The following is a 115,343-nucleotide window of genomic DNA, read 5'->3' as shown; positions in this document are numbered from 1 at the left end:
ATTATGCGCCGAATAGCCAAACTCGAACCCCAGCGCGGCAGCCTCGGAGAGCGGACTGTTGTAGACTGCAAATGAGGCGTGCGCCTGTGGCAGCGCCTGAAGCGCACACCAGCGTTCATCGGTTTGCACATCGTGCAGCACCAGGTGGCGCTGGCTGAACGTGCCACGCTCGACATCCTGCCCGGTCAGGCGGATCGGAATTCCCTCTTCCAGCAGTGATGCAAACGCCAGCGCCTCGGCGTGCGCCCAATCGATAGCGCCTGGCATATGGAGCGCAGTGCGCCGTCGTTCCAGCATCCGTTCCAGGCGCGGATGGACACGGAAGCCGGGGGGCCACTGGAGCAACGCCTCATTGAGCGCCGTCAACCGTTCTGCTGACACGGCGGTGTGGGTACGACGCGCAATACCGGGCGGCGGCAACGGCGGCGGCTCCTCAAAGTGCGGGTGGGCTTCGGCGTCGCTGCGCGCCTGTTGCAACCTGTCCCACACCTTCCTGACCATCTCCTCCGCTTCGGTAGCAGACACCACTCCTTCGGCGATCAGTTTCGACGCCCATTGCTCGCGGACGGTCGGATGGCGGGCAATGATGGCATACATGCGTGGTTGCGTAAATGCCGGTTCATCGCCCTCGTTATGCCCCCAGCGGCGATAGCCGACCAGGTCGATCAGAAAGTCTTTGCCGAACCGTTCGCGATAGGCGTATGCCATGCGCGCAACCGCAATACACCCTTCGACATCATCGGCGTTGACGTGCACAATTGGGATTTCAAACCCCTTCGCCAGGTCGCTGGCGTACAGGGTCGAGCGTCCCTCGTGCGGCGATGTGGTGAACCCGATCTGATTATTGACGATAATGTGAATGGTTCCGCCGGTGCTGTATCCGGCGAGGTTGGAGAGGTTGAGCGTCTCGGCGACGATCCCCTGCCCCGGAAACGCAGCATCGCCGTGGATGAGGATCGGAAGCGAGGCGTGCCTGTTCTGAAGCGGCGCGCCAGCCTGATCGCATGTTTCCTGGGCGGCGCGCGCGCGCCCGGCGACAACCGGATTGACGAACTCCAGATGGCTGGGGTTGGGCGCCAGAGTGATCGGCATCTGCTCGATCCCTGCTTCGCGGAATGCACGGCGGGCGCCGAGGTGGTATTTCACATCGCCAACCCAGCCAGGCGCGCCGCGTCCTTCCGGCGAAAGCGCTGCATCACGCCCCGCCAGCAAAAACTCGCTGAGAATGGCGCTGTATGGTTTGCCGAGAATGTGCGCCAGGACGTTCAATCGCCCGCGGTGCGCCATGCCGATCACCACCTCGTGCACCCCGCCGGTCGCCGCATTGCGAATGATCGAGTCGAGCATTGGGATCAGCATGTCGCATCCTTCGATCGAAAACCGTTTCTGCCCGACGAAGGTCTGGTGCAGATACCGCTCGAAGGTTTCGGCTTCGGTCAGACGCTCGAGTAATTCACGTTTGCGCACGGCATCGAAGCCGTAGAAAAACCGGCGACTCTCGACCGCTTCACGAATCCAGGCGCGCTCCTCGAAAACCTGCACGTGATCCGTTTCGTAGCCGATTGTGCCGCAGTAGACGGAGCGCAGTTTCTGAACCCCTTCGAGCGCATTGCGCGACTCTGCCGCCAGCGGTCCACGCACAATATGGGCGGGCAGGAGCGCCAGGTCAGCATCGTTGACATCGTGGATCGCGGCATCGAGACCTGGATCGCCGGGAGGATCGCGGCCAAGCGGATCGATCCGCGCCGCCAGATGCCCCAGTTCGCGGATATAGCGAATGAGACGGGCGGCAGCGACGGTATGGGTGACATCGATTGGCGATGTTGGTCCAATGTGCGCTTTGGACATGTCAATGTCCGGCGTCGTCGAAAGGTCGATGGTCACAGGGATTGCGGGGGCAGGCGTCGCTGTCGGCAACGCCTCTTCCGGCGACCACTGCGCAAAGAAGGCGCGCGTTTCCGGATCGACCGATGCGGGATCGGTGCGATACCGTTCGTAGAGTTCGATCACATACCCGGCGTTCGGGCCGTGAAAACGTGTATCTGAAGGCATGCAGCACCTGTTCTTTGTTCTTTTTCGCACCCATTATAGCACTCGTGAGTCGGTACGGTGGGCAAAAGCTCTGCCGCGCGGCATGGAAGCTCGCGCCACGTTATCCAGCCCCGCAGGGGCTTCCACGACCTCGGCAAGGGCTGATGAAGATTGAGCATTGATGCCGGACTGACCGTGGGGCTCATATTGATCATTAAATCCGGTATGCCGAACTGGCTGTGGGGCTCATGAAGATTGAGAATTAAATCCGCTATACCGAACTAGCCGTGGGGCTAAAGCCCTCGGCTATGCAAGGCAAAGCCCGCCTGCGCGGGCGAGAGCGGAGTAATTACTCAACAACCATAAGCCCGATGCGGAATGATAAGGGATTTATCCCGAACGAAACTGCTGACAGGGGGCTGAGAGCCTGTCCGAACAATGAATTCGGATTTGGTTCCTGTGAGATATTGAGGGTGCTAATGCTTGTTACCCCAAAAAGACATTATCGGGATTTTCACGCATCTTTCAACGCTTTGGGTACGTGTTGCCATTCTTTCATTGCTGCAAAGCCCACGCAGGCAGGCTTCCCGCCCACGAGCCGCGATGTTCGTTGCCAGGCAGGACGGTATGCTGTACTACTGTTTGGCAAGCCTGCTGTTCTGTCAGTATGTCCAACACACGCCTGCACCCGACGGCTTTGCCGCGCTGTGCCAGGCTCGCTGCAGGTGCAAACTGTTGGACTGCTCTCCTGATCCTCAGTTTCACCCTGGCAGAGATTTTCCTGGAATGCTGTTGTGACTCCGTGCTGAGTCGCAGCAAGGTGGTTCTCGAGGCATGCTAGAAGGAGATGCCTTGCTGCAACTCAGCTAACCGGTCAGTTATATCGCCAGCGCCCCGCTACTCGGCTGCCGCTTCGCCCGCCTCAGCCACGGCCGCCGCTTCCTCCGCCGCTGGCTCAGTCGCCGCTTCGACCTCGCCCTCCGTCGCCATTGCCGCCACCGGCTCGCCCGTCGCCTCGGCTGCCGCTTCGCCCGCCGCTGGCTCGGTCGCCGCCTCGACCTCGCCTTCCGTCGCCATTGCCGCCACCGGCTCGCCCGTCGCCTCGGCTGCCGCTTCGCCCGCCGCTGGCTCGGTCGCCGCCTCGACCTCGCCTTCCGTCGCCATTGCCGCCACCGGCTCGCCCGTCGCCTCGGCTGCCGCTTCGCCCGCCGCTGGCTCAGTCGCCGCTTCGACCTCGCCCTCCGTCGCCATTGCCGCCACCGGCTCGCCCGTCGCCTCGGCTGCCGCTTCGCCCGCCTCAGCCACGGCCACTGCTTCTTCCGCCGCTGGCTCAGTCGCCGCTTCGACCTCGCCCTCCGTCGCCATTGCCGCCACCGGCTCGCCCGTCGCCATTGCCGCCACCGGCTCGCCCGTCGCCTCGGCTGCCGCTTCGCCCGCCGCTGGCTCAGTCGCCGCTTCGACCTCGCCCTCCGTCGCCATTGCCGCCATCGGCTCGCCCGTCGCCTCGGCTGCCGCTTCGCCCGCCGCTGGCTCAGTCGCCGCTTCGACCTCGCCCTCCGTCGCCATTGCCGCCATCGGCTCGCCCGTCGCCTCGGCTGCCGCTTCGCCCGCCTCAGCCACGGCTGCCGCTTCGCCCACTGCTGGCTCAGTCGCCGCCTCGACTTCGCCCTCCGTCGCCATTGCCGCCACCGGCTCGCCCGTCGCCTCGGCTGCCGCTTCGACTGCGCCTTCCGCCACTTCCTCGTTCCGCTGCTCCTCGCTCACAGCCTGCACTCCTTTCAAAACGATAACTAAAACGACCAAACGCTACCACGCACGCCATGGCATCCTCCGCCCGCGTGCTGACACACCAAAACGCAAGGCTGGCAGAATAACCCTGGCGATGCAGTGATATCCGGTGTCAAAGCCTCAATCCAGAGCTTTCACGAAGTCTGTAACACGGCAGACAGCGTGAAACTTGTTGCGGAGGCTATGCAAATATTCTATTACTTAACAAAAGGAAATCTAATCTACCAACAAACGCAACCTACCTGCCTGTTCAAGGCAGATAAGTGTTCATTTGTGGTGAAGAAGAAGTCTCTAATTATATCCGCCAGCATTAGTAATGTCAAGGCTCCTTATATAGATAGCAAACAGTATAACAATAATAGTAACCATAATAACAATAACAACGGAGTTTATTACGATTGTGCTTGCGTGAAGTTCGTGTGCAACCCGCGTCAATGAAGAACACCCGTTCAAGTTGTCGGGCAGGTCTCGCTTACCGTTCTCAATCTAGACATCCTTCACCTGCGCTCGCGAAACGCGGGTCACGTTGTTGAGACCTGGAAAGCCGTGCCAGACGGGGTGACCCAACATCGTGCTACGGCCGACCTGCTTGCGCGGCGCAAGACCGGGGCGACTCGGCGCGTCACAACCCGTGGTGCTCGACCGCGGGCCATACTATTTCGCCCCGCAGGGGCTTCCACGACCTCAGCGAGGGCTGATGAAGATTGAGAATTTATAGCAGTTCTCACAAAGGTTGAACCCAATGGACGGGGTTGAACATTCCCGGAGTCGCGCGCCCCACGCGGCGACCGAAATGAATTTCGGTCTACACTTCGCCGGAAGCGGGCACCTCGCACGACACGACGGATAGGAACCATGGTCAACGTATCTGAAACTGCTGTAATTCTTAACTCACCTTACGCACCCAGGAAATGAGCCATACGCTACAATGACGATAGTATTGTAGAAAATTCCTACACCGACGAAAAAGGTAAACTCCAATGACTGCTTCATCGACTGGCAGGTAAGGTGCGGATGATGTTGACGCTCGGGCTGTGCTGACGGGTGCAGCGGATGCCCGCCCCAAACGCGCCGCAGGAGATGATTCAGATGCACTGCCTCCTCGGGCGTTTCGCCGCGGTGCGCTGCGGGGTAGCGCCGATAAGCACGCAACGCGCCCTCCGCCGCGGTGACCAGATGGATAACGACAGCGTAGCGGGCGTAGTATTCCTGGCGGGTGGTGGCGGTGCAGGCAAAGAACTCCTCTGCCCAGCCGCGCGCCAGCCAGTACGCCAGCGGATCCAGACTGCCGCGCTGACACAGCGCCAGCCGTGGCGGGCCATCGCACAGGGCGCGGCGCAGGGCGTCCTCCAGAGCCATTTGCAGGGCAACCATCAGGCGCTGGAGTAAGGGCGCATCGCCAATACGCCCCTTCAGCAGGCGAGACGCCCAGCCCCCGCGTGGGCGAGATAGCCTCTGGCAGAGCGGCGGCTCGACGGCGCCAGACAGGCTCGTGAAGCAGTTCTTCAACCAGCGCGGTCTTGCCGCCGCCCGGCCCGCCCGTGAGAACGACGAAGCGCAGGGTCATAAGGGGAATTCCACGCCCAGCTCTGTATCAGTATGTGGTCTAGAGCAATCCCTAGATCGATCTATATGGGGTTGGTCATCATGAATACGTATCAAGCGGTCACGAACTGCCAAAATTTGCTCTCGGTCCTCTTGAGAAATACCGGCCTTTTGATACAGTCTTACCAATGCCTGCGCCACGTCTCTACGCATGTAGGGGTCATTTGTGCGCAGGCTTGTAATAAGTGGCTGCACAGCAGGTGCGCCGATATCCACGCACGCGTTCCACTTACCCTTGGTTGCCCAATACCACGCTGCATTTTCGTCTCGGGCAGGTTTCCAGCCCAGATGATCCAGCGCTTCGGCGGCGGCCTGGCGCACCCTCTCGTCCTCGTCCCTGAGCGCGGCGATGAGCAGCTCCACGGCTGGTGTGCCGATTTTGACCAGCGCTTTGGCGGCGGCTTTGCGCACATTGCTATGCCAATCCTTGAGCGCGGCGATGAGCGGCTTGATGGCGCGGGTGTCTTTGATTTCTCCCAACGCACGGGCGGCGGGCCAGCGCACATTCACGTCCTCGTCCTTGAGCGCAGCGATGAGCGGTTCCACGGCGCGGGAATCGCCAATTCGCCCCAGCGCCTCTATAGCAGAAGCACGCTCGTTCTTCCATTCGGTCAGGATTGTGGTAAGCAAATAGACGACAAACGGATGGCTGGCTGCTTTCAGCGCTTGTTGGAGAAGAAGATGCACAGGCGCGCTGTTTTCATCCCAAGAGCTGAGAAGCGCCGCAATCTGGTGAGCATCTTCCGATTTCATCTTGTCCAGTTCTTCCAGAAGAAGTCTATGCGCGAACCTGCCCTGCAAGGTAGCGATCAGCGCTTCCACCGCGCGCGGGCTGCCAATTTGCCCCAAGGCTCTCGTCGCCGCCAGGCGTACGCTCCCCTCCCTGTCCTGGAGCGCCAGTTCAAGCGCCTCAACGGTGTGGGGATCGCCAATCCGGCCAATGGCTTCGATGGCTGCCCGGCGCACCTTTGGGTCCTGATCCACGAGTAAATCAAGGAGCGGCTCTACGGCGCGGGCATCGCCGATTTGTCCCAAGACATGGGCAGCAGCCCGGCGCGTTTCGTTGTCCTGTTCCTGAAGGACGAGTAACAGCGGCGCTATGGCAATCCCACCGAGCGCGGCGCATCTATCCCATTCGCCTTTTGCGATCCAATACAGAGCGCCGTTTTCATCCAGCCCAGGCTGCCAGCCGATTTGCTCCAGGATTTGGGCGGCGTAACGACGCTTTTGTGGATTCTTCAGTGCGCTGAGGAGTTGCGCAATGGCAGTTGCCCCGATTTCTCCCAGCGCCTGGATGGCGGCCTGGTATCGCGCCGCGTTTTCGTCCTCAGGCGGCGTTTGGGGGGATGCCTCGCCTGGCGTGCCTGCCTGAAGCAATCGCTGAAAAAAATCTTCGATTTCTCTGGCTTCCTTTTCGGCAGCCAGGGAGAGCGCAATCTCGATCAGCGCTTCAAGCGCAGCCTGGCGCACTTGCTCATCTTTTGCATGTCCCAGTACTTCGATTAGCGCTTGCACATCTCGTTGACTTTTCATTTCTTCCACTTTTTTTTTCACTCGAACGCCTCCTGCCAGCACTGCTCCAGCGCCTGCCGCGCCGCCGCGGACTTGGCAGGCCAGTCCCGCCCGGCATTGTCAATCAACACATCGCGCGGATGCCCGCCCCAGACGCGCCGCAGGAGACCGTCCAGATGCACCGCCTCCTCGGGCGTTTCGGGACGATGCGCTGCGGGATAGCGCCGATAGGCGTGCAGCGCGCCCTCCGCTGCGGTGACCAGATGGATGACGGCATCGTAGCGGGCGTAGTGTTCCTGGCGGGTGGTGGCAGTATAGACAAAGAACTCCTCTTCTGCCCAGCCGCGCGCCAGCCAGTAGGCCAGCGGATCCAGACTGCCGCGATGACACAGTACCAGGCGCGGCGGACCATCGCCCAGGGCGCGGCGCAGGGCGTTCTCCAGCGCCATTTGCAGGGCAACCATCAGCCGCTGAAAGCGCGGCTCGGCGGGCGAGACACCCAGCCCCCGCGTGAGCGAAATGGCCTCCGGCAGGGCGACGACCCGACTGCGCCAGACAGGGTCGCGGAGCAGTTCCTCGACCAACGTGGTTTTGCCGCCGCCTGGCCCGCCCGTGAGAACGATGAAGCGCAGGCTCATAAGGGAAAATCCACGCCGATGCCACCATTGTCATCATGACCGCCACAAGATGACCCATCACTGTGTGGTGAAGTTATCTTACTGCGATATGCCAGTATTGTCTGCTTCGCTGTCTCCGATAAGGATGCATTACGATAGAGGGAAACCAGTGCTTCAGCGGCGGCCCAGCGCACATGCAATTCCTCGTCCTTGAGCGCGGCGATGAGCGGCTCCACGGCGCGGGGGTCTTTGATTTCTCCCAACGCACGGGCGGCGGGCCAGCGCACATTCACGTCCTCGTCCTTGAGCGCGGCGATGAGCGGCTCCACGGCGCGGGGGTCTTTGATTTCTCCCAACGCACAGGCGGCGGCTGCGCCCACCCACCAATTCTGATGTGCGGCGATGAGCGGCTCCACGGCGCGGGGGTCGCCAATCTTCCCCAACGCTTCGGCGGCGGCCCGGCGCACATCGCTATCCTTGTCCTTGAGCGCGGCGATGAGCGGCTCCACGGCGCGGGGGTCGCCAATCTTCCCCAACGCTTTGGCGGCGGCCTGGCGCACATCGCTATTCTCATCCTTGAGTGCAGCGATGAGCGGCTCCACGGCCAGTGCGCCGAGAGCCACGCATTTGTCCCAATCACGTTTTGCCATCCAATACCAGCCTGCGCTCTCATCTTGTGCTGGTTTCCAGCCCAGATGGTCCAGCGCTTTGGCGGCGGCTTTGCGCACAGCGCTATCCTTGTCCTTGAGCGCGGCGATGAGCGGCTCCATGGCGCGGGCATCGCCGATCGCGCCCAGCGCTTTGGCGGCGGCTTTGCGCACAGCGCTATCCTTGTCCTTGAGCGCGGCGATGAGCGGCTTCACGGCGCGGGCATTGCCGATTTTTCCCAGCGCTTCGGCGGCGGCCTGGCGCACACTGAATCTCTCATCCTTGAGTGCGGCGATGAGCGGCTCCACGGCGCGGGGGTCGCCAATCTTCCCCAACGCTTTGGCGGCGGCCTGGCGCACATCGCTATTCTCATCCTTGAGTGCAGCGATGAGCGGCTCCACGGCCAGTGCGCCGAGAGCCACGCATTTGTCCCAATCATGTTTTGCCATCCAATACCAGCCTGCGCTCTCATCTTGTGCTGGTTTCCAGCCCAGATGGTCCAGCGCTTCGGCGGCGGCTTTGCGCACAGCGCTATCCTTGTCCTTGAGCGCGGCGATGAGCGGCTCCATGGCGCGGGCATCGCCGATCGCGCCCAGCGCTTTGGCGGCGGCCTGGCGCATATCGCTTCTTTCATCACCGAGTGCAGCGATGAGCGGCTCCACGGCGCGGGCATTGCCGATTTTTCCCAGCGCTTCGGCGGCGGCCTGGCGCACACTGAATCTCTCATCCTTGAGTGCGGCGCTGAGTGGCTCCACGGCGCGGGGGTCTTTGATTTCTCCCAGCGCGCGGGCGGCGTCCCAACGCACTTCCCAATCCTTCTTATACCCCAGCGCTTTGATCAGGCCGTTCACATTGCGGCGGGCTTTCATCTTTTCCACATTTGGCGGTCCAAAGAGAAACATGGTTGCCTCCTTTTGATTAGTCAGATAGTCGGACAGTCTGATGGTCAAATATTCGGCAGTCGTTGCAGGCTGCCTCCCAGCGTTCGGGCGGGATGCCCAACGCTTCCAGCGCGGCGTACAATTTCGCCTGCGCCTGTTTCTGCAGAGCGGAGCAGTCGCCCGGCGGGGCGTCTATGGATGCGCCCTGCCGCCAGGCGCGGCAGTAGCCGCCGCACAGGTAGCGCCAGGGACAGGCGCGGCAATGCGGGGTGGTGTCCACCGTCTTGGCGCGCAAGGCTTGAAATCGTTCGCTCACTATCACCTCCTTCAATCCCTGCTCTATGGCGTTGCCCAGGCAAAAGGCGCGGCCGTGCAGGGCATAGCACGGGTAGCAGGCGCCGTCGGGGGCAATGTACACGTTCATCCCAAGTCCACAGGTGACGTGAATTTCGGTGCGCTGAGCCATCGTTTCGGCGCCGTCCTCCTCCAGAGAGGTGTGCGATTCCAGCGCGGGCGGATGAGCGGCAGCGCGTCCCAGCGGCAGCGGCGGGCGGATGCGCACGGGCACTCCCAGTTCCTCCCCCAGGGCGCGCACTGCTTTTCCCTCTCGACCCTGGGCTTGCGCCGCAGTCAGCACAGCGGCGAGCATCAACGGCAAGGCAGGCGCCGCCTCATGCAAGCGGCGCAGGTTGGCGAGCGTGCGGGCATAGGTCCCCGCGCCGCGGCGGGCGTCGTGGCTGGCTTCGTCCCCGTCCAGGCTGACGATGACCTGATCGGCGGCGTGGACCAGCGCGGCAATCAGTTTGGGAGTGAGCGGGTAAGCCAGATTGGTGCGCAGCGCCAGGCGCGTCGGACGCAGTAAGGGGCGCAGCGCTGCCAGTCCCTCCAGCAGGGCATCGCGCTGGGGATGCATCAACGGTTCGCCGCCGGTGATGACCACTTTCTGAAAGCCCAGACGGGCGGCCTCTTCAGCCAGGCGCAGGACATCCCCCACCGGCATCGCCTCGCGTCGTCGCGGACCGGCTTCGGCGTAGCAGTGGGCGCAGGTCAGGTTGCAGGCGTAGGTGATGTGAATGTAGGCGTTGACCAGGCGGTCGGGCGGGGTGTGCAGGCTGCGCTCCAGGGCGCGCACGCTCGCCAGCGCGACCTCGGGACGGGTGACCAGGCCCAGGCGGTCCAGCCGGGCGACGGCCTCTTCCGCCGAAGCGCTCATCGCCAGAGCGACCGCCGCCACCGTCCGCCGCGCCTGCGGCAGTACCTGACTGGGATGCGGCCCGCCGCGCAGCAAGGTCAGCAGTTTGCCCTTTTGCAGCAGCCCGTAGCGCTGATCCACGCCGCGTTCGGCCACCGCCTGCAGGTTCTCCTCGGAAAAGACCTCCGCCAGGGCGCGGTCGGTGACCACGTCGAAGAAACGGCGGTAGGCGGCGCAGTAGGGATCGCGCCGCGCCGGGTCCCAGCGACCGCCGCTGGCAGCCAGGGCATCGTAGGGGCAGCCGCCGCGGCAGTACGCCCAATGCGGGCAGCCGGCGCAGGTCTCGGCGACGCGTTCCTGCCGCTCCTGCCACATCCGCCAGACCGGCGATTGCGCCAGGTCGTCGAGAGACGGGTTATCGTGGACGTTGCCCAGACGGAATCGGGGCATTCCCGCCCAACGCTGGCAGGGGGTGATCCAGCCCTCGGGGTCCACCGCCAGATGCCTGCCGATGCAATCGGTAAAGGTGCAGATGCCACCCTGCCCGGCGGAGACGCTGCGGCACATCGCGTCCAGCGTGCCGATGCGGATGCGGTCGAGATGATTCAGGTAACGGTCGAGCAGGTGGAGCAAGAGATCGCCAAAGGTATCGGGCGGGAGCGCCCAGGGCGCATCGGGCTGGCGCAGTGGCGGAACCGCAGCATGGATGCTGAAGCCCAGTCCTTGCTGCAGGAAAAAGTCAAAGATTTCATCAGCCCGCTCCGCCGACCGACGGGTGAAGGTGCAGATGGCGCCGACGCTCAGGCCGTGCTGACGGGCGCGGCGGATGCTCTCCATCGTGCGTGCAAAGTAGCCCCTCCCGCGCTGGGCGTCATTGATGGCTTCGGGACCGTCCAGGCTGGTGCCCAGGTCCACCCGGTACTCGTCGAAGACCTCGCACAGGGCGTCGGTCAGGAACCACAGGTTGCTCTGGACGGCGAACTGGACGCGGCGCGGGGCGAGTCCATCGCGCAGCAGCGGCAGCGCCTGGCGGTAGAAGCGCACCCCCGGCAGAAGCGGCTCACCGCCGTGGAAGGTGATGTGCAGTTCCCCGCCATCCCCCAGCGTGCGCGCCCAGCGTGCCGTGGCTTCCAGCGTGGCAGGCGACATGGTCGGACTGCCCTGATGCGGTCCAAAGCAATAACTGCATTGCGCCGGGCAGTTCAGTGTGGGTAGGAGCATAAGGTGAGAAGAAGTCAGGGAGGTCATTTTTCCTCCTCTTCGTTTCTGGGTCGGGAGACATACCAGATGGTAAACGGTACAATCAGAAGTAAAAGCCCAACAGCCAGGGGAAGGATGATCCACCAGGTCAAATGAGCCTCCGAACCTGCCCACCTTGCTGCACCCTCGATTACAGCCGCGAGCAAACTCGTGGCCAGACAAACGCTGGCGATAAGTTGAACTACACCGGGCAAATACAACCGTAACGTAGAAGCGGGGGCTGCTTCTTCTGCTTCGGTCAATGCCATATCCAGCCAGTGCAGGTCGGAATCACCCCAATACCCCTCATCTTCGGTTTCGTGCCGTCGAATATCAGCCAGGGCCTGGCGAATTTTCGCGCGCGCCTGTTGCATTTTCTCCTCAGAGTGAGGCGAGGAGGGAGTAAAGTGGTTAACCAGGTCAGAGAGCAGGTGATTAATCGGCAGGGCTACCAGCAAGACGTACAAAGGCGCGGCTAGTACCATTCCGCCTGTATTCAGGCCAGTGAGATGGCATAGAGCGATGACGATTACAATCTCGCCAAGCACCAAAAAACTTGCGTCATCTGGCCATAGACAGGCAGGAATCACCGCAAAGACTAATACTATTATCACGATAAAGGCTACTGCCCATATGGTTTGTAACCCTTGAAATATGGCTTCTATCACTCTGCCTCCTCAGCGGCTTCAAAGAGGGTCTCGATGGTCTCCTGGCTCTCACTACTCCCTGCGTAATCATCATAGTCGTTATAGTCGCTGACATACCTGAAGACGACCCTGACCGGGCAGGCGCGGCGTTCGATGAGAATGGCTTGTTTGCAGTCCCCGTAGCGGCTGCTCTCGGTTCTGCTTCGACTGGCGGTAAAGATACCAGGGGCGATTTCTTTCCAGTCATCATCGAAGACCGGCTTTCGACGTTTTCCATTGCGGTCATAGATGGCTTTGATAGACCACTCGTTTTTGTAGAACCCCATGTCGCCGCCGCCATAGGTGGTTGGGCAATAGACCATCACCGGCCGGTCACCGACCTTGATGATGCCTTCTTCGGGTTCTTCAAAGAAGTCTACCGAGTCTTCGTCCCATTCCTGGGGGGATATGGTTGGTGTGTTCATTTTTTGCCTCCTGATTTTTTGGAAGTTTTACCTTCTGCTTTTTGGGAAGATGGTTTTGGTTCAAGTTCTGGAAATGCCCGCCGCAGAGCAGGGGAAAGCATTTCCCAAGCCTGGGGAGATGCCTCCAGCAAAGTGCGCAGTTCGTCAGCAATTTCCTGGCGTGTTTCACTTGGAAGGTCACGGAGTAACTCTGGATTGACAAATACAGCCGCCAGTATTGCATTATGTTCAAGTTCCCATTTGTTGGGCGGTGGCCCTGCAAATCGCTTGGCCAGATAAAAAGCCAGGACTATTCCCCCTAACATGCCTGCAAAAGCGCCGCTATGCTGAAAGACAGGTTGAGGAAGAGATGACAAATCTAGTTTCTTAACCAGAACAGACAGGCCATACAGGAACGCAACAGCGGCGAGAGAGAAATTTTCAAAACTCACATCCACCTTATGCCGCTTTAACCAAAAATAGAGCAGCAGAAGAACACCAAAAATTACCGCAAGAAAGATGTACTCCGCATATCTCCACCCTATGACGCCCAGTAAAGGAAGAGAGATGAGAAGAAAGAAAAACAGCAACCAGGCAGATCTTAGGCGATGTAAGTAAACTTTTTTCTCGGCCTCCTCTTCTATAGACTTCATCAAGATTCGTTTTGATTTTTGGACTGCTTTTTGCGTTTCAGCCAAATTCGGAAGTTATGCAGCCCGCAACATGTTTCCATGACCATATCCCGAAATTCGGAACAACTGAAGCGGATAATGTCGTGAATGATTCGATACCGCTTGATATCGCCGATAACATGTTCAATACGAACGCGAACGGATGAGATACGCCGGTTTTCCTCCTTTTCCTGCGGCGTGAGGGTTCCATTGCGCGGCTTCTTCTTTGGCTGCATAATCTGGACGCCAGGCAGGGTAAATCCTTGAAATCCGGCGTCTTGATAGAGAATGCTCGCGTTTGGAAGGGTGTATCCCGCTTCATCCGCAATACATTTATCGTGGACCCTTCCTTCGTAGGTGTCACTCAAAAAGTGAATAGAGCCAAACTCATCAATGATGAGAACGTTCTTAAGCGTATGTCGTTTCTTCTTACCGCTGTAATACAACTCCCGGTCGACTTTGTCGCTTGGACGGCGAATGGGACGTTCTACGCCGTCATGGATAAAAAGGGGGGCGCTTTTGTCGCATGCGACGGTTCTTCACACGACGGTTCTTCACACGACGGTTCTTCACACGACGGTTCTTCACACGACGGTTCTTCACACGACGGTTCTTCACACGACGGTTCTTCACACGACGGTTCTTCCTGCAATCGCCTCGCCAGGTCGTCGGCAGTGCGCGCAGGCAGGAGATTTTGCTGTGAAAGCGCATAGTTCAGCGCTCCGTGCAAAAGATGCACCCATTTGCTTACGTTTGATTGGCTCATTTGAAAGAGGTGTCCGTGCATCACTTGCGTTGGGTTTTGTTTTAAGTAGGTCAAAATAAAGAGCAATTTATCTTCTGTTGTCGGAAGCGGCGAGTTTGCATACGAGACGTAGCGACGACAATATCGGACGCGGCCATCAATCGTGCGACGTTTCATATACGCTTCAAATGCGGCGTGGAAGATCGGAACCAGCGCGTGGAACTCTTCAACGGTCAGTCCGGTCATAGAGCGTAATTTCTCCGGATTTTCGATAATGGATCGATACTTACACATCGTTTTTCTCCATTTTCAGATTGTACAAAAATAGTATATCACTAAATCTTGATGATGTCTTATCCTTTCCACCCACTCTGGTTTTCTCGAGATACCATACCCCCTTACAAACTTTGTCCCCTGATCAACGCTCCATTGCACTTTTAGAATGATGGGATATAGCAATGCTCCCCAAAGAATTATCCCGCTTACCAAAAGAGGGATTCTCGCCTCATATCCAAAAATGAGGGGTAAAACAAACCGTCCCAGCGCCGCTCCGCCGCCGATGAAAAGCGCCAAGATCAACAAGGCGACGACAATGAACAGGAACACAGAACCGATATTCTCGAATGTATCTCGAATTTTTCGCCGCCGCTCTATGGCTTCGGGGCGATTACGGCGATATTCTCGCTGACGGCGCAGCCGTTCCTCTTCTGTTCCTTCGCGCGTACCGCGCAACAACACGCCGCAATGTGGGCAGCGATAGACATCAGGACCTGGTAACGTCTCTCCGCAATTGCCACAAGAGTAAATGCGCATGTCTGCCTCCCGCAAACAACGTCTACATCAGCCATTTGAACACAGCGCCAGCCACCAGTACGCCCGCCAGTAGTAGATAGCCACATGGCTCGACAAAGATAGCAAAAACGACCTCCAGACAGCAGGAATTCATGCCGCTACTCTGAAGTTTCCCGATGGCCAGCACGTAGACTATCAGACACCACAGAAACAGACCGACAGCAATGACCAGGAATGTGTCACTGGCAATGAATGCCCATGATGGTGGCAAATGGCCGGGCGCACGAGACTCAAGCGCTCGACCTGCCAGCGCTGTAAGGGGCATCAACAGGTAGATCGGCAGGGTCAGTAGAGCCAGGATGTCATTCAAGTATTTGAGAGTATTGCGCATTTTTCATCCGCCGAACAATGGCTATATCAGCCATTTGAACACAGCACCAGCCACCAGCACGCCGGCCAGCAGCAGGTAGCCCGATACGCTGTCCTCGAAGAAGGCAAACGCGCTTTCGATGCCGCAGAAATCTATGCTGTTGCCCATTCTTCCGCTGGCGCTCAGCTAACAACGAGATACCAGACAAACAGCCCAACCGCGACGAACAGAAACGTCCTGGTGGTGATGAACTGCAGCCAGTCGGGCAGCCAGGTGGGGGCAAATTGACCGATCACGGCTCCCGCCACTGCGACAATAGGTGCCAGCAGGTAGAACGGCAGGGTCAAAAGGACAAAGATGGCATTCAAACAGTTAGAGACTTCACGCATCGTTCTTCCTCCTGAGAAGGCACTTTCACCCGTTGACCCACAACGTGCTGACCAGCGCCAGGACGAAACTCAGCACGCCCAGGCAAATCTACAGGGACCATCTCCCGCCGCCGCTCAATGGCCCAATAAGTCGCCAGCGGCCAGGAGACGCCCACTAGCGCCCCAATGCCCATACGCAGCTCAATCGGCGGCAATGACCAGCCGCTACCCTCCAGAATCAGCGCCCAGATGTCCAGAAAACTGTTGAAGATAGTAATGCCAGCCGGCAAAGCCGCGGCGATGCCCAGCATCACGCTGGCGCGCTGCAGGCGGTTATTTTCAATGCCGCGCTGCATTTCCTGAAAGGCGTAGGCGCTTTGCAGCATTGTCTCGGTGTAGTGCAGGTCATTTGCCAGTTGCTCGGCGTGCCGCGTCAGGCGGGAACGTTCGCTTTCGTAGATCGCCGGATGGAACTGCATCTCCTTGAGCGCTTCCTCGAAATTCCGCTGATTGACGCGCAGCGACTGCAGCAGCATTTCGGCGTGCGCCTTTTGGTTCAAGACGGTCATTAGCAGTTTGGAAATCTCTTCCAGTTCGCGAAACTCGTGGTAAAGGTTGGAGAAATCCGGTGTGCTGACGGCCTGGCTCATGCTCTGACGCAACGAGAGCGTGGCACACCCCAGCGCCTGACCGGCAAGCGATTGTTGCAGCGCGTGGTAGATGGCTTTCTGGTAATAAAGTTCGATACGTACTAGCCCTTGTGTCAATGGCTCCAGAAAGACCTGCATAACTTTTTCGGCACGTTCGGCAGGGATGAGCAACAGATAGCGGTTCACACGGCGGCTTGCGCCAGACGGGAGGGTCTGGTTGTCGCGTCCCAGGACGAAGAGCCAGCCGTAGGGAGTGGCTTCCAGGTGAGTTGCCCAATTCGACGACAATTCCAACGGGGGTGGTAATGTTTGTGGTGTAACTCCTCTGGGCAAAAGAGCGTGGTAGAGCAAGGTCACCCCCCACGGGGATGGCACGCTTGCCTCCCCGTCCTGACGAGCGAACGTCTCTTCCCAGACCTGAGACAGCCGTGCCCAGTCCGAGACGGGATGTTCCCCGCTCAACGTCAGGTCAAGGCGAATGACCAGCGTATCGTGCGCCCGGCGCGTCTGCAGCCGCGCCGCGAGGTCCTCCCCCATCTGCCCTTCGTAGCAACGCCCCTCCTCGAATTCTTTCGTGAGAGTCAGGCGCAGCGCGTTGACCAGCCCGCGCTCAGCCGACGGGTCGGTCAGATGGCGTTCCAGAAAGAAGAGATATACCGTCAGGGAAGGTGAAAGGAGCGCTTGCATCACGGTTCCTCCTCTTGACCCGGCAGTTCTTGCAGGATGCGCTGCAGGTTGCTCAAAAACAGGTTGTGCAGGCTGGGGACGCGACACGGTGAATCAGGCTCGGGCAGGTCTTGCGGCAGGGCTGGCAAACCGCTTTCATCTGGCTCATATTTCCCGACGACTGTTTTGCTGAGCGTGCTCAATTTTTCGGCGACCAGGTGCACCAGTTCGGCTTCGCTATTCGTCTGGCGGATAGCCTCTTCAAAGCGGTGCAGGTCATCCAGCACCACTTGCCGCTGCGCCGGCTCCAGCGCCGTCAACCCTTCGTAACAGCCAGCGATGAATGCCTGCAACTGTTGCAACGACCAGGCGGTAGCATCCTGTTGGGAAGCGACCATCCCTTCTACCTGCAACGTGGTATGACCACCCAGGCGGATGCGAGCGCCCTCCACCAGCAGGACGGGCTTGTCTTTCGCCAGGCGGAATTCTTCGCCGCGTGGTGGCAAAAAGTATGTGCCGTTGGTGCTGCCCAAATCTTCCAGCCAGTACAGGCCGATGTGTTCCACGATACGGGCATGATGGCTGGAAATGGTCGGGTCGGGCAGAGAAAGCGTGTTGTCTGTTCCCCGCCCCAGGGTGAAAGGCGAAACATCCATGGAAACCTGCATCCCCTGTCGGGGACCGCTGATTACGGTCAAATGGGGTTTCTCCATATCGCATCCTGTTCACTTTTTACGGCAGCGATAGCGGCGGCGCGGCGCAGATCGGGTTGACTTTTCTTGCTGGTGCAGGGCTTGTTGCATTTGGGCGTCAATTTCCTCCAGCGTCCAGGCTTCGTGGAGTGTTTCCCAGGTCGCCTGACCGCGCCACCAGAAGACAATGCAATCTTCGTCCCTATCCAGCAGGCCACACAAGCCGCCGTGCGCCGCCAGCAGGTCGCTGAAGGCGCTTTGCAGCGAGCGCGAATCCAGGAACGCCCAACTCATGCGATTCCCGCCGGCGATGAAGACGAAGCAACTGACTGCCTCATCGGGTGGATTGTCCACCCGGAAATAGACATATCCGAGAGCGGTTTCCCCACCCTGCGCCTCCAGTTGTTGTGGCGCGATACGGGTGAATTTCTCCAGCGCCTCGTCTGCTTCCAGGCGCAGGATGATGTCGAAACTGTAGGATTCGTCATCCCAGTTGGGCAGCGCATCCTCACGGAACGGTTCAAAAGGAAACTCGCGGATGCCCTGCGGCAGGCAGATGCGCGCCGTCCCGCGCGGGGGCGGAGCGCACCGTGCCGCCAGGCCCTCCAGCGCTTCGGGGACGCGCTCCCGCGGAAAGAAGAGACGGTAGGTGTAATCCAGTCCCATATCACCACCATCCTTTCAACCCCAGCCCGCGCTCAGCGCAGATAGCGAAGAAACGCTGCAGGTCAGCGACCTCGCGTTCGCTGTGATGCGAATCCTCCCAGGGCATAGGCCACACCTTGTCCCAGATGCGCGCCAGGCGCCGGGCGCTGTAGCGGTTGAGCGCGGCGGCCATCTCCCGCACCGTTTCCGGGGGAATCCATTCCTGGTACAGGCTGACGCCGGTCACGTGCGCGACCAGCGGGTCATACCACTTGCCGCGAAAAGAAATCACACCGTCGCTGTGCATGCCACCGCACAGGTCAATGCCGGCGTCACGAAACGCCTGCTTATCCTCTTCGGTCAGCCCGCCCTCGGGATGACGGGCGGCGTAGTTATCCAGACCCATAGAGACCTCCTATTTTCTCTCTTTTGCCATCTTTTCCAGTTCGCGGCGCACGCCTTCCGGACGCAGCCAGCCGTAGCCGCGATAGCCGAGTTCCTGCAATAACTTTTGGAAATCCTCCTCCGTCCACTGCGGCTTCCCGACTCGGCTGAGGCCATCGGGAGCGTAGGGGGTGTGCAGGGTGAGGAAGATATCCAGGTAGGGGCGCGCACCTTCGTCCCAGTCGGCGGGGGCGGGGCATTCCAAATCCCAATCCAATACCCATAACCGTACGGTTTTATCCCAACTTCCTGATACCGCATAGCATCCATCTTGACTAAAAGCAACGGATTGCACAATGTCTCTGTGACCAGAGAATACATGTACGCATCTGCTTGTCTCGAGGTCCCATATTCTGACAGTTCCATCAACACTACCCGAGAGTATGAAACGCCCATTTGGGTGAAAAACCACAGACGTTATTGAATCTTTACACCTTAATTGAGATAAAGTCTTTCCATTCTCAATATTCCATATCCGCATCATACCATCCGTACCAGCCGAAACAGCGTGCTTGCCATCTGGACTGAAAGAAACGGAATTCACCGGCACATCAATTTCTCCACCCAAAGGGTGCGGCAAAGACTTCATGTGCGTTTCATCTACATAAACACATACTCCCTTGCATACATCCCAAAGTCGCACAGTGTGATCGTAACTGCACGATAAAATATAGTATCCATCTGGTCTAACTGCAACAGACGTAATCGCTCCTTCGTGTCCTTCGAGTATACACACACACCTTCCAGTTTGAACTTCCCACAGGCGTATAGTTGCATCATCCCATCCGCCAGAAACAACATACCGCCCATCTGGACTAAAAGCGACGGCATCTACTCTCTTCTCATATCGAAACACACGGATGCACTTCCATTTACGAACATCCCACATTTGCATAGTTTCGTATCCACCGAAGACAATATACTCTCCACTTGGGCTAAAGGCAACAGAGTTTATAGTTTTATCTGGGATATTAAGAGTGTGCAAGCAAATTCCCCTTTTAACATCCCAAAGTCTCATAGTTTTATCAAAACTAGCAGAAAGAATATAGCGTCCGCACGGACTTGCAGCGACAGACCATACCCAAAAATTGTGTCCGATAAGAGTTTGGCTTTCCCAGTAGGCTTTTAACCCAATAGTACGGCAATGAGAATGCAAATCGAACCATAATTCCAAGGCCATGTTAGAGCGCTCATACCCTGGCATTGAGCGCGCTTGCTGTACCAACTCTAGGCATCGAGAGTATTTACCTTCCTGCATCATGTTCTTTGCATGTTTTATTAGGTTGGTAAACGTTGTTTCTATATTGGTTTCATGTTCGCTCAATCGTGGTTTAGACAAGAAAAAATCGAGATTAAAATCACCAATTCCTTCTAATTTCCACATTTTCATAGATTTGAGGCAGCCTAGAAGAATGAATCTTCCGTCCGGGCTAATTGCAATAGAAGCAACAAACCATTCAGAGTCTTTTTTTAGAATGCATGCTCCAGTTTGGAGGTTCCAATAGTAGATAGAATCGCCTTGACATGACAAAGCTCTATCTCCTTTCGGATGCACTGACACAGAAACCACAGGCCAGCTCTCAAACGATTGCAAAGTACGTTGACAATTTTTCGTTGTCAGGTCCCACAACTCTATCGTTCCAACGTTAGTGCCCAAAAGAAGGAAATGACCGCTTGCGGTAAAAGCCATAGAAGTTATTCCCCCCTCATGCCTTTCAAGAGCGTACAAATGGCGGCCACTTTTCGCGTCCCAAAAGAAGATTGGAGACTTTGTTAACAAACCGTCCATTCCTGAAACAAGGTATCCACCATTTGGGCTAAATCCCACGCAGGATACCTCCCCTTCGTGTTCTATTGTATGAATGGAAGATCCGTCGTGAATATCCCATATCTTAAGAGTGTGATCAGTGCTTCCTGATGCAATATACTGTCTACCAATATCAAACGCGACGGAAGTCACCTTTTCGGTATGTCCTTTAAAAACACGTAAGCATTCTCCTGTTGCCACATCCCACAATCGCACTGTACAATCGTGACTTCCTGATAGTATATAGCGCCCATCTTGACTAAAGGCCGCACATGTTATTGCTCCAGTATGACCTTTTAAGATGCGTTTACAAGTTCCTAGCCAATCCCACAATCTCAAGGTGTTATCTTCGCTACCCGAAAGTAAGAAATTTCCATCGGGACTAAAAGAAACACAAGTTATTTTTTCAGCATGCCCTTTAATATTCCGCAGGGATCGTACATCTGGCAAATTAAGCATAGCCAGTTCCAAAGTCCGTCGTACATCTGGATATTTCCCATCTTTTGAAAAATCTAACAAGATTTCTAACGCGCTCTTTGTATCATGTCGGTCAATAGCAATTACCCAAGCAAATGGTTGTTCATCGCGAACTTCTGGTAGATACAACTTTGCAATTGTTTCAATTGCCTTAAGAGAATCTCCCACTTTAAAGTACACAAGTCCTAGCAAATATGCTACTGGCCAATAATTTGAAGACAACTTAAGTTGTTCTTCCAATCGTTTAACAACCTCCGAAGCAATAACATCTCCCCGATCCCATTGTATTAGGAACAAGTTGTATGTTGCCCCGGGATGGAGAGGGTCGGCTTGCAGCGCCTCCTGCCAGCAGCGTACCGCTTCCTCTTCCTGCCCCAGGTCCAGCAAACTCACTGCCTTGTTGTTCAAACTGTCCGCCCGCAACTCCAGGGCGTTGGGTTTCTGGCGCGGGTAGGGCGCGCCCGTCTCCTGTTCGTAAAGGCGCGCCAGCCGCTCCGCCACTTCGTCCATACTCGCCGGGCGCAGGTCGGGGTCGTTCTGGAAGCACTGGCGCAGCAACTCCACCAGCGCCGCAGGCATCGGCGGGATGCCCTCCGGCGGCGCCTCCTGCAGGTAGTTCTCCAGCACACTCGCCGCAACGGAACCGAATTGCCAGTGTACCCCTCCCGTGAACATCTCCAGCACGCTCACGCCCCAGCCCCACAGGTCGGTGCGCGGGCTGACCGCCTGCCCCAGTTCCTGCTCCGGCGCAGCGTAGGCGGGCGTGTACCCTTTCGCCCCCACCAGCCCAAAGTCGGTCACCTTGAGCATCCCGTCGGGCGTCATCAAGGCGTTGGCTGGCTTGACGTCTTGATGCACCAGGCCTTTCTCATGGGCGTATCCCAGCCCCCAGGCAAACTGAATGGCACAGTCCAGGATGCGCTTCAGTGCATCCTGTTCGCCGCCAGCATACAGCCGCCCGTCCTCCATCCAGTTCTTCAGACTCCCGCCCTCCATGCACTCGGCAAAGACGCGCGGCATTTCTCCCAGGCGGCGGACGTAGTAGCAGGTGACGATGTGCGGGTGCAGGCCCAGGTCCACCCAGGCTTGCGCCTCGCGGAGAAAGTTCTCCAGGCTGCCAGCCTTTTGCAGCGCTTCAGGCAGCGGCGTTTTGACGGCCAGGTCAATGTTCCACTGGCGGTGATGGACACGATAGACGACGCCCATGCCGCCCTTTCCCAGTTCGCCCTTGACTTCGTACAGGTCCAGGATGACATCGCCCGCGTTCCATGTCAGCGGCACATCGGCGGATGAGGGGGCAGGCGACAGGCTGCTTTCGGGCACGGCAACCGTTCCCTGGGGGCGGGCAGGCATGGCGGGTGTTGATTGGCGGCTTTCGGGTCGGGAGCGGATTTCGGGTTGGGGTTGCGGCGCTTCGCCGCGGCATTGCGGGCAGCGGTCGGCCTGCGGGTCGGGGGTGGTAAAGTCCTGGCCACAGAGGATGCACATCCGCTGGTAAGCGGGTTGGCTCATCAGTACCGTGCCGCGCGGTTGGTCGGCCAGCACCGTTTCTTGCGGCTGGCTGGGAGCAGGGGCTTCGGGCGGGCCGCCGCAGTCGGGACAGATGACCGTGTCCGCGTCACGCGGGCGAAACTCGCGGCCGCAGACGATACAAAAGAGGGTGGAAGTTGAGACAGTCATAACAGCCTCCTGATAGGTTCACAGCGCTGTTCGATTCAGCGCAGGATAGGGATGTCCTGGGGGATGGAAAGGCGGGTAGTGCACCTCCCACAGCCGCACGGTCTTGTCATCACTGGCTGACAGGGCATAACGTCCGTCTGGCGAAAAGGCGACCGCATTCACCGGCCGCAAATGCCCTCCCAGGTGGCGAATTTCTTTCCCGATGGGAATCTCCCACATCCGAATTCCATCCTCCCCACCAGAAAGGGCATGGCGGCTATCGGGAGAGAATGCTACCGCGTTGACCCCAAATTGCAGTCCTCTGAAAATTATCTTTCGGTCGTCTTCAAGATCCCACAGGCGTAAAGGCTTAGGGTCGTTATAGTAAGGATTATCGCTTCCTACCAGAATGTAACGACCATTGGGCGAAAAGGCGACAGAATACACTCGCCAGGTATTCAGGTCGAACTTTTTCAGTTCTAATCCGGTAGCAGTATTCCATAAACGCACCGTTCCATCCCAACTGCCGGTAGCAACATAGCGACCGTCGGGTGAAAAAGTCGCGGAACTGACCCAATAGACTTCATCAAGATTCGTTTTGATTTTTGGACTGCTTTTTGCGTTTCAGCCAAATTCGGAAGTTATGCAGCCCGCAACATGTTTCCATGACCATATCCCGAAATTCGGAACAACTGAAGCGGATAATGTCGTGAATGATTCGATACCGCTTGATATCGCCGATAACATGTTCAATACGAACGCGAACGGATGAGATACGCCGGTTTTCCTCCTTTTCCTGCGGCGTGAGGGTTCCATTGCGCGGCTTCTTCTTTGGCTGCATAATCTGGACGCCAGGCAGGGTAAATCCTTGAAATCCGGCGTCTTGATAGAGAATGCTCGCGTTTGGAAGGGTGTATCCCGCTTCATCCGCAATACATTTATCGTGGACCCTTCCTTCGTAGGTGTCACTCAAAAAGTGAATAGAGCCAAACTCATCAATGATGAGAACGTTCTTAAGCGTATGTCGTTTCTTCTTACCGCTGTAATACAACTCCCGGTCGACTTTGTCGCTTGGACGGCGAATGGGACGTTCTACGCCGTCATGGATAAAAAGGGGGGCGCTTTTGTCGCATGCGACGGTTCTTCACACGACGGTTCTTCACACGACGGTTCTTCACACGACGGTTCTTCACACGACGGTTCTTCACACGACGGTTCTTCACACGACGGTTCTTCACACGACGGTTCTTCCTGCAATCGCCTCGCCAGGTCGTCGGCAGTGCGCGCAGGCAGGAGACTTTGCTGTGAAAGCGCATAGTTCAGCGCTCCGTGCAAAAGATGCACCCATTTGCTTACGTTTGATTGGCTCATTTGAAAGAGGTGTCCGTGCATCACTTGCGTTGGGTTTTGTTTTAAGTAGGTCAAAATAAAGAGCAATTTATCTTCTGTTGTCGGAAGCGGCGAGTTTGCATACGAGACGTAGCGACGACAATATCGGACGCGGCCATCAATCGTGCGACGTTTCATATACGCTTCAAATGCGGCGTGGAAGATCGGAACCAGCGCGTGGAACTCTTCAACGGTCAGTCCGGTCATAGAGCGTAATTTCTCCGGATTTTCGATAATGGATCGATACTTACACATCGTTTTTCTCCATTTTCAGATTGTACAAAAATAGTATATCACTAAATCTTGATGATGTCTAATCTTTATGCCCAACAAACGAGCGGACGCCCTCACCGGTTTTGAGTCTCCATAACCTGGCTGTGTTATCCGCACCGCCGGAAAGCAAGTAATTGCCATCGGGTGAAAAAGTCACGGAACTGACCAGCCAGTGATGGGCTTCAATGACATAAACCAGGCTGTAATCCGGAAACATTCTCCATAAACGAACTGTTTTGTCTTTTCCCTCTGCTGAGGCAATATAGTGTCCTGTTGGTGAAAAAGCCACAGCCGAAATTTCCCGGGCGGTGCTCTTGAAGCGCCGTCTTTGCTTGCCGGTTTTCAAAGTCCATAAGCGAACAGTGGCATCGTCACTGCCGGATAAAACATAACGGCCGTCGGGTGAAAAAGCGACCGACGTCACCCTATCGGTGTGACCCTCAAATCGGCGCACCTCCCGCCCCACCGGGCGGTTCGGGTCACGGTGGGCGCGGCGCAGGGCTTCGTCCTCCAACCCACGTTTCTCCAAAATCTCCTCTACTTCCTCCACATACCCCTGCTCCAGATACACCCATGCCAGCAGCCGCCAGTATTCGGGATCGCTGCCGTGTGTGGCTTCCAGCCGTTGCAACTGCTTGAGAAACTCGCTCCCCAACACCTCGGCCCTCTGCCAGCGGTAATACCCGTAGTTGAAATTCGCCTCCAGATGGGCGGGGTCGGCCTGCAGCGCCTCCTGCCAGCAGCGCACCGCTTCCTCTTCCAGCCCCAGGTCGAGCAAACTGACCGCCTTGTTGTTCAAACTGTCCGCCCGCAACTCCAGCGCCTGGGGCTTCGGACGCGGGTAGGGCGTGCCCGTCTCCTGCTCGTAAAGGCGCATCAACCGCTCGGCCACCTCGTCCATGCTCGCCGGGCGCTGGTCGGGGTCGTTCTGGAAGCACTGGCGCAACAACTCTGCCAGCGCCCCAGGCATGGGCGGGATGCCCTCCGGCGGCGCTTCGTGCAGGTAGTTCTCCAGCACGGCTGCGGCAGTGGAACCTGCTCCCCAGTGCACTTCCCCGGTGAACATCTCCAGCACGCTCACGCCCCAGCCCCACAGGTCGGTGCGCGGGCTGACCGCCTGCCCCAGTTCCTGCTCCGGCGCGGCCTGGGCGGTAGGGTAGCCCTTACCTCCCAAAAGTCCAAAGCCAGCCAGTTTGAGCCTACCGTCGGACGTCATCAGGGCGCTGCCTGGCCCGGCATTTTGATGGACGAATCCTCTCTGATGGACGTGCCCCAGCCCCCAGGCAAACTGTATCGCCACATCCAGAATACGCTTCAGGGCTTCTCGCTCATCGCCAGCGTACAACCGTCCGTCTTCAATCCAGTCTTTCAAACTGCCGCCCTCGATGTACTCAGTGAACATGCAGGGGACATCCCCCACGCGGCGAACATAGTAGCAGGTGACGATGTGCGGGTGCAGACCCAGGTCCACCCAGGCTTGCGCCTCGCGGAGAAAGTTCTCCAGGCTGCCAGCCTTTTGCAGCGCTTCAGGCAGCGGCGTTTTGACGGCCAGGTCCATGTTCCACTGGCGGTGATGGACACGGTAGACTGCTGCCAGCCCCCCCGCGCCCCACTTCCCCCTTGACCTCGTACAGATCCAGGATGACATCACCCTCCTGCCATTCTTGCGGTGACGTGCTCACCTGTCTGTTTGCCTGCGCCATCCCCTGCGAGCCGTTGCTCGACACCGTTTCTTGCGGCTGGCTGGGGGCAGGGGCTTCGGGCGGGCCGCCGCAATCGGGGCAGATGACCGTGTCCGCGTCACGCGGGCGAAACTCGCGGCCGCAAATGCTACACACATGCAGGGTGGTGTCCTGGTCCATTTGCCCTCCCATATGACCTGAACGCCCAAAGCGCTAATCCAGCCCGCGGATCATTCGGGCGGCGCGATGCATGGCTTGTTTGGCCACATTGGGCGTGGCAAAGAGCGCATCTATCTTTTCTACCTCCAGTTCCATCGCCTTGTCTGGATTGAACATGCGAGCGTAATCCCGCAGGGCCTGGCGTTCCCGCTCGGCTTGCTGCCTGGCCAGCGTGCTATCCCGTTCCTGCAGGCGGGCAAACTCCAACAGGTGGGCAGCGCGGCGAAATTCCAGCACGCGCTCCATCACCGGGGCAACGTAACCTGGTCTCTCCTCGAATTGACGCTGTTCCACAAAGCGCACGCTGACGGCGTTCAGCGCCAATCCCAGGGTCTGGCCGCGCGGCGTTTGATGATGCACTCCTCCACTGACGCTGAAACGCTCACCAGCGGCATGGGGGTAAAGGGTCAGGCGCAGCGGAATCTCCACCCGCACATCCGGCAGCAAGTCCCCCACTTTCAGAAGTGGGCGGCTGTTGACCATTTCCAGCGGGTAGAGCGCGGTGAGCGAGACCAGCGCCGCGCCGGACGGGAGATCGAACTCCACTTCCACCTGACGCGCGGCGAGCATGGCGGCGCTGCCCAGTTCCTGCATCAGAGCCGCCGGGATCTGACTGCCCTCTTGAATGTGGTAGAAACGCCCACCGCCCTGGTTGGCAATTTCCACCATCAGCGCCTCGTTGTAATCCAGGCCAACCCCCAGCGTGGAGACGATGAGACCGGATTGCCGCGCCTTTTGCGCCCGCAAGCCGATTTTCTCCAGGTCGGTCTCGCCGACATTCGCCTGCCCATCGCTGAGCAGCAGGACCAGGGTGGTGGCCTGCCGTTTCTTTTGGCCCAGGTCAATCCCCTGTGCCAGCCCACCATCCAGGGCGGTCATGCCGCTCGCCCTGATTTCGTCCAGCAGGTTTTCCATCTTGTCGCGCTTTCGTTGGGCGTAGGACTCGGCTTTGAGGTGGGTTTGCACTTGATCGGAAAAGGTAACCAGCGAGAAGACGTCTCCGTCCTGCAAAAAGTGCAACGCCTGACGCAGGGCTTCTTTGGCGGAAGCCAGTTTTGTGCCACTCATTGAGCCAGACACATCCAGGACGGCGACAAGGTGCAGCGGCGGGCGGTGCTGTTCGCGGGGCAGCGCATGTTCGGGCGGCACTTTGGCCGGGGAGCAGAGGGTGAGCAGCAGGTAGCGATCCACGTTCTGACCGGGCGGGGCATAGACCTGGTCCAGTTCCAGTTGAGCGGTGAGGTAGGAACCGCCGCTGGCTGTGCGGGCGGCGTCCTCGTACTTGAGTTCGCCGCCGCAGCGGACGCAGGACTTGACCCCGACAGGTTCATCCTGCAATGCACCACAGTACAAACAACGCATCAAACGAGCCATAGTTCAACTCCTTTCTTTCGCCATCTTTTCCAGTTCGCGGCGCACGCCTTCGGGTCGCAGCCAGCCGTAGCCGCGATAGCCGAGTTCCTGCAACAACTTTTGGAAATCCTTCTCTGTCCACTGCGGCTTGCCGACGCGGCTGAGGCCATCGCGACCGTAGGGGGTGTGCAGGGTGAGGAAGATGTCCAGATACGGCCGCGCGCCCTCGTCCCAGTCGGCGGGATCGGGGAAGTCGTAGTCCCAGTCAAGGGCCCAGACACGGATAGTTTGGTCTTTGCTCCCCGACAAAGCATATTGCCCATCAATGGAAATGGCTATGGAGAACACCCAATCAGTATGTCCTTTGAAAACACGAGCAGCATTTCCCTCTTGCGTATTCACTAATTGCAGGGTTCCGTCATCACTTCCTATCAGGATATAGCGCCCATCTGGAGAGAAAGTTGTTGGGGTTACCCACCGATTGTTCACACTGAGTTGATGTACAACCCTCCTCGTACCCACATCCCAAATCATCACCATGCCACCTGAACTTCCTGATAGGGCATAGCGTCCGTCTGGTGAAAAAGCTACACAATGTATTCTGTCACTAAGGCCTGTGAAGCGGTGTATTACTTCCCTTGTCTTGATATCCCACAGTTTCACACTACCATCTTCACTTCCCGAAAGGATATAGAGTCCATCTGGTGAGAAGCAGACAGACCATATAACATCAGTGTCTTTCAAGCAATACATCTCATGTCCCGTTGTTGTATCCCATAGGCGAATGGTTTCATCCCAGCCTGCTGAAATAATGTAGCGTCCATCCGGTGAGAAAGCAACGGAGTTCACAAAGTTGACATGTCTATCAAAACGATTCACTTCCCGTCCTGTTGCAACTTCCCACAAACGAATGGTCTTATCCCAACTTCCTGACAAGGCGTAGTGTCCATCAGGTGAAAAGACAACTGAATAGACAGCTAAGGTGTGTCCCTCAAGTTTACAGATTACACGTCCGTTTTCTATCTCCCATAATCTTATAACGCGATCGCCTCCTCCTGACAGAGCGTAGCGTCCATCCGGTGAAAAAGCAACAGATGCAATACTATCAGTATGCTCATCTAAACAATACACACACCATCCATTCCGGATGTTACGACAATAACCACCGCCTTGTACCCTACATAATGTCAAAAACTGGAGCACGTCTTTATTTCTTTCGTAACCAGGCACATCTTGTGCTTGACGTAGGATATCATGCGCTCTAAGAAAGGACTTTTCTTTGACATGTTGTTGTCCCATTCTTAATAGCTCGGCAAACAACACATCTTCTTGTTGGAGTTGATTTATAGCGCGAAATTGCGCAATTACAGGAAAAGGATGCATCTTGATACTGGTCAGCTGGAACGAGGGATAATATACTTCCCATACTCTTATTGTTCTGTCATGACTGCTCGACAGTGCATAGCGGCCATTTGGTGAAAAGGCAACAGAAAACACTGCTCCTTCATGTCTAAAGCAACGTAATTCTCTTCCAGTCTTCACCTCCCATATTCGTACAGTCTGATCTCCACTTCCTGACAACACATATTCTCCATCTGGTGAAAAGGTGACAGAGAATACCCAATGAGAGTGTCCGACGAAGTGGCGTACTTCTTTTCCTGTTTCTACTTCCCACAACCGCAAAATATTATCTCCACCTCCCGATAGCACATGATTTTTATCAGGCGAAAAGGTAGCAGAGTACACTGTTCCATCGTGTCTCCCGAAGCGACGCACTTCTTGTTTAGTTGTCACATCCCACAACCGCACGCTACCATCCTCACACGTCGCTAGTGCGTAACGTTCACTTTCATCAAAAAATTCAAGGTTACCTCCCTTGTATCTATGCACTTCGTCCGTTCTTGTATCCCATAATATAGCCCCATCTTTACTCCTTGCCATAATGATTTGACCATTTGCTAAAAAAGCAACCTCGCTCACCAGCTCATCATATCCTTGAACCTTGCGCACTTCCTTCCCGCTTGCCACATCCCATAGCCGCACGGTTCCATCGGAACTTCCCGACAGGGCGTAGCGCCCATCGGGCGAAAAGGCGACAGAGTTCACAACACCAGTGTGCCCCTTGAAGCAGTGCACCTCCCGTCCCACCGGGCGGTCAGGCGCGGTGTGGGCGCGGCGGAGCGCTTCGTCCTTCACCCCGCGCTTCTCCAAAATCTCCTCCACTTCCTCCACATACCCCTGCTCCAGATACACCCATGCCAGCAGCCGCCAGTATTCGGGATTGCTGCCGTGTGTGGCTTCCAGTCCTTGCAACTGCTTGAGAAACTCGCTGCCCAACACCTCGGCCCTCTGCCAGCGGTAATACCCGTAGTTGAAATTCGCCTCCAGGTGGGCGGGGTCGGCCTGCAGCGCCTCCTGCCAGCAGCGCACCGCTTCCTCTTCCAGTCCCAGGTCGAGCAAACTGACCGCCTTGTTGTTCAAACTGTCCGCCCGCATGTCCAGCGCCTGGGGCTTCGGGCGCGGGTAGGGCGCGCCCGTCTCCTGCTCGTAAAGGCGCATCAACCGCTCCGCTACCTCGTCCATGCTCGCCGGGCGCTGCTCGGGGTCGTCCTGGAAGCACTGGCGCAACAACTCTGCCAGCGCCGCAGGCATCGGCGGGATGCCCTCCGGCGGCGCCTCCTGCAGGTAGTTCTCCAGCACACTCGCCGCAACGGAACCGAATTGCCAGTGTACCCCTCCCGTGAACATCTCCAGCACGCTCACGCCCCAGCCCCAGATGTCGGTGCGCGGGCTGACCGCCTGCCCCAGTTCCTGCTCCGGCGCGGCATAGGCGGGCGTGTACCCTTTCGCCCCCACCAGCCCAAAGTCGGTCACCTTGAGCATCCCGTCGGGCGTCATCAAGGCGTTGGCTGGCTTGACGTCCTGATGCACCAGGCCTTTCTCGTGGGCGTATCCCAGCCCCCAGGCAAACTGAATGGCACAGTCCAGGATGCGTTTCAGTGCTTCTTGCTCGCCGCCAGCATACAGCCGCCCGTCCTCCATCCAGTTCTTCAGACTCCCGCCTTCCATGCACTCAGCAAAGACGCGCGGCATTTCTCCCAGGCGGCGGACGTAGTAGCAGGTGACGATGTGCGGGTGCAGGCCCAGGTCCACCCAGGCTTGCGCTTCGCGGAGAAAGTTCTCCAGGCTGCCAGCCTTTTGCAGCGCCTCAGGCAGCGGCGTTTTGACGGCCAGGTCAATGTTCCACTGGCGGTGATGGACACGATAGACGACGCCCATGCCGCCCTTTCCCAGTTCGCCCTTGACTTCGTACAGGTCCAGGATGACATCGCCCGCGTTCCATGTCAGCGGCACATCGGCGGATGAGGGGGCAGGCGACATGCCGCTTTCGGGCATGGCAACCGTTCCCTGGGCTGGGGCAGGCATGGCGGGTGTTCGTTGGCGGCTTTCGGGTCGGGAGCGGATTTCGGGTTGGGGGTGCGGCGCTTCGCCGCGGCATTGGGGGCAACGGTCGGCCTGCGGGTCGGGGGTGGTGAAGTCCTGGCCACAGAGGATGCACATCCGCTGGTAAGCGGGTTGGCTCATCAGCACCGTGCCGCGCGGTTGGTCGGCCAGCGCCGTTCCTTGCGGCTGGCTGGGAGCAGGGGCTTCGGGCGGGCCGCCGCAGTCGGGACAGATGACTGTGTCCGCGTCACGCGGGCGGAACTCGCGGCCGCAGATGATGCAAAAGAGGGTGGAAGTTGAGACGGTCATAACAGCCTCCTGATAGGTTCACAGCGCTTTTAGCAATGCCTGGCGAAACTCCTCGGCGGATTGGTAACGATTGCGTGCTTCCATAGCGATGGCTTTATCCACCACGCGGCACAAGGCACGCGGCAGATCCGGGCGGCGCTCTTCCAGCGGCATACGCCGGTCGTGCAGAATCATTTGTGGAATGCTGCGTTTGAGAATACCCACCCGGCCCTGCTTTACTGCCGAGAAAGACGGGAAATCCGGCAGGGGCCACCAGCCGCTCAGCAGCACATAGATGGTGGCGCCCATCGCATACACATCCAACGGCGGCCTGGCATGTTTAAAGTCAGTGATTTGTTCTGGCGGCATATACATCCAGGTGCCGGCGAACTCGTCGGTGCGCGTAATGGTTCCACCGTGTTTTTCGAAACTGCGCGCAAAACCGAAATCGGCAACTTTGGGAATGCGTTGACCGTCTTTCTTTGCCAGCAGGATGTTCTCCGGTTTCAAGTCGCGGTGGACATAGCCCTGCCGATGGAAATATTCGAGTCCAACCAGGCTCTTGGCAATCAGCGAGACAATTTCATGGGGTGGAAGTGAAGAGCGTCCATCCTCGCGGATGAATTGCGTCATGTCGCCGCCCGGTACGAATTCCGAAACAAACACCGGGACGCCGTCCAGGACGCCGCTCTCATACAATCGAACTACGTTGGGATGCGAGAGGGTTTCCATGATAGCGATTTCGCGCCGGAAGCGACGAACCATACGCTCTTCTGTGCTAACTTTTGAGAGCATTCTCTTGATCGCCACGATGCGGCCAGTTTGCGGATGCCAGCCCTTGAGGACTTCTCCCACACCTCCTGCGCCCATGCTTTTGAGAACCCAATAGCCGACGATTTGTTTAGGCGATTCGGTGTATCTCTTTTTTGCCTTGTTTGCACATTGTGAGCACAGGTAAAGGGCTACGTCTTTGAGCTCTGCCGCGCGGCCATCGCTCTTGGCCATCTCGGTAACGTCTTGCCCACATTCTGAGCAAACATAACGCTCACGTGAACGTTCTTCTGCCTGGCGCAGTTCTGCTTCCACCTCCTTTCGGCAGCGGGGGCACATAAAGTCCAGGCTGCGCGCCAGCATCTCAAGGTCAGGCAGTTTGTCCAGGCGTTCTCCGCAACGCACGCAGAACCATTCGGGTTCTTTTTCGGGCGGAGGGGATGGGGATACAGGGGTGGAGGCAGGTACCGGTTCAGAGAGCGGTGGTGTCGTTGCAGGCTTTGGCTCAGGCGCAGGGGGCTGCTCTTCGACATAAACCGTCTCGACCGGTCGCAAAGGCACGTGGATCTCAAATTCGACCACTGTCTTGCCCAGCCGCAGGCGATCGCCGTTCTGAAGCAGTTCTTTGACTACCCTCCGTTCCGGTTCGTCCCCGCGCCGTAAGTAAACGCCATTCAAACTGCCATTGTCCTGAACCTGACAATTCGGTGGGCGGATTTCCAGCAGCAAATGGGCGCGTGAAACAGTTGGATCCTCTTTACTCAGCCTCCAGTGAGCATGGCAATCCACATCATCTCTGCCGACCAGAATGTCGGTCGCTTCGTCTTCAGATTCGCCCTCGGCTGGAAAGACGAACTCCCTTCTATCGCCCGGGCCTTCGACAACGCGCATGACGATTTTCATCTTACACCTCCAGTTCTTGCCTCTGAACGGTTTGAATGCCCACTTCTGATGCTACGGCAGGTTCGATGGCTACCACGATAGCCGTCAGGTCATCCGGTGTATCCTTGGAATGCACGGCTTCGGCAAGATGATCGCAAATCGTTTGTGGTTCTTGAAAAGCGTCGAATGCCTGTTGAATTTCCTGTGCAGAGAGAACATCGGATATGCCATCGGAACAGAACAGCAGACGGTCGCCGACTTCAAGTCGCCAGTCTCCAAAGCCAGGGGAAAGAAAAGGTTGACGCGAGCCGAGCGCTTGACTGAGTACACTCGGTGAGGGCCAGTTGCGGCGGTTGGCTGGCAGGCGATTGGCTTTGCGCAGTTCGTTGAGCATGGTGTGGTCTTCGGTGAGTTGTTGCAATCTCCCCCTGTGCCAGAGATAGGCGCGGCTGTTGCCAACGTGAGCGGTCCAAAGATGCAATTCAGGAAGACGAATCCATCCAATCAAGGCGGTGGTCCCCATGCCGCGATACTGTTCATTTTCATCGGCAGCCTTGCGAAGAGCATGGTGTGCTGCCAGCAGCGCATTTCCGAATGTTTGCTGCCAATCCCCTGACGGTCTTGAACTTAAGACTTGATAGATGATTTCTATGGCCATACGGCTGGCCACCTCGCCAGCGCGATGACCGCCCATGCCATCAGCCAGAAGGAAGAGACCGCGCTCGATGTCCAAACGATAACAATCCTCATTCTGTTCGTGCGAACAGCCTTTTTCGCTTATCACGCTCACGGTCAGGCGGGCTGGAAATTGCAAAGGTTGTGTATCAATCATGGCAGTTCCACCTTTCGCACGATAGTTTTATTTCCAATGACAAAGAGCGTTTTCCCATCTGACGAGAAATCCATCCAGGAAAGTTGCTTTTCCTCCATCTGACATGCAAAAATTTGCTTCAAACTGGCATCAAAGACCTGCAGATGCCCTTCGTTCATACCAAACGCCAGTCGTCCGCTCGCGGCGTGGAAGGCAATCGTGTCCAAACGCCACTTCCGAGCCGGTAGTTCCTGCTCGACCTGATAGTTGCTGTCCCACAATACGGTGCGTCTGTTTTCGTACACCGCCAGCCAGCCGCCTCCCTTGCGTCCTGCCAGGTAACGGACTGATTTACCAAAAGAAACAGAGGATTCGGGGAGTTGTAGAGATGTCTCGACCTGGCGAGTGGCAACGTTTATGAGATGAATGCGACCATCGGGCGCACCTGCGGCGAGGTGGCGTCCATCTGCCGAAAAGGCCAGGGCAGGCGTCACGGCAAGCCCACTCGCAAAGGTCACTTCGTGCCCTGCTTCCAGAAACATGCCACCAACGATGCCCTCAGAGACGTTCAACCAGGCGACCATTGTCTTGTATGGGTTGAGCGTAAAAGCATCGCCCTTTTGCGAGAGAGTAAACGTTTGCAGTATCTTGCGCGAGCCGCGTCCCAACCGGAGAACTTTTTGTCCATCTCCGATGACCAAGACCTCCCCTTCACGCTCAGCCGTGCTTTCTTTGAGAGCGAACAAGGCATTCGCGTTTTGAATGGGCACTTTGACTTGCTCAAGGGCTTGGGCCTGAACGAAAAGAACACCGCTTTCTGAAAGGAACCATTTGCTATCCTCTAGGGGCAGCATGCTAATGAGCGGTAGCTGAGAGGTCCAGACTATCTTTGCTTCTTGTGCCTTTGACATGTCGTCTTTCGGCTGGAGCGGTATGCCACGCTGACCTGGTTTTTCTTTCAGCTGGCGTAGTTCTTCTTTCAATCGGTCTCGTTCTTCTTCCAGTCGGCGTCGTTCTTCTTTTAGCCGATCTCGTTCTTCTTTCAGCTGGCCTGGTTCTTTTTCCAGCTGGCGTCTTTCAAGTTCTTGCTCATAGTCTCTCCGGCTAATCCCCTGTACCCGTAGCGGGAGGAACAGCGTATGCGTCAGGACAGCACTCAGCGAGAACAACAGCACTCCTGCGGGGAACAGGGCGGCGGCAATGGCAGTCGCCGGGAGAACCACAACATTGCTGAGATAACCATACTCTTGCGGCACAGGTTCTAATTTCTTCTGAACCTGCATGAGGATATTCGTTGCCAGCAACATCAAAAAAGCCAGCAAAAAGTAGGCCCAGTCCCAAACCGGCGCCCAATGAGGAACGGTCAAGTCAGGGAGAAAGATAAAACCGAGTGGAAGGTTTCCTCTCTCGCCAACTTGGCGCAATCCCATCCAGAGGGCAATAAACAAACCGATGGAAACAACCGAGATCATCACGAAAGCAATCATGTTGTCCACCGGGTGCACGCCCAGGCGATTTAGATCGCGCGTGAATTGGCGCATCACCGAACTATCGCGCAGGCGCGAGACGGAGGCGGCGTTCAGCGCCAGCACGTAATTGACTTTGCTGGTAATGCGGAATGCAGGCAAAAGGAGCAGGACTGTTGCTGCACCGGTCAACAAGACTCCCCAACCCATCGTGCCCCAGTGCTCGATAGAAGCCATGAGCATATCGTGCATCCATCCGGCTGGACTGGAGGAAAAAAGATGGATGAGCAGTTGGGCGTAGGGGGATTGATAGGCGCCCAGGAGCCAGACGGCAAGCACCAAGGTTATTGAGGGCAAGGCGCCCTTCCGCCAGGTGCCAAACCACAAATATCCGAGCACAAACAACATCAAGAGGTGAAAGATTCCCCAGATGGAGCGGAAAGCCGCAAGAAAAAAGTTCTGCAAAGCGGTTTCTCCATTTTTGGTAAATCTGTCCCAATCAGCAAAAGCAGGTGCAGGCTGGGGCACGGGGGTCAGCACAGGCGTCGATTGTGCTCTGGTTGTGACGGTCGCCGTTGGAGCGGGGGCTTCAGTGGGAGAAGCCTGCGTTAGGGTGGAGGATGCGCCTTTCAGATAGTCAGGTAGTAGAGCCGGACCGGCAAACGCAACGATCAGACACAGCGCTACCATTAACAATCCCCAATTTCCCGCCATGCGTCCGAATGAATAGTCGCGCAGTTCTTGGGCAGCGTGTAAAAGTACGAGCCCCGCCAGCAACCACGGCACGCTCCATAACCAACCGCCCTGTAATTTTGAGAACCAGGTTGCGCCTGTCAGCAAGCCAAGACTAATCAATGCCCAAAAGATAAAGGGACCGCCTTCCGTTTTATGGCGTCCTTGATGCCAGGCAAGGATGAGAGTCATCAATCCACCGACAAGGAATCCCGGCCAAATAGAACCTGTCAGGTCTGATGGACTTGCTTGCAGCGATGGCAGAACAACGGTCGGTGCAAGAAAGGCAAGCAGCGTATGCAGGATGCCCAGGATCAGCGCTACCCGCATATGGTCATCGTCTTCCTGCCAGGCGTCAATGGCTACAACGAAATGAGCCAGGGCGACCATGAGCCACACGCCAGTCCACCACCAACCCCCTGCCAGTCCTGATAACCAGACGGCAACACTCAGTGCGATAAAACTCAAAAGCGATAAGGTCAGGTAACCACCCAGAGTTTCTTTTGCGGTGTAAAAGGCTGTTCCGCTGTAAGCAAGTATTATTCCGACCCCGACAATCACTCCAATCCAGGCGCTCTGACTTGCTTGACCAATCTGCCAGAGCAGCAAAAACAAAAGACCTATAAAGATCCATCCAAACATTTTCGCCACATTTTCTGCTGTCTTATTCATGATTCCCTCCTTCATCTGTGTCTGTCAGTGTTCTGGTTGACAGCACTCTTTCACGAAGGGCGGTAAAGTTGGGTGGGAATCCCGGTAATCCCGGTGGTAGAGCGGGTGGAGCACTGCAATTGACCGGCTTCCATAAAGAAGATAATCTGTTGACCGGCTTTTAGCTTGCCAGAAAGTATTTCCCGCGAGAGTGGCTCGGCAATGAGCCGTTCGAAAGCCCGTTTCAGATGCCGCGCTCCAAATTCCGCGCTATAGCCCTGTTCGATTAGAAATGCTTTGGCGCTGGCATCCATTGCAATGCTGATTTGACGTTCTGCCAGCTGGCGGTTCAAGCCCTGCACGTAGAGGTCAAGGATGGCGTCAAGTGTCTTCTCGTCGAGTGATCTGAACACAACTACAGCCTGAAGGCGATTGACCAGTTCCGGGGAGAGACGGGCGGCGATAATCTGTTTAACATTTGCTTCAACTAGCGCCGCGATATGTTGCTCTGCTTCCATACCCTGAAACCCAATCGGGCGTTTTACTTCAATGCTCGCACCCAGGTTGGAAGTCAGGATGAAGATGGCTTCGCCGCAATTGATGCGGCGACCGCGCGCGTCGGTCAAACGGCCTTCGTCAAAAACTTGCAGGAAAACTGTCAACACGCTCGGATGCGCCTTTTCGATTTCGTCCAGCAGGACTACCGAATAGGGATGCAGACGCAATTCGCGGACGAGATATGGCTCCTCGCCAAAGCCGATGTAACCAGGAGGCGAACCGATGAGTTTGGCGACCGAATGGCTTTCCTGATATTCGCTCATATCGAGCGTGATCAGACGGTTGGGATCAAAGAACAGGGTTTCACTCAATGCTTTGGCGAGTTCCGTTTTGCCCGTGCCTGTGGGACCTGCAAACATCAACACAATGGGCTTGCCAGGGGCGCGCAAGCCCACGCGGGAGATGCGCACTGCCTCTGCCACTGTTCGCACCGCTTCATCTTGACCGAGGACACGCTTGCCCAGTTCCTCTTCGAGATGTAGCAGGCGCTCTTCGTCGCTTTGCAGAATGACCTCCAGCGGAATCTGGGTGCGCCGCGCCACCACCTGACCTATATCTTCGACTTCCAGGTGGGAGGTTTGCGTTGGTGATGATTGGACATGGATCGTCAACAACCGTCGCCGGGCACAGGCTTCATCCAAAACGGTGATGGCTTTGTCGGGTTGGTAGCCGTCGGTAATGTAGCGACCTGAAAGCGAGACCGCTTTTTGCAACGCCTCATCGGGGATTTCGATCTGGTGATGCTCTTGCATTTTGGAGCGCAGACCACGGAGAATGTGCAAAGTTTCTGTCGGGCTGGGTTCATCAATCCAGACGATCTGGAATCGTCGCGCCAGGGCGCCATCGGGTTCAATGTGCTTGCGATATTCATCAATGGTGGTAGCGCCAATGCAACGAATGTCACCGCGCGCGAGGGCAGGCTTGAGCATATTGGCAGCATCAAGCGTACTCGAGCCACCCGCCCCACTGCCCATCAAAGTATGGATTTCATCCAGAAACAAGACCAGATTTTTATCCTGCCGAGCCGTCTCAATCACTTCCTGAACGCGCTCTTCAAATTGACCGCGATACATCGCGCCAGAGAGCAACGCAGCAACGGAGATTTCCACGAAATAAAAATCGCGGAGAGGCGTCACAGCGTTTTCGCTTGCGGCATACGATGCCAGCCCTTCTGCGATAGCCGTTTTACCGACTCCCGGATCACCAAGCAGCAGGGGGTTATTCTTACTCCGTTGGACAAGAATACGAGCAATTTGTTTGATTTCCTCGGCACGCCCGATGACTGGTCCCAATCGCCCGGCACGTGCCAGCGCCGTCAGGTCACGGCCATATTTTGCCAGACGGTGCTCCTGGCTAATTTCTTTCCTTTGCGTTTCGGGTGTCCACGCCAGCAGTTCTCTGGCGCGCTCGAGCAATTTCTGCCGCTCCAGGTTCATCTCCTGGAAAAGCATGTCAATAGCCTTGCTCTCTATTTCAAGAGAGCAGACCAGGAGGTCAAACGGCGTTACGTTGTCTCTCTGGTTTTGCCAGGCCAGGGTCTCTGCTTTGTTGAATAATTCTCTTCCCCGCTGACTACGATGCCCGCTGAATTCCCCCCTACTTTTTGACATTTCTCGAACGATGGCTCTCAATCGCCTGCGTAATCGCTTTGCTGAAATCCCTTCCTGTTGCCAGAAGGCGGCTATCCTTTGAATTTCTCCTGTTGCTGCTGCCAGCGAGACTTGCGGCATTCCTGGAACTGTTTCAGTTGAAATATCTTCTGATTTCAACAGAGCCAGGAAAATGTGCTCAGGTTCCAGATGGGATGATTCCGTCAACTGGGCTTCGGCGACGGCCAATACAAGTATGAGAGATACGCCCGGAGAAGTGAACATGGAATACTCCCTTCAATCTCTCTGATATTCCAGCTGCATCTTCCTTCGGATTCCAGCCAAGTATATATCGATTTTTCGTCTCAATATAGGTAGATCATGTTGTTTGAGATGGGTCGTTAGTTAACTTTGTTGTTTCTAAAGTAAACAAACACACGGAGCTTACCAGATCTCTTTTCAAGGATAAACGCCTCTGATTATCTGTGAAAATACGGACAATTTACGGAGCACGTCATTCGTAAAGAAAACCTGGAACAATTCTATCAAATAGATTTGTGAGAGTCAATAGCTAAAAGCACCTCATAACGTAGTAAACACATCGTAACTTTCGATTACACAACTATCCTCCCTAAATTACGAAATGGTAAAGGTTAAGACTCTGTGGCGACGCTTAAGGCTTTATAAGGATGAGAAACCATCAAGGTTTGATGATATACTGGTGTTCATTCGTTATCCTTATTCACCCTGTCGGTTTACTCCGCTCGGATCTGCCGTCGATAGCGCTCTGGAGATAGGCTGTCAGACCGCAACCGCTGCCCTTGGACGATCCAGCGACGCCGCTGGCGCCAGTTCGCGTCTGCGTCACGGTCGGCGCATCATTGTGGGTATCTCAATCGCGCGTCTCTCTCCAGGCCTCTCTCCTGACGAATCGCCGCGTCTCTTAACAACATGTGTTCAGATCACTTGAGTTCGTCCGCTCCTGTGCACTATAGTGAGTAGAAGCAGTAAGGTGCTCTCTGGCTGTGATGATTCGTCTCGACGGAGAGATCAGAGCAGAGAGCGTAGTCTATGTAGAGGATCGATATCGTGTCTTCAGTCAGCAACGCAGAGTACATCGCACTCAAGAAAATCATCAAGGAACGCGGTCTGCTCGACAAACAACCCTGGTTTTTCATCGGCGTCATCGCGCTCAAGGTCGGTATGCTGATCGCCAGCATCGCCATCCTGTTTCTGGTCGACAACCTCTGGATTCAGGCGTTGAACGCCATTTTCATGGGATTCGTTCTGGCGCAGATTGGTTTCACATCGCACAGCGCCTGCCACCGGCAGATTTTCCACAAGGTGGGCTGGAACGATGCCGTCGGCATCTTTCTGGGCAACTTGCTGCTGGGGTTGAGCGCTGAGTGGTGGACGGGCAAGCACAATGCGCACCATGCGCATCCGAATCACGACGGCATGGATCCCGATCTCGACGTGCCGGTGGTGGCATTCACCCCGGAACAGGCGGAATCGCGGCACGGCATCTGGCGCTGGATGACGAAGAATCAGGCGTTTCTGTTCTTTCCGCTGCTCACATTGCAGGGATATGCTCTGCGTGAGGTCAGTTACCGCTTTGTGCTGAGTCCTGAGTCGCGGCGGCGCGGGATCGAGATCGTGATGATGGCGCTTAACCTGGTCTGGTATCTCACGTTGCCTATCATCGCGCTGGGACCGTGGGCGGGGATCGGGTTCATTCTGATCAGCCAGGCATTCTTTGGCGTCTATCTGGGATCGGTCTTCGCGCCCAATCACAAGGGAATGCTGATCGTCGATGACAACACGCAGATCGACTTTTTGCGCTTACAGGTGCTGACGGCGCGTAATGTCAGCGGTCATCCGATCACCGACTTCTGGTATGGCGGTCTGAACTATCAGATTGAGCATCATCTGTTCCCGTCGCTGCCGATGCATCGCCTGCGCGAGGCGAGCGTGATCGTCAAAGAGTTCTGCGCAAAGCACGGCATTTCCTACCACGAAACGTCCATGATCCAGTCGTACCGTGAGATTCTCGGCTACCTCCACGAAATCAGCGCGCCGCTGCGCGCGTCGAAGGCTGTTTCGGCGTCATCGTCAACACCGGGTGCGTAAATCAAATCGGGGATGGAGAGAATCGCGTCGAAGCCGTCGGGTTTGACCCGGCGGCGCTTCGATTCTGAGCACACTCCCCGATGATCCTCCGCCAGATCTGACACTGGATGACTGCAATCCACTGCGGTTGGCAATAGAAGCACGCCGAAATTCAGGACGACAGTCGCTCCGGGCGCTTTATCGCTCTCACGCTCTCCGGCATCCTCACCTCTGGTTCTTTCACTTTCGACTCCCGGTTCTCGGTTCTCAGTTCCTGGTTCTCGGTTCTCGGTTCTCGGTTCTCAGTTCTCGGTTCTGGTATAATACCCACGTAGCATCAACCGCTTCAGCAGGGGCACGTGCGTATGTCAGGTCTACTCCAGCGCATTGCCGATACCGTCTACCGCGAATATGATCGGCGCATCAAACGCGCCAGCCTGATCACCGAATACGGTGTGTCGCATCACCACGATCACGAAGAGGCACACGACGATCACGAGGTGGCAATCCTCAACCTGCCCCCCGGTTCATCGGTCGGCGAACAGCACGCACAACAGGTGGAGGCAGCATCGGAGAAGCATGAAGCGTCGGTTGAGCATCTTGACATCGAGCCGCTGACATCTGAAGCTGCAGCGCCTGATACACCTGCTGCAGCACCAGCAGAACCGATCGAGGCGGAGATTGTCAACGCCCCGCCGGGGGCGCCGATCCCGCGCGAGTAGAGCGAAGCACAGAGAATCAGTCGGCAATGTCCGCTTCCGCGCCAATAACCTTCAGGAAGAGTTCCACCACCTCGGGATCAAAGTGCTTCCCCGCCTGTGACCGGATGTACTCCAACGCCTGCTCACGGGGCCAGCGCGCGCGGTACGGACGGTCTGACTGAAGCGCGTCCCACACATCGGCAACAGCAAAGAGACGCGCTGCCAGCGGTATCTGATCTCCCTTCAGACCGCGCGGGTATCCTGTGCCATCCCATCGCTCGTGATGGCAGTATGGGATGTCGAGTGCCGGGCGCAGGTATTCTATCGGGGAGAGCATGCCAAAAGCATACTCCGGATGCCGCCGCATAATGACCCATTCTTCCGGAGTCAGACTGCCGGGTTTGAGCAGGATCGAGTCGGGTATACCGAGTTTCCCGATATCGTGCAGGAGAGCGCCGCGTCGGATGTGGGCGATCTGTTCATCACTCAGACCGGCTGCGCGCGCCAGTTGCACTGTCAACTCTGTGACTCGTTGCGAGTGCCCTTCCGTCTCCCTGTCACGCAGATCCAGTGCGTGCGCCCATCCCCGGATCGTCGCCTCATATGCCAGCACCAGCTGAGCGTTCGAGCGTTGCAGGGTTTCAAAGGACTCGACGCTGTCGATTGCAATCGCCGCCTGCATGGACAATGCTTCCAGAAAGTCGAACCAGTCCTGTTCAGGATCGAGGCGGGTGCGGTGGAAGATTTCGAGCACTCCTTTGATCTGACCTCTGGCGATCAACGGCACGCCGCAGTATGACACAAAGGTGTCAGGATGCATCCAGGACAGATGGAACTGATTCTGCTCGAACGTGCGCAGATCGGCAAGAAACATCGTTCGTCGTCCAAGTGCGACCTGCCCGGCGTACCCTTCCCCGGTACGCAGTGTAATCTGCTGGATGGCGCGTGATTGGAAGCCGTGAGCAGCGGCACAGGTGAGCGTTTGTGTATGGGGATCGAGCAGGTGAAGGGCAGCGGCATCGACGTGCAAATGGGTTCTGATCTGCTCAAGCAGAATGTCGAGCGTCACGCGCATATCGAAGGCGGAGATAATCGCCTGATCGATCGTGCGCAGCGCGCGCAACCGTCGCAGGTGAGACTGCACCTTCTGCTCCGCCTGGATGCGTTCGGTAATATCTTCGATTGCCAGCAGGATCAACTCACTGGAACGGCGAATGCGACGGGCATTCAGCAGCATCGTGCGTTGACCGATGTGCTCGAACTCGTGGGTGACGGCGTACCCGTCGAAGTGGCTATCGCGGGTCAGAATCTCTTCCAGCAGACGCCGCAGATCGGGGATGTTCCACTGCTGGTTGCCCAGTTCGTAAATCTGGCGGTCGAGCGTCTCTTCAGGGGTCGTGCGGAACAGGCGGTAGAACGCATGGTTCACCGACACAACGCGCAGATTGCTGTCGAGGACAAGCAGCGGCTCACGCACGGTTGCGATGATATTCTCAGCAAACTCGCGCGCCATCTGCGCCGCTTGCAGGGCGGCGCGCGCCAGCGTCTGGTCGTAGAACGTCAAAATCACTCCTGTCATATCGCCGGACTCGTCCCGGATTGGTGCACCAGCGTCGGCGATCGGAATTTCGCGCCCGTCGCGGCTGATCAGCAGTGTGCGATGGTGTAACCGGACAACCGTGCCCGTGCGGAGCGTGCGCGTGACCGGATTTTCAATTGCCGCACGGGTGTCTTCATCGACAATACGGAAAACCTGTTCGATTGGGAGCGCCAGCGCCTCGGATTCAGTCCATCCGGTCAAACGTTCAGCGGCAGGGTTCATCAACGTGATAGACCCGTCGGTATCCGTGATCATCAGTGCGTCGCCGATACTGTAGAGTGCGGCACGCAGTTGCGCCTCGCGCTTGAGAAGGCGGTCGTAAAGGTCGGACAGTTCGCGCAGGGTAACCTTTCGCCGCGATGATCGTTCGGGTTTGTTCGGCGGCATCTGAATCGTCCTTCCTGACGCACGAGATAGCCGGTGCTGTGCGTGATCGCTGTGCGGCAGTCAGGCGCCTGAGCGCGAACGACCCATTCATTATTCATCATCAAACTGGCGCCCCCCGACCTTGCCATGCGCAAGAACAACCGCATCAATGGTATTACGATGCACCATCGGATATTATATCACCACCAGGGTTCTTATGCGGATCGTGTCTGTTGAAGAACGACGAGCCGGTTTGTCCGGCGTGCTGAGAGGGTGCGCGTTGCGCTTCCAGCGCGGCGACGCGGCTCTCCAGTTCGGCGTTCCTGGCGCGCAGTACGGCGATCTGCTGTTGCAGGGCGAACAAATGCGCCTGTAATCGCATTTGTTCGATGTCACGCACCCGCATGTCCAGCCTTCGTTCCTTCTCGATCAGTGCATCGAGCGCGCGCACGACGGCGCCATGAAACTCGCTGATCTGCAACCACTGCGGCAGGGCGTACCACCACGTCGCCCTGCGCACCAGGCGCTGAAAGGCGTTGATCGCCGCCGCCAATCCCGGTCGGCTCGACAGAACAATACGGTGGGGGTCAACCGACCAGACGGCGCGCGCGATTGCCATATTGTCGTGCAGATATGCGTCCGTCGGATTGGCGGGGGAAGCGGGTGAACCGGCTACACCGGGCGCCGGCGGCGCGCCCGTGTCACCGGTTTCCAGGGCGCGTTCGACCGCTGCCATGAGGGTCAGCGCATCCTGAGTATCAACATTAACCCAGTAGATCGTCATCGTCGTCTCGCCTTTCGTTCATCACGCGCCTGTGCGTAGACGGCGAGCGTCTCACGGGCGGCGCGCTCCCACGAGAACTGCCTCGCACGTTCAACGCCAGCACACCGCAATCGCAGCGACAGGTCGTTATCTTCCAGCAGCGCCGCTATCTGGCGTGCAATATCGTGCGGGTCATACGGGTCGCAGTATAGCCCGGCGTCGCCAACCACTTCGGGCAGCGACGCTGCGTGCGACACAACCACTGGTACACCGCAGGCGAGCGCTTCCAGCGGCGGCAACCCGAATCCTTCATACAACGAAGGATACACAAACACGCGCGATCCAGCAATCAGCGCGGGCAGGTCATCATCGGGGACGCGCCCAAGAAACCGGACGAACCCGGCGACGCCGGTCTGTTCCGGCGCTGCCAGGATTGCGTCGTACTTCCATCCATTGCCGCCAGCGATGATCAGCGGCGGCAGATGTCCGGCTGGCGTATATCTGGCGCGGAGCATCGCATACGCTTCGATCAGGCGGACGTGGTTTTTTCGCGGTTCGAGGGTGCCAACGCTCAGGATGTACCGGTTGTGCGTCAGACTGTAGCGCTCCAGGGTCGTTTGTGTTTCTTCGGGAGTATGGGGACGGAAGCGCGTATCTGCTGCTGCGTACACTACACTGATTTTTTCTGGCGGGATGTTCAGTTCACGCACGATGTCGCGTCGGGTCGCTTCAGAATCGGCGATGATACGGTCGGCGCGGGTGCGGGCGAAGCGCTCTTTGATGGCGTGGAGTGCGGTATTGTCCGGCATATGCATGTCGGGGAAGCGGCGCGTGGTCAGATCGTGAATGGTCAGCACAACCGCAGCGCCGGGCGGAGCAAAGGGGAGTTGATCGGAGGCATGGAACACCTCGACACGGCGTGTGGCAGCGCGGAGTTCCACTCCCATCTCGATGACTGCCGCCTGCGCCCAGATCGGGTCGAGCAGACGGTCGATCCATGCGGTGATGGTATGCGCAGGTCCGTGGTGGAACGCAGGACGTGCGCTGAGGTAGCCGCGCCGGATGCCCGGGCAACGCACCACCCGCACGTTCGGTGCATCGAGCGCTGCCAGCGGCGCCATTGGGCGACCAGGGTTGAGCGGCAGAACGTCGATCAGCGTAAAATGACAGTCGCGTCCCACGCGCACCAGGTGGTTGAGCAGCGCCCGGTGATAGGTGAGAACGCCCGCCTGAGCAATTCGCAACAGCGAAATATCGATACCGATGTGCATTATTCAATCGCTTCCAGACGCTCGATGATCGCCGCAGCCGCATGCGCCCATGTCCAGCGTGCAGCGACTTCGACGGCTGCCCGCGCTCCTACCGCGCGCGCTTCGTCAGGATGTTCATACACGTGGCGCATCAGTGCACAAAGGTGGTCAATGTCGGGGTCTGCCCAGCGTAACCCGCGGTAGTATGGGGCGCGCGCTTCCGCCGGGACGAGACCGCGCACCTGCAGCGGATAGGCGACATCTGCGTTGAGAAACGCCGTCTGCCCACCCCAATTGGTGGAAATAACCGGCAGTCCACACGCCATTGCTTCCAGCGCCGGCATGCCCCATCCCTCGCCGCGCGTTGGCAGCACGAAGCAGTCGGCGCTCCGGTAGAGACAGCCGAGCTGGTATGCAGCGATCTGCTGATTGGGCAGCACCACCACCGGCGGACCGTCGCGCTGGATCAGTTCTCCCAGGCGTCGCGCCACATCGAGACCGGGATCGTAATTGAAAATCTTGAGCAGCAGCAGCACATCATCACTGCGGCGAAACGTTTGCTGGTAGGCGCGGATCAACACTTCCGGCGCTTTACGCTCGATCCACTCGAAGATTGACAGGAAGACGAATCGATTGCCGGGCTTACGCCCCTGGATGCCAGGATGAAAATAGTTTGGATTGATCCCCAGCGGAATAACGAAGATCGGACGTTTCACGCCGCTGGCGCGGAAGACCTCAGCCCCCCAGTGGGTTGGCGTCCAGACCTCGTCCATCTGGTTCGCCTGATAGACCCACTCATCCGGCAACCGGTCGGTCTCGATCATGGTATAACCGATGCGGTAGCGTCCGCTATTCTTGATGAACGAGTCGCCCTGATGGTAGACGACCTGCGGCAGACTGGAGTCTTTGAGACGGGCGCGCAACTGATCGATGCGCGGATCGCCCGTCAGCGGTTCGGTGAAATCATTCCCCCAGATGCACGCCAGGCGCACATCGATGCCGCAACGGTCGAGTTCGAGCACAAGTTCACGCGACGACGTCGCATACCCGGACGGCGACGCCACCAGTGAGTGCCAGACGATGGCACGGTGGTACTTCTGGTCGTAGAAAGATTTCCATTTGCGAACGAACACCTCACGCCCCCTGTCCCACATCGCCTGCCAGGATGCATTATTGATCCTGGCGCTGGTATTCTCGAAATGCACCACCTGAACGCCGCCGGTGCAGACGATCCTGAACCCCGCCTGACGCGCCCGCAGACAGTAGTCGGTATCCTCGAAGTACGAGGTGTACGCTTCATCGAAACCGCCCAACAGCGCGCGCACGTCGTGGCGGATGTACATGCACGCGCCTGTGATCCCCTCGACCTCGCGCACGCCGGGATATTGCCCGATGTATGCTTCGCCGCCACCGATCTGGCACCCCCAAAAACTATCCGTCGGCATATAGGTTCCGGCGTGCTGGAGCGATCCATTGGCATGCAGCAGCGTGCACCCGACAATGCCATATGCAGGATGGCTATGCGCCACATCGCTCAAATGCGCAAGCCAGTGATCCTGAATGATCAGGGTATCGTTATTGAGCAGCAGCACGTCGTGGTCCGGTGGAGTGGCTGCCATGCCCTGATTGTTGCCCCGCGCAAATCCCAGGTTGCGCTCATTGGCAATCACCCTGATCTCTGGTTGTGAGCGCAACCACTCCAGCGTTCCATCGCTACTTCCGTTGTCCACCACCAGCAGATGATACGCTATATCGTGGGTGTGGGCGCGGATGCTCTCAATGCAACGGCGGGTATATTCGAGACCATTCCATGTGAGGATGATGATCGTGATGGGTGGGCGTTGGGGGTCGGGAGTTGAAGGTTGAAGGTTGAAGGTTGAAGGCTGAAGGTTGAAGATTGAAGGTTGAAGGTTGAAGGTTGAAGGTTGGGGGTTGAAGGTTGAAGGTTGAACTTCTGCCATGAGCGCGTGCGGCGAGTGTGACGTGACAGCCTGTTCCGCGCGAAGCGCCTGCCACGCGGGCAACACGATGGTGGGAGCGACAGAGTTGAGCGTTTTCATGGTTCTCAGTTCTCAATGCTCAATGCTCAGTTCTCAGTTCCTGGTTCTCAGTTCTCAGTTCCTGGTTCTCAGTTCCTGGTTCTCAGTTCTCGGTTCTCAGTTCCTGGTTCTCAGTTCTCGGTTCTCAGTTCCTGGTTCTCAGTTCTCGGTTCTCAGTTCTCGGTTCTCAGTTCTTGGTTCTTGGTTCTCGGTTCTTGGTTCTCGGTTCTTGGTTCTCGGTTCCCGGTTCTCTACAACCGCTCGCCAAACTCACCGCTGCGACGCTGGAAATACCAGTAGCCAATCGCCAGAGTCGCCAGGGCGGTCAACAGAACACGCAGCACACTATCGAGGGCAGGGAGGTTCGGGGTCGGAATCTGACCAAAGGCGACAGCGTTTCCATACAGAATCTCGCGGTAAAACTCAACCAGCGACGCCATCGGGTTGAGCCAGCGCACCAGTTGCACCAGCGGACCGGCAACCCGATCAAGCGCATAGATGACCGGTGTGAGGAAGAACCAGAACTGAATGAAGATGCCGATCAGGTGAACGGTATCGCGGTAGCGCACCGCCAGCGCACTGAGAAACAACGCCACCCCCGCCAGAAAGAGCGTCTGAATGCCAATCAACACCGGCAGATAGACGAACGTCCACGAAAAGTTCGTCCAGTTGCCCGTTGCGCGCAAAGGTGCGTACATTGCCTGAACTGCCGCCATGACCAGCAGAAGCATCGGCAGCGACAGCACAAAGTTGACCAGGCTGGAAAGGACGGAGACGAGCGGCAGTACCTCACGCGGGAAGAACACCTTCTTGACCAGCGCCGCATTGTCGATCACACTGCGTGTGCCGCCGCTCACCGCTTCGCTGGCGAAGTTCCACGGCAACAGACCGACCAGAAGGAACACTGGGAACATGGCGATGTCCGCCTGGAAGAAGGCGCTGAAGACGAACCAGAAGACGAGCATGAGCAGCAGAGGCGCCAGTTGCGTCCAGAGATAGCCAAGCGCGCTGCCTTTATACCGAACCTGCAAATCGCGGATCACAAGGTTGCGGATCAATTCGCGGTATGCCCAGAGTTCCAGGATTTTGCGCATGACGCCAGCGCTGCGATCCACTGCCACACCGGCTGCGCCGAAGACCAGCCCGACCAGCGTTGCCACCGAGAGGAGCAGCGGGATGCGGCGATCAACGGCGCGTTCCGGCAGCGGCGCCCGGATCGCGCGGTAGGCGTCGCTGGGTGCATCGGGGGCGAAGGCGGCGCTGAGGTTGCGATACAGGTATGCGAGCGCATCACGGATCGCCTGTTTTCCCGCCGTCAGGCGCACCAGGTCGGCATCGATCCGCTGGAGCGCAGCGCCGGTTGCAGCCGTGCGATTCATCTCCAGCGCGGGAATATCGATACGCCGCAACTGTTCCTCACGAACTTCCAGCGCGCGCGCCAGGTCGCTCAGTTCTTCGCGTGGCAGTTGATCAACAGTGATGTACGCCGAGACCGGCTCGACCGCCCGGTTGAGCGGAAACGCCTGCGTCCGGATGATTTCGCGCAGCAGATGCTGGAAGGTCGTTTCTGGCTGACGCCCCTGGAGCGCTTCGGTCAGTTCCCATCCCATGAGATTGCGCAGAATCTCGCGTCCGCCGGCTGCGCGCACTGTGCGCGCCAGCATCTCTGCCGCTTCGTCCGCCAGCATCTGCGCTTCGAGCGGTGTCCGACCGGTGGCGATGATGTCGATGCGCCCATCGGAGTGTGGCGCAAAGCGCACCGCATAGGTCGGACCGCCAAGGTCGGGACGGCGCGCTTTCAACAGTTCGAGCGCCTGCGCCTCGACAGCGCGGTAATCGTCGTCGGGCTGACCGTCGGTATACAACTCGTGATAGCGTTCGACGGCATCGATCTGCACCGTTGCCAGCGTTTCATAGCGGATCGGTTGGGAGAGGATGCGCGGCGCTGCTATCGCCAGCGCGCCAAGTGTGCAGATCAGCAGCCAGAGCCACTGGTACAACCGCAGTGGTCCGCGCTGGCGGCTCAACGCCACGATCCAGGTTGCTGGCGTCGCAAGGTGTGCCATATGTGCAGTCTAGCGAAATCCTACGACAACAACACCGTCAACTTCCGTCACAACATACAACTCTGGGGTCTCTGCGAGTCGTTGTTCAACGACATCCCAGCGAAAGGCGCGTTTCCCATCAAACATATGTTTTTCCAGCAGCAGATAGCGTATCCCCAGGTCGCGCAATCGTTGAGCGGAAGCACTGTCGGGAAAGCCGCGTGAGCGCTCGTTGAAATCCTGAAAGACGGATGGCATATGCGCCTGATGCATGAATGCGAACGTTTGCTTCCCATGAATCAGGGCGCCGAACAGAATATATATAATAGTTGATTTTGTCATCAATAACCGGTTCAAACCCGATAATGAAATCGCCTGGTTGTTGTGCAAGCCAGATGTCAATCGGACGAGGCGCCAGCGTTATGCGATCAGTGGTTCTGTAGATCGGGCTCAGATCGAGCGCTACAAGCAAAATGATCAATGGGGCGAGAAGGAGCGAACGTCGATGTTTGAGAGTATGATCCCCGAATCGTGACGCCTCTTTACTGCGATGTGTCAATTGTGCCGCTCCTACACCTGCCAGCAAAGCAACAAAAAGAATGGTTACAACCCCAAAGCGCGCCCAAACACGCATAAGACCGATGATCGGCAGTTGATGCAGATAATATGCCGGCAACCAGATCGGACGATCCGGTTGCAGCGGTATATTGCCGGTGTGCAGATCGGTGCCGAGTGCCAGGATAAACGCAAATAAACCGGTTCCGACCCAGACAAACCGGCGTTCAAAGGTACGCAATGCTACCAGCGCCAGCACTCCGGGGACGAGTCCAACATAGAGCGTTTTTTCAACCCACAACGTTTCAGGCCGCAACTGCTCGACAAGCGTTCCCCAGAGTGGATGCAGATGGTATGGCACGATGAAGTTCATCGGGCTGGCTGACCACATTCGTGTTTTTTCAGTAGTATAAGTATTGTAGGTTCCTTCCTGTGCTATCATCAGATAAGGGGTTGCCGCAAATAATGCACCGATCAGTACTGCTGGCGCTGCGAGCCACGCGCCACGCAGTGGATTCAACCGTCGGGTCACGAACGTCAATAGCGCATACACAAGACCGCAGAGTAAACCAATAACAAGGTAATACTGCGATGCTGCGCCGAGCAGGAAGGTTGCCCCTGCCAGACCTGCCAGCGCCTTACGATCCGGTTGTGATCGGAGCGAGGCATCGAGCGCCCAAAAGAATAACGGGAGTGGATATGTGCTCACAATCTGCGGATGACCGTAGCTATGAGCGTGGCGAAACGGCGCCAGCATGAATGCCAGGCCAGCAACTAACCCGCCAGTGCGACTGCCGGTCAGACGATGCACCCACAGGTATGCGCACAGACCCGAAAGGAAGTGAGCGAGCGCCAGGTGCGCATTATATCCGAACACGGGTCCGAATATCCACGTCAGTGGTGCAACTACCATATATCCCAGGTATGGCACATCGGTGGCGGTCAGCGCCAATCCTTCCGGGGGATTGATGCGCGGGTCGACAAACGGTGAAGCGCCGGTGCGCAGCGCTTCAGCAATCCATCCGGCGGCATAAACGTACTGAATGTTGTCGCCCGCCCAACCGAGCAGCAAGGATGTCGGCGACTCAAGCACTGCATACATCATAACTACGGTTGTGCAGATAAAGATTGCAACAACCAGATAATCGCCTGGATGGAATTGCCAGGTAGTGTGCGTCCGCGCCTGCGCATTCCTTACCCCAACCATGCCGTCACCTCGATGGTCTCACCGGCTGCCAGATCGAAGATCAGCAGCGTACCGCGAACAACAGGCGTTGCGTTGCTCTGTTCGCCGTCCAACGTTACCTGTTGGATGACAGACGGCAGGTTGAGCGTCAATCCTTGCAGGTCGTGTACGCTATGGTTCGTAACCAGGAAATGCAACGGTGCGTTTGAGGACATGTCGTGAACCGGTTCTGATTCGTGTCGCTCGATGCGCACCAGCGCCACCGCCTGTTGCCGGTCGGCAATCTCCGCCAGCGGCGCAATCCACAGATCGCCCGCATCGCGGCGCCCGACGGCATAGCGCACAACGTTGCGCCACACGGCGATCTGCGCCGGAGTGACGACTTCTTCGGTGTGCGCCCACAGGTCGATCATGCCGCCGGTGTTGATGGCGCGCTCGATCACGCCTGGCGCTTCCGCAGCGCTCTGCTCTGTCAGGTAGAAATCCGGGCAGGCGAGGATCGCTTCGTGGCCCGGAACCGGTCGGCAGTGCGGTTCATCCCTGCTCACCAGATGGTACTGCGGTTGGCGCGGATTCCAGTTCGTGCGCGTCACCGACGTGATGCCGGCTTCTGCCAGCGCCTGCCAGTTCGCGTAACTCATGCCGGCGCTGCTGCTCCACGGAAACGCCAGCGACCGCGCTGGCGGGACATTGTGCTCTGCAGCGACTCTCCGCCATTCGGAGAGATCGCTGCGCCACTCCTCAGCGCTCGCAAGCCCGCCGTACAGGTGGCTGAACGTATGGCTCTGAATATCATGTCCCTCGCGCTGCACCAGCGGGATCAGGTCGCCAAAATACCAGGCAGGGTCAGTCGCTACCGTGCCATACGGATCGGGTGAGAACCAGGGTTGCTGCTGCCAGGCGTCGGTTTGCCAGCGGTTAGCACGGTTCGCCCACGTGAACGTCGGGTCTCCCATGAAGCGCCGCTGCTCGCGGTTGCCGGTCAGGAAATTGTACCCGGTTGCGTAGTAGGTGGCGCGGATGCCGTATGGTCGGAAGATGTCCAGCGTTGTCGTGATTCCTTCGCGCATCCGCATTCCTCGCATAAGCGGGTCCTGATCGACGTTTGGGTCATCGACCGAACGCGAATGGATCAACCCGCCCATCGTCGTTTCCCAATCGAACGAAAATGAGAGCGCTGCGCGCGCGCCGTTGGGCCAGGGAAGCGCCTCAACCCCGGCAGTCTGCTCAGGTGATGCTGGCGGCATCTCGCCGGTGTGTGGGAAGCGCCCGTGTCGGATGCGGATCAGGTCGAGGTAGACCCGATCATCAGATGCAGGATGGAACGTCACCGCAAGATGGGTGGCTTCAGGCGGGGCGGTGAACCCTCCACCGATCAGCGACCAGGGTTGAGTGTCAGTTGGTCCGTTCCAGCGCCGCACCTCCTGCCACCCGCTCCAGTCGACGCGCAGGATGTCGCCGCTGGCGTCGAGCCAGTGAAATCCGAGGCGCACCCGAGTCGCCGAAGACGAGTCGGCGAGCGCCTGCGCAGTGGCGCAGTACGACACGCCAGGTCGCACGGCGACCGACGGGGTGCGGAGGTGGTTGGCGATGCCGAGGAGTTGGAACGAGCGCCCTGAACCGGAAACGGTAAAGTCGCCAACCTGTACGCCGCTTGCGGCTGCGCTCCAGCCGACCGGCAACAGAACGCCGGTCGGCGTACCGGGCGCCAGGTTGGAAAAATCAGGCGCGCCCAGCAGATCGTCAGCGATCAATGGCACTGCTGCACACCGCCCCATCCGCTCCTGCACTGCGACGAATACGGTGCTCATCAGAATAAGTCCAAGCGCGACTGCTCCAACAATGCCCGCATGCCACGTTCGTTTCATATCCCGTTCCGGTGTCTGGCTTCGCACTCGTTCAGACGGCGCATTATAGCATACTGCCAGGTGGAGACGCAGCGGCGGGGGTACGTGTTCCATGTCTCCTGGAGCGAGGGCATCTTGCCCTCGGAGAGATGATGTCTCCTGGAGCGAGGGCATCTTGCCCTCGGAGAGATGATGTCTCCTGGAGCGAGGGCATCTTGCTCTTGGAGACGCGGTGCGGGCGGGACGCCCGCGCTCCCAGGTTTGTGGATGACCCCAGGTGTGAACAGGTACCCGATGATGTCTCCTGGGCATCTTGCCCTCGGAGACGCGGTGCGGGCGGGACGCCCGCGCTCCCAGGTTTGTGGATGACCCCAGGTGTGAACAGGTACCCGATGATGTCTCCTGGGCATCTTGCTCTTGGAGACGCAGTGCGGGCGGGACGCCCGCGCTCCCAGGTTTGTGGATGACCCCAGGTGTGAACAGGTACCAGCGAGGGTGCAAGCGCGGGTTGCGCCCCTCCTGACAGTTGAAGGCGCACGTTGCGTGCGGCGACATCCATCTGCTGCAGGTGACGTATACTATTGCGTACGAACAGATATCCCGGCACTCAGGAGCTCTTATGACTGATACAATCGTTCCCAAACGCGACGTCGCCACGCTGGGCGGCGGGTGTTTCTGGTGTCTCGAAGCCGTGTACGACGAGATCGAAGGGGTCATCAGCGTCGAATCGGGGTATGCTGGCGGGCACAAGCCCAACCCGACATACGAGGAGGTCTGCACCGGCAGAACCGGTCACGCCGAAGTTGTGCAGATCACGTTCGATCCGCAGGTCATCACGTTTCGCGACCTGCTGGACATCTTTTTCAGCATTCACGACCCGACCACGCCCAACCGTCAGGGCGCCGACGTCGGTCCGCAGTACCGTTCGATCATTCTGTATCACAACGAAGATCAGCGCCGGATTGCCGAAGAAACCATCGCTGCATTGAACGCCGCAAAAATCTGGAGCGCGCCGATCGTAACCGAAGTGAAGCCGTTTACAGAGTTCTGGATGGCGGAAGAGTACCACCAGGAATATTTTGCAAAGAATCCGTACCAGGGGTACTGTATGGCAGTCGTCGCGCCAAAGGTGATGAAAGCGCGAAAACAATTCTCCGAACGCATCAAATCGAAGCGCTGAATCAGATTCCCGCCAGAAACGCAACGGCTGCCGCGGCGACAGGAACGCTCAGATTGTCGGTTCCATGCGGCGATACCGCCTCGACCACGGTAGCGACGATAGCGCCGAGCAGAGCAGCCAGAACGGCGCGCGCTGGCGCGACGGTCGGGGCAAATGGCGCCAGCGCTGAGCCTGGAAGAAACAGCACCGTGAGCAGCATCGCTATCGCGCTGACCGCAAACATAACCGCAGACCCTTCCAGCGTCCGGCTACTCTGACCGATAGTGTACCTGTGCCGACCGATGCGCTGACCCACAAGCGCTGCCAGCGCGTCACCCCACGTCATTGCCATCACACCAGCCGTCGCTGCCACTCCGCGATCAACCGGACCCTGCGGTCGCCACAACAACGCATAGATCGTGGTGATCGCAAGGGCAAAGTAGATCGTGCCGGGCGAACTGTCCTCCCGATCCATTGCGCGTACAATCCGGTACCGGTAGAGGATGAAGTTGACGAAGATGAAGGTCGCAAAGGGAATAATCCCGATTTCCCAACGATCAAAGAGCGTCAGAATACCGAAGACCCACATCCCTGCGCCGATGTGGATAATCTTGCGCGTCAGGTCGGCGGGCAAGCCGGCAAAACGATGCAATGCCTCGCCGGTCAGCAGCAATCCGATAGCGTAAGCATACGAAATGCCCAGTCCGGTCCATTCACTCGCTGTCATGATCGACTCCATCGTCATCGGGCAAGATTCGCCGTGGAACCTTGAGCCTCACAGTCCTGGCACAAATCGTCCGGGATTCAATAGGTGGAGCGGATCGAATTCGTCGCGGATGCGCCGCATTACATCGAGACCCTGCGGCGGCGCCCCCCAGCGCGGCGTATCGGGCAGCGTCGTCGCCACCCACTGAAGACCCGGCAGTTCGGCTGTCAGGGTTGTGAGTGCAGCAGCGGTGACCGATCGTACTCTGGCGTACAGCACACCACTGAGCGCCCGCGCATTGATGGCGACCGATGAGCCGACACGGGCGGCGGACGCTTCACACTGTGCGATGGCGGATGCCACATCGGTCGGCAATACCGACAGTTTCACTACAGCTTCATCTGCGGCGAGTGTTGCAGTCTGCGGCAGGTCGGCAATGGCTGACCAGAGCGCCTCCGCCTCGCCACCGTGCAGCCGCTCAACTGATTGCGCGCCGTGGCGTCGCATGATGGCGCTCATATCGTTCATCTGACGTTCAACCGCCTGCGGCAGGCCTTCCGCCATCAACGCCAGCGCACAGACGCCGGATTGTCCCACGGCAGCGAGCGCACTGCGGTTCAGGTATTCAGCAGCGACTGGCGCCAGTTGGGTGCCATCGAGTTCGTCGAGCGCGGCAAACGCCGGTTTGGGGTCGTTGAATCGGCACAGGATTGTTCCTGCCGCGCGCGGTTGCGGCAACAGTTTGAAATTTGCGCTGGCAATGACCGCCAGCGTGCCGAAACTTCCCAGGTAGAGTTTCATCATGTCGAAGCCGCTGACGTTCTTGACCACCATGCCGCCGCCGCGTGAGAGTCGCCCGCCGACTTCAACCACTGCAATCCCGATCAGCACATCGCGCAGCGTGCCGTACCCCAACCGTCGCGGTCCGTCGGTTGCCGTGGCGATCAACCCGCCAATCGTCGCCCGATCCGGCAACGGCGGGTCAAGCGCCAGCATTTGACCGTGCTGCGCCAGATAGGTGCGGAGTGCGCCAAACGTCATCCCTGCCTCAACGGAAATCGTCAGGTCATCGGGAGTGTGCGCCAGCACCCGGTTAAGCCGTGTCGTGCGCACCACCAGGTCGAGGCGGGTTGGCGGCGCGCCAATCAGTTGTTGCGTTCCGCCGCCCCACGCCGCCAGCGCTGCGCGGCGCTCTGCGGCGATGCGCAGCGTTGCCTGGAGTTCCTCGACGTTGCCAGGCGTAACGACGCACAGGGGGCGCACCCCCTGCACGCTGAATGCTTCCAGCGTTGGGGCATCATCCTGGACTGTATCAGGAGGGAGAGCAGTGCGGAGTGCCTCGTTCAGATTCATAGGACGCCCAGTTCTTTCAGGATACGCAACACCGGCGGTCGCTGCCAGAGCCATTCGACGCGCAACCATAGCCCGGCGATAACGGCAGAGTGGTACACGCCATCCGGTGATGGAACGACCAGGCGATAGCGACCCTGGGGCGTTAACTGGTAAAACATCGCCTCCTCACGGAGCGGATCGATGAGCCAGTACTCACGCACGCCTGCCGCTTCATATTCGATAAACTTCTCGCCACGGTCGCGTTCATCACTCTCCGGTGAAATAATTTCCACCACCAGGTCTGCCGCGCCGTCGAGGAATGTCGGTTGGATCAGGTGAACCCGTTCGTGGGCAATGAAAAGAATATCCGGTCATCGCCTCGATCTTCAAACCTTATCGTTGCGCCATTGCATATCCGGTACCGCGCAGATGTTGCCGTGCAACGCCTCTACGTACCTTTGCACGTTCCCACTGTCAACCTGAATTCGCACCCCCGAACGTTCAACCTGCCACGTTCAACCTGCCACGTTCAACCTGCCACGTTCAACCTGCCACGTTCAACCTGCCACGTTCAACCTGCAACGTTCAACCTCACCTCTCACAACCACGTTCCTGACGACACGCTGCCCGTGTCTGCGCCGATCAGTTCAGCGGCTGGCAAGCCACGTCGGCGCAGTGCAGCCAGTTCGCCGCATCCGACCCCTTTCGGGAAAATCTTGCCGGGATTGAAGATTTCACGCGGATCGAAACTGCGCTTCAGACCGGCCATCGCTGCCAGATCGTCGGTGGTAAACAGCAGATCCATGTAATCGCGCTTTTCGACGCCAATCCCGTGCTCGCCGCTGATCACTCCGCCCTGATTGATCGACTCGCGCAGAATGTCGGTAGCGGCAAGAAGCGCACGTTCGAGTTGCCCCTTGTCGCGTCGGTCGAACAGAATGAGCGGATGCAGGTTGCCATCGCCCGCATGAAAGACATTCGCAATCGGCAGGCGGTAATCGCGCGACACCTCACCGACGCGTGCCAGCGTCGCCGGCAGGCGCGTGCGCGGCACAACCGTATCGACCAGGTAGTACGTTGGTGCCAGGCGTCCCATAGCGCCAAATGCATTTTTGCGCGCAGCCCAGACCTGCGCCTGTTCAGCAGCGGTTTTCGCCGGACGCACCTCCATCGCGCCGAGATCGCGGCAGATGCCGGTAATTTCGGCGAGCAGGTCGTCCAGCCCATCGTTGACGCCGTCAAGTTCGATCAGCAGCGCCGCTCCGGCGCTCTCAGGCAATCCCAGGCGATACATGCCGTTCACAGCGCGGATCGCCAGGTGATCCATCATTTCCAGCGCAGCTGGCAGAAACCCGCGCGCAATAACCGTCGAAACCGTCTGTGACGCCGATGGAATGTCCGGGAACAGCGCCAGCACCACGCGCAACGCTTCCGGCAGGCGCGTCATTCGCACCCATGCCTCGGTAATGATGCCGCACGTTCCCTCGCTGCCGGTCAACACACCTGCCAGGTCATAGCCGATGCCATCCTGCCGCCCGTCACCCGTCCAGATCACACTGCCATCGGGCAGCACCACGCGCAGCGCCAGGACGTGGTTGGTCGTCAGTCCATACTTGAGGCAGTGTGGTCCGCCACTATTGTTGGCAATGTTGCCGCCGATGGTGCACGCCTTCTGGGAGGATGGGTCGGGCATGAACGCATACCCGTACTGTCCCAGGTACTGCGACAGTTCCCAGTTGATCACCCCCGGTTGCACCCGTGCCCGTCGATTGCGCACATCCACTTCCAGCACCCGTTCCATCCGCGCCGTCGAGATCACAATCCCGCCGTGGATCGGCGTCGCGCCGCCAGACAGACCGGTGCCTGCACCGCGCGGTACGATCGGCATCCCGGCGCGGTTGGCGATCTGCACGACTGCCGCAGTTTCCTCGGTTGTTGCCGGCAGCACGACAACGTTGGGCGGATGCGTATCCAGTACACACCCATCCGCCTCATAGGTCAGCAGCGTGGCAGCGTCATCGATGACGGCGCGCGGTCCAACGACACGTCGCAGGTCGGTCAACACATCGGTGCGATTCATGGCAATCTCCGTGGTATGCGCAGGGGCTGTCCCACCGTCAGGCTTGCAGGGTTACGAATATCGTTGACTGCCCATCTCACGTCTGCGGCTCGTCATCATTGAACAACTGGTTCATCCGGTCGATCTCGCCAGGCGCGATATGGATCGGATTGCCAGACAGAATGCCGGTCACCTGGCGGAACGGGCGACCGATGTGCATGCCCCGGTTATCGATGGTAAACTCGCGAATATCCTTATCGTGCATCGAGCCGCGCATCTTCAGCACCGTCAACCCGCGGCGCATCTCGCCGAACATCTCGACATAGCGCAGCAGGATGATCGAGTCGGTCAACGTTGAGATATGGGTCTCCGTCACCGACTCTCCCCCCATCAAACTAGGGGTGGTTGCCGTAAACAGACCGGCAATTTCCTGATGCTTGATAAACGACGTGAGACTGATCACAAACTCACGGAAGCCACGGATGGTCGAGACGCGTTCGAGTGCGGAGAGACTATCGACCGCCACGCGATTGGGGCGGAACTCCTGGATCAACTTTTTCATTGCGATCAGATGATCCTCAAGCCCGGCAGTTTCGGGATACTCACAGACGACGCGCAGCAACCCATCCCGTTCCATCTGCTCGAAATCGATGCCCCAGCCAGTGGCGTTGCGGAACAACTGCTCGCGACTCTCCTCGAACGCAAACAACAGGCAGCGCTCACCCCGCCTGACCCCGCCTGCCATGAACTCGGTGGTCATCAGCGTCTTGCCGGTGCCCGTCGCACCCGACACGAGCAGGATCGAGTCACGGAAGAAACCTCCACCGCACATGCGGTCGAGTTCGGGGTTGCCGGAGGTCACGCGAATATCGGACGAGCGCTGTTTGAGTTCGATCGCGGAGAGCGGTATCACCACCATCCCTTCACCAGAGATGATTGTGAATGGGAACTCCCCTTTCTGGTGCGACGTACCGCGAAACTTCAGTATCTCGATAGTGCGGCGGCGCTTTTCGTCCTCCAGCACGTTGCGCAGAATAATGACATTATCCGCCACGAACTCTTCGACGCCGTAGCGCGCAATATCGCCATACTCCTGAGTGCGTTCACCGGTCATGATAGCGGTGACCCCCAGGCGCTTCAGCGCCGAGACGACGCGGAACAGTTCACGACGCACAACGGCGCTATCGGCGAATTGCGTGAAAATTGCGCCGAGCGAGTCCATCGACAGGCGTCTGGCGCCGATGCGACGAACCGCATTTTCGATCCGCGCCAGCAGCGCGCCGAGATCATAGTTGCCGGCGAAGAGCATTTCCTCGCCGGGTTGGGGCGATGCGTCCACAAATGCCCACTTCCCCTCGCTCTCCCACGTTGCAATATCCCATCCGAGGGATTCCATGTTGCGGCGGATATCCGAGGGTGGTTCTTCGAAGGTGACAAACACCCCGTGCTCGCCATATTTGCGAATGCCTTCGGCGAGAAACTGGGCGGCAAAGACCGTTTTGGCACTGCCAGCGGTACCGGAGACGAGCGTGGTTCGACCGGCGGGAATCCCGCCGTTGGCGATCAGGTCGAAGCCACTGATGCCGGTTGGCAGTTTTTCGATGGCTGGTTGGCGCAGATTTAGACTCACTCCTGCGTTCCTCCTGTGCTCGAGGGATGGACTGGCAGATCCAAACCTTGCAGCACTTTGAGCGTATCGGAAAGATCACCAATAATGCGCCGGACTGGCGGCGGCAGTTCCTTGATCAGCGTCGGCGTCGCCAGGATCCGCTCTTGCTCGGCGAGGTGCGGTTGTTCCAGCACGTCAATCACGAACAACTGATACTGACTGCCAAGATTCTGCTCGCAGATTCGTCGCAGGTTCTGGATCGCCCGCTCGGTGCGCGGCGTCTGACCGGTGACGTAGAGCTTGAGGACAAATTTACTCGTCATCGGTTCGCTTCCCCTTTGAACGGTCCTGATGTACATCTGCCGCCACAGCTATAATATGGTATCATAGGTAAGTCCACTGCAAAAAGGGCAGGTCACCGCAGCGGCGCAGCGTTCGCAGCGGACGATGCCAGAGCGAGTCGCTCTAACGCCTCACGCTTCGCTGCGCATATGTTTGAAGTTCTCTGCGCGCCCGGCGTCTCGGCGGTGCGTTTTTGCAGTGAAGTCATAGATCGATCAATGGATACCGCCAAGCGCATAGGCGCGATAGTACGATACCAGGTATCCCATCAATTCGAGCACGAGCAGTCGTCCCTCCTCGACATACGCCTGCATGCGCATCACACTTGCACCCCGCACCCGCTGGCGAATGGCGTGCGTGTGGACATCAACCACATCGCGCGGACCGGCGCGAAGAAAGCCGAGTTGATTCGCAATCTCGCGCAGGGTATCGGATGTGTTCGTCTCGATTTTGTAGGCGCGCTGTTCCAGGCGCTGATCAAGGATGTGCCCGTACTGCGCCACCAATTCTGAGAACAGATCCGGTTGCGCGTCGCGCAGTGGCAGCGCGCTGTACAGTTGCGCCGTCACCGAGGTGCGCGTATCGTGCGACAGTTGTTCGACGGCGGCAATCTCATGCGCGTTGCGCGCCAGTTGTTCTTGCTGACGGGCGTGCTGGAGTTCGCGCAGCAAGCGCTGACGCTCGACAGCGTAGCGCACCGAGCGCGCCAGTGATTCATGCACGCACCCATCCTTCTGCAGGTAGTCCTGCGCGCCAGCATTCACCGCCTGAACCCCCAGCAATTCGTCGCTCAGCATGGTCAACACGACGACCGGTATATCAGGGGCGTGGTGCAGGACGCGCTGTAGGGTATCCAGCCCGCTGCTGTCTGGCAACGAAAGATCGAGCACGATTGCGTCGAACGAGCGTTGCTGCAAGAGTTCGAGCGCTTCTGTCAACCGTTCGGCACGGGTGAGCGTGAACGTGCCGATCCGCGCCGAAGCGAACGCCTCGGCAGCCAGTCGCGCGTCGCCGGGGTTGTCCTCGACCAGCAGGACTTCTAGCGGTGTATCGGTTCCTGTGCGCATATCTCCAACCCCGACGATGCTCACGCAACCGGACGCTACGACAGCGCCGGCAACGTAAAGCAGAACAGCGACCCGCCATCCGCCGGACGTTCGACCCAGATCCGCCCCCCATGGCGGGTGATCACCTTGCGGCAGATCGCCAGCCCGATGCCGTTGCCGGGAAACCGGCTGCGGCTATGGGTGCGAACGAACATATCAAAGATGCGTCTGGTATCTTCCGCAGCAATGCCGATCCCGTGATCGCGCACGGTGAAGAGCCACTCATTCTTCTGGCGTTGCGCCCCGATATGGATGCGCGGTCGCTCGTCGCCGTGGAACTTGATGGCATTGCTGAGCAGGTTGCGGAAGACCAGTCCGAGTTCGACATCATCGCCTGCCACCGTCGGCAGCGGATCGAAGGTGATCTCCGCCTGATGTTCATCGATAGCAATCTGCAACATGCCGATGGCGCGCGCCAGCACATCGTTGCAATCGACGGGGCGTATATCCGGACGATGCTGATCGAGACGGGCATATGCCAGCAGTTTTTCGATGAGCGATTGCATCCGCGCGGCGCCGTCATATGCGAAAGAAACATACTCACGAGCGTGTTCATCGAGTTGATCACCATACCGGCGCTGGAGCAGATCCAGAAAACCGGTGACCATGCGCAACGGTTCGCGCAGTTCGTGCGAGACAACCGAGGTAAATTGCTGCAATTCGGCATTGGCGCGCGCCAGGCGTGTTGTCTGTTCGATGAGCAGCCGCAGCGATTGCCGCGGAGCGCGGGTGAGCCGCTGCCGCCGCCGCATCCGACTCTGAAGACGCTGGTTCTGTTCGCGCAAGCGGGTCAGTAGAGCTTGAACCTGGTGCGCAGTAATGTCGGTGTTGGTCAACACCGCCCCGCCCTGTTTCAGCGCTGTCGCTTCCAGGCGAAACCAGCGTTCGCCATCGTCCGTCTCGCGGCGGTATTCGTACGTGAAACAGGCGCACTCGCCGCGCAGCACCGCCGCGATGCCCTCCGGCGCTTCCCGCGCTACCCTGGCAAAGATGCTCCGGTCGTCGTTCCAGGCGTCGCGGTAGTTCGTGCCAATCCGGAACAGGTGATCATCGCTCTTCGCCGCAACCGAACGCAACCATGCCCGGTTCGCCGCGACGATGACCCCATGCCGGTCAAGCACTGCAATCTGGGCATTGATTGCATCGAGGACGCCCTGGCAGGCAATGGTTTCAGGCGTATCGTCGCATATCGAAACAATCATGGGTCAACTCTATGTGGGTAGATGGGCGCGTGCACGACTGCTCTATTATACCAACATCTACCAGACGGCGCTGCGCTTCGTGCTATAATAGGCGCGCCTGTCGTCGGGTTGGTCGCTTCGTCGTACCTTCACTCCCACGCCGCCTGACCGGAGTCGTTCCTTTGCTCAGCACGATCAGCAGGAAATGCTCATGGATGAACAGCCCACCATTCTGGTTATTGACGATGATCCGGCGATGCAAACCGTACTGGAGATTGCGTTGCGTGAGGCAGGGTATCGTGTCGAAGTCGCCAGCGATGGTCAGGAGGGGGTCGCAAAACTTGTGTCCCTGCGCCCGAACCTGGTAATCTGTGACATTATGATGCCGCAGATGGATGGCGTCGAAGCCTTCCAGCGCATGAAGGATCAACTCCAGGAGGATGGCATCCCGATTTTTATTATAACCGCCCTGAATCGGAAACCCTGGTTTGCCGACCTCGAAGCCGAAGGCGCCGTCATCATTCAGAAGCCGTTCGATATCGAGCAGGTGCTGGGCCTGATCCAGACGATGCTGAATTGATGACTCAGTGGGTGGGCGGGAACGTGTCGTTCCTGAGTTGAACCTCATTCTTCCGCTGCTCATTGCTCTCTATGCCGCAGTTCGTTGTTCTTTATTATCTCAAGCACGTTTGGGACCGATACGCCAGAAGCGCTGAAGCCGTCCCAAACGCTGGAAATGGCTTTGATTACTACAATGGCACTTTTGACCAATAATAGTACGATAGAATGTCTTTTTCGTACTACAGACTTCAGGAAAGATCTTTGTCTACGATGATACCTCGTTTTTGACGTTGAACTGATCAAAAAATCATCCCCCTGACGCTCTATCCGCTCGTTTTTGTGAATATCTGTACATATCCGGCAGTCGCTGATACCTTCTTAGAAGCCGGTTTCCTCAGTTTCTCCCTCGAAATGAGGCGTCTTCTGCGCGCCATAACCCCTTTTCAGGCGTCTTAACAGGATGTCAACGCATTTCCATAACCTTTCAGGCGCTACGGCGATATATTCACCAGAATATGCTCAAATGATTCAATCTTGTGAAGGAGGCTTGCAGTGACACGCCGCAGTGGTTGGATATTGCTCACCCTGGGAGTGCTGCTTGCAATCGGGGCCGGAGCGCTGGTCTACGTTGTTCTGCAGCAGCAATCGGTTGCAGCCGCAGAACAGGCGCGGCGCGAGGTGCTGGCGCAGCAGGCGCCGCAGGTCCCGACGATCAAACTGCCGGTGGCGGCCCGCTCGCTTACTCCTGGCAATGCCATCGGACCCGACGACATCCTTCTGAAGGATTTTCCCGTCGATCTCGTCCCGGTCAATGCGCTGACCGAAACAACTCAGATCGAGAGTCGCGTTCTGGCGCGTGCGGTTGGTCAGGGGGACCCATTTCAGCGGAGCATGTTCGTCGGTGAGCGCGGCGAGTCGGTCAGTCAGGAGATTCCTCCTGGCTATGTGCTCTTTGCGTTTCCCATCGTTGATCTGCTCGGTCAGAGCAACCTGATCGAGGATGGTGATCGCATCGACCTGTACCTGACGTTGAACACGCCGCTCGATGCGTCGGCTGCGCCCGCGCCCGATCAGGCGACAGCGCCGACGACCGCTCTCACCCTGCAGAATGTGCAGGTGCTCAAAGTGCTGCGCCAGGCGCCGCGCGAGGGTGAGACCAAAACGCCAGCTACCGCTCTCCTCTGCGCAATGCGCCCTGAAGACGCGATCATCCTGAAACATATCAAGGACACCGGCGGCACGATCGATTTTGCGCTGCGCTCGCCGCTGGATACAGAGCCGTTTACCACCGAACCGCTCAATCTGCCGGAGTTGATCCAGCGCTATATGCGGTAACCGCCATGCTCGTCATGCATAACAAGGAACAACACCTGTGGCAAACAACGTCCGCATCAATGTCATTGTCGTCACCGTTCCAGAGCGACTGGATCAGGAATGGATCGGTCGTCTGGCTGCCGAACCGCAGATCGCGCGCGTTGATCGGGTTGCGGCGACGACCGCCGGGTTCGAGTTGATCCGGCAAACGCGCCCCGATCTGGTCATTGTCGATCGTGATCTCGATCAGGCGGAACAGTTGGTGCGCCATGTGTTCACCACCCTGCCCACGACGATCTGTATCGCGGTGGTTGCGCGTGTCGATACGGCAACACTGCGGCGGCTCGTGGCGGTTGGTGCGCGGGATGTGCTGGGGCGCCCGTTGCAGTATGCGGAACTCATTCAGAGTATCCGCGCATTGCTCGAAACCGAAGCCGACCGCCGCACGCGCGTACTGGCGACGCTCGACAGCAATCGTCCGCAGGTGCGCGGAAAACTGGTGGTGGTTATTTCACCCAAGGGCGGTTCTGGCACGACGATGATTGCCGCCAACCTGGCGGTCGGATTACGCCAGGTGAGCGCCGGTCGGGTGTTGCTCGCCGATTGCTGCCTTCAGTTTGGCGATGCTGGCGTTCATTTGAACCTCTGGTCGCGGCATACGCTGGTCGATCTGATCGATCATCTCGACGACATCGATGACGCAATGATCGGTTCGGTCGTCCAGCAACATACGTCCGGTACGCATGTATTGCTGGCGCCCAATACGCCTGACGCGGCTGGCGATATCGGCGGCGGGCAGATCGGTCGCCTGATCGATGCGTTGCTCGATCGCTACGAGTACGTGGTTGCCGATACATGGTCATTCCTCGACGACGTGACCGCGACGCTGGTCGGCAAGGCAGACGAAACGCTGGTGGTGACGACGCCGGAAGTGCCATCGCTCAAGAATGTCAAGCGGTTCCTGGAGTTCATCCAGCGCGAGGGTCTGACGCGCGGCAAGATAACGCTGGTGATCAATCGCTTCCCCAGCGTCGACGGCATCGCACTCGACGATGTCAAACAGCATCTCCGCTATCCCATCAGCGCCAATATCCCCAGCGAAGGGCGCCTGGTGACGCATAGTGTCAACCGGGGCATTCCGATCGTTCTGTCGCACCCGGAGAGTTGGATCGGGCAAAGCCTGCTGAAACTCGCGGCGCACGTCGCCGGCGAGCAGGTTGCCACGCTGACGCTTGCGCCGTCCCGGTCGCGCTCGAAAGGGTTGGCGGCGCTGATCGAACGCCGTGGTTTGTTTGGTTTTGCGCGACGTGAAACATAGAGGAACGCTCTGCTATGAACCGGTTTCGTTTCTCGCGAAGCGGCGCCAGCAATGCACACCAGGCGCCCAACGCCACCCCCGTCGATGAACCGCGCCCGCCGATTGAGCCGGTGCGACCGGTCGTAGCGCGGTCGTCGGTTCCTCCGACCGCACACGATGCCGATCGCGATGAACGCGATCTGATCGAAGTGGTTCAGTCAAAGTTGATCGATGAGACTGATACGAGCGGGCGCCGTGAACCGGAGTACTACGCGCGCCGTATCGCGGAACTGGTGACCGAGCACCTCGACAGGAGCGGTCGCGTAGTTTCCGAACGGGAACGCATGCGTCTGATCCGCCTGGCGCAGTCCGAACTGCTTGGACTCGGTCCACTCGAACCGTTGCTCGCCGACGATACGATTAGCGAGATCATGGTCAACGGTCCATACCAGATCTGGGTCGAGCGCAACGGCAAATTGCAGGAAACCGACGCCCGTTTTATCGACGAAGACCATGTGCGGCGCATCATTGATCGCATTATCTCACCGCTCGGTCGTCGGTGCGATGAGACGACGCCGATGGTCGACGCGCGTCTGCCGGACGGGTCGCGCGTCAACGCCATCATTCCGCCGCTGGCGCTCAATGGCAGCACGATCACGATCCGCAAGTTCTCGCGTGTTCCGCTCACCGCTGCCGATCTGGTGGCGCGTGGCGCTGCGTCGCCAGAGTTGATGGACCTGCTGCGAGCATGTGTGCTGGGACGGCTCAACTGCATCATTTCCGGCGGCACCGGCACCGGCAAGACCACCATGCTCAATGTGCTCTCATCGTTCATCCCCGACGATGAGCGCATCATCACCATCGAAAACGCTGCCGAACTGCAACTACAACAGCGTCATGTCGTGACGCTCGAGTCACGTCCCGCCAATATCGAAGGGCGCGGCGAGGTGACGCTGCGTGATCTGGTCGTGAATGCCCTGCGTATGCGCCCGGATCGGATTATCGTCGGCGAGTGTCGCGCGGGTGAGGCGCTCGATATGCTTCAGGCAATGAACACCGGTCACGACGGTTCGATGACGACGCTGCACGCCAACAGTCCGCGTGATGCGCTGCGCCGCATGGAGACGATGGTCATGATGGCGGGGATGGACCTGCCGCTGCGCGCGATCCGCGAACAGATCGCTTCGGCGATCAATATCATCATTCAACTTGAACGTCTCCAGGACGGCTCACGCAAGATCGTGCAGGTCTGTGAAGTGACTGGCATGGAGAATGATGTCGTCTCGCTCTCCGATCTGTTCGTGTTCCAGCAACAGGGCGTGCGTGACGGCAGGGTCGTCGGTCGAATCGTGCCGACAGGTATTCGCCCGCGCTTCCTCGAGAAGTTGCAGCAGATGAACATCACGTTGTCGCCCCAGGTGTTTGGCAATGTTATTCCAGGCGTTCGCTAGAGGGAATGGAACGATGGATGTGCCTGTATCGCTCGAATTTGCGCTGCCCATCGGCGCCGCGCTGCTGGCGAGCCTGGCGAGCCTGACGCTGCTGTTCGCAGCGCGCAGCCTGGCAACGCGCGATACCGGCGTCGATAGCCGGATCAGCGCCTACCTGGGCGGAGACGACGTCGCACGCGGTGCAACCCTGAACGATCAGCGCATTGCCGAGCGACTCAACGACGTCATCAAACGGCAGAGTTTTGCCGCCAGGATTGAGCACGATCTCGCCGCCGCCAGTCTACCGCTGACAGTGCCGGAATATATGCTGATGCGCATTGCTGTTCCGCTGATCATCACGGCGCTGGCGCTGCTGATCTGGCGTCAGGTGATCGTCGTCCCGGCGGCGCTGATTGCCGGACATCTGGGATGTTCGTTCTGGATGCGGATGCGGCGCCAGCGTCGCAAACAGGAGTTCAACGACCAGCTGCCCGAAACGCTCGACCTGATCACGGCGTCGATGCGCGGCGGCTTCAGTCTGGTCCAATCGCTCGCCAGCGTCGCCAGCGATGTGCAGGAACCGACCCGCACAGAACTGCGGCGGGTGTTTCAAGAAGTGCAACTGGGTCTCAGCGTCACCCAGGCGCTCGATAATCTGGTGCAGCGGATGGAGAGCGCCGACCTCGATCTGGTGGTGACGGCGATCAAGATTCATGCCCGCGTTGGCGGCAATCTGGGGCAGATTCTTGAGAATATCAGCACGACCATGCGCGAGCGCGCCAAACTGCGACGTGAAGTGCGCGTGATTACGTCGATGCAACGCATTTCGAGTTACGTCATCGGTGCGTTGCCTTTCGCGCTGGCGCTGATCATCTTCACCATCAACCCGACGTACATGATGCGCCTGTTTCAACCGGGATTGATCCTCTGCATTCCGATCGGCGCGTTCATCTCGTCGGTCGTCGGTTTCCTCATCATTCGGAAGATTGTTGATGTGAGGATCTGATGTTGCTTATCCCTGGCATCATAACCGCGCTTGCCATTCTTCTGGTGGTTGCAGGTCTGACGACTGTGCGTCGCGATGTGACCGTTGGCGAACGCCTCGACGCCTACCTCAGCCCGACGGTCGAGAAGATGAATCCCACACCATCGCTGGAGGCAACGAAGCCGTTTGCCGAGCGTGTGGTCATTCCGCTGCTGAAACGGGCTGCACGCGCATTTGCATGGCTCTTGCCGCAGAATCGCTACGAAGCGTTGCGGTTGCGTCTGGCAATGGCGGGGTACCCGTGGGGCGTCACTGCCGCCGATTTTGTTGGCGCGAAAGGGATCGTCCTGGTGCTGGTCACACTGGTTGCGGGCGCTTTCGGTTGGATGGCTGGCGCAGCGCCGACATTCTTCAACCTGCTCCTGCTCGGCGGGATCGGGTTCTGCGCCTTCTTTCTCCCCGATGTCTGGCTATCGCGCAGGATCCGGCAGCGCCAGACCGAGTTGCTCAATGCGCTGCCCGATGCGCTTGATCTGCTGGCGATCGCCTCTGCCGCCGGTCTCAGTTTCGAGAGCGCAATGCAGGAGATTACGTCCAAATGGACGAACGAACTGGCGCGGGAGTTCAGTCGGGTGTTGCGGGATATGTCGATGGGGGTGCCGCGTCGTCAGGCGTTGACCGATATGGCGGAACGAACTGGCGTGTCGGACATTGCCAGTTTCGTCTCGGCGGTCAAGCAGGCGGAGGCGCTCGGTATCAGCATTGGTCGCGTCCTGACAGTGCAGGCTGACGAGATGCGCACGCGTCGGCGGCAGCGCGCCCAGGAACGCGCCAATCAGGCGCCGGTCAAGATGATGTTTCCGCTCGTCTTTCTCATCTTTCCGGCAATTTTTGCCGTGCTATTGGGTCCGGCAGTGCCGCAACTGCTGGAAGCATTTGGTGGCGTATGAACACAGAACGAACACCGGAAACCGATCGGTTGTATGAACAGGGTATGGCGTGGATGCGCGAAGCGCGCTGGGAAGAGGCAATCGCCGCTCTATCGCAGGTGCGCGCGCTGTCGCGCGCCTACCCGGATGTTGATGCGCTTATCGCCGATGCGCAGTTGAAACTGGAGATCGAGCAGGTGGGCGTACCTCCAGCATTGGCGCCGCCACGTCCACATCCGCCGCGTGCAGCGCTGATCGGCGGGTTGACCGCGCTGACATTGATCGTTGCGGCGGTCATTATCGCGCTGATCGGTCGAATCGACCCATCGAGCGTCGGCAGTGCGGCGCAACCGATCATGCTCAGCATCGGCTTTCCAACCATTGCCCCTACCAGAACGCCGACCCCTGCGCCGACCGCCACGCCAATCCCGGTGCGCCCAACTGCAACGCCAGCGGCATCTGTGGTCCTGCCTGGAACGCTGGGAGTGCGCATGGCGTCGGGAGAGCGATTACCCGGCGCCACCCGAAACCTGGCAATCATTCTGGACGCTTCCGGCAGTATGCTGGCGCGCATCGATGGTGCGCCCAAGACGGTGATCGCTCGCCAGGCGCTGATTGCGCTGGTTGAACGTCTGCCGGCAACCACGAATGTTGCATTGCGCACCTACGGTCATCGGCGCGCCGACGATTGCAGCGATACCGAACTCGTTCAGGCGCCTGCCCCCATCCAGCGCGCCGATCTGATCAACCGCATCAACGCTATTCGACCGGTCAACGGTGGACGCACTCCTATAGCGCAGTCGCTGGAAGATATGGCGCGAGACCTGGCTGGCGTCGATGGCGAGGTGCTGATCGTGCTGGTCAGCGACGGTGATGAAACCTGTGGCGGCGACCCGGTTGCAACGGCGGCAGCGCTGCACACCGCCAATCCCCGTTTGCGGGTGAGTGTGATTGGGTTCAATATCGAACAGGAAGAGTGGCGCCGGCGCCTGGAAGGAATAGCCGCGTATGGCGGAGGGGCGTACTTCGATGCTGCGAATGCCGTGCAACTCGCCGATGCCCTCGAACAGGCGGTTGCGCTGACTTACCGTGTGATCGACAGTCAGGGAAACCAGGTCTACCAGGGACGGATCGGGAACACGGTTACCCTGCCACCCGGCGCCTATCGTGTTGAAATCAGCGGTGATGCTGCGATAACCTTTGAGACAGTCTTTGTTGAAAGTGGACACACCACATTTGTCGAACTGCGTGATGAACAGGGGGCGTTGCGCGCCAGCATCATCGCGGGTGATGACGTAGCGCCGTGAAACGGCGGACGCCCGTTCTATGCCCGGCGTCCGTGCGTAACCGCTCAAACGGGGGCGCGGTATCCCGACGAACGAAGATAAGACTTTGTAATGAGGACATCATGCCACTTCGAGGGACAACCGGACGACGACAGGCGCAGAGCGTGGTGGAGTTTTCGATCATTCTGCCGCTGCTCCTGCTCCTCATTCTGGGCGTGATCGAACTTGGCTACATGCTGTTCGTCTACGTTCAGTTGCACAACGCAGCCAGCGAAGGCGCCCGGAGCGCCGCTGTGCGTCCCTGCCCGAACCAGAACGACATTGATCGCATCATTGCCGATACGCGCGGGCGCATTGTGGCATTTGTCGATACCAGCGTCATCACCCCCAGCATCAGCTGGAGCGCCGATGCGAACGGAAATCTCCGCTGGCGCTACACCGATCCGGTCACCGTTTCCCTGAAGTACGCGCTGGAACCGCTCGACCCGATCGTTGGCGCATTCATTCCACAGATTGAGATCGATGCTGTTGCCTCACGGTCGATCACCACCGACTGCGATATCGCATCGATCGTGCGGGCAACACCGACACCTACGCCCACACCAACCGATACGCCAACGCCCTCGAACACGCCGACCCCAACGGATACCGCAACACCGACAAATACGTCCACACCGACGAACACGCCGACGCGGACAAATACGCCAACGCCGACGAACACACCGACGCGCACAAATACGCCAACGATGACGAGCACCCCCACGAATACGCCGACGCCGTCGAGCACACCGACACGCACAAATACGCCGACGCCGTCGAGCACGCCCACGCCCTCGAATACGCCGACATCGACAAATACGCCGACGCCGTCGAACACACCGACAAACACGCCGACACGCACGAATACACCGACGCCGTCGAACACCCCGACGCGCACGAACACGCCGACGCGCACGAATACGCCGACACGCACGAACACGCCGACGAATACCCTGACGCCGTCGAACACGCCGACGCCCTCGAATACCCTGACGCCGTCGAACACGCCGACGCCGTCCAATACGCGGACACCCAGCCCAACACGCACGCCCACGCCGACGCGCACGAATACGCCGACGCGCACGAATACGCCGACGCGCACGAATACGCCGACGCGCACAAACACACCAACGCCGTCGAACACGCCGACGCGCACGAATACGCCGACGCGCACAAACACACCAACGCCGTCGAATACGCCGACGCGCACGAATACGCCGACGCGCACAAACACACCAACGCCGTCGAACACGCCGACACGCACGAATACGCCAACGCACACGAATACGCCGACGAACACACCGACGCCGTCGAACACGCCGTCGCCGTCGGTGACCCCGACGCCACAGCCGATTACCTACTCGGTCGTTGGTTCCAAACGAATCGATCCTGATGCTCCGCCTGGTGAACTGGCAGACCTGCGCATTCGTATCATTGTGCGCAACAGTCAGGGGCAACCTGTTCCGGGGGTAAGTTTCAACATCACGGTGTCTGGCGCATCACCGGTTACCTCATGGACCGGTGTCAGTGACAGCAATGGCGTGATTGTCATTTGTATCGCCAATACCTATCGAGCGCGCGACAACCTTGATGTCACAACGGATGTCACCAGTCCTGAATATCCTGACCCGGGGCTGGATGGTCGCCGAGTCACGGTTCAGAACGGTGCGGTGACGTGTGGTTCGTGAAACGGGGCGAGAGGCGAGAGGTGAGAGAAGTTGCAGGTTGAAGGTGAGAAGGTGAGAGAGGTTGCAGGTTGAAGGTGAGAGAAGTTGCAGGTTGAAGGTGAGAAGGTGAGAGAGGTTGCAGGTTGAAGGTGAGAAGGTGGGAGCGTTAAACGTTGAATATTGACCATGAGCGGGAGAAGGTGATGTTCATTGCCTGGGCGTCCCCGCGCAACGGGTTTCAGGGTCGGGGCGCACCCCCGTGGGTGTCTCCACGCAACGAGTTCCAATGAGGTCATCGGGATGGAGAAAGAGAGACTGATCGCCATGAAACGCACACCCGGGCAATCGATTATCGAATTTGCAGTGATTGCCCCGATCCTGATCATCATGCTGCTCGGAACGGTCGATTTTGCGCTGGCGTTCAGCAACCAGATGGCGCTTCGCAGCGCTGTCGCCGAGGGAGGATACGTTATCGCCCAGCATCCGGGGAACGAAGCGATGGCGGAGCGCCACATCCGTGAGCGCTTGCAGGCGCTCCCCGGCGCTGGCGAACCGGGACGACTGATTGTCGCCTTTACCACCTCTGCATGCGTTGCAGGACGCCAGGATACGACCGTGGAAGCGATGTATCGCCATGAGTTCTGGTTCTCGTCGGTGCTTCCGGCGGCGCAGATCACGCTGCGGAGCGGAACAACTGTGCCACAGTTTGGGAGTTGCTCGTGAGACGATTGCGAAGGACGGAGTTCCAGCCAGGGCAGGCGATCCCGGTTCTGGCGCTGACGCTCCTCTTGCTGATCGCATTTGCGGGGCTGGCGATCGATGGCGCGCTGGCGTTCGCCTGGCGGCGCAATGTGATGAACAGCGCCGATGGCGCTGCGCTGATCGCCACCCGCGCCCTGATCGTTGATCGCGGGAGCGTCAATGGCATTGCCATCACCAATGCGGTGCGCACCTATCTGCAAGCCGAATTGGGCGTCGATAATCCCGACTTTGAACTGACCTACGTCAACGGCGCCGGTCAGTCTATGGGAACGGTCGACAGCAGTCCGGCGCCAGTCAACGCACGCGGCATCGGCATTGTCGTGCGACACACATTCGACACCTATCTGATGGGCATTCTGGGGCAACCAACGTTGACTGTGCGTGGCGTCTCAGCGGCGCGCTTCGGCAATGGCGGCATGCTGATCGGCGACTTGATTGCGCCGATGGGGTTGCTGCCGGAAGCGGCGGAGTTCTTTCGCAGCAACCCGACCAGCGCGCTGGTCGATCTGAGCGGTTTTCTCGAAGAACGGAACGATCAGATCCGGACCGATTTCTTGAACGGCATGTATCCGTATCTGGAACGGCCTGAAGACCATCCCGACTGGGTCGATCCAGATACCTTTGTGAAACGATGGCAGGTGCGCGCTGTTGCGCTGCGCATGGGTTCAGCAACGCCACCGTCATTGGGTCCAGGGGCGAGTTGCCCTGCAACGCCAGCCGATACACTGAAATCGTGGTGGTGTTTTGGCGCGCACCGGCAGGTGAACACCCGTATCGCCGGCGATGGCGATCAGGTGGCGCTGGCGATGGATCTGATCGGCGTCGAGCCATACGCCAGTTCGCTGAACGCGACGCTGCTGAGCGGCGGTTTTCTCGATGCACGCCTCAATCAAGTGATCATTGTGCCGGTGCTGGCGGAAGCGTCCGACTCGGATCAGTGGTCAGGAGCGAGCCCGGTTTACGTGATCGAATATTTTATGGCGCTCCGCCTGACCGACATCGACTATGCCAGTGGCACGATCACCGTTGATTATCTCCCGCGCTACCTGACGAACGGCGGGTTGATGGGGAGCAACAACAACGTCGAACGCGGCGCTCCCTGCGAGGTGTGCGTCGTCAACCTGGTGCGCGAGTAGCGCATCTACCGCACCAGCAACAGGGACGGTCGCATTCCGTCCCTGTTGCTGAGGCGCTTCCTGTTATCATCAGGCGTCACGCCCGACATTCCAGCGCAGATACGCTTCGATGAACGGGTCGATATCGCCATCGAGCACCGCATGCACATCACTGGTCTCGTGGTCGGTGCGATGATCCTTCACCAGTGTGTAGGGGTGAAGGTAATAGGTGCGCATCTGGTTGCCGAAGTCCGCCTGGCGATACTCGCCGCGCAGACGGGCGCGCTCTTCGCGTTTGCGCTGCAATTCGCGTTCGAGCAGGCGACCGCGCAGGACGCGCATGGCAGTTTCACGGTTCTGCAACTGCGAGCGTTCGTTCTGACAGGTCACCACAATCTGCTCTGGCGTTCCTGGCTTGTACGTAATGCGCACCGCCGAGTCGGTTGTGTTGACCCCCTGCCCGCCATGACCGGACGAGCGAAACACATCGATGCGGATATCTTCCGGTCGAATGACGACTTCCGGCGCATCGTCCACTTCGGGGAGCACCTCGACCATGGCGAACGACGTCTGGCGTGTATTACCTGCATTGAACGGTGACAGGCGGATCAGGCGATGGACGCCCGCTTCCGCTTTTGCGCTACCGTAGGCATACGGACCGCGCAGTTCAATCGTGGCGCTCTTGATCCCGGCTTCTTCCCCTTCGCTCTTATCGATCAGCGCCACCTGAAAGCCGCGACGTTCGCCCCAGCGCATATACATGCGCAGCAGCATTTCCGCCCAATCCTGCGCATCGGTTCCGCCGGTGCCGGCTTTGATCGAGAGGAATGCGTCACGGTCGTCGTAGGGACCGTTGAGCAACACCTCGATCTCAAGGGCTTCGATGGCTTCGCCGGTGCGCTTGAGTTCGGCGGCGATGTCCGCCTGAAGCGAGTCGTCGTCTTCGGCTGCGGCGAGCTCGATCAGATCGGCAAGCGCCGTCAATTGACGATCAATCGCTTCGATGCGCTCAACTTCTTCCTTCAGGCGGGTCAGGCGCTGCATGATCGTCTGCGCCTCGCGGGGATCGTTCCAGAGATCAGGATCGGCAGCGCGCTCTTCGAGCGCGGCAATCTCACGTTGTTTCGTCGGCAGGTCAAAGACGCCCGCGAACGCTGTCGAAGCGCGTCCGCAGGACCTCCAGATCCGTGGTTGTCACACAACACTCCTTACTTATCGTGATCGTTCGAGAAGGTGCGCACCGGTGGTCTGTCTCACCAGTTCTGGCAGCGCAATCGCCACATCGCCGCGAATGACCGCCTCGGCGCGCCCATCCAGATATGTTGGTCCATTGTTGATGATAATCAATTTTGCACCGTGGCGCAAGCCCAGCGCGGGCAGGTCGTTGACGGGGAACACCTCGAGCGATGTTCCGGCGACGATGATAACATCGGCATGCTCGACGGCGCGCCGCGCCAGCCAGTACAATCCACGCGGCAGCATCTCGTCGAACAGTACCACATCGGGTTTGAGCGGATGACCGCAGGAGCAACGCGGCGGTTCCCCACGACGGATCCTGGGCAACAACGCCTGGGTCGGAATCTGTCGCTCACACTCCAGGCATGTGGCGGTGCGCAGATGCCCGTGCAGTTCATAGACTTCACGCGACCCGGCGCGCTGATGCAACCCGTCGAAGTTCTGCGTAATGATGGCTCTGAGCGTCCGGTGCTGTTCGAGCGCTGCCAGGGCGTAATGCGCCGCATTGGGTGCAGCCGCCAGCACACGATCGAGCAAAGGTCGGAACCAGTCGTAAAATGCACGCGGATTGCGCAGAAAGTTGTGCAACGACGCGACTTCTGACGGATCGACATGCTTCCATGCGCCGTCGGGACCGCGAAAATCGGGGATGCCGGAGGGAGTGCTGATGCCCGCGCCGGTGATGGCAACGGCGCTGTGCGCACGACCGAGGAGATCGGCGGCGTGCCTGATCGCTGCCTGATCTATACCTGTTTCCACCATACGCTGCACACCATCGATGTAGACACGCCAGCCATCTCCGGCAGCATGATCAGGCGCTGGCTGGTTGTCTGGCGTTATGCCCGAGTGGTAGGATAGAGACGAATAACGTTTCACCCATCATGATACCACATATTCGCAACATGTGGTACGCTTTCAGGTGAACGATGTCAGACGTGTGAACGAGCATACCGGGGCACAGAAGGTGACGACTCATTCGATCAATATTCCAGATGCGCTCCGTTGTGCAGCGTGCGGGGCGCTGCTGATCGACGGATACTACTTCATCCACGGGCGACGTGAACGCTACTGTGCGCGCTGCATTCGCGAGCGCGATCGCTGCGATGTCTGTTCCGCTCCGCTGGGCGACCGCTATTGGACGCTGCACGATGGTCGCCGGTTGTGTGAAACATGCCACGCGACGGCAATTTACGACCCGTCGGTTGCACAACAATTGTTCAATGAAACCGTGGCGGCAATCGTCGCGCAATTGGGGATGGCGTTGCGGGTTGGGGTCGACTTTCGGTTGGTAGATGCGCCGACGCTGGCAGCAGTGCGGGCGCAGGATAAGCCGCCGCAACCAGGCGAAGCGCCAGCGCTGGGGCTGTACCAGCGTCACGGTCGGTTGCGGGTCATCTATATGCTCTACGGCTTGCCCAAACTCCTCTTCCGCACCGTCGTGGCGCACGAATACGCTCACGCATGGCAGGGTGAAAATTGCCCGCTCCTGAACGACCATGATCTGATCGAAGGATTTGCCGAATGGGTGGCGTACCATCACCTCGGCTACCTGGGCAGCCACAAAGCCGCCGCCGCCATGCGCGAGTCGAACCACCCCTACCGTCCATTGCTCGAACGCATGCTGGCGCTCGAAGCGCAGATCGGTCCGGCGGGTGTGCTGGAGTACATGCGGCGCGCCGGTGTGCGATGATCTCACCAGGCGACTACGTTCGTCGCCGCACGATAAGCAGATCGCCCTCACGGGTAGCGCGGATCGCGCTGGTTCCACGCAGGCGGGTCGGCAGCGGCACACACCGCCGGTACGGTCCGATCCGCACAATCAGGTCATCCCCGCTCAGCGTCAACCCAATCGCGCCCTGCGGCAGACCGGGCAGTTCAACGGTCAGCGCTGCTTCGCCGCGATAATCGTTACCGATTGGCGCGCGCACGTTTGCCGCGCCAGCATCCCCCATCGCCCGTCCGGCAAGCAGCAACGGCATATGACCGCCGGTGGTCGCCCCGATGTCGAGTTTGAGCAGCGGTCGTGTCCTCCAGAGCGCTGCGGCTTCGTCAACCAGCGCCGCCTGCAACCGTTCGAGCGGCGCCAGGCGCGCGTCGTCCGGGTTGGTTGGCAGCAGCGGACCAACGACCAGGGCGCCGATTGCCAGGCCGTGGAGTTGAATGGCGGGGATTGCCAGTCGCGCTTCTGCCAGCGCGGCGGCATCAGGGCGTAACACGTAACAGACGCTGCTTGCGGGCGCATCGAGCAGACTGCGCAATCGTTGCGCTTCGTTGAGCACACGGCGCATATTGCTGGTGAACTCCGGCGGCAGCAGCATGCCCGGCAGCAACGGTCCCTGCGCCGGTTGACCATCGAGACCGATGAGCCACTTTGCAATCCAGCGCAGATTATCGGGAACGCCGAGCGCCTCGATCAGAGCATGGTGCGGTCCTGCGTCCACAACGATGCGCTCATATTTGGGAGCGAGTTCACGGAGGCGCAGCAGCGCGAACGCAGCGTCGGAGGCGGGCGGTTGCGGCAATTCATCACCGGCAAGGGCGCTGAAGGGCGGGGGCAACGTCGCGCGCGTCTCATTCCAGGCAGCGGCAAGTTCGCTGCGGGTATCGAGCGCCATCGCCTCGAGACGCGGCGCAACGTCGGTTGGTGTGCTGCTGACGGGAACGCCGAGGAGCGCGCTCAGCCCCACCGTTGACCGGTACGCAAACAGCAGCGTGCGCTTTCCAGCATCGGCGGCGCGTGCCGCCTCTGCAGCCGCAGCCACACTGATGCCAATCCCAGGAGAACCGGTGTACACCAGGATGTTTGCCACGGTTGAACGTCCTTCGTACCTACAGGCAACAGGCGTGGCGGAGATACGCCCGTTGCAATCCACGTATGCGTCAGCGCTTACCCGCCGCCGCCGCCGATGCCCATAATGCCGCCTTCGGTCATGGCGCGTACATCGAGCAGTTCATCGACCTGTTCCGGTGAGAGGAGACCCTTCTCGACCACCACCTCCTTGATCGTCTTGCCGCTTGCCAGCGCTTCTTTGGCGACTGCAGCGCCGTTGAGGTATCCGATCACCGGATTCAACGCCGTCACCAGGATCGGATTCTTTGCCAGCCATCCGGTCGCCTTTTCGGGGTTGGCGGTAATGCCAACCACGCACTTCTCGGTGAAGGCATTGATAGCGCCAATGAGGACGTGCATCATCTCGAACAGGTTGTGGGCGATGATCGGCATCATCACATTCAATTCGAGTTGCCCGGCTTGCGCCGCAAGCGAAACGGTCAGATCGCATCCCTGCACATGGAAGCACGCCATGTTCAGCATTTCCGCCAGTACCGGATTGACTTTACCGGGCATAATGCTCGAACCGGGTTGAACCGCCGGCAGTCGGATCTCATCCAGACCGGTCGTTGGTCCTGATGCAAGCAGACGGAGATCATTGGCGATACGGGTCAGCGTAATGCACAGCGTGCGCAATGACGCTGAGAAATCCGCCGGATCCGCCATACTCTGCATCGCCTCGAACAGATTGCCCGCCGAGCGCAGTTCCTGACCGGTCAACTCCGACAGGCGTTTGACCATTCGCCCGTGGTATTCGGGATGCGCATTCAACCCACTACCCACGGCTGTGCCGCCAATACCCAACCGGCGCAACCGGTCGGCAGCGCTCTCGATCCGCTCACGATCATTGCGCACCGCCAGCGCATACGCGCCAAACTCCTGCCCCAATCGCACCGGTACGGCATCCTGCAAGTGGGTACGTCCCGATTTGACGATCGGATCGAACTCCTGCGCCTTGGCTTCGAGCGCATCAGCAAGCCGATCAATAGCGGCAAGCAGTTCGTCGAGACGCCAGAGGCAGCCAAGGCGGATAGCGGTTGGAATAGTGTCGTTGGTGCTCTGCGCCATGTTGACGTGGTCGTTCGGGCTGACCGGCTTCTTCGGATCGTCGAGCGCAAAGCCCAGGATCTGGTTCGCGCGATTGGCAATCACCTCGTTAAGGTTCATGTTATGGCTGGTGCCTGCGCCAGCCTGGAAGGGGTCAACGACGAATTGGTCGGCATGCTGCCCATCGAGCACTTCGTCCGCCGCCTGGATGATCGCATCGGCGATCTGTCGCCCGCTGATGGTGCGGTCGCCAATCGTGACGTCGTTGAACAGTCCCAGGTCGCGGTTGACTTCCGCCGCAGCGCGCTTGATCATCGCCTGCGCCCAGACGAATGCCGGGTATGGACGCATGCCACTGACCGGAAAGTTCATCACGGCGCGTTGCGTTTGTGCTCCATAGAGTGCGTTCGCTGGCACCCTCACTTCGCCGAGCGAGTCCTTCTCGATGCGGAATGCTTCGGACATTGGCTTCCTCCTCTCCTTTGGGGATGTCCACACTGCTATGGTAACACAATTTCAACGCACTCCTGGTCACGCGCTGCGTTACGGGCGTGCGTCTCCAGCACACGGCGCCCCCGTATTATGCTCCACGTTCTTCCATATGCAGGCGCTCGACGTGGTATACTAAAGCAACCCGAACCAGCAGTTCCTGGAGGAGGAGCATTTGTGAGTCGGCGCCCCGATATTGTGTTGCTCGTGCTGGATACCCAGCGTTGCGATAGACTTTCGTGCTACGGCTATTCTCGACCAACCTCGCCCTGCCTCGATGAGCTTGCGGCTGAAGCGACCCTTTTCCGTCGCGTCTTTGCCACTGCGCAGTGGACGATCCCATCACACGCTTCGATGTTTACCGGTCTCTATCCATCGGAGCATGCGACCAACCAATCGTCGGCGGCGCTCCCCTCCGGCATTCCGACGCTGGCGGAACGCCTGCGTGAAGGCGGATATATGACGGCGGCGTTCTGCAACAACCCGCTGGTGGGCGTCGTCAACAACGGGTTGCGGCGCGGTTTTGAGAGTTTTCTGAATTACAGCGGTCTGCTGACCTCGCGCCCGAATCAGGCAGGCGCGCATCCGGGACTGATCAGTCGTTATCGTCAGTGGTTCAAGGGTCGTCTGGCGGCAACGCTCAATCGCATTCAGAACTCATTCGCGCGTTCTGAATTCATGCTGGAATTCGCGTTTACGCCATTGATGGTGCCAATCTGGCAGACGGCGCTCAGTTTCAAGGGGAATACGCCCAAATCGCTCAGCGATGCTGCGCGTTTGCTGATCGAACGGCGCGGCGTTGAGCCGAATCAGCCCATTTTTGCCTTCATCAACCTGATGGGCGTTCATACGCCGTACCATCCGGATCGGCGGATGCTCGAACGGTTCGCGCCGGACGTGATCCGTGACCGGGAAGCAGCGCGCTATGTGCGTCGCTTCAACGGCGATGTGTTCGGCTGGCTTGCGCCATTCTCCAGTATTGACGAACGGTATCACCACGTGCTCAGCGATGTGTACGACGCCGAGGTCGCCACGCAGGATGCGCATCTTGGCGTGTTCCTGCGCCGGATGCGCGAGAGCGGCGCGCTCGACCGCACCCTGCTGCTGGTATGCGCCGACCATGGTGATCACCTGGGCGAAAAAGGTCTCGTCGGGCACACGGTATCGGTCTACAACGAACTGATCCATGTGCCGCTGATGGTGCGCGATCCGGATGGTGACTTTCCACGAGGTGCGGTGGTCGATCATCCGGTGTCGTTGCGACGGGTTTTCCACACCCTGCTGAGCGCCGCCAGGCTCGCCAGCGGCGTCGAGCGTGATCGCTCGCTGGCACAATCGCCAGCTGCCGATCCCGATGGCGGCACGGTCTTCAGTGAGGCAGAACCGCTGCAAAACGTTCTGGGGATCATGCTGCGACGCCAGCCCGATCGTGCGCGTGCGCGCCGCTTCGATCAACCGCGCCGCGCGGTGATCAACGGTTCGCACAAACTGATCCAGACCGGGGAAGACCAGGTTGAGTTGTACGATCTCGATGCTGATCCCCGCGAAACAGTTGACCTGGCGGCAATGTTGCCGGAACGAGTCGAAGAACTTCAGGCGCGTCTCAGCGCCTTTGTGCGCCGCGCCGATGCAACAGCGCCGCTCATCCGACGCGCTGAGGGCGTGGATGATCCGACCGTGCAGCGGCGTTTGCGAGAACTGGGGTATCTTGAATAACCTATGTATCCTCCTGTTGATCCGGTCATTATTCAACTCGGTCCGCTGACGCTGCGCTGGTACGGCGTGCTGATCATGACAGGCGTGATGCTGGCAGCGTGGGTCGGTTCCCGCCATATTGAGCGACGTGGGTTCGACCGCGACTCGGTGTGGGACCTGTTGCTCTGGGTGTTGATTCCGGGGTTGATCGGTGCGCGCCTCTACTATGTGTTCATCCAGTCGCCGCGCGGACCGGAAGGGTTGGGGCGCTTTCTGAGCAATCCGGCGAGCATTCTCGCGGTATGGGAAGGGGGGTTGCACATCTTTGGCGGGTTCATCTTTGGCGCGCTTGGATTATGGGCGTTTGCACGTATGCGGAAGGCGCCGCTCCTGGTGTATGCCGACGCGATTGCGCTCGGTCTGCCGCTGGGACAGGCGATTGGTCGGTGGGCAAACTTCATCAACCAGGAACTCTACGGTCCGCCGACGACCCTGCCGTGGGGGTTGCGCATCGACGCCGAACATCGCATCGGTCCGTACCGCGATCTTGCAGCGTTCCCGGAAACGACCCGCTTCCACCCGCTTTTTCTGTACGAATCGCTCTGGAACCTGATCGGCTTTGCGGTGATCTTTTCCATCTGGCGTCGCTACGGCGGCCGCCTGCGCGATGGCGATGTACTGCTCATGTACCTGATCTGGTATCCGCTGGGGCGATTCTTCATTGAGTTCCTGCGTACCGATTCGTGGTTTTTCCCCGGAACGCCGTTCAACGTCGTGCATGTTCTTTCGTTCGCCGCTATCGTCGGTGCGGCTGCGCTGCTCTACCGAAGGCATGGTCAGAGGCAAGAGGCGTGAGGCAAGAGGTGAGAGGCGTGAAGCACGAGGCGAGAGGCGTGAGAGTTGCAGGTTAAATGTTGAACGTTGCCCGTGGGCGGGGGCACAGGATGTCCCCAACCCGTGAGGTCTTGCCCTATGACTCTGTGCTGCGCTGTCCCGTCGGCATCAGTTCTCAGTTCTCGGTTCCTGGTTCCTGGTTCCTGGTTCCTGGTTCCTGGTTCTCAGTTCTTGGTTCCTGGTTCCTGGTTCCTGGTTCTTGATCCTCACATACAATGACACATCCCCGACTACTCATCATCGGTCTCGATTGCGCCGAGCCGTCGCTGGTGTTTGATCGCTGGCGCGCCGATCTGCCTGCCCTCAACCGCCTGATGACAGAGGGAGTCTACGGTGAACTGGAGAGTTGTATTCCGGCGATCACCGTCCCTGCCTGGAGTTGCATGATGAGCGGGCGCGACCCGGGTGAACTTGGCGTCTATGGGTTTCGCAACCGCGTTGATCGCTCCTATGGTCGCATGGTTGTTGCCGATAGCCGTGCGATCCGGTTTCCGCGTTTGTGGGATATTCTCGGCGAGGCGGGATGGCGCGTGGCAGTGATCGGCGTGCCCGGCGCCTATCCGCCGTCCGCTGTGAATGGCGCGCTGGTTTCCTGCTTTCTTGCGCCTTCGACCGATGTGACCTATACCTTTCCGCCAGCGCTCGCAGAACGTCTTGCCGTCTGGGCAGCGAAAGCGACGCCAGGGCGCGCCTATCTGCTCGATGTGCCCGATTTCCGCTCCGATGACAAAGAGCGCATTGTGCGCGACATCTACGCCATGTGCGATCAACGTTTCGCGGTTGCCGCAGCATTGATCGAGGAAGATCATCCCGACTTTCTCATGCTGGTGGACATGGGGGTCGATCGCATCCACCACGCGCTCTGGAAGCATATGGACCCGCGGCATCCGTTGTTTGTGCCCGATTCGCCCTTTGCAGATGCGATTCATGCGTACTATCGCCACGTAGATGCACAGATCGCCGCTTTGCTGACGCACTGCGGACCTGAGACGGCAGTGCTGGTGGTGTCTGACCATGGTGCGCGTCCGCTGATGGGTGGGGTGCGGATCAATCAATGGTTGATCGCGCAGGGTGACCTGACGTTGCACACAATGCCGGACGTGCCAACCAACCTCGATCAGGTGGATGTTGACTGGTCGCGCACCCGCGCCTGGGGTGCGGGCGGCTACTACGGGCGTATCTTTCTCAATGTGCGCGGGCGTGAGCCGCAGGGCGTCATTCCGCCAGCAGAGTACGAACGTGTGCGCGCCGACCTTGCGGCGCGTCTGGAAGCGATGCCCGGTCCAGATGGTCATCCGCTCGGAAACAGGGTCTTTGTGCCACAGCGCCTCTATCGCGTCGTGCGAGGCGTTGCCCCTGACCTGATCGTCTACTTCGGCGATCTTGCCTGGCGGGCAGTGGGAACGGTTGGTGGCGATGGGATATTCACCCAGGAAAACGACACCGGTCCCGATGACGCCAATCACGCGCAGCATGGACTGTTCATCTGGCGCGACCCGCAGCGCCCCGGCGGCGGGCGGCGACTCGACAATGCGCAGATTTACGATATACTGCCTACCCTGTTGAGACGGTTCAACATGCCGGTCCCTGCGGGACTGCGCGGTACGATGCTGGAACTATGATGGAGGATGGTCCATGCCACTGATTCCGCCATATGGCGGTCGATTGATCAATCTGCTGGTTGCCAGCGAGGAACGACGCGCGCTGCTCGAAGAGGCGGCGCGACTCCCCTCGATCCAGATCTCACCACGGTCTTTGTGCGATCTTGAACTGCTGGCAACAGGCGGTTTTTCGCCGCTCGACCGTTTTATGGGGCGTGCTGATTATGAGCGCGTCCTGCACGACATGCGACTGGCGGGAGGGACGCTCTTCCCACTGCCGATCACGCTGCCGGTCTCTGGCAAGACGCTGGCGCGTTCTGGCGATCGTGTTGCGCTGCGCGATGCGCGAAACGAACTGATCGCTGTGATGGATGTCGAGGAAGCCTTCACCTGGAATGCCGAAGAGGAAGCGCGATTGACGCTCGGCACAACCGATCCGCGCCATCCGCTGGTTTCGGAAATGAGCACGTGGGGCGACACGTACATCTCAGGCGCGCTGCGCGTTGTCCGCCTGCCCCGCTACTACGATTTCGTCGAACTGCGGCGCACCCCTGCCGAGGTTCGTTCCATTCTCCACGAGATGGGCGCGGAGCGGGTGGTCGCTTTCCAGACGCGCAACCCGCTCCACCGTGTTCATGAGGAATTGACGAAGCGTGCCGCAGCAGAAGTTGGCGGTGCGTTGCTCATCCATCCGGTTGTGGGATTGACCCGTCCCGGTGACATCGACCATTACAGCCGGGTGCGCATCTATCGGGCGCTCGTGGAGCGGTACTACGATCCGCGCCGCACGCTGCTGAGCCTCCTGCCGCTGGCGATGCGCATGGCAGGTCCGCGTGAGGCGCTCTGGCACGCAATCATTCGGCGCAACTTCGGCGCAACCCATTTCATCGTCGGGCGCGACCATGCCGGTCCCGGTCTCGACAGCCGCGGCAAGCCGTTCTACGGACCATACGATGCCCAGGAACTGGTGGCGCGCTACGCAAATGAGATCGGCGTGACGATGGTTCCGTTCCGCGAGTATGTCTACCTCCCGGACACAGACCAGTACGTTGAAGAGACCGCCGTGCCGCAGGGAGCGCGCGTCTGGACGATTTCGGGGACGCAGGTGCGTGAAGAATATCTGGCGCGCGGCAAACGGCTGCCGGAATGGTTTACCCGCCCGGAAACGGCGGCAATCCTGGCGCAGAGTTACCCGCCGCGGCACCGCCAGGGGTTCTGTGTCTGGTTCACCGGTCTCAGCGGCGCCGGCAAATCGACAATCGCCGAGGCGCTGGTGGCGATGTTGCTGGAACGTGGACGCCAGAGCACACTGCTCGATGGTGATGTGGTGCGCACACATCTGTCGAAGGGGCTTGGCTTCAGCCGGGAGGATCGTGATACGAACATTTTGCGGATCGGATTCGTTGCCGGTGAAATCGCGCGACACGGCGGCGTCGCGATCTGCGCTGCAATCAGTCCCTACCGTGCTGCGCGGAACGAGTGCCGCAAAATGGTCGGTGAAGACCGCTTCTTCGAGGTGTTCGTCGATACGCCGATTGAAGAGTGCGAGCGACGTGACACCAAAGGCATGTACGCCCGCGCCCGTCGTGGCGAAATCACCGGGTTCACCGGCATCGACGATCCTTACGAGCCGCCGGTGGCGCCGGAAGTGCACCTGACGACCGTCGATACCACGCCCGAAGAATGCGCGCGGCGGATTATCGCCCTGCTGGAGGAACGCGGCTTTCTGACCCGACCGGATCAGGATGGCGTTTCGGGTGCAACCGGGTAACGTGTTCCAATCGGCAACCATCGACACCCCGCCTTCCTCGCCTGAGTTACAATACGTCCGCTACAACGTTTGAGCAAAGGAGAGGAAGGAGGGTTTCGATGAACAATCTGCCGTTTCGCAAGCCGGGACGCTTCTACCGGGGCAACCTGCACACCCATTCCAACCGTTCCGACGGCGAACTGCCGCCAGAGGAGGTGATCGCTGCCTATCGCGCGCAGGGGTACGACTTTCTGGCGCTGACCGACCATTTTCTTCCCCAGTACAACTTTCCGATCACCGATACCCGTGCGTTCCGCGATGCGCGTTTCACCACCCTGCCCGGCGCAGAACTGCACGCCCCGCAGACATCTGCCGGTCGATTGTGGCACATTATCGCGGTTGGTCTGCCACACGACTTTGCGCCGCCAACGCCCGATGAGACAGGACCGGCGCTCGCTGCGCGCGCCGCCGCAGCCGGAGCATTCGTCGGAATTGCGCATCCCGCCTGGTACACCCTGACCCTTGACGATGGGCTGTCTCTTGAGGCTGCGCATGCCGTCGAAGTATTCAATGCAACCTCCGTATGGGACAACGACCGGGGTGACGGATGGTATTTCTGCGATATGTTGCTGGCGCGGGGAAGGCGGTTACTGGCATACGCCGCCGATGATGCGCACTTCTCCATTCGTCCTGATACGTTTGTCGGTTGGGTGGAGGTTCGCGCCGAAGAACTGTCTCCTGAAGCGATCCTGGATGCATTGAAACAGGGCGCTTTCTACTCGACTCAGGGACCGCGGATTGAAGACATCGACATCGCAGAACGAAGCCTGGCAGTGCGCTGTTCACCGGCGTGCGCCGTCTTCGTCGTCGGTCCCGACGAGCGCGCGCAACGGCAGTTGGGTCAGGCGATCACCTCGTGCACTCTCTCCGTGCCCTGGATCGGAGAAGTGCCATACATCCGAGTCACAGTCGTCGATGACGCCGGGAGAAAAGCGTGGACCAACCCGATCTGGGTGGGTTGACAAAAATTAGGGGCGCCGTAGCAGGGGCGCAGCGGCGCTGCGCCCCTGCGCCCATAGAGGCTTATACGATGATCCCACTCATCGCCATCGTCGGTCCTACTGCGGTTGGCAAAACGGCGCTCAGCATCCGCCTGGCGCAGCAGTTCAACGGCGAGATTGTGTCGGTGGACTCGCGCCAGGTGTATCGGGGGATGGACATCGGCACCGCCAAGCCCACCCCCGCCGAGCGCGCCGCCGTGCCTCATCATCTGATCGACATCGTCGATCCGGATGAAGCATTCTCGCTGGCGGTCTACCAGGACCTTGCCACTGCCGCCATCGCCGACATCGCAGCGCGGGGACGGTTGCCATTCCTCGTCGGCGGAACCGGTCAGTACCTGGCAGCGGTTCTTCAGGGCTGGCAATTGCCGCGTGTGGCGCCCCGACCCGATATTCGCGCCGCGCTCGAGCGTCAGGCGGCAGAACTCGGCGCAGCAGCGTTGTACGCACGTCTGGCGGAGATCGATCCGGCTGCCGCCGCCAGCATTCCTCCCAACAACATTCGCCGCATTATCCGCGCGCTCGAAGTATACGAAGCCACCGGTAAACCAATTTCGGAGCAGCGTTCCGTTCAACCGCCGCCCTACCACACCGTAACGATCTGGCTCACCCTGCCCACGCCTGCCTTGTACGCCCGGATCGACGCGCGCGTGGAGGCAATGATCGCCGCCGGTTTGCTCGACGAGGTGCACCGACTGCTGGAACGTGGCTATCACTGGGACCTGCCCTCAATGTCGGGACTGGGGTACCGCGAATTTCGTCCATACTTCGAGGGGCGCATCACACTCGACGAAGCCATTGCCCGCCTCAAGTACGACACCCACGCTTTCGCCCGGCGTCAACCCGCCTGGTTCCGTCGATTGCCCAACGTGTTGACCCTCCCTGCCGATGCTTCCGATCTCCAGCAACAGGCAGCCACGATTGTCCGTCAATGGATCGATGCTTAACGTTCCACGTTCCAACGTTTCAACGTTTCAACGTTCCAACGTTCCACGTTCCACGTTCCAACGTTTATGGAGATTGAGAAATACATCCGGTATGCGCTCTTGCCGTGGGGCTGATGGAGATTGAAAATTAAATCCGCTATACTGCGCTAGCCGTGGGGCTGAAGCCCTCGGCTAACCAGGGCAAAGCCCGCCTGCGCGGGCTATACCGGATTATTTCTTCAAAGTCCATAAGCCCTCGGCTATGGAATGCAAAGCCCGCCTGTGCGGGCTATGGCGGATTATTTCCTCAAAGACCATCAACGTTCAACGTTCAACGCCAAACCTTCAACGTTCAACCCTCGGTTCGCTTGTTTTCATGCAAGGCTTCCTGATGCCATAAAACGGGAGCGTCCTCGCAGCCAGGTTGTTATTTGTCAAGTCGCAGATCGCATCAGGAAGCCATCCGTCAAAAAAATAAGCGAACGGTACGTTCAACATTCCAACCTTCAACCTTCAACCTTCAACCTTCCACGCCCCAACGTTCCCACGTTCCACGTTCAACGCCCCAACGTTCAACCTTCAACCTTTAACCTTCAACTCTCACCGCCCCTCCTCCCGCAACGTCCAGATCGCCCACGCTGAGAGCGCATACGCCACGAGCGATGCGGCGAGCACCGGGGTAAAGCCGTAGTGCACCTGAATGTGTCCGCTGATCCACGCCGCTGCCGACCAGCCGAGCGACCAGAGGACACTCATGAGACTGATTGCGATCCCGCGTTGTCGTAACGGGGTCAACTGCATCACCAGCGCATCATTCAACGGATAACTGGCTGCAACAAAAGCGCCGCGCAACATGTATCCCACAACCACCACCGGCAAAACTGGCGCGAACATCAGTGTCACGGCGAATACCGCCCCGAAGCGCAGGGAGCTGGCAGCCCGGCGCAACCCCAGACGGGCGGCTACTGGCGCACCCATCAGCGCGCCAAGCCCCATACCCAGCGCGCCCATCGCCAGCATCACACCGACGACCGCGTCGTTCAGTCCGAAGACAGTGCGAAAGAAGAGGTTCTGAAATGGCAGGAACAACCCACCGCCGATGCCGAGCAGGAGCGAGGGAAGTGCAAAGCGCACCAGGCGCATTGGCGGCATGTGTCGTTGGGGTGCTGCCACAAGAGGCGCCGGTGAGAACACCGGTTGCCTGGCGCGGAATCCGATCAGCACCGGCAGCGCTGAGAGACAACCCAGCACAACCACGATTGACAGCGCCATCCGGTAGGCGGCAGTATCATTCGTCGCCACTCCCAGGAAGAGTGCTGCCGTTCCGGGAAGCAACCCGCCCACACCGCTCCCGACCAGACCAATGATCAGTCCGGCTGACGCATTCATGCCAAACACCGCAGCCCGTTCCTCCTCGTCGGTGATCCCGGTGAGCAGCGGCACAACCGCCGTGAGCGTCAGCACATTTGCCGCACCAGCCAGGAAGACGAACAGGATCAGCGCCCAGAGTTGCGATACCATCAACACCAGCGCATACGCGATACCAAAACCGATAGCGCCCACCACCAGCAACGCTCGTGCACCAAACCGGTCGATCAGGATGCCGAGCGGCAGACCGAGCAGCGCCCCTGCGCCGCGATAGACGGTCGCCATCAATCCGGCGGTGTCGGCGCCATACCCCAGGCTTACCAGATAGAAGTTGAAGAGCAGATCGGCAATACTGCCAGCCAGCCCGAAGAGCAAACTGTGCGTCAGCACGCGCCACACCTGTGGCGAAATCCGCGCAATCGTCGCGCGCGCGCGGGCGGCAAACGAAAACACACATCCTCCTTCTAACCATACAAAACGCGCAATGTCTCTTCAGCGCAGCGATCCCATGTGAACTGCGCTGCGCGCCGATAACCGTGCTGCTGCAACTCCTCGCGCAACGCTTCATCACGAGCCAGACGAACCATTCCTGCCGCAATCGCTCCGGTGTCGTGCGGATCGACCAGCAGCGCCGCATCCCCGGCGACTTCGGGCAGCGACGAACTGTTCGAGGTCAGCACCGGTGCGCCGCACGCCATCGCTTCGAGCACTGGCATGCCAAACCCCTCGTACAGCGACGGAAAGACGAACGCCAGCGATGCGCGATAGAGCGCCGGCAGGTCTTCATCCGCCACATATCCGACAAACCGCACGCGATCCGCGATCCCCAGCGCAGCGGCGCGTTGTGCGATCCGTTCGCTCAACCAGCCGCGCTTGCCAGCAATCACCAGCACTGGCGTTCGCCCCTGGTCGGTCAGTTGTGCGCTTGCATCGGCGAACGCCTCAATGACCCGTTCCAGGTTCTTGCGCGGTTGCACTGTTCCGACATACAGAAAGTACGGTTCATTCCCGCCAGCGATCTTCCTGGCGCGTCCCAGATCGACAACTGGCTGGCGAAAGCGATCTGCTACACCGTGATGCACAACGGTCACTCTGGCGGGCGATACCTTTGCCAGACGCACAAGATCGTTGCGTGTCGCCTCCGAGACCGCGATGAGATGGCTGGCAGCGCGCGCGCTCCAGACCGTCGAGAGGCGCAGGTAGAGCCGTTGCGCGGTGGTATGCGCTTCGGGATACCGGAGATACCCCAGGTCGTGGATTGTCACCACGGTGCGCATCCGGCGAACCAGGGGTGCGCCGAGCGGCAGCACATGCGCCGGGATGAACAGCACATCGGGCGCGTGACGCAGCACCTCGACCGAGAGACGCACGTGCGTCCAGAGGCGCGGCAGCGGGATGCAACGCATACGCATATTCGCGCCGAGCGGCGGCAATGTCGTCGGCAGGCGCTGACAGTACAACGTGTAGGTATTGGTCGTGTCAAGCCGCGCAATCGCCGCCAGCACTTCGCAGGTGTACTGCTCCGTACCGGTGCGCGCCGTTGTTGCTATGCGGCTGATATCGATGCCTGTATGCATTGAGTTGCTCGATGTGATTGCGTGCAGGGCGCCTGCGCCTCCCTGAAACGCACGCGCCCCTGTGCTATAATACAACCAGTGCCGCTTCCACACCCGGTTCTATCGCATCCCTCGTCCCAGTTCAGGAGGATACGTTTAATCATGTGGTTATTCGACACCCTGCGCGGACAGAAAGCCGAGTTGCTCATCCCGCGCGACCGCCCGCTCACGCTCTATGTCTGCGGCGTCACTCCCTACGATACCACGCACGTTGGTCACGCCCATACGTTTCTGATCTTCGATGTGCTCATCCGCTATATTCGTCACTGCGGCGGTACGGTTCGCTACTGTCAGAATACCACCGACGTCGATGATCCATTGTTCGAGCGCGCCGCACGTGATGGCATCCCGTGGGACGAACTGGCGCGTCGTGAAACGGAACAGTTCGTCAAAGACTGTCGCGCGCTCAATCTGATCCCTCCCGATTTCTTTCCAAAGGCTTCGGAAGAGATTGCCGCGATGATCCCGATCATCGAACGGTTGATCGAATTGGGGCATGCCTACGTGCGAAATGGCAATGTCTATTACGACGTCTCAACCGAACCGACCTATGGCGCAATGGCGCGGGTGAGCGGGTATGAGGAACTGCTCGCGCTGGCGAACGAACGCGGCAACAATCCGAACGACCCGCTCAAAGACGATCCGCTCGATTTCGTGCTCTGGCAGCGCAGTCGTCCCGGCGAACCGACCTGGCCCAGCCCGTGGGGAAGGGGACGCCCCGGATGGCATATCGAATGCACGGCAATGGCAACCCGCTACCTCGGTCCGCAACTCGATATCCATGGCGGCGGGCGTGATCTGATCTTCCCGCACCATCCTTCCGAAATTGTGCAGACCGAACCGTATACCGGCAAACGCCCCTTTGTTCACTTCTGGGTTCACGGAGGGCTGGCATGGCTTGATGGTCAGAAGATGAGCAAGTCGCTCGGAAATCTGGTGTTTATCAAGGATGCGCTCAGGCAGCACAGCGCCGATGCGCTCCGCTGGTACCTGCTTTCGTTCCCCTACCGCGACGATTTTGAGTATGTGCGCTCCGACGTACCGCAGGCGGAACAGAAGGTTGGACAACTCAAAGCGGCGCTGGCAGCGCAGGGCGATCCCAGAGGCGAGCGGCTGAACCCCGAACCGTTCCGCCAGGCATACTTCGCCGCGCTCGATGATGATCTCGATACGCCGAAGGCGCTGGCGCAGATCAGCGTTCTGAGCGGCGCCATCCTTGAAGCGGCTTCATCAGGATATGATGTGAGTGATGCCCAATCCGCGCTCCGTGATATGGCGAACGTTTTCGGTTTCTGGGCGGCGGCGTGACCGGAGGTGGCGGCGTGTCCAACCCATATGCGCCCGACAACGATGACCTGGAGGCATTGCTACGCATTGGTGTGATCAAACCTGAGCGCACCGCTGGCATTCCTGCCTGGAAAGCGCAGCCCGGCTCGCGTCATCAAAAGACATTGTTCTCAACCCGCCGTTTTATCTCGGTCACGGATTGCGTGATGTCGTCGTCGTCGATCCCTATGCTCAGTGCGTCACCCACTACACGCTCACCGGCGTCCAGACGCTGGTGACGCCTGCGGCGCTTATGCTGAACTGCGGGTGTCGCTGTGACATTCCGTAGCACACACGGCGTCGCCGGGAATGCAGCGACGCCGTGTGTACGTGATAGAGAAAAGACTACTTGATCTCGACGGTGGCCCCAGCCTCGACCAGTTTCGCCTTTGCGGCTTCCGCCTCTTCCTTGCTCACCCCTTCCTTCACCGGCTTGGGCGCGCCTTCGACCAGGTCCTTCGCCTCTTTCAGACCCAGGTTCGTCAGTTCGCGCACTGCCTTAATGACCTGGATCTTATTCGGACCGATCGCTGACAGAATAACGTCGAACTCGGTCTTCTCCTCGACGGCGGGCGCTGCCGCAGCCGCACCGTCACCACCGGCGGGCGCCGCCGCAGCCGCTGGCATCACCATTCCGCCCATCGGCATCACCGGAGCGGCCGCAGTGACGCCCCAGCGCGACTCCAGTTCCTTCTTCAACTCGACCAGTTCAAGGACGTTCAGCGCCTCGATACTGGCAATGACTGCTTCGACCTTTGCGCTTGCCATAGGTAGTAGTACTCCTTATCTGCTTGTAAACCTGGTATTCAGACTCATCTTCCTCTCACTGCGTGGCGCAGGAGAGAATGGACTACGACGCGGACGGCTGCAACTGATCGATCCGCGCCTGAAGCGCATACAGAATGCTCTTCGACGTTGCATCGAGCAGATTGACAATATCATTGACCGGCGCGGCGATAATGCCTGCCAGACCGGTGACCGGTGCAGCAAGCCCGCCGAGCACCTGTGCGCGCACCTCTTCTTTGGTCGGCAGACTGGCGACGGTGTCGAGCACATTCTCGTTGAGAAGCATCGTACCGACCAATCCACCGCGCACAATGATCTTCTTGGGACCGCGGTTGAACTCATTGATCGCTTTGACGAACTTTGGCACATCGTCATATGCGAACGCCAGCGCCGTTGGTCCCGCCAGCAACGGCTCGATCGCCTCATGACCCGTTTCGCGCGCCGCGATCAGCGTCAACGTATTCTTTGCGACGACAAATTCGGCGCCGCTCTCGCGCAACTTCTTGCGCAGTTCGGTCATATCCGCAACCGAAAGCCCGCGATAATCGGCCACAACGGTCACCTGCATCCGTTTGAGACGCTGCTTCAGATCGGCAACGGTTTCTATTTTGCGCTGAGTTGGCATGGTTCACCCCCTTTCTGGAAGATAAAAACGCGGGTTGCCGCGCACAGACGCAGCAACCCGCGAACTTACAGTCGCATCGACCTGGGAAGCTGCCTCGGCGGGCGGCACGCAGCCATTAAGCAAACGCACCCGCTGTCTGCGGCGCTTAGCATATATATCTGTTACGCCGGAACCCGGCGTTCCAATGCGCGATAGCGCCTCCCTCTCAGAAAACGCTAGACAGAACCGACCTCAGGCTGCTGGACTCATCGCCTGCGCTGCTGAAGGATCGACCCGGATGCCCGGACTCATCGTGCTGGTGAAGGTGACACTCTTGATATACGTCCCCTTGGCAGCAGACGGACGGGCAGCCTTCACCGCTTCCATCAGCGCAGCGATATTCTCGTAGATCTGCTGCTCATTGAAACTCAACTTACCCACTGCCACGTGCAGCAGACCGGTCTTATCATTGCGAAACTCGACACGTCCACCCCGCACCTCGCGGATCGTGCGCGGAAGATCATCTGGCTGCACGACCGTCCCACTCTTCGGGTTTGGCATCAACCCGCGTGGACCGAGTTTACGTCCCAGGCGCCCCACCTTCCCCATCATGTCGGGAGTGGCGATCGCGATATCGAAATCGAAGAAGTTCTCCTTATCGATTCGGGCGATCAGATCATCAGCGCCGACGAAATCCGCGCCAGCTTCACGCGCGGCCTGAGCCGCCTCACCCTGAGCGAACACCAGCACGCGAACCGTCTTACCGGTGCCATGCGGCAACGAAACCGTCGAACGGATCGTCTGATCGGCGTGGCGCGGATCGATGCCGAGCCGCAGATGAACCTCGACCGTTGGGTCGAACGTTGTAAACGACGTTTCCTTCAGCAGTTTGATCGCTTCTTCCGGCGTATAGAGGCGCTGCCGGTCAATCTTTTTGAGCGCCTCGAGATACTTTTTACCATGTCGGCGTGGCATACAACAGAACTCCTTGTGGTGCTATCGGGGGGAACCCCTCCCACATCGGCGTATTAATCGACGATTTTGATCCCCATGCTGCGCGCAGTACCAGCGATGATTTTTTCGGCGGCTTCGATGTCGAACGCATTCAAATCCGCCATTTTTTGCTCGGCAACCTGGCGCAACTGCTTCTTCGTGATCGTTCCGGCAATCTTGCGATTGGGCGTGCCGGAACCTTTTTCAATACCGGCGACCTTGCGCAGCAGATCGGCGGCTGGCGGCGTTTTCAGCGTGATGGTGAACGAGCGATCCGAATAGACCGTCACCTCGACCGGAACGACGCTTCCTGCCTGTGACGCGGTCTTTTCGTTATACTCCTTCACAAACGCCATGATATTGATGCCGTAACCACCCAATGCAGGACCGACCGGCGGCGCCGGCGTCGCTTTTCCGGCGGGCAGTTGCAGCTTAACAACCCCGGTAACCTTTTTGGCCACAGAGCGCTCCTTCGTAGACGTACAACTACTCGACCAGGCGCGTCACCTGGAGGAAGTCCAGTTCCACCGGCGCCTCGCGACCGAAGAACGAGACCAGCACACGCACCCGGCCACGCTCGTGGTCGATGGCATCCACGACTCCCTCGAAGTCGGTGAACGGACCGTCCGTAATCTTGACCGCCTGACCGACCTGATAACTCACCTTCACTTTGGGCGCTTCCTGCTCCATCTGGCGCAGGATAGCCTTGACTTCGCTCTCCTCGAGCGGCGTCGGCTTATTCCCATGCCCGACGAAACTGGTCACGCCAGGGGTGTTGCGAACGACATACCATGAGTTGTCGTTCATTTTCATCTGCACCAGCACATATCCGGGGAAGACTTTTTTCTGGACGGTGCGGCGCTGACCATTTTTGATTTCAATCTCTTCTTCAGTTGGCACGATCACATTGAAAATCTGATCGCGCATCTCCATCGTTTCGATGCGATGGAGCAAATTCTGTTTTACTTTGTTCTCGTAGCCGGAGTAGGTGTGAATGACGTACCATCGGCGGTCATCATCACGTATCTCCGACTCGGTCGACGTTTCCTGGTTTTTCTTCTCTTCTGTCACGGCTTTCCTCGCCTACGACGACGTTATAGATTTGCAACCGCATTCTGCAGCAGGAGCAGCAGCCATGAGAAGAGAGCGTCTGCTGCAAACAGGATAGCACTCATAATCGCCGACAGCAGAATAACGACGACTGTCAGGCGTATCGTCTCTTCGCGCGTGGGCCAGACGACTTTGCGCATCTCTGCGCGCGACTCGCGCAGCGGTTGCACAATACCCTGTTGAAATGCGCGCACAAGCGCATTCTGCGACTCTTTTTCTTTGTCTTTAACGACCGTCATTGATGATACTTTCTATCGGCGAGACATAAATCAGGCGCCTATCCGGGCCCGGAAAAGGTCAGGCCGCAGCAGACGCCTGGATTGATGGACACGTCGTTAATCGACAATCGCCGAGACGACGCCTGCGCCGACGGTGCGTCCGCCCTCGCGGATGGCAAAGCGCAACCCTTCTTCAATCGCCACCGGCACGATCAACTCCACCGTCATCTCAATGTTGTCGCCCGGCATCACCATCTCCACCCCTTCCGGCAGATGGATCGCCCCGGTCACGTCCGTCGTGCGGATGTAGAACTGCGGCCGATACCCGGAGAAGAACGGCGTATGCCGTCCGCCCTCCTCCTTCTTCAGCACGTACACGTTCGCCTTGAACGTCGCGTGCGGCTTGATCGACCCCGGCGCCGCCAGCACCTGCCCGCGCTCCACCTCGGTGCGCTCAATCCCGCGCAGCAGCACTCCCACGTTGTCCCCGGCGATCCCTTCGTCGAGCGTCTTCTGGAACATCTCCACCCCGGTCACCACCGTCCGGCGCGGCGCCTCGTGGGTCATCCCGATAATCTCGACCGTATCCCCCATCTTGACCTTGCCGCGCTCGATGCGCCCGGTGACCACCGTGCCGCGTCCTTTGATGCCGAACACGTCTTCGATCGGCATCAGGAACGGCTTATCGATTTCGCGCACCGGCGTCGGAATGTACTCATCGACCGCGTTCATCAGGTCGAGGATGCACTTATACTCCGGCGCGTTGATGTCGGTCGACGCGCTGGAGAGCGCCGCGAGCGCGCTGCCGCGCACAATCGGCACCTCATCGCCGGGGAAGCCGTGATTGCTGAGCAGTTCGCGCAGTTCGAGTTCGACGAGTTCGAGCAGTTCCTCGTCGTCCATCATATCGACCTTGTTGAGGAACACGACCATCGCCGGGACCTGCACCTGACGCGCAAGCAGGACGTGCTCGCGGGTCTGCGGCATCGGACCGTCGGGGGCCGAGACGACCAGGATGGCGCCGTCCATCTGCGCGGCGCCGGTGATCATATTCTTGATATAGTCGGCGTGGCCCGGGCAGTCGACGTGGGCGTAGTGGCGCCTGGCGGTCTGATACTCGACGTGGCGAATGGCGATGGTGATGCCGCGCGCGCGCTCTTCGGGCGCATTGTCGATCTGGTCGTAAGAGACGAACTGCGCCGCGCCCTGGAGGGCGAGGACCTTGGTAATCGCTGCGGTCAGCGTGGTTTTGCCGTGGTCGACGTGGCCGATGGTGCCGACGTTGACGTGCGGCTTGGTGCGCTCAAACTTCTGCTTTGCCATTGCTGTTTGCTGCTCCTTGCACTGTCAGGCGCGGCACTGACCGCCGCTTTCCTGCTGGAGCCCATGACGGGACTCGAACCCGTGACCTCGTCTTTACCAAAGACGTGCTCTACCTGCTGAGCTACATGGGCGTATGAACACAAGAATGAGAATGTAGAATTGAGGACCGGTCTGGTGCTGTCTCAACTCTACATTCTCAGTCGAACTGGTGGGCCGGGCTGGATTCGAACCAGCGAAGGCGTTAAGCCAGCAGATTTACAGTCTGCCCCGGTTGGCCACTTCGGTACCGACCCGATACGACGACGCGCCACATACCGTAGCGGATATGCATTATACGACAGCCCTGGGCGTGTGTCAAACCGGTTTCAGGAGGTATGTGTTCACATTGCTCCCTGGAGCGAGGGCATCTTGCCCTCGTAGACGTGAGTTGACGATGCGTGTACAATATATTCAGGTCGCGGGTGCGCACTATCGAGCGCTGCCCGTGTTCGAGCGCAGTGTTGCGCGGGTCTCGGCAAAACCAGATGTGTCTGCGCTGACGTCCCACTTTGCCGATCATCGTCAGTACAGACAGGAGAAGCATGCCGGGAGTCACCATCGCTCTTCCGATACACCCGTGCCTGATGACCGCATCGAATCCGCTCATCGCAATCGTATGGCGCAAACGTTGCTGCCGCTGAAACTTGTTCCTCCGCCGTTGCGTGAGGGCGTGTTGCTTCGCCCCGATCTCCAGGCATTGCTGGCCGAGGTGCGTCTGCATCCCCTGACCGTTGTGACGGCGCCGGCCGGGTATGGGAAGACCACCCTGCTGGCGCAATGGGCGCAGGAGTTGGGGCGTACCGGTGCACCGGTCTCCTGGTTGACGCTCGATGTCGGCGACCGTGATCCGGCGTTGTTTCTGGCGTATCTCATTCGCGCCTTTCAAATGGCATTCCCCGCGTTGGGGCGCGATGCAAGCCGGGTGCTGTCGAGCGCTGCGAGTCTCGAACGCGATTGGCCCCTGGTCGCCGGGGCGCTGTGCAGCGATCTGCAACGTCAGGTGCTGTCGGCAGCCTTTCTCTTTCTGGACGATCTGCATCAGGTGATCGATTCGGCGGTCATCGGGCAGATTCTGGGCTATCTGTTGCGCGCTGCACCACCGACGTTGCACGTTGTAGTCGCCTCGCGGCGCGAAGTGCATATCCCACCATTATCGCGTTTGCGCACGGAAGGTCGTCTTGTCGAGGTGCGTCAGGCTGATCTGCACCTGACGCCGGAACAGGCGCGGCAGTTGCTCACCATTCAAGGCGTGGCGCTCTCTGATGAGGAACTGACAACACTCCTCGCGCGCACCGAGGGGTGGGCGTTGAGCCTGCAACTGGCTGCCCGCGCGCTTGCTGAACTCCCCGCCGAACGGCGCAGCGCCTTCGTCGAGGCATTGGGCGGCGGGAGTGAGCAGCTGCTCTCCTATCTGGCAGACGAGGTGCTCGCCGATCTGCCTTCCGATGTTCTGGAATTTCTCCGCCTCGCCGCCCTTCCGCCACACTTCGACGCCGATCTGTTGACGGCGGTTCTGTTGCGGGACGATGTTCCCTACCTGTTGCGCCGTGTCCGCACCCTTGGTTTGCCGCTCACTCCGCTCGATGATCAGGGAGAACGACTGCGCTTTCATCCGCTGTGGCGTGAACTGTTGTTGCGCGGCATCGATGAGTTCGTCGACGATGAGACGCTGGCGGCGTTTCACCGTCGTTTCGGTCGTCAATTCGAGATGCGGGGCGAACTCGAAGAAGCGCTCGAGCATTATGCGCACGCGGGCAGTGTTGATAATCTCGAACGGGCGTTGCTCGAACGGGCGTGGCCCCTCCTCAACTCGCCGCGGCGCGATACAGTGCGACGCTGGATTGAACAGATCCCGGTTGAGCGCCGTGACGCCAATCCCGAACTTTTGTACATGTGGGGATACAGCCAGATCGTTTCCGATCCGTCGCGGGCGGCGCAGATTATCGAGCATGCCGCCGAATTGTTCCGGCGTTCAGGCGCGCATGCGCGCGAATTGCGCGCCTACTCCGATCTCGCAACGCTGCTCTTCTGGCAGGCGCGTCCCGCCGATTTCGCCGCTGTCTGTGTGCGTGCTATTCGCGCGGCCAACCTGGCGCGCGATGCCTGGTCGCGGGGCGCTGCGCTGACCTGTGTCGCCGCCATGCTGGCGATCCGCGGTCGCCTCTCCGCTGCGCTGCGCGTTGCCCGTCACGCGGCTGCGCATCCGCTGAATCCAGCCTGGCACTGGTTGCTTGCGATGATCGTCACGTCGATCCATAACCAGCTCGGTCGCCCGGATGATGCGCTGGCAGTCGTCGATGAAGCCCTGCAGTCGAGCCAGATCGACAGCAATGACCGCATGCGACAGAATTTGTTGCGTCAACGTGCGATGGCGCTGTACCAGATCGGACAGCCTGCTGAGGCAATCACCCTGGCGCTCGATGTTCATCGCTATCTGCTCGATTATTATCGCGACGGTACGGCTGGCGTCAGCGCCGCGCAACTTGCGCTGCTCCTTTCGTTGCAGGGGCGCTTCGATGAGTCGGCGTTCTACATTGCCCAGGCGCGCGCCGCCTTCCACGACCTTGGTGCACTTGCGCCGCTTGCGTCATTGCAGGTTATCGAACTGTACAACATGCGGGGGCGCGGGCAGGCGGCGCGCGCGGCGGCGGCGGCCAGCGCATTCGTGCGCCGTCTCGATGAGGTGGAAGGCGTTGCGCCCGATCTGCGCCTGCGCCTGTTACTGGCGATTGTGCTCGGTGAAGCGGGTGAGCATCGCCAGGCGCTCGACCTGTTGCAGACGACGGTGCAGCAGATGCAGCACCGTGGCTATCGTCTGTTTCTGGCGTCCGCCTGTCTCTACGGGGCAGCGCTCGCCGGCGTGTGCGGTGAGGGAGCGTTGCGTGATGCATGGCTGCGCACCGGTTGGACGATTGCCGCCGATGATCGGAGTCGTTTCCTGCCAATGATGCCCGTTTCTGCGTTGAAAGATGTGGCGATCGCTGCATTGCGCACCGGGATCGCGCCCGATGCGGTTGGTCGCATTTTGCCGCACCATGTCGGGGATGAAGCGGTCGAACTATTGCAGGACGCGCTGAACGATCCAGACCCATCGGTGCGGGCCCATGTGGTGCGACTGCTGGGAGAGGTTGGCGCAGCTGCCGCCTATCCGGCGCTGCGTTTGCTGTTGAAGGACCGCAACCCTGCCGTGCGTCAGGCTGCCGAGGAGTCGCTCAATCGTCTGGTCTATCGTCCGCCGTATCCGTTGCGCATTCGGATGCTCGGCGCCTTTACCGTCTGGCGCGGCGATCACGAGATCCGTGATCGCGAGTGGCGCAGCAGTAAAGCCCGTCAATTGCTTCAACTGTTGCTCACCGAACGCGGACGCGCCCTTCCACGCGAACGGGTGGTCGAGGCGCTCTGGCCCGATATGGAGATCGAGGCGGCAACCAATAATTTGCGGGTCACGATCAATCGGTTGAGTAAGGCGCTCGAACCGGACCGCCCTGAAGGAGCGCCGTCCGCCTACCTGATCCAGCAGGGTGAGACGTATGCGTTCAATACCGCCAGCGACCATCACATTGATGTGGTTGAGTTCACCGATGCGGTTGCCGAGGGGCAGCGCGCCGATCAGCGCGGTCAACGCACCGCAGTGATCGCCGCCTACCGACGCGCCGTTCAGTTGTATGGCGGTCCGTACCTGCCCGACAATATGTACGAAGACTGGACGGTCGTCGAACGTGAACGCCTGGCGTTAATGTTCGTCGAGAGTGCACTCCGCCTGGGAACGCTGCTCCTCGAAGAAGGCGCTGTGCACGAAGCAATCGGTCTGGGATGGCGAGTAGTCGAGATTGATCAGACCCAGGAAGAGGCGTACCGTTTGTTGATGCGCGCCCATGCCGCGCTTGGCGAACGAAGCACAGCGTTGCGCCTGTATGCGCGCTGCGTTGACGTATTGCAGAATGAACTGGGGATCGCTCCGCTGCCCGAGACGACTGCGCTGTACCACGCACTGCGCGATTTGCGCTGAGCCACGCTGAAACAGGCTTCCGCAGACGCCCGTTCGTCTGCGGAAGTCATCCATCGGAGATAGAACTTACGCTCGATCATGGAAACGGCGGCGGCAGGTCGTCCAGCGCAGTGTTGCGCTCTTTTGATTGCGCGCATCGGTAGCGAATAAAGGTCAGCGCCTCTTGCAGGGTGCGAAACATCTGTTCATCGCCACTCGCCACATGCTGAACCCGCCCATGCCATTGTTCGGGATCCCATGATTCGTCTTCCAGAACCAGACGGAGCAGAAATGCCTCTGTACGTCGCTGACTCATCCCTGTATCCTCCTCGGCGCATCGCCCTCGGTGCGACGGTGTAGAGCGTCGGTTTGATAAGAAGAGTCTAGCGAAGTTTCATTACCGTTTTATTACCGTTGCGCAATGCCGGTCACCACATTCATCAGATAGGTGACGCTGATGGCATCGCCGGGTCGTGGGTCGGGGTAGGCGTCCTCCACGCCGATCCGCGCGCGACGCAGTTGATTGGGCGTGTCCGTGTGGCTGAAAATGATGTCGTAGAAGCGGGTTCCGTGGATGTCGATAAGGTTGACCTGGTGCAGAACGGCATCTTTCTTGCCGGACATGATCATGGTCCGTTGTCCTTTCCGCTATTCGGGCCAGCTGCCGACCCCCTCACGCTCCACATGATAGCCGCAATCGAGGAGATGTTGCACGACCTGTTGCCCGTGCTGCTCGTCGCGCACTTCGAGCACCAGTTCAATGCCGACGCGGTCGAGTGGCGCCAGCCAGACGGCGCGACGATGAAAAATGTCGATAACATTTGCGCCCGACTCGGCGACGCGCGTCAGCAGCGGCGCCAGATTGCCGGGGCGATCTTCGAGGGTCGATTTGAGGAGCAGGTACCGTCCCTGACGCACGGCTACCTGTTCGAGCACGCGCGTCAGCAGGTTGCTGTCGATATTGCCGCCGCACAACGGCACGCAGACCGTTTCGCCGGGGCGCGGCGTCACCTGCCCGCTGAGCAGTGCCGCCAGACCGGCAGCGCCAGCGCCTTCGACCACCAGATGGTCGTACTGTACGGCATGCGCGATTGCACGCGCAATGGCGTCATCATCGACCGTGACCACATCATCGACCAGCTGGCGAATGATGGACAACGTGAGTTCACCGGGGCGCTTGACAGCAATGCCATCGGCGATGGTGTGTGCGTGGGCAACGGCGACGGGATGACCGGCGGCGAGTGATCGTGGCACCGGTGCGCAGCCTGCCGCCTGAACGCCAACGATCCGTGCGCGCGGCAACAGCGCCTTGACTGCCAGCGCAATGCCGCTGATCAACCCCCCGCCGCCAATCGGCACAATCACCAGACCGAGATCGGGCAGCGATTCGGCAATTTCCAGCCCCAGCGTCCCCTGACCGGTAATCACGTCTTCGTGATCGAACGCTGGCACGTAGACCATGCCACGTTCCGCTTCCAGGCGGCGCGCATACTGCTGCGCATCATCGAACGTCGCGCCGTGCAGAATGACGTCTGCGCCGAGACGCTGAGTTGCCATAATCTTCGTTAATGGTGCGCGTTCGGGCATGACAATCGTCGCGGGTAACCCTGTCAGGCGTGCCGCCAGCGCGACGCCCTGCGCGTGGTTTCCTGCGGATGGCGCAATGACCCCGCGTTTGCGCGCCTCCGGGGGCAGGCGGCGTATCATGGTGTACGCGCCGCGGATCTTGAACGAGCCGCTCCGTTGGGTGCATTCGGCTTTGATCCAGACAGATGCGTTGAGTTCCTGCGAGAGGCGTTCGTCCGGGAGAAGCGGTGTGTCGATGATAATGCCGCGCAACAGCGCGCGGGCAGTGCGAATGTCGTCGATGGTGATCGGCATGGTTGCGTACCTCGCGTTCGTCGTTGAACGGCGGTCGTCGTCCGGCTATTCTGCGTTCTTTTCCAGTTGCTCGCGCATATCGGCGGCGCGGGCTGCAAGGACCTGAAAGCGTAGCGCAAGGTGTTTGTCGCCCAGATCGCGCACCGCCGCCATCAGGAATCCCGCAACGTCCTGATCGCGCTTCAACGCCAGCCGATCACCGGCGAGGTGATGCTCGGCGATTCGGCGTTCCAGATACTCCAGGATCTGTTCAACGGTCACCACAGGTTCCCCCCTTCTGCTTGCGCCGCATTGTAGCACAATCAGGCGTCGCCAGTGTACTCGCGTTGCAAAATAGCGTTCAACGTTGCGTACAGCGGGCTGGCGCGCAACTGAATATCGGTCGCTTTGCCGTGGTACACCAGATCGGCAAGTTCACGCCCCTGACGCGCCAGGCTGGTACGTCCCTGAACGCTATCCCGAAACGCCGTATGACGGAGCAGCAGTGACGCCTCATTCCGCGGATGCAACCGACCGGCATACAGGTGGTGGGGCGCACGCACCGGAAGGTTGAGCGCATCGCACCGCTCCAGCAACGCCCGATCACGTTCATTACGGTAGGTCAGGTCGGGGAGGGCGCGACCGCGGTAGAGATCGCGATAGTACGCCGGCGGGTAGCGACCGATGCGCGCCAGCATATCGTTGATCCGCCCGCGATGCCGTTCGTCCGGGATCAGGAGATAATCCCAGACGACAAAATCGGCCCCAGCTTCGACAACGGCGCCGAGCGTTGCATTGATGATCAGGTCCGTATCGTTAACATACGGCAGGATGGGCATCATTGCCACGCCGACCGGAATACCGGCGCGTTTAAGGGTGGCAATCGCGTCCAGGCGCAGCGCCGGTGCAGGGGCATGGTCTTCGAGTTTCTCCGCGAGATGCGGGTCAATCGTGAGCAGGGTGAACATCACGATTGCCAGGCTGGCAGCATGGATGCGCTCCAGCAGCGTCAGATCCTCGATGACCATCGGGCTTTTGGTGAGGATCAGGAGCGGTTGACCACGCTCTGCGAAGACACGCAGCGTCTGGCGCGTCAGACGGTAGGTGAGTTCGGCGGGTTGATAAGGATCACTCAGGGCAGTGATTCCAACCAGATCGCCACGGCTCACACCCTCGAGTTCTTGCCGGACCCGTTCCGGCAGGTCGATGGGGACGCGCACCATCTCGTTCAGCGGACGTTGCTGAACCGCCCAACTGTCGCAGTACGGACAACCGAATTCGCACCCGGTGTAGATCGCCATGGTGTACGACGACAAAAAATACTCGTTGATGATCGGGCGTCGTGGACCGATGGCGGCGCCGGAAAGATAATCCTCGATGTAGTACGCCATATGACGTCTGCTATTCGGCGAGCGCTGCGATCAACTCATCGTGGATGCGACCGTTTGACGCCACCAATCGGTCGTTCCACGGGTTCCAGGGTTGACCGCGCCAGTCAGACAGGCGACCGCCTGCTTCGAGCACGAGCAACGCGCCGGCGGCGGTATCCCACGGTTTCAGACGCAATTCCCAGTGCGCATCGAGCCGACCCGACGCCACATACGCCAGGTCGAGCGCGGCAGAACCGGCGCGGCGCACTCCCTGCGTGCGCGCCTGAATCCGGGTAAACTGGCGGGTGTTGTTGTCTGTTGTCGTTGCGAAATCGTAGGGAAAACCGGTCGATACCAGCGAAGCGGCGAGAGCAGGCGTATCCGAAACACGCAACCGCTGATCGTTGCGCCATGCCCCTGCGCCGCGTTCCGCCGAGAACAGTTCGTCGCGCAGCGGATCGAATACGACGCCCAGGCGCAGTTCGCCGTCTTCCATCAGCGCGATCGACACCGCAAAGAATGGAAAGCCATGAGCGTAATTGTTTGTACCATCCAGCGGATCGATCAGCCACAGGAAGGGTGACGTGCGTTCAATGCCGCCGCCTTCTTCAGCAAGAATGGCGTGGTCGGGAAACGCATGTCGAATGGCAGAGACGATCAATGCCTCACTTTCCCGATCCACTTCGGTCACGACTTCATATGCGCTTTTCAACTCCAGCGAGCGGCGCCGCTCAAGCCCTGCCATGAGCAGCGCGCCAGCGCGACGGGCGGTTTCGATAGCAAAAGAAAGCATAGGCTTTGTCGAGTAGAATATCAGCATTGCGCGAATGGAACTGTCGTCCTGGAAGCAGCGTCTATTCTACGGCACAGGGATCGTATCCATACGCGCAACGGGAGCGAATTATTCAGGAACACCTGTCGTTGTCATTGTACCAGGGAGGAACCAATGCGCAAGTTGATCAGATCGCTGGGTTTTGGCGCAGTACTGGCGCTGGCGGCATGCGGTCCCGCGCCGACGGTGACGCAACCAACAGCGCTGCCGACCATTGAACCGACGGTTGCAGTGATTGAAATGCCGACGGCACCTGTCACTACGCCGTATCCTGCACCGAACAGCTCGTATCCGGCGCCAGGACAACCGACTCCTGAGCCGACGAGTGAGATCAATGAAGCGACGATGAAGGCAATGAGTGAGCTGGCGCGTCAAAAACTGGCTGAAGAACTGGAAATCGGGGTGGATCAGATCCAGGTAGTGAGTGCCGATCCGACATACTGGAGCGATACCAGTCTGGGTTGTCCACAGCCCGGCATGACATATCCCCAGGTTATGACGCCGGGGTACCGGGTGACGCTCATTGTTGGGAGCGATCTTTACACCTACCATACGGATACGAAGCAAACAGTTGTTCGCTGTGAGCCATAGATGGTAGAGCGCAGGGTGGCGCAGATGCAGGTGCGCCGCCTTCCGCTCGCTTATGCGGGGTTATCCTGTTCCTCTTCTCCGAATAGACGCAACCATTCATCAACTTCCGACTGATCCGGCAGGCGCTCCGGCTTGTCGGCGCCCGCCGATGATTGACGAGGGGCGGGGGTTGTCAGTTGCTGCAAGGTTTGAGCGAAGGTGCGCGAATCGATCACCTTGATGCCGCGCGCTGCCGCCGCCTGCGCCACCTGACGATCCGAGGTGACGACCGTCCACTCATGCGGGCGTGCAATGGTTGTGATCCGGCGGATCAGTTGCGTGTCCGCGTCGTGCGGTGACCGCGCAAAAGAGCAGGTGACGCCATATCCGTCGAGGCGTTGCGAGTGACCGTAGACGCCGTGGTCGAACACAACGGTGATGCTCCTTCCTCGTCGTGCTGCAGCGTAGCGTCGCAGCAGCATGACCAGTTGCGCTTCATCGTCAATGTCGGACAGGCGTAGTCCCGGCATCTGCGCAATCAGGTTGTGTCCATCGATCAGCAGCGGCACGGCAGACCTCGCGAATGGGTTCTGCAACCTGGCTGTCTCCAGGGGCGTCGTAGCACATGAGCACTGACAAACCTGGAGGATAGATTATGGAAGAGCAGAACCGTGAGCGTTATACAACGGAACCTCTCCCGTCGTCAAGAGATACCCCTTCGTCGCGTCTGCCTGGTGAGATCTATGATCGACAACCTGCTTCGTCGCAGCGTCGCAGTGCGTCGCTTGTTGGTCTGGTACTGCTGACGCTCGGAATAGCCTGGCTGCTGGTGCGATTTGCCGGTGATCTGATACCGGTGACGCCCGGTGGTGCGCTTCTGGTCGATCAGACGGTCGGCGGACGCCGGATCGAGATCGATGCCGTCAGCGCCGATGTGACCATTCTACGCTGGGATCGACCAGAGTTTCGCGTTCAGGCGGAGCGGGTGGGTTGGTCAACCGGCGCTATCGATGTGTCGGTACGCGTCGATGACGAAACGGTGCGTGTGGCGCACCGTACCAGTTGCCTGTTCTTTTGCGGCGGGTTGCGCTACCAGATCACGGCGCCGACCACGGCGGACATTCGCGTGACCACGGCGAGCGGCGATGTGCAGATCGAGGCGATTGACGGCGATGTGACGATTGAAACGACCAGCGGCGATGTGCGTCTTGATGCTATTGGCGGGGCGTTGGCGGTCAAAACTGTCAGTGGCGATGTAACCCTGCGCAACGGGCGGGTTCCGCGCGCCAGAGTTGCGACGACCAGCGGTGACGTGAACCTGAGCGGCGTCAGAGGTCCGCTGGAGGCAACAAGCATTTCTGGCGACATCAGTATCCGCGACGTTGTTGAGGGTCCGGTTAACGTGAACACCACCAGCGGGCGGATCAGCGGCGCTGGCGCTCTTTCCGTCGATCTGAATCTGTCCAGTGTGTCGGGCGATGTGCAACTGGACCTTCCGGCTGATACTGGCTTCCGGTTATCCATTCAGACAATCAGCGGCGATATTGATGCGCCAGGGTTGCGTGGCGGAGGGGTGCGGAGCGAATGGAGCGCCACTCTGGGTGATGGAGCGCATGCGGTGAATATCACCACGACCAGCGGGGACGTGCGTATCAGGCAGGAGAGATGAGGCGCGCCTGAGGCAACGGGCGCGCAGCTTTGTTCATCTATCGCTCTCTGTGTCTGCTGCTTTGAAATGAACCACGGATGGCTCTTTGAGTTAACCACGGATAAACACGGATGCTACGGATAACCACGGATTATAGCAGTTTTCAAACACATTGACCTTTGTTCCTATCCGCCGTGTCGCGCGAGGCGCCCGCATCCGGCGGAGTGTAGACCGAAATTTATTTCGGTCACCGCGTGTGGTGTGCAATTACCGGGAGTGTTCAACCTCGTCCAACAGGTTCAAACTTTGTGAGAACCGCTATAAGATTATAATAAATTATCCGTGCTGATCCGTCATATCCGTGCTTATTCGTGCCGATCCGTATTCTCTTCCCCTGTTCCTATCCGCCGTGTCGCGCGAGGCGCCCGCATCCGGCGGAGTGTAGACCGAAATTTATTTCGGTCACCGCGTGTGGTGTGCAATTACCGGGAGTGTTCAACCTCGTCCAACAGGTTCAAACTTTGTGAGAACCGCTATAAGATTATAATAAATTAATCCGTGCTGATCCGTCATATCCGTGCTTATCCGTGCCGATCCGTGTTCTCTTCCCCATCCGTGCCAATCCGTATGCTATGATGCGGCGCCTACGGCATTGTGATCTGAAGATCATCCAGATCGGGCCAGGGCGACTCTTTGCCGGTCCAGTCGCGGGCGCGGGCGCGGAAGGCGTACACGCCCCGTTCGGGCGGAACAAACACCGCTTCGTGCTCCGTCGTCTGAACGAGCCAGTCGATCCAGTCGCCATCCGGCAGACGTCGCACCTGCACATCGAACGATGCAATGCCGCTGACGTCGTCCTCACCGTCCCAGCGCACCCGGATGCCGCCCTCGGGGAGCGACGCCGCCTCGACAACCGCAGCCTCTGGAGGGTGCACATCGTTGCGCGGGCGCCATTTGATTGCGTCGAAGTGCACTGCGCGTCCGTCACTTTCGGTCTGATTCGTCAACATCACCGAACTGCCCGGTCCCATGTGGAAAACCCCGAGTGAAACCCACCCGCCGGACGCAGCCGCCTGATTGATGACAACTTCCGACACTGCGCCGTTGTGTGTGACGGTGTAGCGTGCCTGTTCGGTTGGTGTGGGACCGCATGCCGGAATGAACGCCAGCGCCTCATAGAAACCTTCGCCTGGAAGCGGAGGCGTCCAGACGGCGCGATGTCGCGAACGCGCCGTGGCGCCCGGCGTATCGTAGCTCCAGGCATGACTGCCGCCAATGCCACAATCGGCGCTTTGCCAGTTTCGACCATCGACTGCGACGTACCCCTCGGCAGCATCGTCAACCACGATTGCGTCCGGCTCGATGACGGCACGATCAGCAGCCGTCCGATCGCCGGTCGCAACAAACGGGTCGGCGCCCAGCCACAAGAACGTTACTTCAACCCAATCGCTGTCGGTCATGCCGAGATCGTCCCAAAACGCGCCATCGGCGATGTCGATGCCGGTCGGCTGGCGAATGCGACGCCCGAACTCATCGCGTCCATTGTTGTACCCCTGCTGACGGGCCGCCTGCGCCATCGGCAGCCCCGGCGGAAGGTCGCTGTAGCGTCGATCCGGCGACCAGTAATCATCGTGCGTATTCCAGGGTCCCACATCCCACACCGGCAGCACGACACTCCGATCACGGTAGGTCACGCGCACCTGATACTCATAACCGTTGCGACTCGAAAGGACCCCCCACGATGGTAGCGCAACGAATCGGTCACGTGGTTTGATGATGTGCCCATTCGCAGTGCGACGACCAACGCGCCCCTGACGTGTGGCGAAGATGCGGTAGGTCGGTGCGATGGGCGAGGTGACGCTGAGCGCATCTGGAGGGGAAGGCGACGGCGCCTCTTCAGCATACGCCTGAGTGGTAGTCAAGAACGGGGTGAAGATCGCTACAAGCGCCGCAATAATCGCCAGGCGTTGTGCTGATACCATCTGTGCTCCTGTTGTTCAAACGGCTCTGCACTGTTGAAAGTGGCTGCGCAAAGACACAGCGACAGCCAGCCTGTCACTCCAGATGAGTGCAGGTGCAGCGCAAAGCCTGGCACGATACGAATTCGTTCACGAGAACGTGTGGCGTGCCGTTCACGACACGATATAGGGCGCGATTGTAGCCAACATCTCGAAATTGTCAAGTTAGCGTTATGGGTTGACGCATCCGGCGTATCGCGCCATAATGGGACGCTCTGCAACGAAAGGCGTGATGAGATGACCGACCGGAACATTCTGGCATACGCCCGACTGGCTGAACAGATTGTGGCGCTCAAGTTGCTGCCGCGCGTTGGATGGCTTCAGCGCGGCATAGCCAATGCCGAGAGCGTCGCGGAGCATAGTTTCGGGCTGGCGGCGCTGGCGCTGATATTCACTGCTGCGGACGACTCGGTGGATCGCGAACGGGTGCTGGCGATGGCGCTCGTGCACGACATTGCTGAGGCGCTGATCGGCGATCTGCCGTTTTCGGCGCGTCGTCTGATTGGCGAGGCGGTGAAGCGTGACGCCGAGCGCCGCGCGCTGGTCGAACTATGCACCCCGATCCCCGGCGGCGATCACCTGATCCGGCTGTGGGAGGAGTACGCCGCCGGCGCAACCCGCGAGGCGCGCCTGGTCAAAGCGCTGGATCGCGTCGAGACGCTGGTGCAGGCGCTGGCATACGAACGCGCTGGCAATCGTCTGCTGGACGAGTTCTGGATCGATGCCACGGCAGGGCTGGAAGAATTTCCCGTCCTGATGGCATTCGTCGACCGGCTCGCGGCGCAGCGCAACGGTTGAACGTTCCGGGAACCAACGGAGGAAACGTTTATGCAATCGCTCACATGGTGGCAGACGGCAGTGTTCTACCAGATCTATCCGCGCAGTTTCGCCGACGGTAATGGCGACGGCATCGGCGACTTTGCGGGCATGATCGACAGACTCGACTACCTGCGCGATCTGGGGGTCGGGGCGCTCTGGCTCTCGCCGCACTATCCTTCCCCGAATGCGGACTGTGGCTACGACATCTCGGACTATACCGGCGTCGCGCCTGAATACGGAACGCTTGATGATTTCCGGCGTTTTCTCGACGGCGCCCACGCGCGCGGTATGCGGGTGCTGCTCGATCTGGTGCTCAACCATACGTCCGTGGAGCATCCCTGGTTCAGGGAGTCGCGGTCGAGCCGGGATAACCCGAAGCGCGACTGGTATATCTGGCGCGACCCTGCACCTGACGGCGGTCCGCCGAATAACTGGTATTCGGCGTTCGGCGGTTCTGCCTGGACATTCGATGAGACGACCGGACAGTACTACTACCACTTTTTCTTCAAGGAACAACCCGACCTGAACTGGCGCAACCCGGATGTGAAGCGGGCGATGTGGCAGGCGATTCGTTTCTGGCTCGATATGGGAGTGGACGGTTTTCGTCTCGATGCGATCGACACCATCTTTGAGGACCCCGCGCTCACCCCGCACGAATCGCGGTTGTCGCAGGTTGAGATGCTGCGCATCTGGCGCGAAAACCGTCCGCCGGAAGAGACGAAAGAACTCTGGGAGCAGTTTGCGCTGATGTTTCGGTATCAGGTGCAGCAACCAGGGTTGCACGAGTTGATGAAAGAATTGCGCGCATTGGTGGACGAATATCCAGGAAATCGGGTGCTGATCGGCGAAGGGGACGACATTGCATACTACGGCAACGGCAGTGATGAACTGCACCTGGTGTTCAATTTTCCGCTTATGCGCACCAATCGGTTGACGCCAGCATGGGTGCGTGCCAATCAGGCGGAACGTCTGGCAGCGTTGCCCCCCGGCGCCTGGCCCTGCAACACATTGGGGAATCACGATGTCGGGCGCATGTGGACGTCATACGGCGATGGGGTGAACGATGCGGCGCTTGCCCGTCTGCACGCGGCGATGCTGCTGACGCTGAAGGGCACGCCGGTGCTCTACAACGGCGAAGAGATCGGCATGACCGATCTGTTGCTCGAACGGTTTGAACAGTTGCGCGACAATCAGGCGGTCAATCTGTATCACCTGGCGGTCGGCGATGGCATCGATCCCGCTGAGGCAATGAAGATGGCAGCAGCGATCAGCCGTGACCGCTGTCGCACGCCGTTCCAGTGGGCGAATGCGCCGAATGCTGGATTCAGTCCGCCGGGCGTGGCAACCTGGTTGCCGGTCAACCCCAACTACGCGCAGGGCGTGAATGTTGCCGATCAGGAACAGAACCCGGATTCGCTGCTCAACTACTACCGCCGCCTGATCGGTGCGCGCCAGGCGATACCGGCATTGCTGGCGGGCGACTATGCGCCGCTCCATCCTGACGAGGATCGCTATCTGGCGTTTCTACGCACAACGCCGGATCAGCGCTGCCTGGTTGTGCTCAACTTCTCGCCGGAGCCGGTCACAACCGGCTTCGATCTGAACGGCGCCCGTTTGCGCACACTCTTTTCAAGCCACCCCCGCCCGACCCGCGACGAACATCCGGAGCGCCTGACCCTGGCGCCGTTCGAGGCATACATCGGCGAGGTGATACGGATTGGGACAGATTGGGAATAGCACGCGGATGAGTGCGGATGTGACGGATCGGCGCGGATTATAGCGGTTCTCACAAAGATTGGTCTTGTTGGACAGAGTTGAACGCGCCATCGCCGTGCGACATCTCTCCGCGTTCTCCGCGTCTCCGCGTGCATCAGACCGGCTCACGCGGAGTAACTGTGTTGCTTGTCAAGGGGCGCTCGTATGCACAGCCGGATCCCAGGGCTTTTGCTGACGCAATATTGCGCCGAGAATAGTCAGCAGCTTGCGCATCGCAGCGACGATGGCGACCTTGCGCGGCTTGCCAGCTTGACACAGGCGCTGATCGAAGGCGCGCCTGACCAGACGGCGCCGCGTGGCCGCCAGGGTCGCCATGTACAACACGCTGCGCACATCCCTCCTGCCGCCGGAGCTATGCCGGGGTTTGTGCTGTGCGCCGCTCTGATTGGCATACGGCGCAACGCCCACAACGGCCGCCGCTTCCTTGCGATTGATGGTCCCCAGTTCGGGCAGGCGGAGCAGCAGGTTCCGTGCGGTGATCGCGCCGATGCCGGGCACGCTTTCGCGCAGCTCCCGTTTCCGGCGCACCTCGTCGGTGCGCTCCGCCTCGTTGTCGCGTTCCTGCTCAAGCGCACGGATCTCCTGATCCAGCCAATCAATATGCTGCTGGATGCCCGGGCGGAGGTTCGGCGCGGCAGCCGTCAACCGATTGATCTCAGCCGTCCGCATCTGAATCACCTGCTCCCGCCGGACCAGCAGGTCGCGCAAGGATGCGCGCTGCTCGTCCGTCGCTTGGTGGTGCGGCGGGCGCACCCGTTCGGCAAAGCGGGCGAGCAACCGGGCATCCAGGCGGTCGGTCTTCGCCTGGCGTCCTTCCGCGTGCGCCAGGGCGCGCACGCGGCGTGGCTGCACCCGCGCCGTCGGCACGCCAGCCTGGAGCAGTTGGGCGAACACCATGCGCTCCAGCCCGCCGGTCGCCTCCAGCACAATCAGGGTCGGCTGCAGGCGCTGGAGTCGCGTGACCAGGAGCTGGACACCTTCGTCGGTAGACGGTATCGTCTCGCGTGGCGCGTGCGGGTCGGCGCCAAACGCCACATCCAGCGTCTGTTTGGAGACATCAATGCCGATAAAGAGCGACTCACGGGAAGCCATACACAGAACCTCCTGAGGAAAACGGCGCCAGCCTTGCTAGCATATGCGGGTTTGAGGGCCCAGATAACTGTTCGGCTTGGTCGCGTTGAAGGACACGGCTACCCAACACTCCGCGGCGATCTCGTGAACCTGGCGCAGAACGGTATACCGTGTCCCGTTAGATTATACTAGGCGCAAAGGCGCGGAGATGGGGAGCGCAGCGGAAGTGGTCGTCTCGCGCGACGCGGCAGGCACAGACGGGGGTCAACGTATCTGAGAGACCGCGCCGAAGAGGACGCTTCGCGCCGGGCGACCGCATAGGCGGTCGCCGTGGCAGCGTCCACGCAGGTGGACGCCCGGCGAAAAGCCTTCCAGAGGCGATTTCAATCGCTGAACGCCAGGCAGCTATCCAGGAGGCGACTCGATGCTCACCAAAGTTCAAAAATGGGGCGACAGTCTTGCTCTGCGAATACCAGCAACCGTCGCCGCCGCAATGCGTCTGGAAGACAACTCGTCTGTTGAGATAAGCCTTATCAAAAGCCAGATGATCATTACGCCGGTTTCAACAACCGATTGGACACTGGAGGAACTGCTGGCAGGGATCACCCAGGAGAATCTTTACACGGAAATCGAGACAGGTCGGGCGACAGGCAATGAAATCTGGTGACCCATGTCATACGTTCCCGATAGCGGTGATATTGTGTGGATTACGTTCAACCCCCAGGCAGGGCATGAACAGGCGGGACATAGACCTGCTCTGGTCTTGTCGCCGAAGTCGTATAACGAAAAAGTTGGGCTGGCTTTATTTTATCCGTGATTATCAATAGCATCCGTGCAAATCCGTGGTTAATTCTTTATAGCAGTTCTCAGATACGTTGACCCTTGTTCGGATTTGCCGTGTCGCACAAGGCGCTTGCGTCCGCTGCGCTCCTCAGCGCCGCGCCTCCGCGTGAGCCGCTCGGATGCACGCGGAGATGGGGAGGACGCGGAGCAGTGCAGTCGCCGCATGCGGGCGGGGACGCCCGCGCACCCAGGATGGATGAGGAATAGAACACGGATTGGTACGGATATAACGGATCGACACGGATAATTATCTAATTCATCCGTGATCATCCGTAGCATCCGTGTCCATCCGTGGTTAATTCTTTTCCGACGCAGCGGCAATCGTCTGCTCGATTTCCTTCCGCAGGCGCCTGATCGCATCATTGGCCGTCTTTTCGGCGGCGAGCAGTTCATTCAGGCGGTCTTCCAGTTCGTTGAGCAGCGTCACGTAGCGTTGCCGCAGTTTCATCTCGTTGCCCTCACGCCCCAGCGGCGTCAGGTTCGCCTGCGTCTGCTTCTGGCGCTCGTAGATCTTCTGCCGCTCCGCTTCGATCTCCTTCAGCGCATCTTCGTGACGTTCGATCTGCTCGTAGAGCGACAATAACCGGTTAAGCACCGCGAAGGTCTGTTTGTCCAGGTGCGTCTCCTCGAAGAATTGCTGAATCTGGCGCTGCGAGAGTTTGCGCACCTCTTCATAGCGCGACACCCTGTGGCGCTGGTTGACCGTAAAGGTCGTTTCGACTCCCGGCGGGCAGCGGACGGTCCAGCGCGCGACGTTGTGCGCCTGTTCCGTCGGCGACGGCGTATCGAACAGGTCGTAGCCAGGAAGCATGTCGTGTTCGATCACAATATCGACGGCATCGGGCAGGCTGCTGGTCACCCGGTACAGCGTCCGTCGGATGTCCCATTCCTCGAACAGCAGGTACTCCTGATGCAGGCTCAATCCCGCCATCTGGCGTTCGGTGCGGTATTCCTCGCTGATCCTGATGCCGAGTTCGACCGCGTAGGCAACGATCATTTCGGCGCCTGCGCGCGTGAACGGCAGTACCGCTTCGCCAGCGTAGTCCCCCCGCTCGACGACCGTCACTGGACCGCGTTCCAGGGTCAGTCCGGTTTCGTTCAACATCCGCAGACTGGCGACGGGGTGATGCGGCTGTTTGCGACCGTTGTAGAGCAGTTCCTTGCGCCCGTCCAGGCGTCGGTTGACAATCGGCGCCATTGCCGAACGTCCGCGTGCCACGCTGATCGGATGCGCCACGCGGTACTGGAACAACGCGCCGCGCTCTTCGCCAATGCCGACCGACGGCGCCGAATGTTCGACTTCATCAAGACTGAGACCGAGATCGTCCAGGGAATAGTGTGACCTGACATTGCTTTCCGCTGCGCCGGGAAATGCCGTGCTGCGCAATCTTTCCCTGATGGCGCCGGGGGCGGGCGGTGCGCTCTGCGCCGCAAACTCGATTGGCGCGGCGACGGTGCGCTCATCGTCCTGCACCAGTGGGCGTTCAGGGGTGCGCGGTTCGTACAAACGATAGCGGAACGAGACCGGCATGCCTGCCACCAGGGTCAGTTCAACATCCTCCAGGTCTTCATCGAGTTGATTGTCGAACATTCCCCACC

95 protein-coding genes, 2 tRNA genes, 1 pseudogene and 1 other annotated feature (2 of these 99 only partly in view) are annotated in these 115,343 nt (G+C 59.3%); of the genes and pseudogenes, 29 read left to right on the top strand and 69 right to left on the bottom strand.

What is annotated here, in order from left to right; all coding sequences use genetic code 11:
- The 29 genes from ROSERS_RS17515 to ROSERS_RS17355 form a co-directional block, all read right to left on the bottom strand.
- Window positions 1-2,052, bottom strand: the 5' portion of a protein-coding gene (locus ROSERS_RS17515) for a 2-oxoglutarate dehydrogenase E1 component (RefSeq protein ID WP_011958096.1). The gene continues 804 nt to the left of window position 1, outside the view; 2,052 of the gene's 2,856 nt are visible here — the first part of the coding sequence; its start codon is at window positions 2,050-2,052; its stop codon lies off the left edge, out of view.
- 876 nt (window positions 2,053-2,928) lie between these two features.
- Window positions 2,929-3,795, bottom strand: coding sequence for a hypothetical protein (locus ROSERS_RS17510; protein WP_049767538.1), 867 nt, complete (start codon window positions 3,793-3,795; stop codon window positions 2,929-2,931).
- A 915-nt stretch (window positions 3,796-4,710) separates the two neighbouring features.
- Window positions 4,711-5,178, bottom strand: a complete 468-nt coding sequence (locus ROSERS_RS17505; RefSeq protein WP_198136318.1) for an AAA family ATPase — start codon at window positions 5,176-5,178, stop codon at window positions 4,711-4,713.
- A 204-nt stretch (window positions 5,179-5,382) separates the two neighbouring features.
- Window positions 5,383-6,978, bottom strand: a complete 1,596-nt coding sequence (locus tag ROSERS_RS17500; protein WP_041334012.1) for a HEAT repeat domain-containing protein — start codon at window positions 6,976-6,978, stop codon at window positions 5,383-5,385.
- A complete protein-coding gene (locus ROSERS_RS17495; RefSeq protein WP_011958094.1) occupies window positions 6,975-7,574 on the bottom strand; it encodes an AAA family ATPase in 600 nt (199 codons plus the stop codon). Before ROSERS_RS17495 ends, ROSERS_RS17500 begins: the two co-directional genes overlap by 4 nt.
- The gene (locus tag ROSERS_RS17490; RefSeq protein ID WP_157041137.1) at window positions 7,571-9,151 is read right to left on the bottom strand and encodes a HEAT repeat domain-containing protein; all 1,581 of its coding nucleotides are present in this window, start codon (window positions 9,149-9,151) and stop codon (window positions 7,571-7,573) included. The genes ROSERS_RS17495 and ROSERS_RS17490 overlap by 4 nt, the downstream gene beginning before the upstream one ends.
- Window positions 9,120-11,495 carry a TIGR04083 family peptide-modifying radical SAM enzyme gene (locus ROSERS_RS24340; RefSeq protein ID WP_198136317.1) on the bottom strand — a complete coding sequence of 792 codons (2,376 nt, stop codon included), beginning with the start codon at window positions 11,493-11,495 and terminating at the stop codon, window positions 9,120-9,122. Before ROSERS_RS24340 ends, ROSERS_RS17490 begins: the two co-directional genes overlap by 32 nt.
- Before the next feature lie 23 nt (window positions 11,496-11,518).
- Entirely contained in the window at window positions 11,519-12,181 is a 663-nt protein-coding gene (locus ROSERS_RS26505; protein WP_041334009.1) for a hypothetical protein, read from the bottom strand.
- A complete protein-coding gene (locus tag ROSERS_RS17475) occupies window positions 12,178-12,624 on the bottom strand; it encodes a hypothetical protein (RefSeq protein WP_011958091.1) in 447 nt (148 codons plus the stop codon). The genes ROSERS_RS26505 and ROSERS_RS17475 overlap by 4 nt, the downstream gene beginning before the upstream one ends.
- Window positions 12,621-13,256 carry a hypothetical protein gene (locus ROSERS_RS17470; RefSeq protein WP_041334007.1) on the bottom strand — a complete coding sequence of 212 codons (636 nt, stop codon included), beginning with the start codon at window positions 13,254-13,256 and terminating at the stop codon, window positions 12,621-12,623. Before ROSERS_RS17470 ends, ROSERS_RS17475 begins: the two co-directional genes overlap by 4 nt.
- Window positions 13,256-14,313, bottom strand: a protein-coding gene (locus ROSERS_RS25225; protein WP_085979421.1) for an IS5-like element ISRfsp3 family transposase whose coding sequence is annotated in 2 segments (ribosomal slippage) — window positions 13,256-13,782 and window positions 13,782-14,313 — 1,059 coding nt in all. Because the reading frame shifts where the segments join, the coding sequence is not laid out codon by codon here. The genes ROSERS_RS17470 and ROSERS_RS25225 overlap by 1 nt, the downstream gene beginning before the upstream one ends.
- A 15-nt stretch (window positions 14,314-14,328) precedes the next feature.
- A complete protein-coding gene (locus ROSERS_RS26170) occupies window positions 14,329-14,832 on the bottom strand; it encodes a hypothetical protein (RefSeq protein WP_157041135.1) in 504 nt (167 codons plus the stop codon).
- Window positions 14,833-14,854: 22 nt separating this feature from the next.
- Window positions 14,855-15,181, bottom strand: coding sequence for a hypothetical protein (locus tag ROSERS_RS17450; RefSeq protein WP_157041134.1), 327 nt, complete (start codon window positions 15,179-15,181; stop codon window positions 14,855-14,857).
- 42 nt (window positions 15,182-15,223) lie between these two features.
- Window positions 15,224-15,349 (bottom strand): hypothetical protein, encoded by a 126-nt coding sequence (locus tag ROSERS_RS27195; RefSeq protein ID WP_269626090.1) that lies wholly within the window; start codon window positions 15,347-15,349, stop codon window positions 15,224-15,226.
- Between the two features lie 14 nt (window positions 15,350-15,363).
- Window positions 15,364-15,570 (bottom strand): hypothetical protein, encoded by a 207-nt coding sequence (locus tag ROSERS_RS17445; RefSeq protein WP_157041133.1) that lies wholly within the window; start codon window positions 15,568-15,570, stop codon window positions 15,364-15,366.
- Window positions 15,546-16,886: a hypothetical protein gene (locus ROSERS_RS17440; protein ID WP_011958089.1), complete on the bottom strand. Its 1,341-nt coding sequence runs from the start codon at window positions 16,884-16,886 to the stop codon at window positions 15,546-15,548. The genes ROSERS_RS17445 and ROSERS_RS17440 overlap by 25 nt, the downstream gene beginning before the upstream one ends.
- Window positions 16,886-17,521, bottom strand: coding sequence for an FHA domain-containing protein (locus ROSERS_RS24330; protein ID WP_198136316.1), 636 nt, complete (start codon window positions 17,519-17,521; stop codon window positions 16,886-16,888). Before ROSERS_RS24330 ends, ROSERS_RS17440 begins: the two co-directional genes overlap by 1 nt.
- Before the next feature lie 69 nt (window positions 17,522-17,590).
- Window positions 17,591-18,223: a hypothetical protein gene (locus ROSERS_RS17430; protein WP_011958087.1), complete on the bottom strand. Its 633-nt coding sequence runs from the start codon at window positions 18,221-18,223 to the stop codon at window positions 17,591-17,593.
- Window position 18,224: 1 nt separating this feature from the next.
- Window positions 18,225-18,608, bottom strand: a complete 384-nt coding sequence (locus ROSERS_RS17425; protein ID WP_011958086.1) for a hypothetical protein — start codon at window positions 18,606-18,608, stop codon at window positions 18,225-18,227.
- A 9-nt stretch (window positions 18,609-18,617) separates the two neighbouring features.
- Window positions 18,618-22,610, bottom strand: a complete 3,993-nt coding sequence (locus ROSERS_RS25220) for a protein kinase domain-containing protein (RefSeq protein WP_011958085.1) — start codon at window positions 22,608-22,610, stop codon at window positions 18,618-18,620.
- 18 nt (window positions 22,611-22,628) lie between these two features.
- The gene (locus ROSERS_RS25215; RefSeq protein WP_269628335.1) at window positions 22,629-23,192 is read right to left on the bottom strand and encodes a WD40 repeat domain-containing protein; all 564 of its coding nucleotides are present in this window, start codon (window positions 23,190-23,192) and stop codon (window positions 22,629-22,631) included.
- Window positions 23,176-24,233, bottom strand: a protein-coding gene (locus tag ROSERS_RS25210; RefSeq protein ID WP_085979435.1) for an IS5-like element ISRfsp3 family transposase whose coding sequence is annotated in 2 segments (ribosomal slippage) — window positions 23,176-23,702 and window positions 23,702-24,233 — 1,059 coding nt in all. Because the reading frame shifts where the segments join, the coding sequence is not laid out codon by codon here. Before ROSERS_RS25210 ends, ROSERS_RS25215 begins: the two co-directional genes overlap by 17 nt.
- 58 nt (window positions 24,234-24,291) lie before the next feature.
- A complete protein-coding gene (locus ROSERS_RS17385; RefSeq protein ID WP_232282651.1) occupies window positions 24,292-25,809 on the bottom strand; it encodes a protein kinase in 1,518 nt (505 codons plus the stop codon).
- Window positions 25,810-26,146: 337 nt separating this feature from the next.
- On the bottom strand, window positions 26,147-27,526 hold the full coding sequence (locus ROSERS_RS24320) for a vWA domain-containing protein (RefSeq protein ID WP_011958083.1): 1,380 nt from the start codon (window positions 27,524-27,526) through the stop codon (window positions 26,147-26,149).
- A gap of 3 nt (window positions 27,527-27,529) precedes the next feature.
- Window positions 27,530-31,258 carry a protein kinase domain-containing protein gene (locus ROSERS_RS24315; protein ID WP_011958082.1) on the bottom strand — a complete coding sequence of 1,243 codons (3,729 nt, stop codon included), beginning with the start codon at window positions 31,256-31,258 and terminating at the stop codon, window positions 27,530-27,532.
- A gap of 18 nt (window positions 31,259-31,276) precedes the next feature.
- Window positions 31,277-32,911 carry an FHA domain-containing serine/threonine-protein kinase gene (locus ROSERS_RS24310; RefSeq protein ID WP_011958081.1) on the bottom strand — a complete coding sequence of 545 codons (1,635 nt, stop codon included), beginning with the start codon at window positions 32,909-32,911 and terminating at the stop codon, window positions 31,277-31,279.
- 1 nt (window position 32,912) lies between these two features.
- Complete coding sequence (locus ROSERS_RS24305; protein ID WP_011958080.1) at window positions 32,913-33,722, bottom strand: PP2C family protein-serine/threonine phosphatase; 810 nt, start codon at window positions 33,720-33,722, stop codon at window positions 32,913-32,915.
- On the bottom strand, window positions 33,719-36,571 hold the full coding sequence (locus ROSERS_RS17360) for a WD40 repeat domain-containing protein (RefSeq protein ID WP_011958079.1): 2,853 nt from the start codon (window positions 36,569-36,571) through the stop codon (window positions 33,719-33,721). The genes ROSERS_RS24305 and ROSERS_RS17360 overlap by 4 nt, the downstream gene beginning before the upstream one ends.
- A 50-nt stretch (window positions 36,572-36,621) precedes the next feature.
- A complete protein-coding gene (locus ROSERS_RS17355; RefSeq protein WP_011958078.1) occupies window positions 36,622-38,982 on the bottom strand; it encodes an AAA family ATPase in 2,361 nt (786 codons plus the stop codon).
- Between the two features lie 804 nt (window positions 38,983-39,786).
- Here ROSERS_RS17355 and ROSERS_RS17350 point away from each other — a divergent pair.
- Both ROSERS_RS17350 and ROSERS_RS17345 read left to right on the top strand, forming a co-directional pair.
- Window positions 39,787-40,827: a fatty acid desaturase family protein gene (locus tag ROSERS_RS17350; RefSeq protein ID WP_011958076.1), complete on the top strand. Its 1,041-nt coding sequence runs from the start codon at window positions 39,787-39,789 to the stop codon at window positions 40,825-40,827.
- A 344-nt stretch (window positions 40,828-41,171) separates the two neighbouring features.
- Window positions 41,172-41,528: a hypothetical protein gene (locus tag ROSERS_RS17345; protein ID WP_011958075.1), complete on the top strand. Its 357-nt coding sequence runs from the start codon at window positions 41,172-41,174 to the stop codon at window positions 41,526-41,528.
- A gap of 16 nt (window positions 41,529-41,544) precedes the next feature.
- On the opposite strand, the gene ROSERS_RS17340 is transcribed toward ROSERS_RS17345, so the two are convergent.
- The 7 genes from ROSERS_RS17340 to ROSERS_RS17310 form a co-directional block, all read right to left on the bottom strand.
- Complete coding sequence (locus ROSERS_RS17340) at window positions 41,545-43,494, bottom strand: HD domain-containing phosphohydrolase (protein ID WP_011958074.1); 1,950 nt, start codon at window positions 43,492-43,494, stop codon at window positions 41,545-41,547.
- Between the two features lie 154 nt (window positions 43,495-43,648).
- On the bottom strand, window positions 43,649-44,257 hold the full coding sequence (locus tag ROSERS_RS17335; RefSeq protein WP_011958073.1) for a hypothetical protein: 609 nt from the start codon (window positions 44,255-44,257) through the stop codon (window positions 43,649-43,651).
- Window positions 44,254-45,507, bottom strand: a complete 1,254-nt coding sequence (locus tag ROSERS_RS17330; RefSeq protein ID WP_011958072.1) for a glycosyltransferase family 4 protein — start codon at window positions 45,505-45,507, stop codon at window positions 44,254-44,256. The genes ROSERS_RS17335 and ROSERS_RS17330 overlap by 4 nt, the downstream gene beginning before the upstream one ends.
- Window positions 45,507-47,546, bottom strand: coding sequence for a glycosyltransferase (locus ROSERS_RS17325; RefSeq protein WP_011958071.1), 2,040 nt, complete (start codon window positions 47,544-47,546; stop codon window positions 45,507-45,509). The genes ROSERS_RS17330 and ROSERS_RS17325 overlap by 1 nt, the downstream gene beginning before the upstream one ends.
- Before the next feature lie 230 nt (window positions 47,547-47,776).
- Window positions 47,777-49,591: an ABC transporter permease gene (locus ROSERS_RS17320; RefSeq protein ID WP_011958070.1), complete on the bottom strand. Its 1,815-nt coding sequence runs from the start codon at window positions 49,589-49,591 to the stop codon at window positions 47,777-47,779.
- Between the two features lie 118 nt (window positions 49,592-49,709).
- Window positions 49,710-51,332 (bottom strand): hypothetical protein, encoded by a 1,623-nt coding sequence (locus ROSERS_RS17315; RefSeq protein WP_011958069.1) that lies wholly within the window; start codon window positions 51,330-51,332, stop codon window positions 49,710-49,712.
- Window positions 51,320-53,272, bottom strand: a complete 1,953-nt coding sequence (locus ROSERS_RS17310; RefSeq protein ID WP_232282650.1) for a polysaccharide deacetylase family protein — start codon at window positions 53,270-53,272, stop codon at window positions 51,320-51,322. The genes ROSERS_RS17315 and ROSERS_RS17310 overlap by 13 nt, the downstream gene beginning before the upstream one ends.
- A 505-nt stretch (window positions 53,273-53,777) precedes the next feature.
- Between ROSERS_RS17310 and msrA the strand changes: the two genes are divergently transcribed.
- Window positions 53,778-54,338 carry a peptide-methionine (S)-S-oxide reductase MsrA gene (msrA, locus tag ROSERS_RS17305; RefSeq protein WP_011958067.1) on the top strand — a complete coding sequence of 187 codons (561 nt, stop codon included), beginning with the start codon at window positions 53,778-53,780 and terminating at the stop codon, window positions 54,336-54,338.
- Window position 54,339: 1 nt separating this feature from the next.
- On the opposite strand, the gene ROSERS_RS17300 is transcribed toward msrA, so the two are convergent.
- The 8 genes from ROSERS_RS17300 to ROSERS_RS17265 form a co-directional block, all read right to left on the bottom strand.
- Window positions 54,340-55,044, bottom strand: coding sequence for a diacylglycerol/polyprenol kinase family protein (locus ROSERS_RS17300; protein ID WP_011958066.1), 705 nt, complete (start codon window positions 55,042-55,044; stop codon window positions 54,340-54,342).
- Between the two features lie 48 nt (window positions 55,045-55,092).
- Window positions 55,093-56,376, bottom strand: coding sequence for an FAD-binding oxidoreductase (locus tag ROSERS_RS17295; protein ID WP_011958065.1), 1,284 nt, complete (start codon window positions 56,374-56,376; stop codon window positions 55,093-55,095).
- On the bottom strand, window positions 56,373-56,720 hold the full coding sequence (locus ROSERS_RS17290; protein WP_083763316.1) for a Uma2 family endonuclease: 348 nt from the start codon (window positions 56,718-56,720) through the stop codon (window positions 56,373-56,375). Before ROSERS_RS17290 ends, ROSERS_RS17295 begins: the two co-directional genes overlap by 4 nt.
- Before the next feature lie 233 nt (window positions 56,721-56,953).
- The gene (locus ROSERS_RS17285; protein WP_011958064.1) at window positions 56,954-58,435 is read right to left on the bottom strand and encodes an FAD-binding oxidoreductase; all 1,482 of its coding nucleotides are present in this window, start codon (window positions 58,433-58,435) and stop codon (window positions 56,954-56,956) included.
- A 76-nt stretch (window positions 58,436-58,511) separates the two neighbouring features.
- On the bottom strand, window positions 58,512-60,044 hold the full coding sequence (gene kaiC, locus ROSERS_RS17280) for a circadian clock protein KaiC (protein ID WP_011958063.1): 1,533 nt from the start codon (window positions 60,042-60,044) through the stop codon (window positions 58,512-58,514).
- Window positions 60,041-60,346, bottom strand: a complete 306-nt coding sequence (kaiB, locus tag ROSERS_RS17275; RefSeq protein ID WP_011958062.1) for a circadian clock protein KaiB — start codon at window positions 60,344-60,346, stop codon at window positions 60,041-60,043. The genes kaiC and kaiB overlap by 4 nt, the downstream gene beginning before the upstream one ends.
- A 234-nt stretch (window positions 60,347-60,580) precedes the next feature.
- Complete coding sequence (locus ROSERS_RS17270) at window positions 60,581-61,432, bottom strand: response regulator (RefSeq protein WP_011958061.1); 852 nt, start codon at window positions 61,430-61,432, stop codon at window positions 60,581-60,583.
- Window positions 61,433-61,467: 35 nt separating this feature from the next.
- Window positions 61,468-62,673 (bottom strand): sensor histidine kinase, encoded by a 1,206-nt coding sequence (locus ROSERS_RS17265; RefSeq protein ID WP_011958060.1) that lies wholly within the window; start codon window positions 62,671-62,673, stop codon window positions 61,468-61,470.
- A gap of 190 nt (window positions 62,674-62,863) precedes the next feature.
- On the opposite strand from ROSERS_RS17265, the gene ROSERS_RS17260 reads away from it, so the two are divergent.
- From ROSERS_RS17260 to ROSERS_RS17210, 10 genes are all read left to right on the top strand, one after another.
- Complete coding sequence (locus ROSERS_RS17260) at window positions 62,864-63,232, top strand: response regulator (RefSeq protein WP_011958059.1); 369 nt, start codon at window positions 62,864-62,866, stop codon at window positions 63,230-63,232.
- A 533-nt stretch (window positions 63,233-63,765) separates the two neighbouring features.
- Window positions 63,766-64,548, top strand: a complete 783-nt coding sequence (cpaB, locus tag ROSERS_RS17255; protein WP_011958058.1) for a Flp pilus assembly protein CpaB — start codon at window positions 63,766-63,768, stop codon at window positions 64,546-64,548.
- A 37-nt stretch (window positions 64,549-64,585) separates the two neighbouring features.
- A complete protein-coding gene (locus ROSERS_RS17250) occupies window positions 64,586-65,845 on the top strand; it encodes an AAA family ATPase (protein ID WP_011958057.1) in 1,260 nt (419 codons plus the stop codon).
- 14 nt (window positions 65,846-65,859) lie between these two features.
- Entirely contained in the window at window positions 65,860-67,275 is a 1,416-nt protein-coding gene (locus tag ROSERS_RS17245) for a CpaF family protein (RefSeq protein ID WP_011958056.1), read from the top strand.
- Between the two features lie 13 nt (window positions 67,276-67,288).
- Complete coding sequence (locus tag ROSERS_RS17240) at window positions 67,289-68,260, top strand: type II secretion system F family protein (RefSeq protein ID WP_157041131.1); 972 nt, start codon at window positions 67,289-67,291, stop codon at window positions 68,258-68,260.
- Complete coding sequence (locus ROSERS_RS17235) at window positions 68,260-69,189, top strand: type II secretion system F family protein (protein WP_011958054.1); 930 nt, start codon at window positions 68,260-68,262, stop codon at window positions 69,187-69,189. Before ROSERS_RS17240 ends, ROSERS_RS17235 begins: the two co-directional genes overlap by 1 nt.
- Entirely contained in the window at window positions 69,186-70,475 is a 1,290-nt protein-coding gene (locus ROSERS_RS17230; protein WP_011958053.1) for a vWA domain-containing protein, read from the top strand. Before ROSERS_RS17235 ends, ROSERS_RS17230 begins: the two co-directional genes overlap by 4 nt.
- 101 nt (window positions 70,476-70,576) lie before the next feature.
- Entirely contained in the window at window positions 70,577-72,181 is a 1,605-nt protein-coding gene (locus ROSERS_RS25200; protein WP_157041130.1) for an Ig-like domain-containing protein, read from the top strand.
- A gap of 303 nt (window positions 72,182-72,484) precedes the next feature.
- Complete coding sequence (locus ROSERS_RS17215; protein ID WP_157041129.1) at window positions 72,485-72,883, top strand: TadE family protein; 399 nt, start codon at window positions 72,485-72,487, stop codon at window positions 72,881-72,883.
- Window positions 72,880-74,058, top strand: coding sequence for a pilus assembly protein TadG-related protein (locus ROSERS_RS17210; protein WP_011958050.1), 1,179 nt, complete (start codon window positions 72,880-72,882; stop codon window positions 74,056-74,058). Before ROSERS_RS17215 ends, ROSERS_RS17210 begins: the two co-directional genes overlap by 4 nt.
- A gap of 69 nt (window positions 74,059-74,127) precedes the next feature.
- On the opposite strand, the gene prfB is transcribed toward ROSERS_RS17210, so the two are convergent.
- A protein-coding gene (gene prfB / locus ROSERS_RS17205; protein ID WP_157041128.1) for a peptide chain release factor 2 occupies window positions 74,128-75,235 on the bottom strand; the annotation gives its coding sequence in 2 pieces (ribosomal slippage) (window positions 74,128-75,174 and window positions 75,176-75,235; 1,107 coding nt in all).
- 14 nt (window positions 75,236-75,249) lie between these two features.
- Window positions 75,250-76,035, bottom strand: coding sequence for an SIR2 family NAD-dependent protein deacylase (locus ROSERS_RS17200; protein ID WP_011958048.1), 786 nt, complete (start codon window positions 76,033-76,035; stop codon window positions 75,250-75,252).
- 175 nt (window positions 76,036-76,210) lie between these two features.
- On the opposite strand from ROSERS_RS17200, the gene ROSERS_RS17195 reads away from it, so the two are divergent.
- Complete coding sequence (locus ROSERS_RS17195; RefSeq protein WP_232282649.1) at window positions 76,211-76,963, top strand: protein DA1; 753 nt, start codon at window positions 76,211-76,213, stop codon at window positions 76,961-76,963.
- Between the two features lie 13 nt (window positions 76,964-76,976).
- On the opposite strand, the gene ROSERS_RS17190 is transcribed toward ROSERS_RS17195, so the two are convergent.
- Both ROSERS_RS17190 and ROSERS_RS17185 read right to left on the bottom strand, forming a co-directional pair.
- Entirely contained in the window at window positions 76,977-78,083 is a 1,107-nt protein-coding gene (locus tag ROSERS_RS17190) for an ArsA family ATPase (protein WP_011958046.1), read from the bottom strand.
- A gap of 77 nt (window positions 78,084-78,160) precedes the next feature.
- Window positions 78,161-79,615 (bottom strand): aspartate ammonia-lyase, encoded by a 1,455-nt coding sequence (locus ROSERS_RS17185; RefSeq protein WP_011958045.1) that lies wholly within the window; start codon window positions 79,613-79,615, stop codon window positions 78,161-78,163.
- 201 nt (window positions 79,616-79,816) lie between these two features.
- Between ROSERS_RS17185 and ROSERS_RS17180 the strand changes: the two genes are divergently transcribed.
- The 6 genes from ROSERS_RS17180 to miaA all read left to right on the top strand — a co-directional run bounded on the left by ROSERS_RS17180 (window position 79,817) and on the right by miaA (window position 87,587).
- The gene (locus ROSERS_RS17180; RefSeq protein WP_041333978.1) at window positions 79,817-81,355 is read left to right on the top strand and encodes a sulfatase family protein; all 1,539 of its coding nucleotides are present in this window, start codon (window positions 79,817-79,819) and stop codon (window positions 81,353-81,355) included.
- A 3-nt stretch (window positions 81,356-81,358) separates the two neighbouring features.
- Window positions 81,359-82,189 (top strand): prolipoprotein diacylglyceryl transferase, encoded by an 831-nt coding sequence (lgt, locus tag ROSERS_RS17175; RefSeq protein WP_011958043.1) that lies wholly within the window; start codon window positions 81,359-81,361, stop codon window positions 82,187-82,189.
- Window positions 82,190-82,443: 254 nt separating this feature from the next.
- The gene (locus tag ROSERS_RS17170; RefSeq protein WP_011958041.1) at window positions 82,444-83,850 is read left to right on the top strand and encodes an alkaline phosphatase family protein; all 1,407 of its coding nucleotides are present in this window, start codon (window positions 82,444-82,446) and stop codon (window positions 83,848-83,850) included.
- A 13-nt stretch (window positions 83,851-83,863) separates the two neighbouring features.
- Window positions 83,864-85,600, top strand: a complete 1,737-nt coding sequence (locus tag ROSERS_RS17165; protein WP_011958040.1) for a bifunctional sulfate adenylyltransferase/adenylylsulfate kinase — start codon at window positions 83,864-83,866, stop codon at window positions 85,598-85,600.
- Window positions 85,601-85,698: 98 nt separating this feature from the next.
- Complete coding sequence (locus ROSERS_RS17160; protein ID WP_011958039.1) at window positions 85,699-86,601, top strand: CehA/McbA family metallohydrolase; 903 nt, start codon at window positions 85,699-85,701, stop codon at window positions 86,599-86,601.
- 68 nt (window positions 86,602-86,669) lie between these two features.
- The gene (gene miaA / locus ROSERS_RS17155; RefSeq protein WP_011958038.1) at window positions 86,670-87,587 is read left to right on the top strand and encodes a tRNA (adenosine(37)-N6)-dimethylallyltransferase MiaA; all 918 of its coding nucleotides are present in this window, start codon (window positions 86,670-86,672) and stop codon (window positions 87,585-87,587) included.
- Between the two features lie 579 nt (window positions 87,588-88,166).
- Here miaA and ROSERS_RS17150 read toward each other — a convergent pair.
- Complete coding sequence (locus ROSERS_RS17150) at window positions 88,167-89,387, bottom strand: MFS transporter (RefSeq protein ID WP_011958037.1); 1,221 nt, start codon at window positions 89,385-89,387, stop codon at window positions 88,167-88,169.
- Window positions 89,388-89,398: 11 nt separating this feature from the next.
- Window positions 89,399-90,511, bottom strand: coding sequence for a glycosyltransferase family 4 protein (locus ROSERS_RS17145; RefSeq protein ID WP_011958036.1), 1,113 nt, complete (start codon window positions 90,509-90,511; stop codon window positions 89,399-89,401).
- A gap of 141 nt (window positions 90,512-90,652) precedes the next feature.
- Here ROSERS_RS17145 and cysS point away from each other — a divergent pair, with 141 nt between their 5' ends.
- Both cysS and ROSERS_RS26495 read left to right on the top strand, forming a co-directional pair.
- A complete protein-coding gene (gene cysS / locus ROSERS_RS17140) occupies window positions 90,653-91,858 on the top strand; it encodes a cysteine--tRNA ligase (protein ID WP_011958035.1) in 1,206 nt (401 codons plus the stop codon).
- Between the two features lie 14 nt (window positions 91,859-91,872).
- Window positions 91,873-92,115: a hypothetical protein gene (locus tag ROSERS_RS26495; RefSeq protein ID WP_198136315.1), complete on the top strand. Its 243-nt coding sequence runs from the start codon at window positions 91,873-91,875 to the stop codon at window positions 92,113-92,115.
- A 106-nt stretch (window positions 92,116-92,221) separates the two neighbouring features.
- On the opposite strand, the gene rplL is transcribed toward ROSERS_RS26495, so the two are convergent.
- The 9 genes from rplL to ROSERS_RS17095 all read right to left on the bottom strand — a co-directional run bounded on the left by rplL (window position 92,222) and on the right by ROSERS_RS17095 (window position 97,203).
- The gene (rplL, locus tag ROSERS_RS17135; protein WP_011958033.1) at window positions 92,222-92,644 is read right to left on the bottom strand and encodes a 50S ribosomal protein L7/L12; all 423 of its coding nucleotides are present in this window, start codon (window positions 92,642-92,644) and stop codon (window positions 92,222-92,224) included.
- 82 nt (window positions 92,645-92,726) lie between these two features.
- On the bottom strand, window positions 92,727-93,287 hold the full coding sequence (rplJ, locus tag ROSERS_RS17130) for a 50S ribosomal protein L10 (RefSeq protein WP_011958032.1): 561 nt from the start codon (window positions 93,285-93,287) through the stop codon (window positions 92,727-92,729).
- Between the two features lie 13 nt (window positions 93,288-93,300).
- Window positions 93,301-93,447, bottom strand: a sequence feature (ribosomal protein L10 leader region).
- Between the two features lie 71 nt (window positions 93,448-93,518).
- A complete protein-coding gene (gene rplA, locus ROSERS_RS17125) occupies window positions 93,519-94,241 on the bottom strand; it encodes a 50S ribosomal protein L1 (protein WP_011958031.1) in 723 nt (240 codons plus the stop codon).
- A 53-nt stretch (window positions 94,242-94,294) separates the two neighbouring features.
- On the bottom strand, window positions 94,295-94,720 hold the full coding sequence (gene rplK / locus ROSERS_RS17120; RefSeq protein ID WP_011958030.1) for a 50S ribosomal protein L11: 426 nt from the start codon (window positions 94,718-94,720) through the stop codon (window positions 94,295-94,297).
- 25 nt (window positions 94,721-94,745) lie between these two features.
- Window positions 94,746-95,330: a transcription termination/antitermination protein NusG gene (gene nusG / locus ROSERS_RS17115; protein WP_011958029.1), complete on the bottom strand. Its 585-nt coding sequence runs from the start codon at window positions 95,328-95,330 to the stop codon at window positions 94,746-94,748.
- 23 nt (window positions 95,331-95,353) lie between these two features.
- Window positions 95,354-95,608: a preprotein translocase subunit SecE gene (gene secE / locus ROSERS_RS17110; RefSeq protein ID WP_011958028.1), complete on the bottom strand. Its 255-nt coding sequence runs from the start codon at window positions 95,606-95,608 to the stop codon at window positions 95,354-95,356.
- Between the two features lie 96 nt (window positions 95,609-95,704).
- Entirely contained in the window at window positions 95,705-96,910 is a 1,206-nt protein-coding gene (gene tuf / locus ROSERS_RS17105; RefSeq protein ID WP_011958027.1) for an elongation factor Tu, read from the bottom strand.
- A gap of 55 nt (window positions 96,911-96,965) precedes the next feature.
- Window positions 96,966-97,041 (bottom strand) — tRNA-Thr (locus ROSERS_RS17100).
- Window positions 97,042-97,116: 75 nt separating this feature from the next.
- Window positions 97,117-97,203, bottom strand: a tRNA-Tyr gene (locus tag ROSERS_RS17095).
- 140 nt (window positions 97,204-97,343) lie between these two features.
- On the opposite strand from ROSERS_RS17095, the gene ROSERS_RS17090 reads away from it, so the two are divergent.
- Window positions 97,344-100,958 carry a BTAD domain-containing putative transcriptional regulator gene (locus ROSERS_RS17090; protein ID WP_011958026.1) on the top strand — a complete coding sequence of 1,205 codons (3,615 nt, stop codon included), beginning with the start codon at window positions 97,344-97,346 and terminating at the stop codon, window positions 100,956-100,958.
- 76 nt (window positions 100,959-101,034) lie between these two features.
- Here the strand turns inward: ROSERS_RS17090 and ROSERS_RS17085 are convergent, their stop codons facing one another.
- The 6 genes from ROSERS_RS17085 to ROSERS_RS17060 all read right to left on the bottom strand — a co-directional run bounded on the left by ROSERS_RS17085 (window position 101,035) and on the right by ROSERS_RS17060 (window position 104,960).
- Entirely contained in the window at window positions 101,035-101,253 is a 219-nt protein-coding gene (locus ROSERS_RS17085; protein ID WP_011958025.1) for a hypothetical protein, read from the bottom strand.
- Between the two features lie 92 nt (window positions 101,254-101,345).
- Window positions 101,346-101,561, bottom strand: coding sequence for a hypothetical protein (locus tag ROSERS_RS17080; RefSeq protein ID WP_232282648.1), 216 nt, complete (start codon window positions 101,559-101,561; stop codon window positions 101,346-101,348).
- Window positions 101,562-101,585: 24 nt separating this feature from the next.
- A complete protein-coding gene (gene ilvA / locus ROSERS_RS17075; RefSeq protein ID WP_011958023.1) occupies window positions 101,586-102,818 on the bottom strand; it encodes a threonine ammonia-lyase in 1,233 nt (410 codons plus the stop codon).
- A gap of 45 nt (window positions 102,819-102,863) precedes the next feature.
- Window positions 102,864-103,082, bottom strand: coding sequence for a hypothetical protein (locus tag ROSERS_RS17070; protein ID WP_011958022.1), 219 nt, complete (start codon window positions 103,080-103,082; stop codon window positions 102,864-102,866).
- Window positions 103,083-103,120: 38 nt separating this feature from the next.
- Window positions 103,121-104,188 carry an SPL family radical SAM protein gene (locus ROSERS_RS17065; protein ID WP_011958021.1) on the bottom strand — a complete coding sequence of 356 codons (1,068 nt, stop codon included), beginning with the start codon at window positions 104,186-104,188 and terminating at the stop codon, window positions 103,121-103,123.
- A 10-nt stretch (window positions 104,189-104,198) separates the two neighbouring features.
- On the bottom strand, window positions 104,199-104,960 hold the full coding sequence (locus ROSERS_RS17060) for an inositol monophosphatase family protein (RefSeq protein ID WP_041335639.1): 762 nt from the start codon (window positions 104,958-104,960) through the stop codon (window positions 104,199-104,201).
- Window positions 104,961-105,113: 153 nt separating this feature from the next.
- Here ROSERS_RS17060 and ROSERS_RS17055 point away from each other — a divergent pair, with 153 nt between their 5' ends.
- Complete coding sequence (locus ROSERS_RS17055) at window positions 105,114-105,590, top strand: hypothetical protein (RefSeq protein WP_011958019.1); 477 nt, start codon at window positions 105,114-105,116, stop codon at window positions 105,588-105,590.
- 50 nt (window positions 105,591-105,640) lie between these two features.
- Here ROSERS_RS17055 and ROSERS_RS17050 read toward each other — a convergent pair whose 3' ends face one another.
- Entirely contained in the window at window positions 105,641-106,165 is a 525-nt protein-coding gene (locus ROSERS_RS17050; RefSeq protein WP_232282647.1) for an NYN domain-containing protein, read from the bottom strand.
- A 59-nt stretch (window positions 106,166-106,224) separates the two neighbouring features.
- On the opposite strand from ROSERS_RS17050, the gene ROSERS_RS17045 reads away from it, so the two are divergent.
- Complete coding sequence (locus tag ROSERS_RS17045; protein WP_011958017.1) at window positions 106,225-107,238, top strand: DUF4097 family beta strand repeat-containing protein; 1,014 nt, start codon at window positions 106,225-106,227, stop codon at window positions 107,236-107,238.
- Between the two features lie 623 nt (window positions 107,239-107,861).
- On the opposite strand, the gene ROSERS_RS17040 is transcribed toward ROSERS_RS17045, so the two are convergent.
- Entirely contained in the window at window positions 107,862-109,199 is a 1,338-nt protein-coding gene (locus ROSERS_RS17040) for a golvesin C-terminal-like domain-containing protein (protein ID WP_011958016.1), read from the bottom strand.
- 273 nt (window positions 109,200-109,472) lie between these two features.
- Here ROSERS_RS17040 and ROSERS_RS17035 point away from each other — a divergent pair, with 273 nt between their 5' ends.
- Together ROSERS_RS17035 and ROSERS_RS17030 are read left to right on the top strand one after the other, a co-directional pair.
- Entirely contained in the window at window positions 109,473-110,033 is a 561-nt protein-coding gene (locus ROSERS_RS17035) for an HD domain-containing protein (protein ID WP_011958015.1), read from the top strand.
- Window positions 110,034-110,063: 30 nt separating this feature from the next.
- The gene (locus ROSERS_RS17030; protein WP_011958014.1) at window positions 110,064-111,791 is read left to right on the top strand and encodes a glycoside hydrolase family 13 protein; all 1,728 of its coding nucleotides are present in this window, start codon (window positions 110,064-110,066) and stop codon (window positions 111,789-111,791) included.
- Window positions 111,792-111,959: 168 nt separating this feature from the next.
- Here ROSERS_RS17030 and ROSERS_RS17025 read toward each other — a convergent pair whose 3' ends face one another.
- Complete coding sequence (locus tag ROSERS_RS17025) at window positions 111,960-112,922, bottom strand: IS110-like element ISRfsp2 family transposase (protein ID WP_011958013.1); 963 nt, start codon at window positions 112,920-112,922, stop codon at window positions 111,960-111,962.
- Window positions 112,923-113,325: 403 nt separating this feature from the next.
- Here ROSERS_RS17025 and ROSERS_RS17020 point away from each other — a divergent pair, with 403 nt between their 5' ends.
- Entirely contained in the window at window positions 113,326-113,568 is a 243-nt protein-coding gene (locus ROSERS_RS17020; RefSeq protein ID WP_011958012.1) for an AbrB/MazE/SpoVT family DNA-binding domain-containing protein, read from the top strand.
- 3 nt (window positions 113,569-113,571) lie between these two features.
- Window positions 113,572-113,715, top strand: a pseudogene (locus ROSERS_RS25195) (type II toxin-antitoxin system PemK/MazF family toxin); the annotation flags it as partial.
- Between the two features lie 324 nt (window positions 113,716-114,039).
- Here the strand turns inward: ROSERS_RS25195 and ROSERS_RS17015 are convergent.
- Window positions 114,040-115,343: the 3' portion of a hypothetical protein gene (locus ROSERS_RS17015; protein ID WP_041333974.1), read on the bottom strand. Its footprint extends 715 nt past the window's final position; 1,304 of the gene's 2,019 nt are visible here — the last part of the coding sequence; the start codon falls outside the window, past its right edge — the gene reads right to left on this strand; it ends in the stop codon at window positions 114,040-114,042.

This window comes from Roseiflexus sp. RS-1 (assembly GCF_000016665.1).
Classification (GTDB): Bacteria; Chloroflexota; Chloroflexia; order Chloroflexales; family Roseiflexaceae; genus Roseiflexus.
Note: the sequence above shows the minus strand (reverse complement) of the source record. Positions and strands in the feature narration are given on the sequence as shown.

Bases quoted from the DNA above. Each gene is read 5' to 3' on its own strand.
- ROSERS_RS24305 (WP_011958080.1), bottom strand. From the start codon at position 33,722: ATGATTGATACACAACCTTTGCAATTTCCAGCCCGCCTGACCGTGAGC.
- ROSERS_RS17295 (WP_011958065.1), bottom strand. From the start codon at position 56,376: ATGAATCTGAACGAGGCACTCCGCACTGCTCTCCCTCCTGATACAGTC.
- ROSERS_RS17085 (WP_011958025.1), bottom strand. From the start codon at position 101,253: ATGAGTCAGCGACGTACAGAGGCATTTCTGCTCCGTCTGGTTCTGGAA.
- ROSERS_RS17315 (WP_011958069.1), bottom strand. From the start codon at position 51,332: ATGGTTGGGGTAAGGAATGCGCAGGCGCGGACGCACACTACCTGGCAA.
- ROSERS_RS24340 (WP_198136317.1), bottom strand. From the start codon at position 11,495: ATGCTCCTACCCACACTGAACTGCCCGGCGCAATGCAGTTATTGCTTT.
- ROSERS_RS17025 (WP_011958013.1), bottom strand. From the start codon at position 112,922: ATGGCTTCCCGTGAGTCGCTCTTTATCGGCATTGATGTCTCCAAACAG.
- ROSERS_RS17270 (WP_011958061.1), bottom strand. From the start codon at position 61,432: ATGCGCACAGGAACCGATACACCGCTAGAAGTCCTGCTGGTCGAGGAC.
- ROSERS_RS17035 (WP_011958015.1), top strand. From the start codon at position 109,473: ATGACCGACCGGAACATTCTGGCATACGCCCGACTGGCTGAACAGATT.
- ROSERS_RS17495 (WP_011958094.1), bottom strand. From the start codon at position 7,574: ATGAGCCTGCGCTTCATCGTTCTCACGGGCGGGCCAGGCGGCGGCAAA.
- lgt (WP_011958043.1), top strand. From the start codon at position 81,359: ATGTATCCTCCTGTTGATCCGGTCATTATTCAACTCGGTCCGCTGACG.
- ROSERS_RS17040 (WP_011958016.1), bottom strand. From the start codon at position 109,199: ATGGTATCAGCACAACGCCTGGCGATTATTGCGGCGCTTGTAGCGATC.
- ROSERS_RS17385 (WP_232282651.1), bottom strand. From the start codon at position 25,809: ATGGACCTGGCCGTCAAAACGCCGCTGCCTGAAGCGCTGCAAAAGGCT.
- ROSERS_RS17065 (WP_011958021.1), bottom strand. From the start codon at position 104,188: ATGGCGTACTACATCGAGGATTATCTTTCCGGCGCCGCCATCGGTCCA.
- ROSERS_RS17045 (WP_011958017.1), top strand. From the start codon at position 106,225: ATGGAAGAGCAGAACCGTGAGCGTTATACAACGGAACCTCTCCCGTCG.
- ROSERS_RS17425 (WP_011958086.1), bottom strand. From the start codon at position 18,608: ATGGGTCTGGATAACTACGCCGCCCGTCATCCCGAGGGCGGGCTGACC.
- ROSERS_RS17235 (WP_011958054.1), top strand. From the start codon at position 68,260: ATGTTGCTTATCCCTGGCATCATAACCGCGCTTGCCATTCTTCTGGTG.
- secE (WP_011958028.1), bottom strand. From the start codon at position 95,608: ATGACGGTCGTTAAAGACAAAGAAAAAGAGTCGCAGAATGCGCTTGTG.
- ROSERS_RS17170 (WP_011958041.1), top strand. From the start codon at position 82,444: ATGACACATCCCCGACTACTCATCATCGGTCTCGATTGCGCCGAGCCG.
- ROSERS_RS17285 (WP_011958064.1), bottom strand. From the start codon at position 58,435: ATGAATCGCACCGATGTGTTGACCGACCTGCGACGTGTCGTTGGACCG.
- cysS (WP_011958035.1), top strand. From the start codon at position 90,653: ATGTGGTTATTCGACACCCTGCGCGGACAGAAAGCCGAGTTGCTCATC.
- ROSERS_RS17145 (WP_011958036.1), bottom strand. From the start codon at position 90,511: ATGCATACAGGCATCGATATCAGCCGCATAGCAACAACGGCGCGCACC.
- ROSERS_RS17335 (WP_011958073.1), bottom strand. From the start codon at position 44,257: ATGACGATCTACTGGGTTAATGTTGATACTCAGGATGCGCTGACCCTC.
- ROSERS_RS17020 (WP_011958012.1), top strand. From the start codon at position 113,326: ATGCTCACCAAAGTTCAAAAATGGGGCGACAGTCTTGCTCTGCGAATA.
- ROSERS_RS17230 (WP_011958053.1), top strand. From the start codon at position 69,186: ATGAACACAGAACGAACACCGGAAACCGATCGGTTGTATGAACAGGGT.
- ROSERS_RS17345 (WP_011958075.1), top strand. From the start codon at position 41,172: ATGTCAGGTCTACTCCAGCGCATTGCCGATACCGTCTACCGCGAATAT.
- ROSERS_RS24330 (WP_198136316.1), bottom strand. From the start codon at position 17,521: ATGGATGTTTCGCCTTTCACCCTGGGGCGGGGAACAGACAACACGCTT.
- ROSERS_RS17265 (WP_011958060.1), bottom strand. From the start codon at position 62,673: ATGATTGTTTCGATATGCGACGATACGCCTGAAACCATTGCCTGCCAG.
- ROSERS_RS17340 (WP_011958074.1), bottom strand. From the start codon at position 43,494: ATGCCGCCGAACAAACCCGAACGATCATCGCGGCGAAAGGTTACCCTG.
- rplA (WP_011958031.1), bottom strand. From the start codon at position 94,241: ATGCCACGCCGACATGGTAAAAAGTATCTCGAGGCGCTCAAAAAGATT.
- ROSERS_RS17200 (WP_011958048.1), bottom strand. From the start codon at position 76,035: ATGGTGGAAACAGGTATAGATCAGGCAGCGATCAGGCACGCCGCCGAT.
- ROSERS_RS17320 (WP_011958070.1), bottom strand. From the start codon at position 49,591: ATGGCACACCTTGCGACGCCAGCAACCTGGATCGTGGCGTTGAGCCGC.
- ROSERS_RS17360 (WP_011958079.1), bottom strand. From the start codon at position 36,571: ATGAATAAGACAGCAGAAAATGTGGCGAAAATGTTTGGATGGATCTTT.
- ROSERS_RS17300 (WP_011958066.1), bottom strand. From the start codon at position 55,044: ATGACAGCGAGTGAATGGACCGGACTGGGCATTTCGTATGCTTACGCT.
- ilvA (WP_011958023.1), bottom strand. From the start codon at position 102,818: ATGCCGATCACCATCGACGACATTCGCACTGCCCGCGCGCTGTTGCGC.
- ROSERS_RS27195 (WP_269626090.1), bottom strand. From the start codon at position 15,349: ATGGGCAACAGCATAGATTTCTGCGGCATCGAAAGCGCGTTTGCCTTC.
- ROSERS_RS17030 (WP_011958014.1), top strand. From the start codon at position 110,064: ATGCAATCGCTCACATGGTGGCAGACGGCAGTGTTCTACCAGATCTAT.
- ROSERS_RS17240 (WP_157041131.1), top strand. From the start codon at position 67,289: ATGGATGTGCCTGTATCGCTCGAATTTGCGCTGCCCATCGGCGCCGCG.
- ROSERS_RS17330 (WP_011958072.1), bottom strand. From the start codon at position 45,507: ATGCACATCGGTATCGATATTTCGCTGTTGCGAATTGCTCAGGCGGGC.
- ROSERS_RS17355 (WP_011958078.1), bottom strand. From the start codon at position 38,982: ATGTTCACTTCTCCGGGCGTATCTCTCATACTTGTATTGGCCGTCGCC.
- ROSERS_RS17160 (WP_011958039.1), top strand. From the start codon at position 85,699: ATGAACAATCTGCCGTTTCGCAAGCCGGGACGCTTCTACCGGGGCAAC.
- msrA (WP_011958067.1), top strand. From the start codon at position 53,778: ATGACTGATACAATCGTTCCCAAACGCGACGTCGCCACGCTGGGCGGC.
- ROSERS_RS17470 (WP_041334007.1), bottom strand. From the start codon at position 13,256: ATGAAGTCTATAGAAGAGGAGGCCGAGAAAAAAGTTTACTTACATCGC.
- ROSERS_RS17440 (WP_011958089.1), bottom strand. From the start codon at position 16,886: ATGCAAGCGCTCCTTTCACCTTCCCTGACGGTATATCTCTTCTTTCTG.
- ROSERS_RS24315 (WP_011958082.1), bottom strand. From the start codon at position 31,258: ATGACCGTCTCAACTTCCACCCTCTTTTGCATCATCTGCGGCCGCGAG.
- ROSERS_RS17055 (WP_011958019.1), top strand. From the start codon at position 105,114: ATGCGCAAGTTGATCAGATCGCTGGGTTTTGGCGCAGTACTGGCGCTG.
- ROSERS_RS17185 (WP_011958045.1), bottom strand. From the start codon at position 79,615: ATGTCCGAAGCATTCCGCATCGAGAAGGACTCGCTCGGCGAAGTGAGG.
- ROSERS_RS25200 (WP_157041130.1), top strand. From the start codon at position 70,577: ATGCCACTTCGAGGGACAACCGGACGACGACAGGCGCAGAGCGTGGTG.
- ROSERS_RS17505 (WP_198136318.1), bottom strand. From the start codon at position 5,178: ATGGCTCTGGAGGACGCCCTGCGCCGCGCCCTGTGCGATGGCCCGCCA.
- ROSERS_RS17215 (WP_157041129.1), top strand. From the start codon at position 72,485: ATGAAACGCACACCCGGGCAATCGATTATCGAATTTGCAGTGATTGCC.
- ROSERS_RS17165 (WP_011958040.1), top strand. From the start codon at position 83,864: ATGCCACTGATTCCGCCATATGGCGGTCGATTGATCAATCTGCTGGTT.
- ROSERS_RS17325 (WP_011958071.1), bottom strand. From the start codon at position 47,546: ATGAAAACGCTCAACTCTGTCGCTCCCACCATCGTGTTGCCCGCGTGG.
- ROSERS_RS17060 (WP_041335639.1), bottom strand. From the start codon at position 104,960: ATGCTTTCTTTTGCTATCGAAACCGCCCGTCGCGCTGGCGCGCTGCTC.
- ROSERS_RS17430 (WP_011958087.1), bottom strand. From the start codon at position 18,223: ATGGGACTGGATTACACCTACCGTCTCTTCTTTCCGCGGGAGCGCGTC.
- ROSERS_RS17445 (WP_157041133.1), bottom strand. From the start codon at position 15,570: ATGCGTGAAGTCTCTAACTGTTTGAATGCCATCTTTGTCCTTTTGACC.
- ROSERS_RS17090 (WP_011958026.1), top strand. From the start codon at position 97,344: ATGCGTGTACAATATATTCAGGTCGCGGGTGCGCACTATCGAGCGCTG.
- ROSERS_RS24310 (WP_011958081.1), bottom strand. From the start codon at position 32,911: ATGAAAATCGTCATGCGCGTTGTCGAAGGCCCGGGCGATAGAAGGGAG.
- ROSERS_RS26170 (WP_157041135.1), bottom strand. From the start codon at position 14,832: ATGCGCATTTACTCTTGTGGCAATTGCGGAGAGACGTTACCAGGTCCT.
- ROSERS_RS17310 (WP_232282650.1), bottom strand. From the start codon at position 53,272: ATGGAACACGTACCCCCGCCGCTGCGTCTCCACCTGGCAGTATGCTAT.
- ROSERS_RS17475 (WP_011958091.1), bottom strand. From the start codon at position 12,624: ATGAACACACCAACCATATCCCCCCAGGAATGGGACGAAGACTCGGTA.
- ROSERS_RS17260 (WP_011958059.1), top strand. From the start codon at position 62,864: ATGGATGAACAGCCCACCATTCTGGTTATTGACGATGATCCGGCGATG.
- rplL (WP_011958033.1), bottom strand. From the start codon at position 92,644: ATGGCAAGCGCAAAGGTCGAAGCAGTCATTGCCAGTATCGAGGCGCTG.
- tuf (WP_011958027.1), bottom strand. From the start codon at position 96,910: ATGGCAAAGCAGAAGTTTGAGCGCACCAAGCCGCACGTCAACGTCGGC.
- ROSERS_RS17245 (WP_011958056.1), top strand. From the start codon at position 65,860: ATGAACCGGTTTCGTTTCTCGCGAAGCGGCGCCAGCAATGCACACCAG.
- kaiB (WP_011958062.1), bottom strand. From the start codon at position 60,346: ATGACGAGTAAATTTGTCCTCAAGCTCTACGTCACCGGTCAGACGCCG.
- miaA (WP_011958038.1), top strand. From the start codon at position 86,670: ATGATCCCACTCATCGCCATCGTCGGTCCTACTGCGGTTGGCAAAACG.
- ROSERS_RS24320 (WP_011958083.1), bottom strand. From the start codon at position 27,526: ATGGCTCGTTTGATGCGTTGTTTGTACTGTGGTGCATTGCAGGATGAA.
- rplJ (WP_011958032.1), bottom strand. From the start codon at position 93,287: ATGCCAACTCAGCGCAAAATAGAAACCGTTGCCGATCTGAAGCAGCGT.
- ROSERS_RS17080 (WP_232282648.1), bottom strand. From the start codon at position 101,561: ATGTCCGGCAAGAAAGATGCCGTTCTGCACCAGGTCAACCTTATCGAC.
- ROSERS_RS25220 (WP_011958085.1), bottom strand. From the start codon at position 22,610: ATGACTGTCTCAACTTCCACCCTCTTTTGTATCGTCTGCGGCCGCGAG.